Source organism: Streptomyces sp. CB02959 (assembly GCF_002803155.1).
Classification (GTDB): Bacteria; Actinomycetota; Actinomycetes; order Streptomycetales; family Streptomycetaceae; genus Streptomyces.
This window is the reverse complement of the sequence record NZ_NNBP01000010.1, coordinates 115,343-229,695: the sequence shown is the minus strand read 5'-3', so window position 1 is coordinate 229,695 and position 114,353 is coordinate 115,343. Positions and strand designations below refer to the sequence as shown.

Annotated in this window: 95 protein-coding genes and 3 pseudogenes (1 of these 98 cut by a window edge); 51 read left to right on the top strand and 47 right to left on the bottom strand. The window is 73.8% G+C overall.

The annotated features are described in order from the left end of the window. The 3 genes from CG747_RS18675 to CG747_RS18665 form a co-directional block, all read left to right on the top strand. Positions 1-1,295, top strand: the 3' portion of a protein-coding gene (locus CG747_RS18675) for a PucR family transcriptional regulator (RefSeq protein ID WP_100602884.1). It extends 373 nt beyond the left edge of the window; the window shows 1,295 of its 1,668 coding nt (coding positions 374-1,668); its start codon lies off the left edge, out of view; its stop codon occupies positions 1,293-1,295. A gap of 359 nt (positions 1,296-1,654) precedes the next feature. Beyond that, positions 1,655-2,488: a hypothetical protein gene (locus CG747_RS18670; RefSeq protein ID WP_257980517.1), complete on the top strand. Its 834-nt coding sequence runs from the start codon at positions 1,655-1,657 to the stop codon at positions 2,486-2,488. Between the two features lie 274 nt (positions 2,489-2,762). Beyond that, complete coding sequence (locus tag CG747_RS18665; protein WP_100602883.1) at positions 2,763-3,629, top strand: hypothetical protein; 867 nt, start codon at positions 2,763-2,765, stop codon at positions 3,627-3,629. 20 nt (positions 3,630-3,649) lie between these two features. Here the strand turns inward: CG747_RS18665 and CG747_RS18660 are convergent, their stop codons facing one another. Continuing rightward, positions 3,650-4,417: a GntR family transcriptional regulator gene (locus CG747_RS18660; RefSeq protein ID WP_100602882.1), complete on the bottom strand. Its 768-nt coding sequence runs from the start codon at positions 4,415-4,417 to the stop codon at positions 3,650-3,652. Between the two features lie 134 nt (positions 4,418-4,551). Between CG747_RS18660 and CG747_RS18655 the strand changes: the two genes are divergently transcribed. Both CG747_RS18655 and CG747_RS18650 read left to right on the top strand, forming a co-directional pair. Continuing rightward, positions 4,552-5,403: a (2Fe-2S)-binding protein gene (locus tag CG747_RS18655; RefSeq protein ID WP_100602933.1), complete on the top strand. Its 852-nt coding sequence runs from the start codon at positions 4,552-4,554 to the stop codon at positions 5,401-5,403. A gap of 212 nt (positions 5,404-5,615) precedes the next feature. After that, the gene (locus CG747_RS18650) at positions 5,616-6,710 is read left to right on the top strand and encodes a DUF2637 domain-containing protein (protein WP_100602881.1); all 1,095 of its coding nucleotides are present in this window, start codon (positions 5,616-5,618) and stop codon (positions 6,708-6,710) included. 40 nt (positions 6,711-6,750) lie between these two features. Here CG747_RS18650 and CG747_RS18645 read toward each other — a convergent pair whose 3' ends face one another. Further along, a complete protein-coding gene (locus CG747_RS18645) occupies positions 6,751-7,134 on the bottom strand; it encodes an ATP-binding protein (RefSeq protein WP_100602932.1) in 384 nt (127 codons plus the stop codon). Positions 7,135-7,493: 359 nt separating this feature from the next. On the opposite strand from CG747_RS18645, the gene CG747_RS18640 reads away from it, so the two are divergent. Beyond that, positions 7,494-10,658, top strand: coding sequence for a glycoside hydrolase family 38 C-terminal domain-containing protein (locus CG747_RS18640; RefSeq protein WP_100602880.1), 3,165 nt, complete (start codon positions 7,494-7,496; stop codon positions 10,656-10,658). Between the two features lie 53 nt (positions 10,659-10,711). On the opposite strand, the gene CG747_RS18635 is transcribed toward CG747_RS18640, so the two are convergent. Together CG747_RS18635 and CG747_RS49555 are read right to left on the bottom strand one after the other, a co-directional pair. Then, on the bottom strand, positions 10,712-12,454 hold the full coding sequence (locus CG747_RS18635; RefSeq protein WP_100602879.1) for a pyruvate dehydrogenase: 1,743 nt from the start codon (positions 12,452-12,454) through the stop codon (positions 10,712-10,714). Positions 12,455-12,678: 224 nt separating this feature from the next. Next, positions 12,679-13,617 (bottom strand): protein phosphatase 2C domain-containing protein, encoded by a 939-nt coding sequence (locus CG747_RS49555; RefSeq protein ID WP_257980516.1) that lies wholly within the window; start codon positions 13,615-13,617, stop codon positions 12,679-12,681. Positions 13,618-14,403: 786 nt separating this feature from the next. Between CG747_RS49555 and CG747_RS18625 the strand changes: the two genes are divergently transcribed. Further along, positions 14,404-14,886, top strand: coding sequence for a DUF456 domain-containing protein (locus CG747_RS18625; RefSeq protein ID WP_100602877.1), 483 nt, complete (start codon positions 14,404-14,406; stop codon positions 14,884-14,886). A gap of 162 nt (positions 14,887-15,048) precedes the next feature. Here CG747_RS18625 and rsgA read toward each other — a convergent pair whose 3' ends face one another. Beyond that, on the bottom strand, positions 15,049-16,242 hold the full coding sequence (rsgA, locus tag CG747_RS18620) for a ribosome small subunit-dependent GTPase A (protein ID WP_100602876.1): 1,194 nt from the start codon (positions 16,240-16,242) through the stop codon (positions 15,049-15,051). A 321-nt stretch (positions 16,243-16,563) separates the two neighbouring features. Continuing rightward, on the bottom strand, positions 16,564-19,497 hold the full coding sequence (locus CG747_RS18615; protein WP_257980515.1) for a BTAD domain-containing putative transcriptional regulator: 2,934 nt from the start codon (positions 19,495-19,497) through the stop codon (positions 16,564-16,566). Between the two features lie 168 nt (positions 19,498-19,665). On the opposite strand from CG747_RS18615, the gene CG747_RS18610 reads away from it, so the two are divergent. Then, on the top strand, positions 19,666-20,664 hold the full coding sequence (locus CG747_RS18610) for an alpha/beta hydrolase family protein (RefSeq protein ID WP_100602875.1): 999 nt from the start codon (positions 19,666-19,668) through the stop codon (positions 20,662-20,664). Positions 20,665-20,707: 43 nt separating this feature from the next. Next, positions 20,708-21,556: a MerR family transcriptional regulator gene (locus CG747_RS18605; protein ID WP_100602874.1), complete on the top strand. Its 849-nt coding sequence runs from the start codon at positions 20,708-20,710 to the stop codon at positions 21,554-21,556. Between the two features lie 74 nt (positions 21,557-21,630). Here the strand turns inward: CG747_RS18605 and CG747_RS18600 are convergent. From CG747_RS18600 to CG747_RS18585, 4 genes and pseudogenes are all read right to left on the bottom strand, one after another. Further along, positions 21,631-21,771 (bottom strand): annotated as a pseudogene (locus CG747_RS18600) (MerR family DNA-binding transcriptional regulator); the annotation flags it as partial. 80 nt (positions 21,772-21,851) lie between these two features. Next, the gene (locus CG747_RS18595) at positions 21,852-22,280 is read right to left on the bottom strand and encodes a hypothetical protein (protein WP_100602873.1); all 429 of its coding nucleotides are present in this window, start codon (positions 22,278-22,280) and stop codon (positions 21,852-21,854) included. 178 nt (positions 22,281-22,458) lie between these two features. After that, positions 22,459-23,148: a response regulator transcription factor gene (locus CG747_RS18590; RefSeq protein ID WP_100602872.1), complete on the bottom strand. Its 690-nt coding sequence runs from the start codon at positions 23,146-23,148 to the stop codon at positions 22,459-22,461. Between the two features lie 91 nt (positions 23,149-23,239). Continuing rightward, positions 23,240-23,596: a metalloregulator ArsR/SmtB family transcription factor gene (locus tag CG747_RS18585; protein ID WP_100602871.1), complete on the bottom strand. Its 357-nt coding sequence runs from the start codon at positions 23,594-23,596 to the stop codon at positions 23,240-23,242. Between the two features lie 81 nt (positions 23,597-23,677). On the opposite strand from CG747_RS18585, the gene CG747_RS18580 reads away from it, so the two are divergent. Then, a complete protein-coding gene (locus CG747_RS18580) occupies positions 23,678-24,760 on the top strand; it encodes a cation diffusion facilitator family transporter (RefSeq protein ID WP_100602930.1) in 1,083 nt (360 codons plus the stop codon). A gap of 28 nt (positions 24,761-24,788) precedes the next feature. Here the strand turns inward: CG747_RS18580 and CG747_RS18575 are convergent, their stop codons facing one another. The 3 genes from CG747_RS18575 to CG747_RS18565 all read right to left on the bottom strand — a co-directional run bounded on the left by CG747_RS18575 (position 24,789) and on the right by CG747_RS18565 (position 28,901). Then, positions 24,789-25,847 carry a sodium:calcium antiporter gene (locus CG747_RS18575; protein ID WP_100602870.1) on the bottom strand — a complete coding sequence of 353 codons (1,059 nt, stop codon included), beginning with the start codon at positions 25,845-25,847 and terminating at the stop codon, positions 24,789-24,791. A 275-nt stretch (positions 25,848-26,122) separates the two neighbouring features. Continuing rightward, positions 26,123-27,532, bottom strand: coding sequence for a cysteine desulfurase (locus CG747_RS18570; RefSeq protein ID WP_100602869.1), 1,410 nt, complete (start codon positions 27,530-27,532; stop codon positions 26,123-26,125). Then, complete coding sequence (locus CG747_RS18565; RefSeq protein ID WP_100602868.1) at positions 27,519-28,901, bottom strand: family 2B encapsulin nanocompartment shell protein; 1,383 nt, start codon at positions 28,899-28,901, stop codon at positions 27,519-27,521. Before CG747_RS18565 ends, CG747_RS18570 begins: the two co-directional genes overlap by 14 nt. A gap of 443 nt (positions 28,902-29,344) precedes the next feature. Between CG747_RS18565 and CG747_RS18560 the strand changes: the two genes are divergently transcribed. Further along, positions 29,345-32,257 carry a SpoIIE family protein phosphatase/ATP-binding protein gene (locus CG747_RS18560; protein ID WP_100602867.1) on the top strand — a complete coding sequence of 971 codons (2,913 nt, stop codon included), beginning with the start codon at positions 29,345-29,347 and terminating at the stop codon, positions 32,255-32,257. A 240-nt stretch (positions 32,258-32,497) separates the two neighbouring features. After that, positions 32,498-32,992: a hypothetical protein gene (locus CG747_RS18555; RefSeq protein ID WP_100602866.1), complete on the top strand. Its 495-nt coding sequence runs from the start codon at positions 32,498-32,500 to the stop codon at positions 32,990-32,992. A 142-nt stretch (positions 32,993-33,134) separates the two neighbouring features. On the opposite strand, the gene CG747_RS18550 is transcribed toward CG747_RS18555, so the two are convergent. Beyond that, complete coding sequence (locus CG747_RS18550; protein ID WP_257980514.1) at positions 33,135-33,620, bottom strand: DUF4118 domain-containing protein; 486 nt, start codon at positions 33,618-33,620, stop codon at positions 33,135-33,137. A gap of 502 nt (positions 33,621-34,122) precedes the next feature. Between CG747_RS18550 and CG747_RS18545 the strand changes: the two genes are divergently transcribed. Then, positions 34,123-36,093, top strand: a complete 1,971-nt coding sequence (locus CG747_RS18545) for an amino acid transporter (RefSeq protein ID WP_100602865.1) — start codon at positions 34,123-34,125, stop codon at positions 36,091-36,093. Between the two features lie 36 nt (positions 36,094-36,129). On the opposite strand, the gene CG747_RS18540 is transcribed toward CG747_RS18545, so the two are convergent. Beyond that, positions 36,130-36,351 carry a hypothetical protein gene (locus CG747_RS18540; RefSeq protein WP_100602864.1) on the bottom strand — a complete coding sequence of 74 codons (222 nt, stop codon included), beginning with the start codon at positions 36,349-36,351 and terminating at the stop codon, positions 36,130-36,132. Between the two features lie 488 nt (positions 36,352-36,839). Here CG747_RS18540 and CG747_RS18535 point away from each other — a divergent pair, with 488 nt between their 5' ends. After that, the gene (locus CG747_RS18535; RefSeq protein WP_257980513.1) at positions 36,840-37,529 is read left to right on the top strand and encodes a TetR/AcrR family transcriptional regulator; all 690 of its coding nucleotides are present in this window, start codon (positions 36,840-36,842) and stop codon (positions 37,527-37,529) included. Positions 37,530-37,601: 72 nt separating this feature from the next. Here the strand turns inward: CG747_RS18535 and CG747_RS18530 are convergent, their stop codons facing one another. Together CG747_RS18530 and CG747_RS18525 are read right to left on the bottom strand one after the other, a co-directional pair. After that, positions 37,602-38,822, bottom strand: coding sequence for an acyltransferase (locus tag CG747_RS18530; protein ID WP_257980512.1), 1,221 nt, complete (start codon positions 38,820-38,822; stop codon positions 37,602-37,604). Next, positions 38,819-41,185 carry a glycosyltransferase gene (locus CG747_RS18525; protein WP_100602861.1) on the bottom strand — a complete coding sequence of 789 codons (2,367 nt, stop codon included), beginning with the start codon at positions 41,183-41,185 and terminating at the stop codon, positions 38,819-38,821. The genes CG747_RS18530 and CG747_RS18525 overlap by 4 nt, the downstream gene beginning before the upstream one ends. Positions 41,186-42,042: 857 nt before the next feature. On the opposite strand from CG747_RS18525, the gene CG747_RS18520 reads away from it, so the two are divergent. Then, complete coding sequence (locus tag CG747_RS18520; protein WP_100602928.1) at positions 42,043-42,678, top strand: transcriptional regulator; 636 nt, start codon at positions 42,043-42,045, stop codon at positions 42,676-42,678. 52 nt (positions 42,679-42,730) lie between these two features. Here CG747_RS18520 and CG747_RS18515 read toward each other — a convergent pair whose 3' ends face one another. Further along, entirely contained in the window at positions 42,731-44,209 is a 1,479-nt protein-coding gene (locus tag CG747_RS18515; protein ID WP_100602860.1) for a nucleobase:cation symporter-2 family protein, read from the bottom strand. A 240-nt stretch (positions 44,210-44,449) separates the two neighbouring features. On the opposite strand from CG747_RS18515, the gene CG747_RS18510 reads away from it, so the two are divergent. The 3 genes from CG747_RS18510 to CG747_RS18500 are packed head-to-tail and all read left to right on the top strand — an operon-like array spanning position 44,450 to position 48,639. Continuing rightward, complete coding sequence (locus CG747_RS18510) at positions 44,450-46,795, top strand: FHA domain-containing protein (protein ID WP_100602859.1); 2,346 nt, start codon at positions 44,450-44,452, stop codon at positions 46,793-46,795. A gap of 60 nt (positions 46,796-46,855) precedes the next feature. After that, positions 46,856-47,527: a hypothetical protein gene (locus tag CG747_RS18505; RefSeq protein ID WP_100602858.1), complete on the top strand. Its 672-nt coding sequence runs from the start codon at positions 46,856-46,858 to the stop codon at positions 47,525-47,527. Further along, a complete protein-coding gene (locus CG747_RS18500; RefSeq protein WP_374701784.1) occupies positions 47,524-48,639 on the top strand; it encodes a serine/threonine-protein kinase in 1,116 nt (371 codons plus the stop codon). The genes CG747_RS18505 and CG747_RS18500 overlap by 4 nt, the downstream gene beginning before the upstream one ends. Positions 48,640-48,708: 69 nt before the next feature. On the opposite strand, the gene CG747_RS18495 is transcribed toward CG747_RS18500, so the two are convergent. Then, the gene (locus tag CG747_RS18495) at positions 48,709-50,034 is read right to left on the bottom strand and encodes a streptophobe family protein (RefSeq protein ID WP_100602857.1); all 1,326 of its coding nucleotides are present in this window, start codon (positions 50,032-50,034) and stop codon (positions 48,709-48,711) included. 184 nt (positions 50,035-50,218) lie between these two features. Between CG747_RS18495 and CG747_RS48080 the strand changes: the two genes are divergently transcribed. Both CG747_RS48080 and CG747_RS18480 read left to right on the top strand, forming a co-directional pair. Further along, on the top strand, positions 50,219-51,487 hold the full coding sequence (locus CG747_RS48080; protein WP_180985595.1) for a DUF6777 domain-containing protein: 1,269 nt from the start codon (positions 50,219-50,221) through the stop codon (positions 51,485-51,487). Between the two features lie 194 nt (positions 51,488-51,681). Beyond that, positions 51,682-52,854: an Ig-like domain-containing protein gene (locus CG747_RS18480; RefSeq protein WP_257980511.1), complete on the top strand. Its 1,173-nt coding sequence runs from the start codon at positions 51,682-51,684 to the stop codon at positions 52,852-52,854. Here the strand turns inward: CG747_RS18480 and CG747_RS18475 are convergent. The 10 genes from CG747_RS18475 to CG747_RS18430 form a co-directional block, all read right to left on the bottom strand. Next, positions 52,847-53,314: a hypothetical protein gene (locus tag CG747_RS18475; RefSeq protein WP_100602853.1), complete on the bottom strand. Its 468-nt coding sequence runs from the start codon at positions 53,312-53,314 to the stop codon at positions 52,847-52,849. The two genes, CG747_RS18480 and CG747_RS18475, sit on opposite strands and share 8 nt — an antisense overlap. A 45-nt stretch (positions 53,315-53,359) precedes the next feature. Next, positions 53,360-53,761 (bottom strand): cupredoxin domain-containing protein, encoded by a 402-nt coding sequence (locus tag CG747_RS18470; protein WP_257980510.1) that lies wholly within the window; start codon positions 53,759-53,761, stop codon positions 53,360-53,362. 14 nt (positions 53,762-53,775) lie between these two features. Then, positions 53,776-54,360, bottom strand: a complete 585-nt coding sequence (locus tag CG747_RS18465; RefSeq protein ID WP_100602851.1) for a hypothetical protein — start codon at positions 54,358-54,360, stop codon at positions 53,776-53,778. A 149-nt stretch (positions 54,361-54,509) separates the two neighbouring features. Then, positions 54,510-55,568: an aldo/keto reductase gene (locus CG747_RS18460; RefSeq protein WP_100602850.1), complete on the bottom strand. Its 1,059-nt coding sequence runs from the start codon at positions 55,566-55,568 to the stop codon at positions 54,510-54,512. A gap of 117 nt (positions 55,569-55,685) precedes the next feature. Next, positions 55,686-57,743: a phosphocholine-specific phospholipase C gene (locus tag CG747_RS18455; protein ID WP_100602849.1), complete on the bottom strand. Its 2,058-nt coding sequence runs from the start codon at positions 57,741-57,743 to the stop codon at positions 55,686-55,688. Between the two features lie 284 nt (positions 57,744-58,027). Beyond that, positions 58,028-58,579: an ATP-binding protein gene (locus CG747_RS18450; RefSeq protein WP_100602848.1), complete on the bottom strand. Its 552-nt coding sequence runs from the start codon at positions 58,577-58,579 to the stop codon at positions 58,028-58,030. Between the two features lie 194 nt (positions 58,580-58,773). Continuing rightward, complete coding sequence (locus CG747_RS18445; protein ID WP_100602847.1) at positions 58,774-60,921, bottom strand: xanthine dehydrogenase family protein molybdopterin-binding subunit; 2,148 nt, start codon at positions 60,919-60,921, stop codon at positions 58,774-58,776. Between the two features lie 29 nt (positions 60,922-60,950). Then, a complete protein-coding gene (locus tag CG747_RS18440; protein ID WP_100602846.1) occupies positions 60,951-61,946 on the bottom strand; it encodes a xanthine dehydrogenase family protein subunit M in 996 nt (331 codons plus the stop codon). Beyond that, positions 61,943-62,536, bottom strand: coding sequence for a 2Fe-2S iron-sulfur cluster-binding protein (locus CG747_RS18435; RefSeq protein ID WP_100602845.1), 594 nt, complete (start codon positions 62,534-62,536; stop codon positions 61,943-61,945). Before CG747_RS18435 ends, CG747_RS18440 begins: the two co-directional genes overlap by 4 nt. Then, a complete protein-coding gene (locus CG747_RS18430; protein ID WP_100602844.1) occupies positions 62,536-62,949 on the bottom strand; it encodes a hypothetical protein in 414 nt (137 codons plus the stop codon). The genes CG747_RS18435 and CG747_RS18430 overlap by 1 nt, the downstream gene beginning before the upstream one ends. A 197-nt stretch (positions 62,950-63,146) precedes the next feature. On the opposite strand from CG747_RS18430, the gene CG747_RS18425 reads away from it, so the two are divergent. Next, entirely contained in the window at positions 63,147-63,974 is an 828-nt protein-coding gene (locus tag CG747_RS18425; RefSeq protein WP_180985594.1) for a lipase family protein, read from the top strand. On the opposite strand, the gene CG747_RS18420 is transcribed toward CG747_RS18425, so the two are convergent. Next, complete coding sequence (locus CG747_RS18420) at positions 63,937-64,596, bottom strand: isochorismatase family protein (RefSeq protein WP_100602925.1); 660 nt, start codon at positions 64,594-64,596, stop codon at positions 63,937-63,939. The genes CG747_RS18425 and CG747_RS18420 overlap by 38 nt on opposite strands. 204 nt (positions 64,597-64,800) lie before the next feature. Between CG747_RS18420 and CG747_RS18415 the strand changes: the two genes are divergently transcribed. The 3 genes from CG747_RS18415 to CG747_RS18405 all read left to right on the top strand — a co-directional run bounded on the left by CG747_RS18415 (position 64,801) and on the right by CG747_RS18405 (position 67,713). Then, entirely contained in the window at positions 64,801-66,006 is a 1,206-nt protein-coding gene (locus CG747_RS18415) for a serine hydrolase domain-containing protein (RefSeq protein ID WP_100602843.1), read from the top strand. A 115-nt stretch (positions 66,007-66,121) separates the two neighbouring features. Beyond that, the gene (locus CG747_RS18410; protein WP_257980521.1) at positions 66,122-66,373 is read left to right on the top strand and encodes a hypothetical protein; all 252 of its coding nucleotides are present in this window, start codon (positions 66,122-66,124) and stop codon (positions 66,371-66,373) included. 281 nt (positions 66,374-66,654) lie between these two features. Beyond that, complete coding sequence (locus CG747_RS18405; RefSeq protein WP_100602924.1) at positions 66,655-67,713, top strand: PP2C family protein-serine/threonine phosphatase; 1,059 nt, start codon at positions 66,655-66,657, stop codon at positions 67,711-67,713. Here CG747_RS18405 and CG747_RS18400 read toward each other — a convergent pair. From CG747_RS18400 to pcaH, 4 genes are all read right to left on the bottom strand, one after another. Further along, positions 67,689-68,906, bottom strand: a complete 1,218-nt coding sequence (locus CG747_RS18400) for a 4-hydroxybenzoate 3-monooxygenase (protein ID WP_100602841.1) — start codon at positions 68,904-68,906, stop codon at positions 67,689-67,691. The genes CG747_RS18405 and CG747_RS18400 overlap by 25 nt on opposite strands. Beyond that, positions 68,906-69,724: a 3-oxoadipate enol-lactonase gene (pcaD, locus tag CG747_RS18395; protein ID WP_100602840.1), complete on the bottom strand. Its 819-nt coding sequence runs from the start codon at positions 69,722-69,724 to the stop codon at positions 68,906-68,908. The genes CG747_RS18400 and pcaD overlap by 1 nt, the downstream gene beginning before the upstream one ends. 102 nt (positions 69,725-69,826) lie before the next feature. Continuing rightward, positions 69,827-70,444 carry a protocatechuate 3,4-dioxygenase subunit alpha gene (pcaG, locus tag CG747_RS18390; RefSeq protein WP_100602839.1) on the bottom strand — a complete coding sequence of 206 codons (618 nt, stop codon included), beginning with the start codon at positions 70,442-70,444 and terminating at the stop codon, positions 69,827-69,829. Then, on the bottom strand, positions 70,444-71,151 hold the full coding sequence (gene pcaH, locus CG747_RS18385; RefSeq protein ID WP_100602838.1) for a protocatechuate 3,4-dioxygenase subunit beta: 708 nt from the start codon (positions 71,149-71,151) through the stop codon (positions 70,444-70,446). The genes pcaG and pcaH overlap by 1 nt, the downstream gene beginning before the upstream one ends. Before the next feature lie 420 nt (positions 71,152-71,571). Here pcaH and CG747_RS49550 point away from each other — a divergent pair. Together CG747_RS49550 and CG747_RS18375 are read left to right on the top strand one after the other, a co-directional pair. Then, positions 71,572-71,649 (top strand): annotated as a pseudogene (locus CG747_RS49550) (hypothetical protein); the annotation flags it as partial. Between the two features lie 187 nt (positions 71,650-71,836). Then, positions 71,837-72,271: an IclR family transcriptional regulator C-terminal domain-containing protein gene (locus CG747_RS18375; RefSeq protein WP_180985592.1), complete on the top strand. Its 435-nt coding sequence runs from the start codon at positions 71,837-71,839 to the stop codon at positions 72,269-72,271. Between the two features lie 69 nt (positions 72,272-72,340). On the opposite strand, the gene CG747_RS18370 is transcribed toward CG747_RS18375, so the two are convergent. After that, the gene (locus CG747_RS18370) at positions 72,341-73,327 is read right to left on the bottom strand and encodes a YihY/virulence factor BrkB family protein (protein WP_100602836.1); all 987 of its coding nucleotides are present in this window, start codon (positions 73,325-73,327) and stop codon (positions 72,341-72,343) included. Between the two features lie 18 nt (positions 73,328-73,345). Here CG747_RS18370 and CG747_RS18365 point away from each other — a divergent pair, with 18 nt between their 5' ends. After that, on the top strand, positions 73,346-74,992 hold the full coding sequence (locus CG747_RS18365) for an acyl-CoA dehydrogenase family protein (protein ID WP_100602835.1): 1,647 nt from the start codon (positions 73,346-73,348) through the stop codon (positions 74,990-74,992). 169 nt (positions 74,993-75,161) lie between these two features. Here the strand turns inward: CG747_RS18365 and CG747_RS18360 are convergent, their stop codons facing one another. Further along, complete coding sequence (locus tag CG747_RS18360; RefSeq protein WP_100602834.1) at positions 75,162-75,575, bottom strand: hypothetical protein; 414 nt, start codon at positions 75,573-75,575, stop codon at positions 75,162-75,164. Between the two features lie 298 nt (positions 75,576-75,873). Here CG747_RS18360 and CG747_RS18355 point away from each other — a divergent pair, with 298 nt between their 5' ends. From CG747_RS18355 to CG747_RS18295, 14 genes are all read left to right on the top strand, one after another. Next, positions 75,874-77,235 carry a helix-turn-helix domain-containing protein gene (locus CG747_RS18355; RefSeq protein WP_100602833.1) on the top strand — a complete coding sequence of 454 codons (1,362 nt, stop codon included), beginning with the start codon at positions 75,874-75,876 and terminating at the stop codon, positions 77,233-77,235. Between the two features lie 204 nt (positions 77,236-77,439). Beyond that, positions 77,440-78,324 (top strand): LLM class flavin-dependent oxidoreductase, encoded by an 885-nt coding sequence (locus CG747_RS18350; RefSeq protein WP_100602832.1) that lies wholly within the window; start codon positions 77,440-77,442, stop codon positions 78,322-78,324. 85 nt (positions 78,325-78,409) lie between these two features. Next, positions 78,410-78,982 carry a GNAT family N-acetyltransferase gene (locus CG747_RS18345; RefSeq protein WP_100602831.1) on the top strand — a complete coding sequence of 191 codons (573 nt, stop codon included), beginning with the start codon at positions 78,410-78,412 and terminating at the stop codon, positions 78,980-78,982. Between the two features lie 170 nt (positions 78,983-79,152). Then, positions 79,153-79,236, top strand: a complete 84-nt coding sequence (locus CG747_RS50990; RefSeq protein ID WP_350257049.1) for a putative leader peptide — start codon at positions 79,153-79,155, stop codon at positions 79,234-79,236. Between the two features lie 218 nt (positions 79,237-79,454). Next, positions 79,455-81,149, top strand: a complete 1,695-nt coding sequence (locus CG747_RS18340) for a nitrite/sulfite reductase (protein WP_100602830.1) — start codon at positions 79,455-79,457, stop codon at positions 81,147-81,149. After that, positions 81,146-81,367: a hypothetical protein gene (locus CG747_RS18335; protein ID WP_100602829.1), complete on the top strand. Its 222-nt coding sequence runs from the start codon at positions 81,146-81,148 to the stop codon at positions 81,365-81,367. The genes CG747_RS18340 and CG747_RS18335 overlap by 4 nt, the downstream gene beginning before the upstream one ends. Further along, positions 81,364-82,053, top strand: a complete 690-nt coding sequence (locus CG747_RS18330) for a phosphoadenylyl-sulfate reductase (protein WP_100602828.1) — start codon at positions 81,364-81,366, stop codon at positions 82,051-82,053. The genes CG747_RS18335 and CG747_RS18330 overlap by 4 nt, the downstream gene beginning before the upstream one ends. Before the next feature lie 23 nt (positions 82,054-82,076). Then, positions 82,077-82,610 (top strand): adenylyl-sulfate kinase, encoded by a 534-nt coding sequence (gene cysC, locus CG747_RS18325; protein ID WP_100602827.1) that lies wholly within the window; start codon positions 82,077-82,079, stop codon positions 82,608-82,610. 118 nt (positions 82,611-82,728) lie between these two features. Beyond that, positions 82,729-83,664 (top strand): sulfate adenylyltransferase subunit CysD, encoded by a 936-nt coding sequence (cysD, locus tag CG747_RS18320; RefSeq protein ID WP_100602826.1) that lies wholly within the window; start codon positions 82,729-82,731, stop codon positions 83,662-83,664. A gap of 2 nt (positions 83,665-83,666) precedes the next feature. Next, positions 83,667-85,028 (top strand): sulfate adenylyltransferase subunit 1, encoded by a 1,362-nt coding sequence (locus CG747_RS18315; protein ID WP_100602825.1) that lies wholly within the window; start codon positions 83,667-83,669, stop codon positions 85,026-85,028. Positions 85,029-85,242: 214 nt separating this feature from the next. Then, a complete protein-coding gene (locus tag CG747_RS18310; RefSeq protein ID WP_100602824.1) occupies positions 85,243-86,352 on the top strand; it encodes an aliphatic sulfonate ABC transporter substrate-binding protein in 1,110 nt (369 codons plus the stop codon). Positions 86,353-86,386: 34 nt separating this feature from the next. Further along, entirely contained in the window at positions 86,387-87,208 is an 822-nt protein-coding gene (locus CG747_RS18305; RefSeq protein ID WP_100602823.1) for an ABC transporter ATP-binding protein, read from the top strand. Continuing rightward, on the top strand, positions 87,195-88,298 hold the full coding sequence (locus tag CG747_RS18300; protein WP_100602822.1) for an ABC transporter permease: 1,104 nt from the start codon (positions 87,195-87,197) through the stop codon (positions 88,296-88,298). The genes CG747_RS18305 and CG747_RS18300 overlap by 14 nt, the downstream gene beginning before the upstream one ends. Before the next feature lie 4 nt (positions 88,299-88,302). Further along, a complete protein-coding gene (locus CG747_RS18295; protein WP_100602821.1) occupies positions 88,303-89,073 on the top strand; it encodes a sirohydrochlorin chelatase in 771 nt (256 codons plus the stop codon). A 19-nt stretch (positions 89,074-89,092) separates the two neighbouring features. Here CG747_RS18295 and CG747_RS18290 read toward each other — a convergent pair whose 3' ends face one another. The 3 genes from CG747_RS18290 to CG747_RS18280 all read right to left on the bottom strand — a co-directional run bounded on the left by CG747_RS18290 (position 89,093) and on the right by CG747_RS18280 (position 93,205). Then, entirely contained in the window at positions 89,093-90,181 is a 1,089-nt protein-coding gene (locus CG747_RS18290) for a glycosyltransferase family 2 protein (protein WP_100602820.1), read from the bottom strand. A 277-nt stretch (positions 90,182-90,458) separates the two neighbouring features. Beyond that, positions 90,459-91,670, bottom strand: a complete 1,212-nt coding sequence (locus tag CG747_RS18285) for a S8 family peptidase (RefSeq protein WP_100602819.1) — start codon at positions 91,668-91,670, stop codon at positions 90,459-90,461. A 323-nt stretch (positions 91,671-91,993) separates the two neighbouring features. Beyond that, positions 91,994-93,205 carry a macrolide family glycosyltransferase gene (locus CG747_RS18280; protein WP_100602818.1) on the bottom strand — a complete coding sequence of 404 codons (1,212 nt, stop codon included), beginning with the start codon at positions 93,203-93,205 and terminating at the stop codon, positions 91,994-91,996. A gap of 181 nt (positions 93,206-93,386) precedes the next feature. Here CG747_RS18280 and CG747_RS18275 point away from each other — a divergent pair, with 181 nt between their 5' ends. Then, positions 93,387-94,274 (top strand): aminoglycoside phosphotransferase family protein, encoded by an 888-nt coding sequence (locus CG747_RS18275; RefSeq protein WP_100602817.1) that lies wholly within the window; start codon positions 93,387-93,389, stop codon positions 94,272-94,274. Positions 94,275-94,304: 30 nt separating this feature from the next. Here CG747_RS18275 and CG747_RS18270 read toward each other — a convergent pair whose 3' ends face one another. Together CG747_RS18270 and CG747_RS18265 are read right to left on the bottom strand one after the other, a co-directional pair. Further along, positions 94,305-95,018: an exonuclease domain-containing protein gene (locus tag CG747_RS18270; protein WP_100602816.1), complete on the bottom strand. Its 714-nt coding sequence runs from the start codon at positions 95,016-95,018 to the stop codon at positions 94,305-94,307. 203 nt (positions 95,019-95,221) lie between these two features. Beyond that, positions 95,222-96,472 (bottom strand): SAV2148 family HEPN domain-containing protein, encoded by a 1,251-nt coding sequence (locus CG747_RS18265; protein ID WP_100602815.1) that lies wholly within the window; start codon positions 96,470-96,472, stop codon positions 95,222-95,224. 563 nt (positions 96,473-97,035) lie between these two features. On the opposite strand from CG747_RS18265, the gene glgX reads away from it, so the two are divergent. Further along, positions 97,036-99,309, top strand: coding sequence for a glycogen debranching protein GlgX (gene glgX / locus CG747_RS18260; protein WP_100602814.1), 2,274 nt, complete (start codon positions 97,036-97,038; stop codon positions 99,307-99,309). 41 nt (positions 99,310-99,350) lie between these two features. On the opposite strand, the gene CG747_RS18255 is transcribed toward glgX, so the two are convergent. Beyond that, the gene (locus tag CG747_RS18255) at positions 99,351-100,619 is read right to left on the bottom strand and encodes an MFS transporter (protein ID WP_100602813.1); all 1,269 of its coding nucleotides are present in this window, start codon (positions 100,617-100,619) and stop codon (positions 99,351-99,353) included. Between the two features lie 164 nt (positions 100,620-100,783). On the opposite strand from CG747_RS18255, the gene treY reads away from it, so the two are divergent. After that, positions 100,784-103,300, top strand: a complete 2,517-nt coding sequence (treY, locus tag CG747_RS18250; RefSeq protein WP_100602812.1) for a malto-oligosyltrehalose synthase — start codon at positions 100,784-100,786, stop codon at positions 103,298-103,300. Positions 103,301-103,499: 199 nt separating this feature from the next. Here treY and CG747_RS18245 read toward each other — a convergent pair whose 3' ends face one another. Continuing rightward, a complete protein-coding gene (locus CG747_RS18245) occupies positions 103,500-104,054 on the bottom strand; it encodes an FHA domain-containing protein (protein ID WP_100602811.1) in 555 nt (184 codons plus the stop codon). A gap of 158 nt (positions 104,055-104,212) precedes the next feature. Here CG747_RS18245 and treZ point away from each other — a divergent pair, with 158 nt between their 5' ends. Together treZ and CG747_RS48075 are read left to right on the top strand one after the other, a co-directional pair. Beyond that, the gene (gene treZ / locus CG747_RS18240; RefSeq protein WP_100602810.1) at positions 104,213-106,060 is read left to right on the top strand and encodes a malto-oligosyltrehalose trehalohydrolase; all 1,848 of its coding nucleotides are present in this window, start codon (positions 104,213-104,215) and stop codon (positions 106,058-106,060) included. A gap of 7 nt (positions 106,061-106,067) precedes the next feature. After that, the gene (locus CG747_RS48075; RefSeq protein WP_180985591.1) at positions 106,068-106,217 is read left to right on the top strand and encodes a hypothetical protein; all 150 of its coding nucleotides are present in this window, start codon (positions 106,068-106,070) and stop codon (positions 106,215-106,217) included. A gap of 70 nt (positions 106,218-106,287) precedes the next feature. Here CG747_RS48075 and CG747_RS18235 read toward each other — a convergent pair whose 3' ends face one another. Together CG747_RS18235 and CG747_RS18230 are read right to left on the bottom strand one after the other, a co-directional pair. Beyond that, entirely contained in the window at positions 106,288-106,821 is a 534-nt protein-coding gene (locus tag CG747_RS18235) for a type 1 glutamine amidotransferase domain-containing protein (protein ID WP_100602809.1), read from the bottom strand. A gap of 200 nt (positions 106,822-107,021) precedes the next feature. Further along, the gene (locus CG747_RS18230) at positions 107,022-108,512 is read right to left on the bottom strand and encodes a cytosine permease (protein WP_100602808.1); all 1,491 of its coding nucleotides are present in this window, start codon (positions 108,510-108,512) and stop codon (positions 107,022-107,024) included. 159 nt (positions 108,513-108,671) lie between these two features. Here CG747_RS18230 and CG747_RS18225 point away from each other — a divergent pair, with 159 nt between their 5' ends. The 5 genes from CG747_RS18225 (at position 108,672) to CG747_RS18205 (ending at position 113,441) form a co-directional block, all read left to right on the top strand. Then, positions 108,672-110,264: a PucR family transcriptional regulator gene (locus CG747_RS18225; RefSeq protein ID WP_100602807.1), complete on the top strand. Its 1,593-nt coding sequence runs from the start codon at positions 108,672-108,674 to the stop codon at positions 110,262-110,264. A 127-nt stretch (positions 110,265-110,391) separates the two neighbouring features. Then, positions 110,392-111,309, top strand: a complete 918-nt coding sequence (locus tag CG747_RS18220; protein ID WP_100602806.1) for a metallophosphoesterase — start codon at positions 110,392-110,394, stop codon at positions 111,307-111,309. Beyond that, the gene (locus tag CG747_RS18215; RefSeq protein WP_100602805.1) at positions 111,306-111,965 is read left to right on the top strand and encodes a 4'-phosphopantetheinyl transferase; all 660 of its coding nucleotides are present in this window, start codon (positions 111,306-111,308) and stop codon (positions 111,963-111,965) included. Before CG747_RS18220 ends, CG747_RS18215 begins: the two co-directional genes overlap by 4 nt. A 282-nt stretch (positions 111,966-112,247) precedes the next feature. Further along, entirely contained in the window at positions 112,248-112,925 is a 678-nt protein-coding gene (locus tag CG747_RS18210) for a TIGR00266 family protein (RefSeq protein ID WP_100602804.1), read from the top strand. 150 nt (positions 112,926-113,075) lie between these two features. Then, the gene (locus CG747_RS18205; protein ID WP_100602803.1) at positions 113,076-113,441 is read left to right on the top strand and encodes a hypothetical protein; all 366 of its coding nucleotides are present in this window, start codon (positions 113,076-113,078) and stop codon (positions 113,439-113,441) included. A 54-nt stretch (positions 113,442-113,495) separates the two neighbouring features. On the opposite strand, the pseudogene CG747_RS18200 reads toward CG747_RS18205, so the two are convergent. Together CG747_RS18200 and CG747_RS49545 are read right to left on the bottom strand one after the other, a co-directional pair. Next, a pseudogene (locus CG747_RS18200) lies at positions 113,496-113,768 on the bottom strand (peptide-methionine (R)-S-oxide reductase); the annotation flags it as partial. A gap of 196 nt (positions 113,769-113,964) precedes the next feature. Continuing rightward, entirely contained in the window at positions 113,965-114,231 is a 267-nt protein-coding gene (locus tag CG747_RS49545) for a hypothetical protein (protein ID WP_257980509.1), read from the bottom strand. Positions 114,232-114,353: the final 122 nt, after the last annotated feature.

Here is a 114,353-nt window from a genome sequence, read left to right as displayed (position 1 = left end):
GGGCCGGCGACCTGGCCGCCGTGGTGGACCGGCACCGGCGGATGATGACCTCCGGACCGGCCGGCGGCGGCCCCGAAGTGGTCCTGGACCTGCTCGGCTCCGACCTGGACCTGCGGGCCTGGGTGCTCTCCCCCACCGGCCGGCAGATCGCGGGCTCCAGCCTGGCCGGCGCCGGGCCGGAGCTGCCCGCCGAGCTCGGCGCCCGGCTGGCCGGCGAACACCTGGCGGCCGCCCGCAGCGGCCGCCGCGGCCCGCAGCGGATCGCCCTCGGCGGCGCCACCTACTCGCTCTTCGCGATCCGCTACGAGAGCCGTGACCTGCGGCAGACGCTGCTCAGCGACTGGCTGCTGGCGGTCGAGGCGGACGCCGGCGACTGGTCCGAGGAGCGGCTGGACCTGCTGCACGGCGTCACCCAGCTGATCGCCGTCGAACGGGACCGCCGGGACGCCGCCCGCACGGTCCGCCGCCGACTCGCCCAGGAGGTCCTGGAGCTGGTCCAGACGGGTGCGCCGCCGGCCGAGATCGCCGCCCGGCTGCGGGTGGCCGCGCCGGTCCTGCTGCCCGGCCTGGGCGCCGCCCCGCACTGGCAGATCGTGGTGGCCCGGGTCGAGTGGGAGGGCGGCGACGTGCCCGGCGGCCCGGTGGCGCAGAGCCTGCTGGAAGAGGTGCTGGTCGACCCCGGCACGTTCGGCCCCGAGCCGTCGGACCGGATCGCGGTGGCGCACACCGGCGACGAGGCGGTGGCCCTGGTGCCGCTGCCCGCCGTCCTGGAGGACTCCACCGACACCGCCACGACGGACGGCCTCCACGCCGACCAGCTGCTGCGCGTCATCCAGGAGCCGCTCGGCCGCGGCCTGGACGGCGACGGCCGGCTCACCATCGGCGTCAGCGCCTCCGTCCACTCCGCCGAGGGGCTGCGCGGCGCCCTGGAGGAGGCCCGGCACGCCCGCCGGGTCGCCGCCGCCCGCCCCGGCCGGGTCTGCGCCGCCGGCCACGAGGAGCTGGCCTCGCACGTCCTGCTGCTGCCGTTCGTCCCCGACGACGTCCGCCGGGCCTTCACCGCCCGGCTCCTGGACCCGCTGCGGGACTACGACCGCCGCCACCGCGCCGAGCTGATCCCCACCCTGGAGGCGTTCCTCGACTGCGACGGCTCCTGGACGCGCTGCGCGACCCGCCTGCACCTGCACGTCAACACCCTCCGGTACCGCGTCGGCCGGATCGAGCAGCTGACGGGCCGTGACCTCTCGCGCCTGGAGGACAAGCTGGACTTCTTCCTGGCACTGCGGATGAGCTGACGCTCCCTCAGGTCGACTGCGCGCCGGGCCCGGTACGGATTCCGTACCGGGCCCGGCGCGGAAGTGCGCTGCCACCGCCCGCCGTACGCCGTCCGGGGTCACCCGATCGGGGGGCGTCGCGTCAACGGCGTTGCCACGCCGGGCGATCGGACCGCCCCGCGCCACGGCCGAACCACCGCATACCGGCCACCCGGACCGCCCCGCGCGATTGTGAAATCTTTCACCCACCCCCTTGGCCCGGCGACGGGATTCGTGCTGAGATGCGCCCACAGCATCCTGCATTCCCGCTCAATGGCGCGCTCGGGGAGGGCACTGTGGCGGATACCGCCATGTCCGGATCCGCGGATCCCGCGGATTCCATGAGGTCCGCGGATCAGGTACCGGTCCCGGCACCACGGCCGGCATCCGCACCGGGGGCGGCCGGCCCCGCCGGGGACGATCCCCTCGACCGCGCCGTGTGGCGGCTGCGCTCCCGCGGCTGCTGGCTCGACGCGGCCGCCCTCCTGGAACCGCACGCGGCCCGGCAGGCGCCCGCCGCCCTGCGCCGCGCCGCGCTGCTGGTCGAGCGCTGCATGTTCACCGCCGTCGGCTGGGCCGAGGCCGAGGACGCGCTGCGCACCGCGGAGGCGCTCGCCGGCGGCGACGACGAACGCGGCGGCGCGGCCTGCGAGCGCGGCCAGCTCGCCTACACCTCCACGGTGCTGGGCGTCCGCGACCGGGCCGACGAGGCACGCTCGGCGCTCGGCCGGGCCGCCGCGCTGCTCGCCCCCGGCACCGCCGGCCGCCCGCTGCTGGACTTCCGGCGCGGCCTGATGGCCGAGCACCTCGCCGACAGCCCGGACGCCGCCCGCGCCGCCTACCGCCGCGCGCACGCCGGCGCCACCGCCCACGGCGACGCCCTGCTGCTCTCCTTCACCTGGCGCCACCTGGCCGGACTGGCGCTGCGCGACGGGGAGTTGGCGGAGGCCCGGCACGGTTTCGCGGAGTCCCTGCGGATCCGTGAGGAGCTGGGCTTCCTGGTCGGCACCGCACCGGCGCTGGCCGCCCTGGCCGACGCCGCCCCGGAGGACGAGGCGGTCCGCCTGCGCACCGAGGCCGCCCGGCTGTTCCGCCTGATGGGCGGCGTACCCACCTGGCTCGCGAGCCAGCTCCCGCCGCCCCCGCCGGAGGAGACGGCGGCAACGGCGGGCTAGGTCGGGTCCGGGGGGCGGGCCGCGGGTGTCAACCGCCCGACCTCGGCCATGCCGCTCCCCCGGCCGAATGGCCGGATCCGGGCTGCGCCGGCGGCGGATCGGCCGGGCCGCGGTGGCTGCCCCCGGCGGCCGTCCGCCGACCGGTCGGTAGCGCCTCGCCCCACCTGCCCCGAGAATGGCCACAAGTCGCACTGCGGCCCGGCGGCGCGGCCTGGATCCTGGTCCGCGACCAGCTCCCAATGGCAGAGCCTTCAGGAGGCCCACCGTGGCAGGAGTGACCCACACCGGCACCGGAACCGACTGGGGCAAGGCGCATTTCGAGGCGATCTACAACTGCCCCGACCCGCGCCGGTACTTCAGCACGCTGCAACCCCTGGAGTACCAGATCCCGCACCACGGCCAGGCGGTGTTCCGCGCACTGGCCGACACCCTCCAGCGCCACCGCGGCGACCGCCCACCGCTCCGCGTCGTCGACCTCTGCTGCTCGTACGGGCTCAACGCGGCGCTGCTCAACCACCGCGTGACCCTCGACGACCTCTACCACCGCTACACCGCGACCGGGCCGGACGCCCCCGAGGGCGACCGCCTGGCCCACGCGGACCGGACCTTCTACGCGGCCCGGCGCCGGCCCGGAGCGGCCCGGGTGACCGGCATCGACGCGGCGGAACACGCGGTCGGCTACGCGGTGGCGGCCGAGCTGCTCGACGACGGCTTCGCGGAGAACCTGGAGGCCGACGCCGCCAGCCCGGAACTGTGCCGGGCGCTGGCCGGCACCGACCTGATCACCGTCACCGGCGGCGTCGGCTACATCACCGCACGCACCTTCGCCCGGCTCTTCGACTGCGTCACCGCGCCGCCCTGGGTCGCCGCGTTCGTGCTGCGCACCGTGTCGTACCGGCCGGTCTCCGCGCTGCTGGCCCGCGCCGGGCTGGTGACCGAGCGGCTCACCACACGGACGTTCCGGCAGCGGCGGTTCGCCGACGACGCCGAGCGGCGGGCGGCCTTCGACGCGCTGGCGGCCCGCGGACTGACCGTCGGCGGCAAGGAGGCCGACGGCTTCTACCACGCCGAGCTGTACGTCTCCCGGCCCGCCGCGGACGTCGCGGCGCTGCCGCTGGCGGAGCTGCTGCCGGTCTTCTGATCCCGCCCGGCCGCGCCGGCTCAGTGCCGGTGCCGGGCCGCCGACAGGTGGGTGCGGGCGATCCGCTCCACGACCGCGTGCTCCTGGGCGACCAGCGCGTCGAGCAGGGCGGTGTGCTCGGAGGCGTCGGCCAGCAGATCGGCCGTGCGGGGGCGTCCGCCGCCGCCCGCCGACCACTGTGCGCGGCGCAGCAGACCACCGGTGACCTCGGTGAGCCGCCGGTTCCCGGTCAGCGCGATCAGCGCCTGGTGGAAGGCGTGGTCCGCCTCGGCATACCCGGCCCGGTCGCCGCGGGCGGCGGCCGCCACGCCGTCCTCGGCCAGCGGGCGCAGCTCCTCCCAGCGCTCCGCGGGCACCGCCCGGGCCAGCCGGACGATCGCGGGCAGCTCCAGCATGGTGCGGACCTCGGAGAGCTCGGCGAGGTCCCGGGAGCTGCGCTCGCAGACCCGGAATCCGCGGTTGGGCACGACCTCGACGGCACCCTCCCCGGCGAGCTGCTGCATGGCCTCCCGGACCGGGGTCGCGGAGACGCCGTACCGCTCGCCGAGGGCCGGTGCGGAGTAGACCTCGCCGGGGAGCAGTTCGCCGACGGTCAGTGCCCGGCGCAGGGCGTCCAGGACCTGGCCGCGCACCGAGTGCCGACGCGGCCGCGGGCGGGGCGGCCGGGTGCAGGGCGCGGCCGCCGCGGCGCCGCCGCGGTCCCGGGCGCCGTACGGCTCGGCGGAGGCGGCCTGCGCGGGCAGCCACACCCGGGCCTCCGGCTGCGGCTCCACTGTGCCCTGCTCCATGACGGTTCCTCCTGCTGACGGCTGCCAGCACCATAAGCGTCCGCAGCGTCGGTTCACACCTCCGCCGGGACGGGTAAGGATTTCGGATAAGGTAAGCCTTACCTGCCAACGATCGCGATTCGGTGGTCTCCCGCATGCCCCCTGCCGTTGCTGCCGCGCCCGCCACCCCCGCCGTCCCGCACCCCGCCGGGGACGCCTACGCACGGCTCGCCGAGGTGTTCCCGGACCTGCGGGTGACGCTCTGGGGCACGACACCGCCCGACGGCGACGGCTGGCTGGACGCGGCCGCGCTGGCCGCGGCCGGGCCGGCACTGGACGCCTTCCTCGCCGACGAGGCGGCCCGGATCGCCCGTGACTACGGACAGGCCGCCCGCCCCGACGTCGTCGCGAGCTTCGCGCTGCACCGCTATGCCTGGCCGGCCTGCCTGCTGATCACCGTCCCGTGGTTCCTGCACCGCCGGGTGCCGCACCTGTCCGCGGGGGACGTCCGCTTCCACCGCGAGCTGGGCCGGATGGCGGTACGCGCGCACTCCTTCGGATGCCTCCCGGACGATCCGGCGGCGGCCCTGCCCGGCGCCCGGGTGGTACCGGACGAAGAGGCCCTGCGCGCCGAGGTCCGCGCCGCGGTCGCCGACCACCTGCGGCCCGTCCTGGACGGCTTCCGCACCCGCATGCGGCGCGGCCCGCGGGCACTGTGGGGCATGGCGTCCGACGAGATCGTCGAGGGGCTCTGGTACATCGGGCACCTGCTGGGCGAGGAGCGGCGGGCGGTGGCCGAACTGGCGCGGCTGCTGCCGGGCGCCACCGCGCCGTACGCGGCCGGCGCCGGGTTCCGCGAGCTGACCGGGCCGGACGGTGCCGCGCTGCCCACCCGGGACCGGGCCAGCTGCTGCATGTACTACACCCTGCGCCCCGAGGACACCTGCGTCACCTGCCCGCGCACCTGCGACGCGCAGCGCATCAGCCGCCTCACCGCAACCTCCTGACCCGCCCGCCACCCACACGGGTAGCCGCTTCTCGCACACAACTACGCCTGACAGCAGGGCAGTTCGAACTCCGAGTCACGCAACCGACCGCCCCGGCACCCCTTGGCGTTCTCTTGCTCCGAAACCCGTTGCGGCCGCGGCCGGTTCCGCCAGGATGGCGCGCGCACTCGCGAATCCGCGAAAGTGCCGCAACCTGAGCAAGGGGTTCCGGAATGAGAATGACCGATATATCGCTGAATTGGCTGATTCCGGCGTTTCTACTGCTCGCCGGGGTCATGACCACCACCGCCCTCGTACGGCGCGGCCGCCGCACGGACCGGCAGGCCGGCGCCGACGTCTCCTGGGAACGCAGCGAGGAGCGCCGCCGCCGCAAGGAGACCGTCTTCGCCTCGGCCTCCTACGTGCTGCTGTTCTGCTGTGCCGCGGTGGCCGCGGCGCTGTCCTTCCACGGCCTGGTCGGCTTCGGCGTGCAGAACCTCGGCCTCACCGGGGGCTGGGAGTACCTGGTGCCGTTCGGGCTCGACGGCGCGGCGATGTTCTGCTCCGTCCTGGCGGTGCGCGAGGCCAGCCACGGCGACGCGGCGCTCGGCTCCCGGATGCTGGTGTGGACGTTCGCCGGCGCCGCCGCGTGGTTCAACTGGGTGCACGCCCCGCGCGGCCTGGACCACGCCGGCGCGCCGCAGTTCTTCGCCGGGATGTCGCTGTCGGCGGCGGTCCTCTTCGACCGGGCACTGAAGCAGACCCGCCGGGCGGCGCTGCGCGAACAGGGCCTGGTGCCCCGCCCGCTGCCGCAGATCCGGATCGTGCGGTGGCTGCGGGCGCCCCGCGAGACCTTCGCCGCCTGGTCGCTGATGCTGCTGGAAGGCGTCCGCACGCTGGACGAGGCGGTCGAGGAGGTCCGCGAGGACAAGCGGGAGAAGGCCCAAAACCGGCTGCGCAGGCGGGAGCAGGGCAAGCTCGACCGGGCCCGTATCAAGGCCCTCAACCGGCAGCACCGCTCGTGGGGCAAGGGCCGCGGACGTCAGATCGCCGTCACGATGGGCGCGCCCGCAGTACCGGCGGCACCCGCCGCGGAGGCGGCCCCGCCCGCCGGTCCGGACGCCGCCGAACCGTCGCCGCGGCACCACGGCGACCCGGCCAAGCGGCCCCGGCCGGCCCTCAAGGCCGTGACCGGCGCCGAGCCCGAAGGGGCCGCGCCCGGCCGTCGCGGCGCCGTCGACCTCACCGCCGAGGACGACTCCCAGACGATCCCCCGGCTGGACTCCCTGGAGGAGAAACTCGCCGAGATCGAACGACAATTCGGCTGACCGGTGGCGGACCGCGCCGGCCCCCACCCCCGGCTCCGCGTCAGGCCGGTCCGCCGCCCAACTCGAACCACACGCACTTGCCGACCCCCTCGGACCGGATGCCCCACGCGTCCGACAGGGCCCGGACCAGCGTCAACCCCCGCCCCGACGTCCCGTCGGCCGTCGGCGCACGCGGCTCGGGAGACCGTGCGGCGAAGTCCCGCACCTCCACCCGCAGCCGGTCGGTGACCCGCGCCGTCACCACCGCCCCGCCCTCGGTGTGCAGCAGGGCATTGGTCACCAACTCGCTGGTCAGCAGCACCGCCACGTCCGGATCCGCCGGTGCCCCGCCGTCCGGCGGCGCCCAGCGGCCGAGTAACTCCCGCAGCTCCCTGCGGACCTCGCCGACGGCCTGGAGATCGGCCTGTCGCACCTTCCGTTCCAGCACGCCGGGCGCCCGCACCGCGACCGCCCCGCCGTCGATCCCCCCGTCCGCTCGCCGCCGTCTGTTCCGGTCCTCGCGTCGCACACGCTGACGCATGCTCTCCCCCGCCCCCAACGAACCACCAGCGCTCTGCCTCGAACAGCCTCACGGTCAGCATTCCCATCGGGCCCGCCGCCATGCTTCCGCTTGCCTTCCACGGCCGGGCGGCCGGCGCCGCGGACCGGGCGGGGCGGTCTGCGGCACCCCCGCGGGGCGGGCCCCGACGGGCCGGGGTGGGTATACGTTCCGCGACGGCCCGGAGCGGACCGGTCCGCGGGCCGGCGCCGGGCCCGCGGGCCGTACGAGCGTGAGGAGCCGCTGTGCACGACGACCGACTGCTGGTGGAGGGGCGCCTCACGCGGGCGCTCGGGCAGCACATCCGGCCCGCGCAGTACGCGGCGCGGCGGCCGCTGCGGCTGGAGGTGTGGCACGTACCGGGCGAACCGCGGCCGGCGGCCGACGCCCTGGCGGCCGCGTACGAGCCCTTCGCGGCCGGGGACGCCTGGGGGCCGCCGTGGTCGACGAGTTGGTTCCGGCTCACGGGTGAGGTGCCCGCGAGGTGGGCCGGGCGCCGGGTGGAGGCCGTCATCGACCCGGGCTTCACCGGCGACGGGCCGGGCTTCCAGGCGGAGGGGCTGGTCCACGACGCCGCCGGTGTGCCCCTCAAGGGCATCCACCCGCGCAACCGGCACGTCCCCGTCGCCGCCCCGGCGCGCGGCGGCGAGGAGGTCCGGCTGCTGCTGGAGGCCGCCGCCAACCCCGCCGTGCTGCGGGACTTCCGGCCCACCGACCTCGGGGACGTCCGCACCGCCCCGCGCGAACCGCTGTACCGCTTCGCGGCCGCCGACCTCGCGGTGCTCGACGAGACCGTCTGGCAGCTGGTCCTCGACATCGAGGTGCTGTCGGAGCTGATGCACGAGCTGCCCGCCGACCGCCCCCGCCGGCACGGCATCCTGCGGGCGCTGGAGGACATGCTGGACGCGCTCGACCTGCACGACGTGGCCGGCACGGCGACCGCCGGGCGGGCCGCCCTGGTGGACGTCCTCGGCCACCCGGCCGAGGCCAGCGCGCACCGCGTCTCGGCCACCGGGCACGCGCACATCGACTCCGCCTGGCTCTGGCCGCTGCGCGAGACCGTCCGCAAGGCGTCCCGCACCTTCGCCAACGTCACCCAACTCGCCACCGAATACCCGGAGTTGGTGTTCTCCTGCTCGCAGGCGCAGCAGTACGCCTGGGTGCGGGACCACCAACCGCACCTCTGGACCCGCATCAAGGAGGCGGTACGGAACGGGAACTGGGTGCCGGTGGGCTCGATGTGGGTGGAGTCCGACGCCAACCTGCCCGGCGGCGAGGCGCTGGCCCGGCAACTGGTGCACGGCAAGCGGTTCTTCCTGGAGGAGCTGGGCGTCGAGACCGAGGAGATCTGGCTGCCCGACTCCTTCGGCTACACCGCCGCCTTCCCGCAGCTGGCCCGGCTGGCCGGCGCGAAGTGGTTCCTCACCCAGAAGCTCTCCTGGAACCAGACCGACCGGATGCCGCACCACACCTTCTGGTGGGAGGGCATCGACGGGACCCGGGTCTTCACCCACTTCCCACCCGTCGACACCTACAACTCCCAGCTCCATGGCCGCGAACTCGCCCACGCGGAACAGAACTTCGCCGAGCAGGGCCGGGCCACCCGCTCCCTGGTGCCGTTCGGCTGGGGCGACGGCGGCGGCGGACCCACCCGCGAGATGCTGGAGCGGGCCCGCCGGCTGCGGTCCCTGGAGGGCTCCCCGCGCGTGGCGGTCGAGCCGCCGGCCCGCTTCTTCGAGGCCGCGCGCGAGGAGTACGGGGCGCGCGCCCCGGTCTGGTCCGGTGAGCTCTACCTCCAGTTCCACCGCGGCACCTACACCTCGCAGGCCAAGACCAAACAGGGCAACCGGCGCTGCGAACACCTGCTGCGGGAGGCCGAACTGTGGGCCGCGACCGCGGCCGTCCGCACCGCCGGGGCGCCCGGCGGCGCCGCGTACCGCTATCCGTACGAGGCGCTGGACCGCCTCTGGAAGACCGTGCTGCTGCACCAGTTCCACGACATCCTGCCCGGCTCGTCGATCGCCTGGGTGCACCGCGAGGCCCGCGACACCTATGCGGCGGTGACGGCCGAGCTGACCGCGCTGACCGAAGGGGCCCTCGCGGCCCTGGCGGCCGGGACGACGGACCCGGCGGCGCCCGGCCTCGCGGTCTTCAACGCCTCGCCCTACGACCGCCACGAGATCGTCGAACTGCCCGCCGGCGACGGGCCGATCGGCGCCGCGGGCCCGGCCTCCGTCGCCGTCCACGTCCCCGCCCTCGGCTCCGCCCCGCTCCCCCTGCCCGGCACCGGCTCCTCCGTCTCCGGGCCCGCACCGGCGCCCGTGCGCGCCACCGCCGACGCCCGCCACCTCACCCTCGACAACGGGCGGCTGCGGGTCCGTATCGACGCCGACGGCCTGCTGGCCTCCGTACGCGACCTGGCCGCCGGCCGGGAAGTCCTGGCGCCCGGCTCCCGCGGCAACCTCCTCCAACTGCACCCCGACCACCCCAACCAGTACGACGCATGGGACCTCGACCGGCACTACCGCCACCGGCACACCGATCTCACCGCCGCCGACGCCGTCGAACTGGTCGCCGCCGGACCGCTCTCCGCCACCGTGCGGGTCACCCGCACCTTCGGCGCCTCCCACCTCACCCAGGACCTGACCCTGCACGCCGGATCCCGCCGCCTGGACATCACCACCGACATCGACTGGCACGAGTCGGAGAAGGTCCTCAAGGCCGCGTTCCCGCTGGACGTGCAGGCCGAACGGTCCACCGCCGAGATCCAGTTCGGCCATGTCCACCGTCCCACCCACGCCAACACCAGCTGGGACGCGGCCCGCTTCGAGATCTGCGCCCACCGCTGGCTCAGGGTCGCCGAACCCGGCTACGGCATCGCCCTCCTCAACGACTCCACCTACGGACACGACGTCACCCGCACCCCCCACGAGGAGGGGGTCGGCACGACCGTCCGGCTCACCCTGCTGCGTGCCCCGCACAGCCCGGACCCGGAGACCGACCAGGGCACCCACCGCTTCCGCTACGCGCTGCTGCCCGGCGCCGGGACGGGCGACGCCGTCGCCGGCGGTCTGGCCCTCAACCTGCCGCTCCGCACCGCCCCCGGCACTCCGCACGCCGCGCCCCTGGTGCGCGTCGACCACCCCGCCCTCACCGTCGAGTCGGTCAAACTCGCCGACGACCGCAGCGGCGACGTCGTCGTCCGCCTCTACGAGTCCCAGGGCGGCCGGGCCACCGGCACCCTCTCCCCCGGCTTCCCCGTCGCCCACGCCACCGGCACCGACCTGCTGGAACGCCCGCTCCGGGACGAGGAGGAGGGCCCGACCTCGGACCTGACGCTCACCCTGCGCCCGTTCCAGATCCGCACCCTGCGGCTCCGGCCCCAGCACCCGCCGGCGCCACCGGCCTGATCCGCCCGTCGGGCACTCCGGCGGGCGCACCCGGCGGCGGGCCCGAGGGCTGCTCACACCCTGGGGATGTTGCGCAGGTTGGACCGGGCCAGCTGCACCATCCGGCCCACCCCGCCGTCCAGCACGATCTTCCCGGCGGAGAGCGCGAAGCCCGACACCATCTCCGCGCTGATCTTCGGCGGGATGGACAGCGCGTTGGGGTCGGTGACGACGTCGACCAGCGCCGGGCCCTTGTGCCGGAAGGCGTCGCGCAGCGCCCCGCGCAGCTGCTTGGGCTTCTCCACCCGCACGCCGTACGCCCCGGCCGCCCGGGCGATCGCCGAGAAGTCGGGGTTCTGGTTGGTGGTGCCGTACGACGGCAGTCCCGAGACCATCATCTCCAACTCCACCATCCCCAACGAGGAGTTGTTGAAGAGCACGACCTTCACCGGCAGGTCGTACTGGACCAGGGTCAGGAAGTCGCCCATCAGCATCGAGAAGCCGCCGTCCCCCGACATCGAGACGATCTGCCGGCGGCGGTCGGTGAACTGGGCGCCGATCGCCTGCGGCAGCGCGTTGGCCATCGAGCCGTGGCTGAACGAACCGATCACCCGCCGCCGCCCGTTGGGCGTGAGGTAGCGGGCCGCCCAGACGTTGCACATCCCGGTGTCGACGGTGAAGACCGCGTCGTCGTCGGCCTCCTCGTCGAGCACCGAGGCCACGAACTCCGGGTGGATCGGAACGTGCTTCTCCACCTTGCGGGTGTACGCCTTGACCACACCCTCCAGCGCCTCCGCGTGCTTCTTCAGCATCCGGTCCAGGAACCTGCGGTCGCTCTTCTCCCGCACCCTGGGCAGGAGGCACCGCAGCGTCTCCCGGACGTCGCCCCAGACGGCGAGGTCCAGCTTGGTGCGGCGGCCGAGGTGCTCGGGCCGGACGTCCACCTGGACGATCCGCACGTCGTCGGGGAGGAACGCGCTGTACGGGAAGTCCGTGCCGAGCAGGATCAGCAGATCGCACTCGTGGGTGGCCTCGTAGGCCGCGCCGTACCCCAGCAGCCCGCTCATCCCGACGTCGTACGGGTTGTCGTACTGGATCCACTCCTTGCCGCGCAGGGCGTGGCCCACCGGCGACTTCACCCGCTCCGCGAACTCCATCACCTCGGCGTGCGCCCCTGCCGTGCCGCTGCCGCAGAACAGCGTGACCTTGGCGGCCTCGTCGACCATCCGGGCCAGCGCGTCGATCTCCTCGTCGCCGGGGCGGACCGAGGGCCGAGTGGTGACCAGGGCGTGCTGGAAGGCGCGTTCGGGCGCCTGCCGGGCGGCGACGTCACCGGGCAGCGAGACGACCGCGACACCGCTCCGCCCCACGGCGTGCTGGATCGCGGTCTGCACCACCCGCGGCATCTGCTTGGTGCTGGAGATCAGCTCGCTGTAGTGACTGCACTCGGAGAACAGCCGGTCCGGATGCGTCTCCTGGAAGTAGGTGGTACCGATCTCGCTGGACGGGATGTGCGAGGCCAGCGCCAGCACCGGGGCCATGGAGCGGTGCGCGTCGTACAGCCCGTTGATCAGGTGGAGGTTCCCGGGCCCGCAGGAACCCGCGCAGGCCGCCAGCCGCCCGGTGAGTTGCGCCTCCGCGCCGGCGGCGAACGCGGCGGTCTCCTCGTGCCGGACCTGGATCCAGTCGAGGGCGGAATTGCGGCGGATGGCGTCCACCACCGGGTTCAGGCTGTCCCCGACGACCCCGTAGAGCCGCCGGACCCCGGCTCGCATCAGGATGTCGATGAACTGCTCGGCTACGGTCTGCCTGGCCACGGGACGAGCCTCCTCACCACGGCGAACGGCCGCATGGACGGTGGCCGACGGCTGGCTCCTTCTCCCCGGCCCATGACCCGTCAACCCATGGCCTATCAACCCACGGGGGGACGCTTGGCGCCTCCGGGGGCGGGATTTTCCGGGGCGGGATTTCGGGCTGCCGATTTTCCCTGCCCCGGTGACGCGGTGCCCTGGTGCCCCGGTACCCCGGCGACGAGCGGCCGCTACGACTCCCACACCCCCACCGCGGTGCGGTCCTTGGCGCCTCCCGCGCCGCGGGGCTGCACGGCCGGGAGGAAGTCGGCCAGGTCGGGCGGCCCGGGGACGGACCACGCGGCGGCGAGCCGGGCGGCGAAGTCCGGGTCACCGCTGAGCGGCGCCGCCAGACCGGTGCCACACAACAGCAGTACATCCCCCGGGCGCCCCGACACGGTGCGGAAGCGGAACGGCGCCGGGCGGAACGCCGCGCCATCGGACCCGTACGGCACGGCCGGGGTCGGCGCGGCCGGTGCGGCGGGAGCGGGGGGAGCGGCGGGAGCGGGGGACGCCTCCGCCGGCGCGGCGGTGGGCTCCAGGTCCTCCCAGCCGCCGTCGCGCAGCCGGAACAGCCCGCCCCCGCCGACGCCGAAGAACACCCGCGTCCGGCAGTCCGGGTCGGCGGGCAGCAACAGGCAGCGCAGCGCGGCCGGGTGGGCATCGGGCGCCGCCCCCGGTTCCCCGGCCCGGCCGCGCAGCTTGCCGTAACCGCGGTCGGTGAGGCGCCGCAGACCCGCCTTGAGCGCGTCCCGCCGACCGGTGCGGAGGTCCTGCGCCAGTCGGGTGGAGTTGCGGCCGACGACGTCGCCGGCCCAGGCGCAGACGTGGCGGGCCGCGCGCTGGGCGGCCTCCCCGCCACCGGACGGTCCGACGGCGACGGCCACCAGGAGCAGCGCGTCCCGGCCCGCCCCGAACCGGGCGGTGAGGAATGCCTCGCCCCGCACCTCACCCCGTTGGCGGGCGTCGTCGCCGCGCTGCGAGACGGCCCGGACGGCGACGGAGCCGAACCCGGCCCCGTCCAGGACGGTGTCGGGTACCAGGCCGGTGTCCGGCACCAGGCCGTCGAGTGCGTCCGGGTCGGCTGCTGGGAACGCGTAGGCGGCGGGTAGGGCAGAGGGCGGGGACACAGACGGAGACACAGACGGAGACGCAGACGGAGACGCAGACGGCGGTACGGAGGGGGCGGGGGGCGGCGTCGGAGCCGCGGCCGGGCCCGTGGCGCGGAGGGGGAGCGGTTCCGCCGGGCCGGGCGGGGTCGGCGCCGGCCGCGCGGGCAGCTCCCAGGGCCGCGGCTCCCACGCACTCGGCTCCCACGGCCGGGGCTCGAACACCTGCGGCGCGGAATCCCCCGGCGCCGGCGCCTCGGGTGCGGCTCCTCCCGGGGCGGTCGGTCCCCCGGCCGCCGGTACGACACGCGGATCCGGCACCCCCCGCTCGACGCGCGGATCCGGCACTTCCGGTGCGACGCGCGGATCCGGCACTTCCCGTGTGACGGGTGGTTGTCGCGGGTCCGGGCCGGTCGGCGGGGTGCCGGTGGCGCCCGGCGGGTTCGTGGCCGGGCGCCTCCGCACCGTCCGTAACGCGGACTCGATCCGGTCGTCGAGGGTGTCGGAGGCGGCGGGCGGCGGGCCCGCCCCGTCCTCACCGCCCGCGCCGGTCTCCTCGCCGTACAGCTCTCGCCACCACCAGTCGTCCTCCCTGCCGCGGTCCGCCCCCTGCTGCTTCATGGGTCGTATTGTCCCGTGGCGTACGCCGCCGAAACAGGGCGCGAAAAGGGCATTCCAGGAAGCGCGTCCCGGTGGTGTCCGGCAGGCTTGGGCCATGCGGGCCGTGAGAGAGCGCAGCCTGCGGGCCGTCGTCGGGCGCGCGCCGCTCGGGGCGCGGCCGTGCGCCGGCGCCTCCGGGGCCGGCGCATGAATGCCTGGCAGCTGATCGCCGTCGGTCTGGTCCTGCTGCTCGGGGTGTTCGGGGTGCTGGTTCCCGGTCTTCCGGGGCCGCTGGTGGTCTGGGCGGGGCTGCTGTGGTGGGCGACGGCGGAGCGGTCCGCCCTCGCCTGGACGGTGCTGATGGCCGGCACCGCCGTCCTGCTCCTCAACCAGGTGCTCAAATGGCTGCTCCCGCCTCGCAATCTGCGCGACGCGGGTGCGCCCTACCGCACGCTGCTCCTCGCCGGTGTGGCCGGCGTCGCGGGGTTCTTCCTGGTCCCCGTCGTCGGATGCCCGTTGGGCGCGCTCGGTGGCCTCTACTTCCTGGAACGCGTCCGCCTCGGCAGCCACGGCGACGCCTGGGCCTCCACGCGCACGGCCTTGCGCGCCATCGGTCTGAGCGTGCTGGTGGAACTGTTCGCCTGCCTGTCGGTGGTGGGCTCCTGGCTGGGGGCGGTGATCGCGAGCTGACGCTCGGGGTCACCGCCCCTGCGCCCCGCCCCGCCCTCCCCGCTCCGACGGGATCGGGTCTGTAACGGCGTTACAGGAGGTGGGGCGGGCCGGGCCCTGGGCCGATATCCGGGCCCGGGACGAGACCGAGACCGAGACCGAGACCGAGGCCAGGATCCGGATCTAACGCCCCGTCCTCCGCTCGGTGCCCTGTCCCCGCTTCCGTTCCATCATGTGGCGCCCCAGGGCCTGCTTCCGCTTCCAGTCGCGTCGGATCTCCGCGCGCAGCCGGACATCGGTCTTGGCGACGATCCGCTGGTTCTCGCGCTGCAGCTTGCGGTAGCTCTCCAAGCGGCGCAGCGCCAACTCGCCGTCTTCCACGGCGTCTTGGACCGCACAGCCCGGTTCGGCATCGTGTGCGCAGTCCTGGAACCGGCACTGCCGGGCCAGTTCGTCGACGTCGGAGAACGTCCGGGCCAGCCCGCCCTCCGCGTCCCACATGCCGACACCGCGCAGCCCCGGCGTGTCGATCAGCACGCCGCCCCCGGGCAGCACCAGCAGATCGCGGGTCGTGGTGGTGTGCCGCCCCTTGCCGTCCTGGTCGCGGACCGCCCGCACGTCCTGCACGTCCGCCCCGACGAGCGCGTTGGCCAGGGTGGACTTCCCGGCACCGGACCGCCCCAGGAGGACGGAGGTGGCGCCGGCGGACACGGCGGCCAGCGTGTCGAGGCCGTCCCCGGTCGCCGCGCTGACCGCCAGCACCTGCACACCGGGGGCGGCGGCCGAGACGTCCGCGACGAGGTGGCCGAGCGCGACCGGGTCGGCCACCAGGTCCGCCTTGGTGAGCACCACCAGCGGCTGCGCCCCGCCCCCCGCGGAGAGTCCGGACGCGCGCCCCGGTCCCTCGCCCGTCGAGCTGGACAGCGCAAGCGCGAGGAACCGTTCGATCCGCCCGAGGTCCAACTGCTCCGCGAGCGATACGCAGATGACGATGTTGTCGACGTTGGAGGCCAGTACCTGGCCCTCGGAGCGCTTCGACGAAGCGGACCGCACCAAGGCCGTACGCCGCGGCAGCAACGCCCGCAGCACGCCGTCGACATGGTCGCCCACCCGGCCGTTCGCAAGGTCGACGACGGCCCAGTCACCGGTGCACGGCACCCGCATCGGGTCGCTCGTCGCCACGAGTCCGGTGCCCGCCAGAACGGTCCGGATGCCCGCGCCGTCCGGCACGACCACATCCACCCGCCCGCGGTCCACACGGACGATACGGCCGGGCACGAACCCCTGCCCGGCAAAAGGGGTGAAGCTCGCCGCGAACCCGTCGTCCCAGCCATGGGACGTCAGCGGATGCGCAGCGGAAAGTTCGAGGTCGAACAACGGGATGACCCTTCAGGAAGGAGCGGTCCCGGCCACGCGCGCAACGCGCGAGAAGAGGTGAAAAGTCGATTCAGCCGGAGACCACGGAGGTGAAAGTGATGAACTTCTTGATGCGGGCAGCGCCCTTTGCGATGACAGTCATCAGCGCTCACCTCCCGGATTCCTCGACAGCCGACGACAGCGGCCCCTGGGCCACCGTCACAACGTCGCCGAGCCTAGGACAGCCCCGGGCGACGGTGCCAACCCTTTTTCCTGCCCCGCCCCGTGGGGCGCGGCGGCGCCGACGGCGCTCAGCCGGGTGGGAAGGAGCCCGTCGCGCGTTCAGCGGTCCGTGCACGCGTCGAGTCCCGCGCGTGCCTGCGCGCGCTCCTCGGGGTGCGCTTCGGCTCCGGGCAGGGCGAGCGCGGCCCGGAACTGCTCCCGTGCCTCGGCGACGCGGCCGGCCGCCGCGTAGGCGCGGCCCAGCCGGGACCGGATGTCCATCTCCAGCCGGTCGCGGTGGGGTTCCGTGCGCGGGCACAGCGTCCGGTGCCGGGAGAGGGCCTCGTGGTGGAGGTCCGCGGCGGCGCTCAGGTTCCCGTCGCCGTGCTCCGCCGTGCCGCGTCGGGTCAGGATGATCGCGTGCAGGAGGACGTCCCCGACCTGCTGGGCCAGGTCGGCCGCGTGGCGGTAGAGGGCCTTGGCCCGGCCGTACGCGCCGAGGGCGAGGTGGACGTCGGCGGTGCAGGTCAGCACGTTGCTGATCATCCGGGGGCGGCCGTTGGTCTCGGCATGGGCGAGGGCGGAGGCGTAGCAGGCCAGCGCCTGGTCGTGCTGCCCCTGGGCGTGGTGGGCCATGCCCAGGAGGGCGAGCCCCTGCGCGGCGAGCCAGTGGGCATCGAGCCGGCGCGCCTCCTCGACCGCCGCGGTGACCGCGGGAACCACCAGTTCCGGGCGGCCCAGGTTCAGTTCGACGGCGCCCAGCCCGGATCGGGCCCCGGCCTCTTCGTACCGGTCCGCGCGGCGGCGGCTGAGGTCCAGCGCCTCGGTGAAGCAGGCGCGCGCCTCGCGGTAGCGGCCCTGGTAGAGGTCGATGAGGCCCATGCGGTTCCGCAGTGCGGGGGCCATCCGCCGGTCGGTGGCCCGGTCCGCGTGCGCGAGCGCGGTCTCCAGGGCCGTGCGGCACTCGTGGTAGCGGCCGCGGCGGACGAGGTAGTCGCTCAGTGCCTCGGCGATCCAGCACGCGTGGTCGACCTCGCCGAGCGCCACCGCGTACCCGACGACGTCGACGAGCTCCCCGCCGGCCGCCTCCAGCCAGTCGGCCGCCTCCCGCCAGTCGGCGAACGGCGCGTCGGCGGGCCGCGGCCCGGTGGGGAAGCCGTCGGGGCCCCAGTCGCTGGTGGCCCGGCCCGCGTCCAGGTAGAGGCGGAGTGCGGCGGTGCGGCCCGCGCCGTCTTCGGCGGGTGCGGCCTCCGCGAGCCGCCGCGCATGCGCCCGCACCAGGTCGTGCAGGCGGTAGCGGCCGGGGCGCGGTTGCTGCAGCAGACTCGCGTCGACCAGGTCCTCCAGGATCTGCTCGGCCTCGCGGTACCCGCACCCCAGCACGGCCGCCGGTGTCAGCGGGTCGAATTCGACCGTCGGCGACCGGCCCAGGGTGCGGAAGCCGCGTTGCTGCTCCGGGGCCAGCTGGTCGTACGACAGGCGGAAGGCCGCCTCCACGCTGCGGTCCCCGGCGCTCAGTTCGCCGAGGCGGTGCTCGTCGCCCGCCATCCGGTCCGCCAGGTACGCCAGCGTCCAGGCGGGTCGGGTCTGGAGCCGCGCCCCGGCGATGCGCAGGGCCAGCGGCAGCCCGTCGCAGAGGCGGACCAGCTCACGCGTCGCGTCCGGCTCCCGGTCCGCGCGCTCGTCGCCCACGATCTGCCGGAGCAGGGACAGTCCGTCGCCGGTCTCCAGCGGCTCCAGGGTGACCCGCCGGTCGGTGTCCAGTCCGGCCAGCCGCCGCCGGCCGGCCACCAGCACCGTGCTGCCCGGCCCGGCGGGCAGCAGCGGCCGGATCTGCTGCGCGCTCAGAACGTCGTCGAGCACGAGGAGCAGCCGCAGCGAGCTGGTCTCGGCCCGCCACGCCGCGGTCAGTTCGTCGAGGTCGTCGGGCACCGCGGCGTCGGCCACACCGAGCGAACGCAGCAGCCGCCGCAGCACCAGCTGCGTCGGGAGCGTCCGCTGCTCGGTGCTGTGGGCGCGCAGGTCCATGAACAGGCAGCCGTCCGGATGGTGGCCGCGCAGCGCCCTCGCCGCGTGGACGACGAGCGCGGTCTTGCCGACTCCGGCCGTGCCGTCCACCGCCATCACCGCCACCGATCCGGGCGGCGGGGGCGTGGTCAGCAGTGCCAGTTCGCGTTCCCGGCCGACGAGGCGGCCGGTGTCGCCCGGCAGTTCGTTGACCGCGCGGCGGGGCGGGCGCGCGGGGGCGGGCGGGCCGACCGCCGCGGGGCCGAGCAGCAGTGCGTCGTTGCGGCGCAGCACCGCCTGGTGCGTCCGGCGGAGTTCCTCGCCGGGATCGACCCCGAGCTCGTCGCGCAGCCGCGCCCGCACGTCCTGGTAGGCGCCGAGCGCCGCCGCCTGGCGGCCGCTGCCGTACAGCGCGCGGATCCGCAGCGCCGCCAGCGGCTCGTCGTACGGATCGGCGGCGGCGAGCGCGGCGAGGTCGTCCAGGGCGTCGGCGGACCGGCCGAGGAGGACCAGGCACTCCAGCCGCTCCTGCTGGAGGGTGCGGCGGAGCCGCGTCAGCCGCCGCCGCTCGCCCTGCGCGAACGGCCCCGGCAGTCCGGCCAGGGGTTCGCCGCGGAACAGGGCCAGCGCGTCGGCCAGCCCGTCCATGGCGGTCGCCGGGTCACCGGCCGCCTTCGCGTGCCGCGCCGTGCCGACCCGCTCGGCCAACTCCGCGGTGTCGAGCCGCACTCCGTCGCCGACGAAGCGGTACCCGCCGCGGACGCTGCGGATCACCGACCCCGCCGGTCCGGCGCCCGCCGCGTCGAGCGCCTTCCGCAGCGGGTAGACGTAGCTCGGCAGTACCCGGCGGCCGGAGCCCGGCGGCTCCGCGCCCCACACGTCGTCGAGGAGCTGTTCGTGGCTGACCAGCGTGCCCGGACGCAGCGCCAGCGCGGCCAGCACCGCCTGCCGCCGCACCGGCCCCACGTCCGGCTGCGGCCCGTCGGACCAGGCCCGCACCGGCCCCAGCACGGCGATCCGCAGCCGCTGTGAGCATCCCCCGTCCACCCGAAAGCCCCCGCTCCCGCACCGCGCCGCTGTCCGCCTCATCGAGAATTCACCGGCATTTCAGCGCCTCCCGCAACCGTTGGCAAATCCGCCGGGAGCCGCGCCGCCGACCCGCCCGGGCGTTCCGCGGCCAGTGGGCGGTTCGTGCCACTTCCCGACCAGGAGGTCATGTTGAGCGAGCACCGCGCCACCCGCAGGAGTGTCCTGAAGGCCGTCGGTGGAATCTCCGCGGCGATGGCGCTCGGCGGCGCCGGCGTCCTGGCGTCGGCGGCGCCGGCCGGGGCGGTCGGCGACGGGGCCGGACTGCGCATCGTGGACCGCCGCGAGGACGACCCCCGTATGTGGTACTACCGCTTCGCGACCGAAGCGATCGGCTGGCAGCCGGCCGTCAACGTCCTGCTGCCGGACGACTACCACACCAGCGGCCGCACCTACCCGGTCCTCTACCTGTTCCACGGCGGCGGCACCGACCAGGACTTCATGACCTGGGACCGGCTGCCGGGCGGCGGGATCCGCGCCTGGACCGCCGGAAAGCCGCTGATCGTCGTGATGCCCGACGGCGGACACGCCGGCTGGTACTCCGACCCGGTCAGTTCGAACAGCGGGCCCCGGAACTGGGAGACGTTCCACATGGCCCAGCTGCTCCCGTGGGTCGAGGCGAACTTCCGGACCTACGCCGAGTACGACGGCCGGGCCGTCGGCGGGTTCTCGATGGGCGGCTTCGGCGCGCTGAAGTACGCGGCCAAGTACCCCGACCGCTTCGCGTCGGTGAGCGCCCACTCCGGCCCGCCCAGCCTGCGCCGCGACCTCGGCGCGGTCGCCCACTGGGCCAACGTGTCCGCCGCGGCCCTGGACCTGGCCGGCGGCACGATCTACGGCGAACCGTGGAACGAGGCCAAGGTCAGCGCCGACAACCCGATCGAGCACGTCGAGACGTACCGCACCAAGCGGGTCTTCCTGGTCGCCGGCACCAGTCCCAGCCCGGTCGACGCGTTCGACCTGCTCAACGAGACCGAGGTGCTCGCCGGCCAGCGGGAGTTTCGGGCCAGCCTCGACCAGGCCGGGATCCCGCACGAGTGGCACGAGGAGCCCGGGGGCCACTTCATCCGCCCCGAGATGGCCCTCCGCGACCTGGACGGCATCGTCGCCCGGCTCCGGCGGGCGTAGCGGCGAGCCGCGTTCCCGGCGCGCGGTGCGCGACACTGGTCTGATGACGAGTGATTCCCCAGAGCAGGAGCCGACCATCATCTGGGAGGGCGCCGGACCGTCCGGTGCCGACGGCCTCACCGTCGGCCGGACGGCCGCGCTCGTCGGGGTCAGTGTGAAGACGCTGCACCACTGGGACGCGATCGGCCTGGTGCGCCCGGGCGGCCGCACCTGGGCCGGTTACCGGGTCTACTCGGCCGACGACGTGGCCCGGATCCACCGGGTCCTCGTCTACAAGGAGCTCGGGTTCCCGCTGTCCCAGATCGGCCGGCTCCTCGACGATCCGGACGCCGATGCCCGCGACCACCTGCGCCGGCAGCGGTCGCAGCTGGTGGAGCGCATCGCCCGCCTGGAGAAGATGGTCGGCGCCGTCGACCGCATGCTGGAGGCGTCGCGCACCGGTATGCGGCTGACGCCGGAGCAGCAGGTCGAGATCTTCGGCGCCGACTGGCGGCCGGACTGGGTGGACGAGGCCGAGGACCGCTGGGGCGACACCGCGCAGTGGAGCCAGTACGCCGAGCGGGCGGCCGGGATGACGCCGGAGGACTGGAAGGAGGTCGCGGCCGCGACCGACGCGCTCAACGCCGACCTCGGTGCCGCGCGGCGGGCCGACGTCGCCCCCGGTTCCGACGAGGCGAACGCCCTCGCCGAGCGGCACCGCGCCCTGCTCTCGCGGTATTTCGACTGCACCCACTCGATGCACGCGTGCATCGGGCGGAGGTTCGTCGACGATCCCCGCTACGCGGACTACTTCGACGCGTTCGCGCCGGGCCTCACCCGCTGGCTGCGCGATGTGATCTTCGAGAACGCCCGGGCCCACGGGGTCGATCCGGAGTCGGCGAGCTGGGAGTGACGGCGCCGCACGGCCCGTCCGGCGCCACCGGGCGCGGCCGCGCACGACGCGGGCGCGCACGACGCGGCTCACGAGAGCACCCGGTCCACGAAGCGCTCGTCGTAGTCGCGGTAGCCGTTCGGGGTGCGCGCGGCGGCGATCAGCCCCTGCTCCTCGTAGTAGCGCAACAGCCGGCGGGGGGTCCCGGTGCGTTCCGACAGTTCTCCGATCCGCACGACCGCCCCTCCCCCGCCGACCACTTCGCGGGCCCGGCATACGGGCAGGTCGGCGGCGGGCACCGTGAGATGACGTGGCGTCAGTGCACGGTCACGGTGACGGTGGACGAGTGCGTCGCGCCGTGGGCGACCCGGAGCTTCTCCCTGCCCTTGTCGGCGAGCTTGACCTTGACGCTGTAGTTGCCGCCGTGCTTCGTCCTGGTGTTGGCGTGCAGGGTGGTCCACTTGCCCTTGTGCAGGTGCTGCACGGTGAGCTTGCTGCCCATCTTGATGCCCTTGGTCCGGCCGCTGAGGGTGACCGTGTGGCCGGCCCTGACGGACTTCGCGCTCGCCTTGACGCTGATCCCCTGGTGCGCCTTGGCCACGGCCGTGGCGACGGTGGCGGAGTGCAGGTCCGGTACCGCGCCGGGCGCGGCGACCGCGGTACCCGCCCCGCCGGCGAGCAGGGCGGCGCACGCGGCGCCGATGGCCGCGGTCCGCCAGCGGTAGGACTTCCTGGTGGTCGCCATGGAAAATCACCTCGCCTGGATTCCCCGTGTCCCCGGTCGCGTTCCGGTGTCGTGCTCCGGTGCGGGTCCGGGTCCGGTCCGGCTCCCTGCCGGTACCCGGCCAGTATGCGGAGCGGTGCGTGAGGCGATCGTGTGGGGCGGATGTGAGTCCTCACATCCGCGCGCCCTCGTGCGGTGCTCAACCGCTGGTCACGGGCGTCGGGTTGAGCAGCCGGTAGCCGGCGCCGCGGACGGTCTCCAGGTGGGACGCCTGGCCCGCGCGGTCGATCTTGCGGCGCAGGTAGGCCACGTACTGGTCGACGACGTTGGAGACCCCGTCGCAGGGGAAGTCCCAGACGTGTTCCAGGATCAGGGTCCGGGTGAGGACCTCGCCGGGGTGCCGCAGGAACAGCTCCAGCAGCGCGAACTCCTTGGGCGACAGGCGGAGTTCGGTGCCGCCGCGCCAGGCCCGGCGGCTGGCCGGGTCCAGCCGCAGATCGCCGACCGCCATCAGGGACGGTCGGGCGTGCGCACCGCGGCGGGCCAGCGCCCGCAGCCGGGCGTACAGCTCGGCGAAGCTGAAGGGTTTGGCCAGGTAGTCGTCGGCACCGGCGTCCAGTCCCCGCACCCGGTCGCTGATCTCGTTGCGGGCGCTGAGCACCAGGACCGGCGGCCAGCAGCCCGCGGCCCGCAGCCGGCGGCACACCTCGAAGCCGTCGTAGCCGCGCAGCAGCACGTCGAGGACGATCAGGTCGTACGGCACCTCGCGGGCCCGCCAGACCGCCTCCGGGCCGGTCGCCGCCAGGTCCACGACGTAGCCCTCCTCGGTGAGGCCGCGCCGCAGCAGCACCGCCGTGCGGGGCTCGCCGTCGACCACCAGGACGCGCATGCCTCCACGGTAGGAGCTCCGCGGGCGGACGACATGTGGAGCGGGGGCCCACGGAGCGTGGTGCCGGTGACGGGCCGCCCGGTACGCCCGTTCAGTCGTGCGGCGGCAGGTGCCGGACCTGGTGGTCGGCGGCGTTGAGGGCCTCGTCGACCAGGCGGCGCAGATGTCCGTGCCGCAGGGCGTACACGGCCCGGCGGCCGTCCTTGCGGGTGGTGACCAGCCCGGCCAGCCGGAGGCGGGCGAGGTGCTGGCTGACGGACGTGCGGGAGGCGCCGCAGGCCTCGGTCAGGGTGGTGACGTCGGCCTCGCCGGCGCAGAGGCGCCGCAGCAGGGCCAGCCGGGTGCGGTCGGCGAGCAGTCCGAGGATCTCCACGGCGACGGCGAGCCGGGTGCCGTCGCCGGGCTCCTGCGAACCGTGCGCACCTGATAGGTGCATGCGTGCGCTCATACGCACATAATGAGGGGTGAGGGCGTACGGCACAAGCCGCGCCCCGGATGTCGGGAAGGTGCGACGCCTGTGAACGCGCAGATGCCGGTCTCCGAGCCCCACCCCCACGGCCACGAGCACCCCCACGAGCACGGCCACGAGCACCCGCACCCCGCCGCCGGCCGCTCCCGCGCGGCCCGGCTGCGGCACCGGCTGGCGCACGCGGTCACCCCGCACAGCCACGAGGCCCGCGACAAGGTCGACCCCGCGCTGGAGGGTTCCCGCGAGGGCATGCGCACGCTCTGGCTCTCGCTCGCGATCCTCGCCCTGACCACCGTGGTCCAGGCCGCCATCTTCGCACTGTCCGGCTCGGTGGCGCTGCTCGGCGACACCCTGCACAACGCCGCCGACGCGCTGACCGCGGTCCCGCTCGGCATCGCCTTCGTCCTCGGCCGGCGGGCCGCCAACCGCCGCTACACCTACGGCTACGGCCGGGCCGAGGACCTGGCCGGAGTGGCCATCGTGCTCACCATCGCGGCGTCCGCGGTGCCCGCGCTCTACGCGGCGGTCGACCGGCTGGTGCACCCCCGGGACGTGACCCACCTGTGGGCGGTCGCGGCCGCCGCGCTGGCCGGCTTCCTCGGCAACGAGTTCGTGGCCCGCTACCGCATCCGCACCGGCCGCCGGATCGGCTCCGCCGCACTGGTCGCGGACGGGCTGCACGCCCGTACCGACGGCTTCACGTCGCTGGCCGTGCTGCTGGGCGCGGGCGGCGCGGCGCTGGGCTGGCGCGCCGCGGACCCGGTCGTCGGCCTGCTGATCACCGCCGCGATCCTGCTGGTCCTCAAGGACGCCGCCCGGGAGGTGTTCCGGCGGCTGATGGACTCGGTGGACCCGGCGCTGGTGGCGGCCGGCGAGGCGGCGCTGCTGGGCGTGCCCGGCGTACGCGGCGTGGGCGGCCTGCGGATGCGCTGGATCGGCCACACGCTGCGGGCCGAGGCGGACATCGTCCTCGACCCGCGGCTGACGGTGGCCGACGGGCACCGGATCGCGGTGGCCGCCGAGCACGCGCTGATCCACGGCGTACCGCGGCTGACGGCGGCCACCGTCCACCTCGACCACACCCCGGTGGACGGCGGCGCGGACCCGCACGCGGTCCTGGCCCACCACGCCCCGGCAGTCTGACGGCCGGGGCGCGGTGGGCCGGGGCCGCTCACGCCAGGATCGGGATCAGCCCCAGTCCGAACACCACGTAGAAGCCGGCCGCCACCGCCAGCCGGCCGGGGGTGAGTTTGTGCGCGCGCATGGTCAGCAGGAGGTAGCCGATCGCGGCCATGGTGATCAGGCCGGACCACAGCAGGGCGGTGTCGAAGTGCCAGCTGGTGAAGAGCAGGCCGAGGCCGCTGGGGACGGTGGCCTGGATCATCATGGCGCCGGAGATGTTGGCCAGCGCCAGCTTGGTCTTGCCCTGCCGCACCCAGATCACCGCGTTCATGATCTCCGGCAGTTCGGTGGCGATCGGGGAGAGCAGCAGCGCGGTGACCGAGGCGGAGAGTCCGAGCATCGGGCCGATGGCGTCCAGCTGGTGGACGAAGAGCTGCGAGGCGAAGAAGATCACCGCGAGGGTGGCCAGGGTCTGGGCGACCACCGCCCAGGTCGCCGGGGACTCGGCCCCGGGCTGGAACTTCAGCGGCTCCAGCTCGACGCCCTCCTCGTCCTCCTCGTGGTCGCCGCGGATCTCGCGCCAGAAGTAGACCGCGTACACCGCGAAGAACGCCAGGCCCAGCACCGGCTTGAAGGCGAAGGCGACCAGGCCGAGCGCGACCTTGACGACGAACACCGGCAGGAACCAGGTCTGGTCCTTGGCCAGCCGCCGCAGGTCCCGCTCCGAGCCGAGCGCCCGCTCCGAGCCGAGCGCCTGCTCCGGGCCGCGGGCCGCCGTGGAGTCGGCCGCGGCCGCGGCGCGCCGCTTGCGCCGCTGGAGCAGCAGCATCCCGCCGGTCACGCCGTACGCCACGGTGGCCAGCGCCAGCGGGCCGCCCATCGCGGCGCCGACGCCGATGTTCTTGGCTTCCGGGGTGGCGCCGGTGGTCACCGCGACCAGGGTCACCACGGACTCGGGCAGTGCGGTGCCGAAGGCGGCCAGGATGGTGCCCACCGCCATCCGTCCCACGTTGAGCCGCTCACCCAGCCATTCCACGGCGTTGACGAACCACTCGCAGGAGAGATAGATCGCCACCGCGCACACGATGAGCAGAACGAAATGCAGCACGCTGATCGTCAGCCTTTCCGCTCCGGCGGGCCTCGACGACGACCGGCGTGGGAGCGGCGGCACGACTTCGACCCCGCCGACGCGTTCTAAGTCGTCGACAAAGGGCCGAAGGTCTCGCCCGCCCGCACAGGAACTGCGTGGGCCCGGCCACCGGGAGCCGCGGCTCCAGTGTGTCGACGACCGGTTTGCGGGGCTACTCCCCTTCGCACGCCCAACCCTACACACCACGGATGCGGGAGCACGTCGGCGGAACACCGGGGGGATCGCCGGCCGCCTCAGGCGGACTGTCGGAGCCGCTGGAGCGACGCGACCAGCTGGTCCACCTCCTCGGGGGTGTTGTAGAGGGCGAGCGAGGCGCGGGCCGCGCTGGTCAGGCCGTAGTGGGCCAGGGACGGTTGGGCGCAGTGGTGGCCGGCGCGGACGGCGATCCCGTCCTGGTCCAGCCAGTCGGCGATCCGGACCGGGTCGTGGCCGGCCAGGGTGAAGGTCAGCACCGCGATCCGGTCGGCGGCGGAGCCGATCAGGTCCAGTCCGGGGACCGCGGCCAGGGCCTGCTGGGCGTAGCCGAGCAGTTCGGTCTCGTAGGCGGCGACGGCGTTCCGGTCGAAGCCGGTCAGCCAGTTGATCGCGGCGAGCAGACCGACCACGCCGGCGATGTGGCCGGTGCCGGCCTCCAGGCGGTGCGGGACGGGCGCGTACCGGGTGTCGTCGAAGGAGACGGATTCGATCATGTTGCCGCCGCCCTGCCACGGCGCCATCGCTTCGAGGATCTCCGGCTTGGCGTACAGGGCGCCGATGCCCGTGGGGGCGAACAGCTTGTGGCCGGAGAAGGCGTAGAAGTCGGCGTCGAGGTCCTGGACGTCGACGGGGAAGTGGGCCACCGCCTGGGCGCCGTCGACCAGGACCTTGGCGCGGTAGCGGTGGGCGAGCGCGGTCATCTCCCGGAGCGGCGGCACGGTGCCGAGGACGTTGGACGCCTGGCTGATCGCGACCAGCCGGGTCCGCATGGAGAGCCGGTCGGCGTAGGCGTCGAGGTCGATCTGCCCGTCCGGCCGCAGTGGGACGGGGACCACCCGGGCCCGGGTCTCCTTGGCGACCAGCTGCCAGGGGACGATGTTGGAGTGGTGCTCCAGCACCGGTACGAGGATGTCGTCGCCGGGGCCGAGGTTGGCCCGCCCCCAGCTCTGGGCGACGAGGTTGATCGCCTCGGTGGTGCTGCGGACGAAGACGATCTCGTCCGGGGACGCCGCGCCCAGGAACCGGGCGACCGCGGTCCGGCCCGCCTCGTACGCCTCGGTGGCCTCGCGGGCCATGGTGTGCGCACCGCGGTGGATGTTGGAGTTGCCCGCCCCGTAGAAGCCGGAGACCGCCTCGATGACCTGGCGGGGTTTCTGGGTGGTGGCCCCGTTGTCGAGCCAGACCAGCGGTTTGCCGTTGACGGTCCGGTGCAGGATCGGCACGTCGCGGCGGGCCGACTCGGGGGTGAAGGTGGGCTGTTGGGACAGCAGACGGCCCGTCGGATCGACGCCGGGCCGGGTCGCGGAGGTGGGCGGGGCCGCCGATGCCGGGGTGCCCGCACCCGTCCCGGGCACGGTGGTGGCGTCCGGCGGCGGCGTCGCCGTGGTGGGGATTCCCGTCGCGGCGGGCGCGGTCGCCGGGAATCCCAGGACGTCAGGCGTAGTCATGGTAACGGGACACCTCGACGTTCTGGAGGACGGCGAGGGCGTCCTCGACGAGGACCGCGGCGTTGAAGTACGCGGTCATCAGGTACGAGGTGATGCCCTTCTTGTCGACGCCCATGTTCCGCATGGACAGGCCGGGTTCGATCTCGTCGGCGACGCTCGCCGGGCGCAGTCCGACCACGCCCTGCTCGGCCTCGCCCGTCCGCATCAGCAGGATCTCGGTGGTGCCGGTGTCCGCGCCGCCGGAGAAGCGGACCTTGTCGGAGGGGAGCAGCGGCACGCCGCGCCAGGTCAGCAGCGGGCTGCCGAAGCTGGTGTCGATCACCGGGGGGACGCCCCGGCGGGTACATTCCCGGCCGAACGCGGCGATGGTGCGGGGGTGCGCGAGGAAGTAGCCGGGCTGCTTCCAGACCCGGGTGAGCAGTTCGTCGAGGTCGTCGGGGGTGGGCGCGCCGGTCCGGGCCTGGACGCGCTGGCCGGGGGCGACGTTGCGGAAGAGGCCGTGCTCGGGGTGGTTGAGGAGCGCGTCCTCCTGGCGTTCGCGGAGCGCGTGGGCGGTGAGGTTGGCCTGGGCGCGGGTCTGGTCGACGGGGCCGTTGTAGAGGTCGGAGACCCGGGTGTGGACGCGCAGCACGGTCTGGGCGAGGTTCATGTGGTACTCGCGGGGCGCGTCCTCGTAGTCGACGAAGGTCGCGGGCAGGTCGGGTTCGCCGACGTGCCCGGAGCTGAGGTCGACCGGCACCTCGCCGCCCGGCAGCACGCCGTCCGCCGCGAGGTAGGCGTCCATGGCGGCGCGCAGCGACGGGGCGCGGTCGACCAGTCGGGCCAGGGCGACGCGGTCGAGGCAGAGCGCGGTGCCGGGGGTGAGTGCGGTGACCTGGTACGGCATCGGGTCGGAGCGGGTCCAGGCGTCGAGGTCGAAGAACTGGCCGTCGCCGATCACTTCGAGGAGCGCGTCCTCGCCGTAGCGGCCGCGGGCCCGCTTCTCGGCGCGGCCCTGGGCGATGACGAGCAGCCGGTCCGACACCGCGCCGCCCTCCGCGAGGACTTGCCCGGCGTCGAAGGACACCGGCACGAAGGCTCCGGCGAGTTCGGTCAGCAGGGCGTCGTCCGCCTCCCGCAGGTACGGGAGTTCGCGCAGGTCGCCGGGGATGACGCGGTGGGTGTCGCCGTCCTGGTAGGTGGCCAGGCGGTCGTCGCCGAGGACGTAGGTGCGGCGGCGGTTGACGCGGAAGACGCCGGATTCGACGTCCACCCACGGCAGGGCGCGGAGCAGGTAGCGCGGGGTGATGCCGCGCATCTGGGGGGCGGTCTTGGTGGTGGTCGCGAGCTGCCGTGCGGCATCCGGGCCGAGCGTCATCCGGTCGTTCACTGGAGCCTCCATACGGGACCGAAGGCATGCCGGACGGCCGGGACGGGGCCGGTCGGCATGCGGGACGTCGGGATCGTCGGGCCGGGAATCGGCGGCCCGCAACGGCGCGTTGGCGGGCCTCCGGCCGGAAACGCTCGCCGCCCTCGCCCGCAACTCCGAATAGCCGTGCGACTACCTTGTGTCGCGCGACCACTACCCCGCGTGGAATCGGGCCCGAGGGTCCACCGGCGGGCGCCCGGACGCCCCGACGAGGCAACCGACCGCTTCCCACATCCGACCAAATTTGCCCTCATAAAGCCGCTTTGTCATTCCGAAAGGAACGCTTATGACGTCGGCGCAGCTGATCGCTACGCAGGGGCGCACAATGCTAAATATGGCGCGTGATGGAAAATTTCGGGCGAAAAAGATATTCCAGGCGTGATGTCGGGCGCCGTCTTCGCTCGATGCTGAGCGAGCACAGCGTCGCGGGCCAGGTGCTCGTGTTGCAGCTCGCCCTGGTGGTGCTGCTGGTCGTGGCAGCCGGGATCGCGCTCGCCCTCCAGGCCCAGCAGGCCAGCCTGGAAGAGGCCAAACAACGGTCGGCCGTCGCCGCGCTGGCCTTCGCGCACGCCCCGGGGACGGCCGCCGCGATGAAGTCCGCCGATCCCACCGCACGACTCCAACCCCGCGCCGAGGACGCCCGCAAGGAAGCCGGGCTCGACTACCTCGTCGCGTTCAGCCCGTCCGGGATCCGCTGGACCCACCCCGACCCGCAACTCATCGGCAAACACGTCCCCGGCGGCTACGCTCCCGCGCTCGCCGGCCGCAAGGTCACCTCCACCTCCAGCTCGGCCTTCGGACGCGCCGTGGACACCACGGTGCCCGTCAAGGACCCCGACAGCCGGGTCGTCGGACTGGTCGCCGCCGGCATCAAGGTGCAGCGCACCAACGAGTGGGCGCTGCAACGACTCCCGCTGCTGATCGGCAGCGCGGCCGGCGCACTGGTCATCGGGATCGGCGGGGTCGCTCTGATGAGCCGTCGGCTGCGCCGGCAGACCCACGGCCTGGACCCGGCCGAGTTGGCCCGGATGTACGACCACCACGACGCCGTCCTGCACGCCGTCCGCGAAGGCGTGCTCATCATCGGCAGCGACGGGCAGCTGCTGCTCGCCAACGACGAGGCCCGCCGACTGCTCGACCTGCCCGACGACGCCGAGCACCGCCGGGTCACCGAACTCGGCCTGGAGCCGGGCACGGCCGCCCTGCTGGCCTCCGGGCGGGCGGCGACCGACGAGGTGCACCCCGCCGGCGACCGGCTGCTCGCGGTCAACATCCGCCCCACCGCCCCCTACGGCGGCCCCGCGGGCACCGCCGTCACCCTGCGGGACACCACCGAGCTCCAGGCGCTGACCGGCAAGGCCGAGGTCGCCCAGCGGCGCCTGAAGCTGCTCTACGACGCGGGGATGCGGATCGGCAGCACACTGGACGTGGCCCGCACCGCGGAGGAACTGGCCTCGGTCGCCGTCCCCCGCTTCGCCGACGTGGTCTCCGTCGAGCTGCTGGAGCCGGTGCTGCGCGGCGACGAGCCCACCGGGGAGCACGCCCCGATGCGGCGGCTGGCGGTCCGCGGCGTCCCGGAGGACTCGGCGGCCTACCGCGTCGGCGAGCACATCCGCTTCGTCCCCGGCAGCCCCATCACCGCGGGCATCGCCGGCGCCCGCCCGGTCCTCGTCCGCGATCTGCGCGCCGAGCACGCATGGCGGGCCCAGGACCCGGTCGACACCCAGCGGATCCTGGACAACGGCATCCGCTCGCTGATCGCGGTGCCGCTGCGGGCCCGGGGCGTGGTGCTGGGCCTGGCCAACTTCTGGCGGGCCGAGACCTCCGAGGTGTTCGGCGCGGAGGACCTGTCGTTCGCCGAGGAACTGGCCGCGCGGGCCGCGGTCTCCATCGACAACGCCCGCCGCTACACCCGCGAGCACGCCACCACCATCACCCTCCAGCGCAGCCTCCTGCCGCGGGCGCTGCCCGAGCAGTCCGCCCTGGAGGTGGCGCACCGCTACCTGCCCGCGCAGGCCGGGGTGGGCGGCGACTGGTTCGACCTCATCCCGCTGCCCGGCGCCCGGGTCGCCCTGGTCGTCGGCGACGTCGTCGGCCACGGCCTGCACGCCGCCGCCACCATGGGCCGGCTGCGCACCGCGGTCCTCAACTTCTCCGCCCTGGACCTGCCGCCCGACGAACTCCTGGGGCACCTGGACGAACTCGTCAGCCACATCGACACGGACGAGGCCCGCACGGGCGGCATGGGGGCCGACGACGAGTACGGCGGCGAAGGGGCGGTCCGGCCGAGGGACCACCCGCACCCGAACGGGACCACCACTGACGGAGCATCAGCGGACGGCACGCCCGGCGGCACTGGCCCGTACACGGCGCCGGGGCCGGACGGAGCGCCGCCCCCGGACGCGTCCCCGGACCCGGACACCACGCTGCTGGGGGGCGAGGCGCTGGTCGGCGACAGCAGCGCCGGCATCACCGGCGCCACCTGCCTCTACGTCATCTACGACCCGGTCGCCGGCCGTGTCACCCTGGCCCGGGCCGGGCACCCCGGCCCGGCCCTGGTCCGCCCGGACGGATCGGTCTCCTTCCCCGACGTACCGGTCTCCCCGCCGCTCGGCCTGGGCGGCGGACTGCCGGTGGAGACCGTCGACCTGACCCTGCCCGAGGGCTCCCGCCTCGTCCTCTACACCGACGGGCTCATCGAAGACCGCGAGCGCGACATCGACACCGGCCTGGAACTGCTGCGCAGCACCCTCGCCGACGCCCCGGACCGCTCACCGGAGCAGACCTGCACGGCCGTCCTGGACGCCATGCTGCCCCAGCACCCCAGTGACGACATCGCCCTGCTCGTGGCCCGCACCAAGCTGCTCGCCCCGGACCGGATCGCCGAATGGGAGGTCCCCTCCGACCCGGCGGCCGTCGGCCGCGTCCGCGCCGCCTGCATGCGCACCCTGGAGACCTGGGGACTGGACGAGATCGGCTTCACCACCGAGCTGATCCTCAGCGAACTGATCACCAACGCCATCCGCTACGGCGCCCAGCCCATCCGCGTCCGCCTCCTCCACGACCGCGCCCTGATCTGCGAGGTCTCCGACGGCACCAGCGCCTCCCCGCACCTACGGCGCGCCACCACCACCGACGAGGGCGGGCGCGGACTGTTCCTGGTCGCCCAGTTCGCGCAGCGCTGGGGAACCCGCTACACCCCCAGCGGCAAGGTCATCTGGACCGAGCAGACCCTCGACGGGATGCGGCCCGCGGGCGGCCCCGGGGACGGCGGCATCGACACCCTCCTGGACCAGTGGGACGAACCGGCGCTGTGACCCGCGGGCCGCACCGGCGGGGCGCCGACGCACCGGATGCAGCCCCGGCCACCCCTCGCTAACCTCGTTCGAAGGGCCGCGGAAGCCTCGTTCGAAAGGCCGCGGAAGGTCCGCCCCGCCCGCCCGGTCCGCATCCCCGCGCCCGCGGCGCTGTCGAGGCCCCGCACCCGCGACGGCACCCCGACCGGCCGTCCCCTCTCCCCGGCCCGGATCTGACGGATCTGACCTCTGGAGGCCCTCATGATGCAGGTGCCCGAACCGCGCGACATCGCCCCTCGCCTGGCCAGCGGCGCGTTCATCCTGAACGCCGGGCTCACGATGTGGAAGTCCGACCGGGAGGCCGCCGAGGCGGTGCACGGCATGGCGTCCGCCGCGTACCCGTTCCTGTCGGAGCTGCCCCCGGAGCGGTTCACCCGGCTGTTGGCCGCCTCGGAGATCGCGATCGGCGGCGCGCTGCTCGCACCGTTCGTCCCGACCCGGCTGGCGGGCGTCGCCCTGACCGGGTTCGCAGGCGGCCTGGTCGGCCTCTACCTGCGGCTGCCCGGCATGCACCAGCCGGGCAGCCTCCGCCCCACCCCGGAGGGCCTCCCGCTCGCCAAGGACACCTGGCTGCTCGGCATCGGCCTCGGCTTCCTGAGCGCCCCGTGCGGCTCCCGGGCCCGACGCCACGGCGGGGCCGCTCGCTGCCGCCGGGCCCGCCGCTGCCCCTTCCCGCGCGCCCTGCGCGGGCGCTGACCGGACGTCCCGGACGGGGCGAAGGGGGCCGGACGAGGCAGGCAGGGCGGACGAGGCGGCTGAACGTGGAGGGAACCGGTCGACCGGGCCGTACCGGCGCCGTCATGCCGACGTCACGCCGAAGCCCCGCCGTCCGCCGACGTCACACGGCGCCGCCGCGTCGGGCCCGCGCCGCCCGGGCGCCCCGCGCGGCGGCCGCGCAGACCGCCCCGGCCAGTCCCGCCACCGCGAGGACCCAGAGGCTCGTCCGGTCGGTCAGCCGCCAGGCCAGTTCCGCGTGCTGGTGCACCACGAAACCGTCGAAGAACATCCAGGAGACCAGGACGACGGCGGGCACCAGGCGGGGCCGGGCCGCCGCCGCGATGGCGACGGTCAGCAGCGCGAACGCGGCGAGCGAAAGCCACAGATGGCCGGCCTGACCGGTCACCAGCAGGGCGGTCACCGCGACCGCGGTCACCGCCGCACCCACCGGCAGCGCGAGATCGCGACCCAGTTCGTCGGCGGGCGGGGCCGCGCCGACGGCCCGCCCACCGGCCACCGCCCGCCGGGTGCGCGCGGCTCCCGGGACGGGTGCGGCCCCAGGGGCGGCCGGGGGACGGGTGGGGAGCGAGTGGTGGAGGGCGGCCATGGGAACACCTCCTGGGGCCTGCCCCGGGGACGGGACAGGGGGTGGGACGGAAGGCGCGGCACGGGGCCGGGGCCTGGTGCCAGGGTGCGCGGATCAAGGGGCGCGAGCGCGGATCGGCGGGGAACTTAACGCCGCGTGTACGGGAGGTGCGGGGTTTCTGACGCGTCCCTGACGCCGGAGGGATGGACACCGGATGGTCCCGGACGCGCCCCTGGGGCGAACGGATGCGGATGCGTGTTGCATACTCGCCCTTCGTTGCCCGGAGGTTCCCGGACAACGCCCCTCGGGGCGAAAGCGACAAACGGCGAAAGACGGCGAGTTGGGCGTATTACACCCTTGATGCGCTAGGCGGTCCGGGCACTCCGGGCCGCCCTTCGTGCCGGTCGATCCGACCCGCACGGCGCCTCGCCCCACCCCCACCCCACACGCACACCCAACCAACCAGTCGACCCATCCGTAGTGGCGGTCGGCGGACGAACGACGATCGGCAGGACGTGGCCGCATGACCAGTACGCAGGTGGACCCCACTCCGCCGCCCCCCGCCGCCTCACCGAGGTGGCGGTCCTGGCTGCTGGACGGACTCAGCGAGCAGAGTGCCCGCCACCCCGGGCCGCACGGCACGCCACCCGCCGAGCACAAGGGCCACTCCTGGTGGCGGGTGATGTGCCTGACGGGTGTCGACTACTTCTCCACGCTGGGCTACCAACCGGGCATCGCGGCACTGGCGGCCGGGCTGCTGTCGCCGTTCGCCACGCTCGTGCTGATCGCGCTGACGCTGCTGGGCGCGCTGCCCGTCTACCGGCGGGTCGCCAAGGAGAGCCCGCAGGGCGAGGGTTCGATCGCCATGCTGGAGCGGCTGCTGCCCTGGTGGGCGGGGAAGCTGCTGGTGCTGGTGCTGCTGGGGTTCGCGGCCACGGACTTCGTCATCACGATGACGCTGTCGGCGGCGGACGCCTCGGCGCACGTCGTGGAGAACCCGTTCGCCCCGGCCGCGCTGCACGGCGCGAACCTGTGGATCACCCTGGTGCTGCTCGCCGCCCTGGGGGCGGTCTTCCTCAAGGGGTTCCGCGAGGCGATCGGGATAGCCGTGGCGCTGGTCGGCGTCTATCTGGTGCTCAACGTGGTCGTGCTGGCCACGTCGGCCTGGCAGGTGCTGTCCCACCCGGTGGCGATCGGCAACTGGTGGAGCGCGATGACCGCGCAGCACTCCTCACCGCTGGCGATCGTCGGGGTCGCCCTGCTGGTCTTCCCGAAGCTGGCGCTGGGCATGTCGGGCTTCGAGACCGGCGTGGCCGTGATGCCGCAGATCCACGGCGACGCCTCGGACGACCCGGTCAAGCCGGCCGGCCGGATCCGGGACACCCGCCGGCTGCTGACCACCGCCGCACTGATCATGAGCGGCTTCCTGCTGCTGTCGAGCCTGGCCACCACCATCCTGATCCCGCAGAAGGAGTTCGCGCCCGGCGGCGCGGCCAACGGGCGGGCGCTGGCGTATCTGGCGCACGAGCACCTCGGTGAGGCGTTCGGCACGGTCTACGACATCTCGACCATCGCGATCCTGTGGTTCGCCGGGGCGTCGGCGATGGCGGGGCTGCTCAACCTCGTGCCGCGGTACCTGCCCCGCTACGGCATGGCGCCGGAGTGGACCCGCGCGGTGCGCCCGCTGGTGCTGATCTTCCTCGCCATCGCCTTCGGGATCACGATCGTCTTCGACGCCAGCGTCGACGGCCAGAGCGGCGCCTACGCGACCGGCGTCCTGGTGCTGATGCTCTCCGCCTCGTTCGCCTCGACCGTCGCCGCCCGGCACCGCGGGCACCGGGCGGCCGCCATCGGGTTCGGCGCGATCACCCTGGTCTTCGGCTACACGCTGGTCACCAACGTCATCGAGCGGCCGGACGGCCTGAAGATCGCGCTGCTGTTCATCCTCGGCATCCTGCTGACGTCGTTCGCCTCGCGGGTGCACCGCGCCTTCGAACTGCGCGCCGCGGACGTGGTGTTCGACGAGACCGCGGAGCGGCTGATCGAGGAGGCCCAGGCGGCCGGGCCGCTGCGGGTGATCGCCAACGAGCCCGACGAGCGGAACGCGGCGGACTACCGGGAGAAGGAGTACAGCCAGCGCGAGGAGACCCACATCCCCGACCGCGGACCGGTGTTGTTCCTGGAGGTGCTCGTCGAGGACTCGTCGGACTTCACCGCGGAGCTGCACGTGCACGGCGTGGAGGCGTACGGCACGCGGATCCTGCGGGTGCAGGGTGCGGGCGTGCCGAACACCATCGCGGCGGTGCTGATGCGGCTGCGGGAGCGGACCGGCGAGGTGCCGCACATCTACTTCAACTGGACCGAGGGCCATCCGCTCAGCCATCTGCTGCGGTTCCTGGTGTTCGGCGACGGGGAGGTCGCACCGGTCACCCGCGAGGTGCTCCGCCGCGCGGAGCCGGACCTGCGGCGGCGTCCGCGGGTCCACGTGGGCTGACGCAGCCCGCTCCCCCGCCCGCACTCGGCCGCCGGATCACTTCCGGCGGCCGAGTGCTTTGGCCCGGGTGTGCGACCAGCCGGCGAGCAGCACACCGGCGGCGGCGACGGCGAGGTAGCCGGTCAGCAGCACCGGGAAACCGCCGCCGAGTCGGCCGAGCAGACCGGTGTCACCGTGGTCGATGAGCAGCCGGACGGCGCTCTGACCGGCAACCGCCACCAGAACCATGGCGGTGATCTGCAGGACGTCGTACTTCATGGCGCTCCTCGGAAGGTGACTTGGCAATCGGAACGTGAACTGCGGACCGGAAGCCGACTTGGGGGCCGGAACGTGAACTGCGGATCGGAAGCCGACTTGAGGACCGGCGTCGGGTCCTGGCATCGGCCGTGGCACCGGGCCGCGGCCGGGTGGTGGCGTCGAGACCCGGCGCCGGGGCCGATGCCGCGTCCCGGTGCGTGGACGTGTGGGTGGACGTGAACACCAGGGCGGCGACCCGCCACATGACGCCACCCAGTGACGTTACGAACGTATCAGCGGCCGAGGTGCCGTATTAGGCTCCAGCACTGCCGAATTCGCTTTTCGTCACAGTATTTGCGAGGTGCCGGATGGGCTTGGGGCGTGTGGAAAAAGGGTCGTCGTGCCGGGTGTGCGGGACGGCACTGGCGCCGGCCGGGCGGGGCCGGCCCGCGGTCTACTGCTCGCGCAGCTGCCAGGCCCGCGCGTACCGGAGACGGAAGCATCCGCCGGTGCCGGTAAGGGCCGGGGAGGCAGCTCGGCCGGCGGGCGCGGCCGGGGGCGCGGCGGCGGACAAGCGGCTGCGGATCATCGAGGCGGTGTGGCGGATCGCGGCCGAGCGCGGGTTGCACGCCGCGAGCATGCGGGAGGTCGCGGCGGAGGCCGGGGTCTCGGTGCGGGCGGTGCAGTACCACTTCGCGGACAAGCACCGGCTGCTGGTGGAGGCGCTGCAACTGCTGCACGAGGAGGACGAGCGGATCGCCCGGTCCCGGATCCGGTTCGATCCGGCGGATCCGCGGGGGCTGCTGCGGGGCGTACTCGACGAGTTCCTCCCCTTGGACGCCCAACGGGCCGCGGCACTGAGGGTGTTCGCGGCGTACTACGCGCGCAGCCTGACCGATCCGGCGCTGGCCCGGGTGTTCCTGCCCGGGGACCACCCGCTGGAGGACATGGTCGCGGGGATCCTCGCGTCGGCGCGGGATGCCGGGCGGACCGCGCCCGGGCTGGACGTCCGACTGGAGGCCGACCTGCTGGTGGCGGCCGCGGTGGGCCTGGGCGGCGATGTGCTGCACGGCCAGCGGTCGTTGGCGCAGGCGCGGCAAGCGCTGGAATACCGACTGGGGACGCTCTTCCCGAGCGGGCTCGGGGAGAACCCGGCAAGACCCCGGGAAAACCCGGAAACCCGGGAGGCGAGCCGGTAGAACCACTCGCGTAGCCCCACCGACCCGCCTCCCCGGCGCGACTCCCATCGCCGCCGCCGCTCGGCGCAAGGCTCAGCGCAGGGCGGGTTCCGGGTAGAAGTCCCGGGGGCGTCCGTGGGCGTCCTTGAGGCGGCCGAGGAGGCTCGCCGGGTATTCGATGAGCCAGTAGCTGGCCGCGGCCGCCGGGAGGGCGGCGAGGAGGACGATCAGCAGGGCCCAGGGGAAGCCGGACTGACCGGTGGGCAGCAGTCCGGCGTTGTGGAGCAGGAGCATGACCGGCTCGTGCCAGATGAAGAGGCTGTAGCTGATCAGGCCCACGGGGGTGAGCCAACGCGCCGTCAGGAAGCGGTTCCAGAAGGTGCGTCGGCGGATGTGGAGGGTGCTGAAGAGCAGCAGCGCCCACAGGGCGGAGGCGATCGGGTGGTAGTAGGTGAAGGTGAAGCCCTCCGCGTCGGACTGGAGCGAGAGGCAGAAGAGCCCGGCCAGCGCGAGGGCGGTGAGGAGCAGTGCGGTGCGCGGGGTGAGGCGGGCGCGGTCGCCGAGCGCGGCCAGGGCCACCGCCAGGCCCATGCCGGCCGCGAAGCCGCCGAAGCGGGCCTGCGGGCCGAAGTAGGCGACCCAGTCGGTGTGCGGGATGCCGAGGACGTAGTGCGCGACGGTGATCCAGGCCAGCGGCACGGCGTAGAGGAGCAGGCAGCCGCCCGCGCAGACCGCGACCCGGGCGGCGCGGTGGCGCAGTCGCCGGCAGGCGCGGACGGCGAGCGGGCCGAGGCCGACGAGGACGAAGTAGAAGAGCACCTCCAGGGAGAGCGACCAGGTGGGGCCGAGGGTGTAGAAGATCCGGTCCTGGTCGAAGACGTGGGTGAAGGTGAGGTGTTCCAGGAGGTCCGGCCAGTCGCCGGGGAGGGTGGGGTTGCGGGTGGCCCAGACGACCAGGACGGCCAGGACGTAGAGCGGCAGGATCCGGATGGCGCGCCGGAAGAGGAAGGCGCGGGCCGGCCGGGTGGAGCCGCCGTCGAGGGCGGCGCGGGCGTAGGAGTGGGTGAGCAGGAACGCCGACAGCACGAAGAAGAGGTCGATGACTTCGAGGGAGAGGACCGCGTCGAGTGCGGGGTTGGCCACCGGCGGGTGGCTGCCCTGGGCGTCGTAGGCGGTGTACTGCTGCCAGACGTGGAAGGCGACGGTGCTGAGCGCGGCGAGTCCGCGGAAGCCGTCGATGTCGCCGGTGAGGCGGCGGCGCGGGGCCGCGGCGGGGGTGCGCGGCGGGGCGGGCGGGGCGGTGGCGGTGGTCATCGGCGGGTCACCGCCTTGGCCGCCTGGGCGCGCGGGGTGACCCGCCACTGCCGGTCGCCGAGGGCCTCTTTGAGGTGGGACTGGCGGGCGACCATGTTCTTGAAGTGGCTGTAGAAGACGGTCGACACCAGCAGGTAGGACCAGAACCAGCCGCGCCGGGCGCGGATTTCGGGGACCGCCAGCCGCCAGGCGAAGAGGGCCTGGACGGGTCCGGCGGCGAGGGTGAGGAGCAGGGCGAGGACGCAGACCGGCACCGCCCAGTCGAGGTGCCCGGGGCCGCCGGCCTTCCAGGTGGCGTAGAGCAGGATCGGGAGGATCTGGAGGGTCAGCCAGGGCTGGATCTCGCGCCAGCCCAACAGGACCAGCAGACCGAACTTTTGACGGATCGTCAGAATCGGTGAACGCAGGCCGCGCCAGAGGTGTTTGAGGGAGACCTGGAGCCAGCCCTGGGCCCATCGGGAGCGCTGGTTCCACAGGGCGGTGAGGGTGGTGGGGGCCAGTTCGCGGGAGAGGAGGGTGCGGTCGACGGCGATCCGGGCGCCGGCGGTGAGGGACCGCAGGGTGGAGTCGATGTCCTCGGTGAGCATGGAGCCGTGCATCCGGGTGCGGGCGAGGAGGTCGGTGCGCCAGAAGCCGTTGGAGCCGCCGAAGACGCCGAAGCCGTGGAGCCGGGTGCGGCCGGGGTGACTGACCGCGTAGATCGCCTCGAACTCGACGGCGACGAGCCGGGCGACGCGGGAGCTGTCGCCGTTGCGGATGACGCAGTGCCCTTGGACCACGTCGTAGCCGTTGGAGAGCCAGTGCCAGGCGTCGCGGAAGGCGTGCGGGGCGGGGTGGTGGTCGGCGTCGAAGATGCCGACGAACTCGCCGCGGACCCGGGTGACGGCGGCATTGACGTTCTGGGCCTTGGAGGTGCTGCCGGCGACCGGCAGGAGGACGAGGCGGGGGTCGCGGGCAGCGATCTCGCGGAGGGTGTCCTCCACGGGCAGCGGGTGCGGGGTGTTGTAGGCGAGGACGATTTCCAGCTCGGCCGGGTAGTCCTGGCGCAGAAACGATTCGACGGTGTCGACGATGGTGGCGGCCTCGTTGGGGAGGTACGCGGCGATCACGGCGCTGGCCGGCGGGTAGGCGGCGCCGGGCCGTTGCGGGCGGGACGGCGCGTCCAGCGCGTAGAGGCATTCCAGGACGATCAGCAGCGCGGAGAGCACCAGTCCGGCGACCACCGCCCAGTACATGCCGGAACCGAGGTCCCAGCCGGCCAGGTACGCCTGCTGGTAGAGGACGAACGGCACGCCGATGCCCAGGAGTAACGCCAGCACCGGGGAGAGCGCGGAGAGCGCCGGGCGGATCAGGGCGCGCAGCGGGGGCCGGCGGTGGCGGTGCGGGGTGTCGCGCATCCAGGGGGCGTAGCGGACGGGGCGCAGGTCGCGGTGGCGGAGCGCCTCGTGGGCCGCGTCGCGGGCCTGGTCGGCGGCGTCGGCGCCGTCGGTGCACCCGGCGAGCGGGAGCCAGCCGACGGCGGGGGTGAGCCGGACGTTCTCGTCGGCGACGACGAAGCGGGTGCCGGCGGCGGCGGTGGCGAAGTCCTGGAGGCCGCGCAGGGCGGTCTCCTCGTCGACGCCGGGGAGCAGCATCAGCAGATGGCCGTCTTCGTCCCGGCCGAGCCGGTCGCAGACGCCGCCGAGGCGTTCGGCGACGCCTGCCAGCCGTTCGGCGACCTCGCGGCGGACCCGGGGGCCGAGTCGGTCCTCCAGGGCGGCGAGTTCGGCGACGCCGATGACGGCGAGGACGCCGCCGTGCCGGGCGGCGTCGGGGCGTTTGAGTTCGCGTTCCACCTCGTCGAGGAAGTGGGGGCGGGAGTAGAGGCCGGTGCGCGGGTCGCGGAGCAGGTGCTCGACGGGGACCGGGACGCGGCGGAGCTTGGCCTCTATACGGGCGGAGAGTTCGTCGGGGTCGGACGCCTCGGGTATGCAGTCGTCGGCCCCCTGGCGGAGCAGGTCGGCGACGCCGGCGGGTCCGGGGGTGCCGGTGACCATGAGGAGGGGCAGGGCGCGGCCGGCGGGGACGGTGCGGACCTCGCGGATGACGTCGGCTCCGGCGTGCCGGGCGCCCGGTTCGTCGAGGGCGACGACGGCGTCCGGGGGTGCCTGGTGGACGCGGGGGCCGGCTTCGCCGGGCGGGACGTGGCTGACGTCGTGGCCGGTGGTGCGGAGGGTGTGGGTGAGGCGTTCCAGGCGTGGTCCTGGGGTGCCGACGACGAGGACGTGGCCGGCGGGGTGGGTGCCGGGTGGGGTGGGCTGGTCCGCTCCGCCGAGGAGGGCCGTGGGTGAGCCCTGGGTGTGTGCGTGGTGCGAAGTGAGCACCTGGGGTTGTCCCTTCTGACTACGGGGCACGCGGAGGCCGGCGGCGGGGCCCCTGGACCGGTCGGTCGACGGTCCTCGGGGCCGGTGGCCGTGCGCGGGCAGGGCTGAGCAACCGCCCTGCCGTGGCGGCTGATCAGGGTGCCGGCGCGCCGGCTCGTGGGGTGCCGGCGGCTCCGTGGCGCGCGATGCGTGGACGGTGACGATCAGACGGGCGTCAGGCGGCGGTCGGGTGGTGAGCGCCGCGGACGCGGGTGATTGTCAGATGCATGACAGCGTGGCGTGCGGCGGGCGCGCCGGAGTGCGTCTTCTCTCGGCGGAGCGGACGGCGGCACGGTGGCGCGCGGCCTCGGCGGGCGCGGCCGGCACGGCGGGCTGCAGGCACCGGACCGCACGGGGGCGGTCGAGTGTGTATCGCATATGAGGGGTCCCATCCTGATCGGATTGTGGGGGGGAGGACCGGATGCCAGGTGTACACCGACCGGCTCTGCTCGGGCAAGGCCCATCGGCACCCGCCAGCCTCGGCGATCACTGTGACACCGCACCTTCATCCACGTAACACCTTCATTACGTCGCGCCGTCGCGGCGATCTCCTCACCCGCTACCGCCCGGTAGGTACCGGTGCATCGGCTATACCCGGTACGGGAGTTCTGACCTGGAGGTTCGTACCTCTGGCCGATCTGTTAATCTTCCCGCCCCTGGATGTTCCTCCATGTCCGCCCCCTTCCCTCCCCCCAGCACCCCCTGCTCGCCGGGTGCAGCGAGGTGTCGCGTACGTGAACAGCGTTCCGTTCTCTCCCGCTCAGGCCCGATCCGCGCGGGCCCGGGTGGGCCTGACCACCGGTCAGGTCGCCCAGTCCATGTCGGCGTGCGGCGCACCGGTGCGTCCCGAGGTGATCGAGGCGTGGGAGTTCGGCTCCCTGGTGCCCACCGAGCCGCAGCTGTTCGCCCTGGCCGATGTGCTGTGGTGCCCGCCCACGGTGCTGATGGGCGTGGAGCCGCGGTCGCTGGCCGAGCACCGGCTGGCCCGGCAGTTGAGCGCGGAGCGGCTGGCGCAGTTGGTCGGGATGGCCCCGGAGGCGTACCGGGCGGCGGAGGCGGCCAACCAGTGGCACGGTGACTACCGGCAGACCAAGGCCCTGGTGGAGGCGCTGGGGCTGTCGCTGCGCAAGCTGATCGGGGTGATGGGGCGGGTCGAGGAGTTGGCCGGGCACCTGCGGGCGGCGATCGAGGGCCGCTGGAAGTCGCACGTCGGGCCGATCACCGAGATCACCAGCCTGAACCGGACCCGGGTGGGCGATGCGCTGCGCACCATGCACGGGGAGTTCGCGGAGTTCTCCGAGCGGTACATGGGGCATGTGGTGGCGCGGAACGCCGACGCCCGGCTGAAGGAGATCGCGGCCGAACGGTCGGCGTACCTGCGGCAGTTGGTCGACCACTTCTGGGAGCTGATCGGCGAGGCGGGCGAGGCGCCGCCGTTCAACTCCGTGCACTGAGGCGGCCGGCGGCCGGGGCGGGCCAGGTGGTCCCGCCCCGTCGGGCCGGGCGTCAGTACGCGCCCTGGGGGTGCGGCGGCGGACCGGCGGGCGCGGGGCCGGCCGGTCCCGCCTCGCCCGCGACCGGGCCCTCGTCCTCGTCCTCGGTGAACTCGTCCCAGTCGATCTCCAGCGACTTGCGGCGGGTGAGGACGTTGAAGACGAGGTTCAGCACGATCGCGGTCAGGCCGCCCAGGGTGATGCCGGAGTCGAGCACCGCCCGGACGTCCTGCGGCATCCGCTCGAAGAACGGCGCGACCGCGGTGGGCAGGAACGAGACGCCCAGACTGACCGCCAGGATCAGGGCGTTGCGCTCCTCGCGCAGGTCCACCTTGCCGAGGATCTGGATGCCGACCGCGGCGACCATGCCGAACATCGAGAGCGCCGCGCCGCCGAGCACCGGGTGGGGGATGGCCGCGACCACCGAACCGGCCTTGGGCACCAGTCCCAGCACGATCATGAAACCGCCGGCCGCGACCACCACGAACCGGCTCATCACCCGTGACATCCGCACCAGGCCGATGTTCTCGGCGAAGGCCACGTAGGGGAAGGAGTTGAAGATGCCGCCGAGGATGGTGGCCACGCCGTCGGCGCGCAGCGCCCGGGCGACGGTGTCGTTGCCGACCGGCTTGCCGGTGATCTCGCCGATCGCGTAGACGTCCCCGGTGGTCTCCACCATCGTGATCAGCATGACGACGACCATCGCGATGATCGGGAACGCCTCGAACTTGGGCATTCCGTAGTGGAACGGAGTGCTGACGCCGAACCAGCCGGTGTGGCCCACTCCGCTGAAGTCGACGTCACCGAGCAGCCAGGCGACGCCCGTTCCGCCGACCAGTCCGAGCAGCACCGCGACGCTGCTCAGCAGCGGCTTTCCGATCCGCACGATCGCCAGAATGAACAACAGGGTGCCGAGCGCGTACCCGAGGTTCTTCAGATCGCCGAATTCCGGCTTGCCCGCCAACTGGGCTCCGCCGGCCGCGTCCTGAAGGGCCTGCGGGATGAGCGTGAGGCCGATAATGGTGAGAATCGTGCCGATGACGACCGGTGGGAAATACTTCACCAATTTGCTGAAGAACGGGGCGAAAAGGAAGGTGGCGATACCCGCGGTGATCACCGCGCCGTAGACCACCAGCAGTCCGGCGGTGCCGCCGCCCGCACCCAGTCCGATGGCGATCATCGGGGATACCGCGGTGAAGGTCGCGCCCTGCACGAGGGGCAGTCGGGCGCCTATCTTCCATATGCCGAACGCCTGGATGATGGTGGCGATTCCGCAGGTCAGCAGGTCGGCGTTGATGAGGTAGACGAGTTCTTCGCGGGACAGCCCGAGGGCGTTGCCGAGGATGATCGGGACGATGACCGCGGCCGCGTAGAAGGCGAGGACGTGCTGGAAACCGTAGAGGGCGAGTTTGCCGAACGGCAGCACCTCGTCGACGGGATGGGCCCGCTGCCGGGGAAACTGCCGAGAGGGTTGTCGCGCGAGTCGTGCCATCTCTGCCTTGCCTTCACGAGGTAGGTGAATAAGAAGGAACCCGGGCCCTATGGTGCGTTGCCCTGCGGGGTGCGGTGCATCCCGGTTCGCCGGGGCATCCTTCGATCGACGGACCGAGGTCCGGTATTTCCATGGAATGCGCAGGTGCGGGCTCGTCGGGGCGCTCACCTTAGTTGACCTTTACCGTTCCGCGCGAGTAACCGCGGGCGGGGGCGGGGAATGCGCCGTAAAATCTGAAATATGGCTGAGCGGCCTGATGCGTCCACCGCTCCCGAACTCCTCGTCGAGTCCGGCGGTGTCACGCAGGTGATGAGCCCGGGGCACTCGTACCACGTGGGGCGGGACCCGGACAGCGAACTCGTCATCCGCGACGACCGGGTGTCCTGGCACCACGCGGTGCTCTGGGCCACCGAGGACCACTGGCTGGTGCAGGACGAGGGCAGTACGAACGGAACGTACACGGACGGGCGTCGGGTGTCGCGGTCCGACATCGGGCCGGGCAGCGTGATCCGCTTCGGCAATCCGGCCGACGGCCCGTGCGCGGTGCTCACCGGTGTCTCCCGCCGCACGGCCGACGGCCGGCCGTCGTCGGTGTCGCACCCGGCGGCCACCCACACCTTCCGGCGGCCCAGTACGGTCCGGCCGCTGCCGCCGGCGCGCACCACCCGGATCGGCCGGGCCCCCGACAACGACCTGGTCGTGGACGACCTCGCGGTCTCCCGCCGGCACGCCGAGCTCCGGGCCGGCCCGGACGGCTACGTCCTCGCCGACCTGGGCAGCCACAACGGCACCTACCTCAACGGCGCACCGGTCCAACTCGCCCCGGTGCGCCCCGGCGACATCATCGGCATCGGCCACTCCGCGTTCGTCCTCGTCGGCGACCAGCTCCAGGAGTACGTCGACACCGGCGAGGTGTCGCTGGACGTGCAGGCGCTGACCGTCCGGGTCGGCAAGGGCACCGAGCGCCGGGCACTGCTGGGCGGGGTGTCGTTCCCGGTGGGTGAGAAGTCGCTGCTCGCCGTGATCGGCCCCAGCGGGGCCGGCAAGTCGACGCTGCTGAACGCGCTGACCGGACAGCGGCCCGCCGACGAGGGCACCGTGCTCTACGACGGCCGGGACCTCTACCGGGACTACGCCGAGCTGCGCCAGCGCATCGGGCTGGTGCCGCAGGACGACATCCTGCACACCCAGCTGACCGTCCGCCGGGCCCTGGGCTACGCGGCCGAGCTGCGGTTCCCCGAGGACACCTCGCCGGCCGAGCGGGCGGCCCGGGTCGAGGAGGTGATCCGCGAACTCGGCTTGGTCGAACGGGCCGGACTGCCGATCCACAAGCTCTCGGGCGGCCAGCGCAAACGCGTCAGTGTGGCGCTGGAGCTGCTGACCAAACCGTCGCTGCTCTTCCTCGACGAACCGACCTCGGGTCTCGACCCGGGGATGGACCGCTCGGTGATGCACATGCTGCGCGGTCTGGCGGACGACGGCCGGACCGTCATCGTGGTCACCCACAGCGTGCTGAGCCTGGACGTCTGCGACCGGCTGCTGGTGCTGGCCCCGGGCGGCACCATCGCGTACTACGGGCCGCCGGAGGAGGCGCTGTCGTACTTCGGGTTCACGCAGTGGCCGGAGGCGTTCGAGGCGTTCGAGAACGACCGCGGGCGGGACTGGGCCGGGGAGTTCCGGGCCTCGGCGCCGTACCGGCGGTACATCGCCGGGGAGACCCGGCAGCCGCCCGTCCCGTCGGCGCCCCGGCAGCCGGTGGCCGCGCCCAGGACCCAGCGCTGGGGCGCCCAGCTGTGGACGCTGGTGCGGCGGTACGCGGCAGCGCTGTCGTCGGACCGGACGTTCCTGGTCATCATGGTGGCGCTGCCGTTCGTGATGGGCGCGATGGCGCACGCCATCAGCGGCGGGAAGCTGGCCGCCGACGGGGCGGCGACGGTGCTGCTGATCCTCTGCGTGGGGGCGGTGCTGACCGGTGCCGCCAACGCGGTCCGCGAGCTGGTCAAGGAGCGGGTGATCTACCAGCGGGAGCGGGCGGTGGGCCTGTCCCGGTCGGCGTATCTGATGTCGAAGGTGCTGGTGCTGGGGACCGTCACGGTCGTCCAGGCGGTGGTGCTGACGCTGGTGGCGCTGTTCGGGGTGCAGCTCAACGCCCCGGGCGGCAAAGGGGTGCTGATGCCGCCGCTGATCGAAATCACGCTGGCGGTGGCCCTGTTGGCGTTCACCGCGATGCTGCTGGGGCTGCTGGTGTCGGCGGTGGTGCGCAAGGAGGAGGTCACCATGCCCCTCCTGGTGCTCCTGGCGATCGTGCAGGTGGTGTTCTGCGGCGCCCTGCACCAGTTGCCCGGCACGGCGGTGCTGGAGCAGGTGGCGTGGCTGGTGCCGTCCCGGTGGGCGCTGGCGGCCATGGCGGGCACCATCGACCTGCCCCGGCTCCAGCCGGGACCGCTCACCGCCGACCCGCTGTTCCGGCACGCGGTGGGGCCGTGGCTGCTGGACATGGGCATGTTGGTGGTGCTCTCGGTGGTGTTCGGCTTCCTCGTCTACCGGCTGCTGCGGCGCCACGAGCCGGAGATCATGCGCCAGTAGCCGGGACCGTTGGTGCGTACGGCGTCGCGGCCGTACGCGAGGAGTGCCGAGGAGCCGCCCGTGACCGTGCCGGAGTTCCGTCCCAGTCATGTCGTCCCGCCGGACGGGATGGCGACCTGGGCGGCCCCGGACGCCGCCCGTCCGCTGGTGCCGCTCGATCCGCTGCTGCCCGTCCGGGTCGTCGAACGGCGCGGTGACTGGGCGCTGGCGCTGTGCTCCAACGGCTGGTCGGCGTGGGTGGACGGGCGGCTGCTGCTGACGGTGCCGCACGGGCCGCCGGCCGCCGGGCAGCCCGCCGCCCGGACCGCGGACCCCCGGCCGCTGCTGGCCGCCGCCGAGGGCGCGCTGGGCCGCTACCGGCAGCTGGTCGAGGAGTTGCTGGCCGGGCAGTTGGACCGGGAGGCGTTCGCGGAACGGTCGCGGGGGGTGCGGGTCGGGGCGGTGGTGGACGGTGACGCGGTGTGGCTGTACGAGGCGCGGCACGAGCGGTGGTGCTTCTGCGACGGGGCGTCGCTGGTGACCTTCGCCGTGTCGGACGGGCCCGCGAAGGAGGCGCCCGCGGCGGACGACCCCGCATCGGAAGGGCCCGCGGCGGAGCCGGAGGCCGGTGCGGTGGGGGCGGCGGACGGCGGGGCCGACGGGGGTGCGGGATCCGGGGGCGGGCTGCCCGGCGCGGCGGAGTTCCCGCCGCCGTTCCCGCCGTCGGTGGGCGGGCCGGGTGACCGGCCGTGAACGAGTGGCCGGCGGGTGACGAGCGGGCCGGCCCGGAGCCGGGGCAGGGGGCGGGTCAGGAGCCGGAGCCCGAGCCGGCCGGGCGGTCCCGGGAGCGGTCGACCGTGCCGGACTCGTCCGGGCTGCGCGGCCGCCGGATCGCCGACTACCTGCTCGGGGACGAGATCGGGCGGGGTGGCATGGCGGTGGTCTACAAGGCCGAGGACCTGCGGCTGGGCCGGACCGTGGCGCTCAAGCTGCTGGCCCCCGAACTGGCCCGGAACGACACCTTCCGGCAGCGCTTCGCGCACGAGTCGCGGGTGGCCGCGGCGATCGACCACCCGCATATCGTGCCGGTCTTCGAGGCCGGCGAGACCGACGGCCTCCTCTACATCGCGATGCGCTACGTCCAGGGCCGCGACCTGCGGGCCCTGCTGGACCACGAGGGGCGGCTGCCGCTCGCGGCCACCTGCCGGATCGCCGTCCAGGTGGCGTCCGCGCTGGACGCCGCGCACGCCCACGACCTGGTGCACCGCGACGTCAAACCCGGCAACGTGCTGATCGCCGAGGGCACCGACAGCGACCGTCCGGAGCACGTCTACCTGACCGACTTCGGGCTGACCAAGAAGTCGCTGTCGCTGACCGGCTTCACCAGCGTCGGCCAGTTCGTCGGGACGCTGGACTACGTGGCGCCCGAGCAGATCTCCGGCCGTCCGGTCGACGGCCGGTGCGACGTCTACGGGCTGGCCTGCGTCGCCTACGAGATGCTGACCGGGGCCCCGCCGTTCCGCCGCGACGACGACATGGCGCTGCTCTGGGCCCACCAGTACGATCCGCCGCCGGCCCCGAGCGGGCAGCGGCCCGACCTCCCGCCGGCCGTGGACGCGGTGTTCGCCCGCGCCCTGGCCAAGGCCCCGGAGGAGCGGTACGAGAGCTGCCGGGGGTTCGTGGCGGCGCTGCGGGCGGCCGGGCGGGGCACGACGGCGGACGCCCCGGCCGCGGGGCGGGCGCCGACCCGGGTCGACGCCCGCGCCGGCGGGCCGGAGCGGAGCGCCCGGCACAGTGCCGCGCCCCCGCCGCCCCCGCGCTGGGCCGTCCCGGTGTTCCCGGGGCCCGGCACCCCGGGGTCGTAGGGCGTCGGCGGCCACGGCACCCCGTACCGCGCGGTCCGGTCTTCGCGACGGCGGTCCGGTCCGCGGACGTCAGTGGTCCGGTGGTGGGGCCCGGTGGGCGTCCCGGACCTCGCCGGGGTGCCGGACCCGGCGCGCCGCGAGGCCCCCGGCGAACCCGGTGACCAGGCCCCAGGCGGCGCCCACCCCCATCAGCCGCCACAGCTGCGGCTCCAGGGTGACCGCGCCCCCCAGGTCGCCGCCGAGGTCGCCGACGCCGATCAGGGAGAGCCCGTAGTGGGCGTCGATCCGGGTGACCAGGCCGACGACGAGGAGGGTGAGGGCCAGCGCCACCGCCATCTCCAGGGCGTGCCGCCAGGCGGGTGTCCGGGCCGGGGCGCGGACCGCCGCGGTGAACGCGGCGCCGAGCAGCACCACCGCGGCCACCGCCACCAGCAGCCAGACCCGCCCGTCGTGGGCGCCGAGCGAGCCCAGGTCGACGGTGCGCTGCCCGCGGTGCCGCAGCACCTGCTCCAGGGCGTGCGGCAACGGCAGGCCGAGCGCCTTGTCGACGTGCCCGGTCCAGGCGCCGCCGGTACCGATGCCCAGCGCCAGCCAGGCCATGTTCGGCAGTCCGAGCAGGAGCACCGCGAGGGTGCGGGCCGGGTCGCCGCGGGCGATCAGCTCGACGACGCCGACGACCAGCCCGATCGCCACGTAGGCCAGCAGCGTCAGCAGCATCGCGTGGGCCGGCGGACGGACCGAGTCCTGGAAGCGGAGCAGCCGGGGGGAGAGCGGGGCCCTGCGGGAGACGAGGAAGGCCAGCACCAGCACGGCGAGCACCCACAGCAGCCCGTAGCCGAGGGTGGCCGGGAGGTCGGCGCGGAAGCCGACGGTGGGGGTGCTGCCCAGGAGGGCGCCGAGTTGGTCGACGAGGGAGTTGCCGACGGTGATGGTGAAGCTGTGGCGGGCGGCGAGCGCGATCAGCCACAGCAGGACCAGCCAGCACACCGCCGTCCGGGCGATCCGGCCGAGGAGTTCGCCGGCCGGGGCGACCGCGCGGTGGCGCAGCGGCCGCAGGAAGACGACGGCGGTCACCAGGGAGCCGGCGAGGGTCACCGACAGCGGGACGGCGTCGACGGCGGCCCGTGCCTCGGCGATGATCCCGGCGTCGCCGGTCGCGCTGATCGAGCCGCCGGCCGCGGCGACGACGGCGGCCGCGACCACCGCGGGGAAGGCGCCGCCGGGCAGTCCGCCGGCGCCCGCCGCCCAGAGGCCGAGCGCGGCCGTCACCAGCATGGTGGCCAGGCCCGCCAGGGCGGTGCCGAGCGCCTCCAGCCAGCCGCGGAGGGCGGGCGGAAGACCGTGGGACGCCGGGACTTCGGGGCCGGCCGCTGTCGGGCCGCGCGTCTGGCTCACGCTTCTCTCCTGCGGGGCGCGGGGGACGAACTGCCGTCCAGGCCACGGTACGCACGGCTGTGCCAACCCCGCTTGCGGAGGACGCCGAACCTGGGCACACAATGGCCCATATATGGCCAAATCTCAGCAAATCTGGCGTCATACGCATGGCCGGATGGCCCAACAGCGCCGGGAAGAGGGACCCGTGACATCTGCACCGCCACCGGACAGCCGACCGGAAAGCCAGCCGACCGGTCCCCCATCGGGTCCGCTGTCCGGCTCCCCCTCCGAGCCCTCCGCGCCATCCCACGAACCGACCCGCCCCTGGCAGAAACCGAGGGAGCCCACCGCACCGGGCGCCGGCCCGCCCTCGGACGGCGGGGACGGCGGCGGGGGCGGGGGCGGAGGCGGCGGGGGCGGCGCGAGCGGCGGCGGGCCGCGGCCCTGGTGGCGGTCGGCACCGCGGATCGCCCTCGCCGCGGCCGCGGTGGTCGTGGCCGTGGTGCTGACGGTGGTGCTCACCCGTCCGGGGGGCGGCGGCGCCGGCGAACTGCACCTGGAATCGGTCGGCTCGTCGGGCCCGGCCCCGTACACCTCCTCGACGGTCAACGGGGGCGGCACCGCGTCCCCGACGGCCACGCCGTCCGTACCGCCGCGCGGCGACCACCAGCGCACCAGCGTGTCCGGGGCGGCGCCCGGCCTGTACGGCGGCAGCCGCGACAAGGCCAGCTGCGACGTCGAGAAGCAGATCCGCTACCTGCAGGCCAGCCCGGACAAGCAACGGGCGTTCGCCGGCGTGCTGGGGAAGCGCCCCGAGGAGCTGCCGGCGTACCTGCGGTCCATGACCTCCGTGCAGTTGCTGGTCGACACCTGGGTCACCAACCACGGCTACCAGGACGGCAAGGCGACCAGCTACCAGGCGGTGCTCCAGGCGGGCACGGCGGTGCTGGTGGACGCGCACGGGGTGCCGAGGGTGCGCTGCGCCTGCGGGAACCCGCTGACGCCGCCGCAGACCACCGGCGGACAGGGCCTGAAGACGCAGGGCAAGCGCTGGCCGGGGTTCCGGGACGCGAACGTGGTGACGGTCCGGCCGGCACCCGAGCCGGTGCGGTCGTTCGTCCTCAAGGACCCCGACACCGGGCAGTACTTCACCCGGCCGAAGGGCGCCGACGGCAGTACGGACCAGCCGGCGGCACCGCCGTCCGCGTCGCCGTTCTCGCCGTCGCCGTCGTCCCCGGAATCCCCCGGCACACCGGGGGGCGGCTCGTCGCCGGAGTCCCCGCAGTCCCCGGGCGGCGGTACGACACCGGAGTCCCCGTCGGGTCCCGGCTCGACGCCGGGCGGGCCCTCGGCCCCCGGTCAGCCCGGCACCCCAGGGCCCACGACGCCGGAGCAGCCCGGTGGCCCCGGGTCGCCCGGCGGGCCCGGCGGGACCCCCGGAACGCCGGCCCAGCCGGGCGGCACCGCCAGTTGACGCGACGAGTGTCCCGGGCGGGGCGCGTCGGCACCCCGCCCGGGACACTCGCTGCACTCCCCCGGCTTCGATATCGAACTGTGTCCTAATAAACGGATGCACCACACAACCTCTGAAGCGGACAAAACGTCTCTGTGTGCGGCGGATGCCTTCGACTCCGCCGCCGTCCGTTGTTCAGCTTTGGAGGGACCCTCGTGCACGCCGGAACACGTCGCCACACCACCCGGTTGATACCCGCCGCGCTCGCGGCGGGGCTGCTGATGACCGCGTGCGGGACCGGCGCCGGCTCGACCAAGGCGGCGGATGCGGCGGCCAAGGTGACCGTCACCCCGGCCGCCGGCACCGCCGCGAAGCTCGGCTCGCCGATATCCGTCAAGGCCGACGGGGGGAAGCTGACCACCGTCGACGTCAAGGACGACAAGGGCGCCAAGGTGCCCGGGAAACTGGCCGCTGACGGTGCGTCATGGACGTCCGAGGGCAAGGTCCGACCGAAGACCACCTACACCGTGGCCACCAAGGCGAAGTCGACCGGCGGCAAGGAGTCCTCCGCCACCACGACCTTCACCACCGAGCAGGCCGACAAGGTCAACAAGCTCACCAACATGCCGGGCAACGGGCAGACGGTCGGCACCGGCATGCCGATCTCGATCCTCTTCGACCACCCGATAGCCAACGGCAACCGCGCCGAGGTCGAGAAGGCGCTGAAGGTCACCACCCAGCCGCACGTCGAGGGCGCCTGGGGCTGGGTGAAGGACTGGTCCGGCAAGGACCGGATCGACTGGCGGCCCAAGGACTACTGGCCGTCCGGCACCAAGGTGTCCGTGCGCGGCGGGCTGGGCGGCGTCAACTCCGGCGACAGCGGCTGGTTCGCCCGCGACTACGACTTCGACTTCACGATAGGCGCCGACCACAAGGCCGTCATCGACGTGCCCTCGCACACCCTGACCATGTACGCCGACGGCAAGGCGGTGGGCACCATCAAGGGCTCCGCGGGCTCCCCGCAGGACCCGACCCGCGGCGGCGTGCACACCGTCCGCAGCAAGAACGCCGCCGAGACCATGGACTCCGCCACCATCGGCCACGGCAACGAGTGGATGCTGGACTCCAAGTGGGTCACCCACCTCACCGCGTCCGGGACGTTCCTGCACTCCGCCCCGTGGAACCAGTCCATCGGCGTGGTCAACAACAGCCACGGCTGCTTCGGCATGACCACCTCGGACGCCAAGCGCGCCTACGACTTCCTGCCGGTCGGCTCCACGGTCGAGGTGAAGGGCACCAGCAGCACCAAGAAGACCGACGTCGGCAACGGCCTGGAGGTCTGGCAGGAGAACTGGCAGCAGTGGCAGCAGCGGAGCGCGCTCAAGTAACCGGGAGCGCCCCCGCGTAGCCGGGAGCCGGGCGCCGACGCCCGGTCAGCAGCAGGAAGCCGGTGGCGAGCACGGTGACGATCTGGGACGCGGCGACGAGCTTCTTGTCGCCGGTCCAGACCGGGTAGTACATGTCCGGGACCGGCCCCAGCTGCCCGATCCCCACGGCGGTGTAGAGCACCAGCACCGCCAGTCCGCCCGCCGCCACCAGCAAGGCGAAGGCGTCGCCGCGCGGGTGGCGCCACACCAGGACGAGCAGCGCGGCGAGCGCCGCGAGCCCGGACTCGACGCGGAACAGCACGCCCTGGCTGATGCCCGCGACGACCGCGTCGTACGGCCCGGCGAGCCGGGCGTGGACCGCGGCGTCGGCCGCCGGACCGGCCGCGGCCAGCAGCCGTGCCAGGCCCCGCACGGCCCGGCCGGACCGGCCGCCGCGGGGCGCGGAGGAAGCTGGGGACACGGCGCCTCCCGGGCGTCCGGTGGTGGGTCGGGCGGGGCCGGCGGGTCAGCGGACGGTGAGCGTGCCCTTCATGTTCGGGTGGAACGTGCAGATGTAGGGGTAGTCGCCGGCCTTGGCGGGCGCGGTGAAGGTGGCGCTGCGGCCCGGTGCGACGGCGCCGGTGTCGAAGGTCTTGACGCCGGTGGAGGTCACCGTGTGGGCCACGTCGTCCTCGTTGACGACGGTGATCTTGGCGCCGGGACGTACGGTCAGCGCGGCGGGCCGGAAGGCGAAGCCCTTGATGGTGATCCGCGGGGCGGCAGTCCCGGTGGAGGTGGCGGGCGGCGAGGCGGAGGGGGTGCCTCCGCCTCCGGAGTGCCCGCAGCCGGTGAGGGCCGCGGCCAGGCAGAGGACCACGGCGGCCAGGGAGCGGCGCGTCGGGGCGGGGCGCATCGGGGCGGGGCTCATCGGGCGGCGCACGGTCAGTGTCCGCTCGGGCTGGCGCTGGGGCTCTTGCCGGGACTGCCGCTGGGCACCGGCTTCGTGATCCGGTTGCCCGCGGGGTCCAGGACGTACCACCTCGCGCCGTGGTCGTCCGAGCCCTGGCCGTAGACGTCGCCGGGCCGCTTGTCCTGGTCGAAGTAGTAGAGCGGGTGCCCGTGGTAGGTGACCCCCCGGCTGCCGTCCCGGCGGGCGCTGGTGCCCAGCAGTTCCGCCTTGACGCCGCTGCCGGCCGTGGGGGCGCCGCGCACCACCAGCGGCGGCCAGTCCTTGGCGCAGTCGCCGTAGCACGTCGACTCGCGGCCCTGGTCCGCCTCGAACAGGTACAGGGTGCGGCCCCGTCCGTCGACCAGGATCGTGCCGAGCGGACCGGAGCGGGCGTGCACCGCGACCGGCCCCGCCGACAAGGTCGCCGTCGGCGGGACGCTGGTGGCCGGGCCGGTCCCGGCCGGGGTCCGGGAGCGCGGCGGGGCGGTCCCGCCACCCCCGTTCGAGCATCCGCCGGCCGCCGTCGCGGCCAGGGCGACGGCGGCCGCGGTGACGGCCGTCGTGGCGGTGTTCCTCATCGCACGTCTCCTTCGGCACCCGTGGCGGACCGGCGGACCGCCGGTCCACCCCACTAGATCGCAGCCGCCGGCGCCCGGCCATCCGGGGCGCGGCATTCGACGTACGGGGACGCAGGAGACGCGGGGAGACGCAGAGGGGCGCGGGGCGGTCAGCGCACCTCGTGGGCGGTGCGCCGGTAGGTGGAGCGGCGGTCCTCGATGGCGGACCAGCGGTCGCCGTAGACGGTCTCGGTGATGCCCGGTTCGCGGAGGAAGGCGTGCGGGAAGCCGAGCGGGACCTCGCTGGCGGCGTCCAGCCGCGCCACGGCGTCCGCGTCCAGGGCCACGTCGACGCTGGCGAGGTTGTCGGCCAGTTGGCTCTCCTTGGTGGCGCCGATGATCGGGACGATGTTGCCGGGGCGCTGCCGCAGCCAGGCCAGGGCCACCTGGGCCGGGGTCCAGCCGCCCTTCTCGGCGATCTCCAGGACGGCGGTGACGGTCTCGTCCTCGTTGTGGTCCCAGTGGCTGGTCCGGTCGGTGGTGTCCAGTCGGCCGGACTCGCCGCGCCGGTACTTGCCGGTGAGTTTGCCGGCCGCGAGCGGGGCCCAGGCCAGCACGGCCAGGTCGAAGGCGCGGGCCTGCGGCAGCAGCTCGCGTTCCACGGTCCGCTCCAGCAGGTTGTAGCGCAGCTGCGAACCGGCGAAAGCGGTCCAGCCGCGCAGTTCGGCGAGGGTGTTGGCCTGGGCGATCTCCCAGGCGGGCCAGTCCGACACGCCGAGGTAGAGCACCTTCCCGGCGCGCACCACGTCGTCCAGGGCGCGCATCACCTCCTCGACGGGGGTGAAGTTGTCCCGGGCGTGCACCCACAGCACGTCGAGCCGGTCGGTGTTCAGCCGGCGGAGGCTGGCCTCGACGGACTGCACGAGGTTCTTGCGGTGGTTGCCGCCGGCGTTGACGTCGCCCTCGGCGGTGGCGCAGGTGTACTTGCTGGCCAGGACGAACCGGTCCCGGCGGCCGGCGAGCAGTTCGCCGAGCATGGTCTCGGAGCTGCCGCCGGTGTAGTTGTTGGCGGTGTCGAGGAAGTTGCCGCCGGCGTCGGCGTAGGCGTCGAGGATGCGGGCGCTGGTGTCCTTGGCGGTGCCCCAGCCCCAGTCCTCGCCGAAGGTCATGGTGCCCAGGGCCAGTTCGCTCACCCGCAGGCCGGTCCTGCCGAACAGTGTGTACCGCATCGGTTCCCCTTCGGTCGGTGGTGGGTCACACGCTAGGAGCTGGAGCGCGCTCCAAGGCAAGGCGACATTCCCGCCGACGGGTGGCCGGGAGGCGGGGCGCCTCCCGGCCGGGCCGGGTCAGCCGGTGCGCAGTGCCGGGTCGCTGACGCCCGGCTTGCCGGTCTCGACGTGGCCGGCGAACCGGCGCAGGAAGCCGGCGTCGGAGTCGGCGGTGACCGTCAGGTCGTACCAGCGCTTGCTCGCGGTGAGGTCGACGGACCGGGTGACGGTGCCGCCCGGGTCGACCCGGACGGTCTGCTTGGCGCCGCCGTAGGCGTTGGCGATGGTCAGGTTGCAGGGGGCGGTGCCCGGGTTGGTGAGGGACAGCTCGACGTGGCCGGAGGCGGCGTCGTGGCGGGCGGTCACCTCGGGGGTCTGCTTCTTGCCGGGGCCCTTGAAGGTGCGCAGGAAGCCGTTGGGGCCGTGCACCGTCAGGTCGTAACTGCCCTTGGAGTAGGTGGTGTTCCAGGTGTCGGTGAGGGTCTTGCCGGCCTCGGTGGTGTACGTCCAGGGGCCGTCGGTGCGGTTGGGCGCGGTGACCAGGAAGCAGGCGCCGGCCGCGTTGCCGCCGCTGAAGGTGAGGGAGAAGCGGCCGCCGGCGACGTCCGCGGTGCCGTCGGTCAGCGGGACGTAGGCCAGCGGGCGGCTGGGCCGGGAGCCGGCTTCCTGCTTGGGCAGGACGGGGTTGGCGGGCGGCGTGGGGTGGTAGCTGTCGTGCCGGTTGTGGTCCGGCGGCTGGTAGCCCTTGGTGTCCGGGAGCGCGGCCGGCTTGGTGTTCTCCAGCGAGAAGTCGAAGGCGGAGGTGAGGTCGCCGCAGATGGCGCGGCGCCAGGGCGAGATGTTGGGCTCGTGGACGCCGAAGCGGGTCTCCATGAACCGGATGACGGAGGTGTGGTCGAAGACCTCGGAGCAGACGTAGCCGCCGGTGCTCCAGGGGGAGACCACCAGCATCGGGACGCGCTGGCCGAGGCCGTAGGGGCCGGCGGCGTAGGTGAGGCTGCCGGGGAAGTGGTCCAGGGCGGTGTCCACGGTGGACCGGCCCTGGGCGTCGGAGGCCGGCGGGAACGGCGGGACGACGTGGTCGAAGTAGCCGTCGTTCTCGTCGTAGGTGATGAACAGGGCGGTCTTGCTCCACACGTCCGGGTTGGAGGTGAGCGCGTCCAGGACCTGGGAGACGTACCAGGCGCCGTAGTTGGCGGGCCAGTTGGGGTGCTCGGAGAACGCTTCGGGGGCGGCGATCCAGGAGATCTGCGGCAGTTTGCCGGCCTTGACGTCGGCCTTGAGCTGGTCGAAGTAGCCGTCGCCCTGCTTGACGTTGGTGCCGGTGCGGGCCTTGTCGTAGAGCGGGTCGCCGGGCTTGGCGTTGCGGTACTGGTTGAAGAAGAGCAGGGAGTTGTCGCCGTAGGTGCCGCGGTAGGCGTCGTCGATCCAGCCCCACTTGCCGGCGGCGTCCAGGCCGTCGCCGATGTCCTGGTAGATCTTCCAGGAGACGCCGGCCTTCTCCAGGCGCTCGGGGTAGGTGGTCCAGCCGTAGCCGGCCTCCTCGTTGCCGACGACCGGGCCGCCGCCGGTGCCGTCGTTGCCGACGTAGCCGGTCCACATGTAGTAGCGGTTGGGGTCGGTGGCACCCATCAGCGAGCAGTGGTACGAGTCGCAGATGGTGAACGCGTCGGCGAGCGCGTAGTGGAAGGGGATGTCCTTGCGGGTCAGGTACGCCATGGTGCCGGTGCCCTTGGCGGGGATCCACTGGTCGTACTTGCCGTTGTTCCACGCCTGGTGGCCGCCGTGCCAGTCGTGGTTGAGGCCCTCGATGAACTGCATGCCGAGGTTCTCGGCGTCGGGGTGGTAGGGCAGCACGTCCTTGCCGCCGTCGGCCTGGTACCAGACGGACTTGCCGTTCGGCTGGGTGACCGGGCGCGGGTCGCCGAAGCCACGGACGCCCTTCAGCGAACCGAAGTAGTGGTCGAAGGAACGGTTCTCCTGCATGAGGACGACGATGTGCTCGACGTCCTTGATGGAGCCGGCGCTGCGCCGGGCGGGGATGGCGGCGGCGCGGGCGATGCTGCCGGAGAGGGCAGTGACGCCCGCGGTGGCACCGGCTATCTGGAGGAAGCGCCGGCGGTTGATGTCAGCCATGTGTCTGGGAACCTCGCGGTGGGGGGGGATGACGGGGTGTCTGATCGGGGGCGCGGTGCGGAGGGGTCGTACGGGAACAACGGTCAGCAGAGTGTTCCAAGAGGAACGAGGGTCCGGGAAGGGGGGGTGTCCCGGAGATGACACCTCACCGTACGGGGGGTGAACTCCCAGGCCGGGTGCGCCCCGGCACGGCGAACGGCCGGCGGGTCACGGCAGTTGTGCCGTGACCCGCCGGCCGTCCGGGGGCCGTCGGGCGCGCCGACCGGCGACGCGACCTGCGGGAGCTAGACCAGCGTCGCCTCCGACGGGGACGGGTCGGCGGCGACGGCCGGGCCGGATGCGGAGGCCGGGGCCGGGTCGGGGGCGGGGGCGGCCGGGGGCTCCACCGCGGGCGCGGGTTCCACCACGTCCGGCACGCTGCGCAGCGGCACCGGCGGGGTCACCGGGGCGGTGCGGGCCGCCTCGATCCGGCGGGTGAACCAGATGACCTTGCCGTCGGGCGTCCCGCAGGTGCCCCAGCTGTCGCTCAGCGCGGCGATCCGGGCGAGTCCGCCGCCGCCCGCGCTCTCCAGCCGCGGCAGCCGGGGGCCCTCGTCGGCGACCGAGGCCGTCAGATGGCGGCCGCTCCAGCGGAGTTCGACCACACAGCGGGCGGCGGGGCCGATATGGCGGTGGACGTTGGTCAGGAGCTCCGCCACCCCCTCGCACACGGGCGGGATCTGCGGGTCGAGATTCCAGTGGCGCAGATGCGCGGCGACGATCCGCCGGATCTGGGGGACGCGCTCCGCCGAGGCGTGCAGTTCGACCGTGTAGTGCCGGTCGCCGGGTGGTGTCATGTCGTGGCTCCTCACCGCGAGGCTCACGTCTTTCACCTCGTTGGACCAACGAACCCCGAACACGAAGAGTGAGCATCCGTCACGTATGGGTTGACTGCCATGCTGGCCCGGGGGTTCCCGGTCCGCAACAGGGGTGGCCCGTCGGGGTTGCCCGCCCCGGTTGCGGGCCCCGGTGGTGAGCCCCGTACCGGCCGTCAGGAGCGGCGCGCGGCCAGCTCGGCCAGCGCGGCCAGCGCGGCCAGCACCTTGTCCGGCGTCAGCGGCAGGTCGCGGAGCCGGGCGCCGGTGGCGTGCCACACCGCGTTGCCGAGCGCCGCCGCGGTGCCGACGATGCCGATCTCGCCGATGCCCTTGCTGCCCATGGGGTTGAGGTGCGGGTCCTCCTCGTCGAGCCAGTGCGCCTCGACGACCGGCACGTCGGCGCAGGCCGGGACGTGGTACGCGGCCAGGTCGCGGGCGGTGAAGTCGCCGAAGGCGGGGTCCAGGGCGCTGCCCTCCATGAGGGCCATGCCCAGGCCCATGGTCATCCCGCCGATGAACTGGGAGCGCGCGGTGCGGGAGTTGAGGATCCGCCCGGCCGCGTACTGGCCGAGGAGGCGGCGGACCCGGACCTCGCCGGTGCGGAGGTCGGCCTGCACCTCGGCGAAGACGGCACCGAAGGCGTGCCGGGAGTACGGGGACCGCTGGGCGGTCTCCAGGCGGGTGTCCTCGGTGACCGTGATCCCCTCGGCGGGGAGCGGCCCCGCGTGGTCGCGCAGCCGGGCCAGCAGCGCCGTGCACGCCTTGTGGACGGCCCAGCCCCAGGAGGCGGTGCCGGCGGAGCCGCCGGCCAGCATGGCGGGCGGCAGGTCGCTGCTGCCGATGTCGACCCGGACGCGGTCCTCGGGGACGCCGAGCACGGCGGCGGCGACCTGGGCGAGGACGGTGCGGGCGCCGGTGCCGATGTCGGTGGCGTTGACCCGGATCAGGTAGCCGCCGTCGGCGGCGGCGTGCGCCTCGGCCTCGGTGGCGCCGATGTAGACGGGGTAGGTGGCCGCGGCGACGCCGGTGCCCAGCAGGAGGTCGCCGTGGCGGTGTACGCCGGGGCGGGGGTCGCGGGGCAGCCAGCCGAAGCGTTCGGCGCCCTCGCGGAGGCAGTCCACGAGGTGGCGGCTGCTGAAGGGGCGCCCGCTGTCCGGTTCGGTGTCGGGCTCGTTGCGGATGCGCAGTTCGACCGGGTCGATGTCCAGGAGGGCGGCGAGTTCGTCGACGGCGGACTCCAGGGCGTACATCCCGGGGGCCTCGCCGGGGGCGCGCATCCAGGAGGGGCTGGGCACGTCGAGGGCGGCGACGCGGTGGGTGGTGCGGCTGTGCGGCGAGGTGTACATGATGCGTGCCGGCACCGCGGCCTGCTCCACGAACTCCGCGATCGTGGAGGTGTGGGTGACGCAGTCGTGGGCGAGGGCGGTGATCACACCGTCGGTGCCGGCGCCGATCCGGACCCGCTGGAGCGTGGGGGCGCGGTGGCCGACCACGGCGGGCATCTGGCGGCGCGGCAGGGCCAGTTTGACGGGGCGGCCGGTGTGCCGGGCGGCCATCGCGGCGAGCACGACCTGGGGCCGGGGCGTCCCCTTGGAGCCGAAGCCGCCGCCGACGTGCTCGGAGATCACGGTGATCTCGTCCGTTCCGAGCTTGAACAGGGCGGCCAGGTCCTCGCGCACTTTGGTGGCGCCTTGGCTGGCGTCGTAAACGGTGAGGTGGCCGTTGGCCCACTGGGCGGTGGCGGCGTGCGGTTCCATGGGGTGGTTGTGCAGCGGCGGCACGGTGTAGGCCGCGTCGACCCTCACCGGTGCGGCGGCGAACGCCGCGTCGAAGTCGCCGCGTTCGCGGACCGCGGGGAAGTCGCCGTTGACGGTCTCCGGCACGTACAGCTCCGGGTGGTCCGCGGTGACGCGTACGTCGTGGGGCTCGGTGGCGTAGGCGACGTGGACGGCCTCGGCGGCGTCCCGGGCGGCCTCCAGGGTGTCGGCGACGGCGAGCGCGACGTACCAGCCGTGGTGCGGGACGCGGTCCTCCTGGAGCAGGGCCAGGGTGCGGTCCGGGGTGGACGCCAGGCGGGGCGCGTTCTCGTGGGTGAGCACCGCGATCACCCCGGGCAGCGCCAGCGCCCCGCCGATGTCCAGTTCGGTGATCCGGCCGCGGGCGACGGTGGCCGGGACCGGCCAGGCGTAGGCGCAGCCGGGCGGGGTGTGCTCGGCGGCGTAGCGGGCGGTGCCGGTGACCTTCTGCCGGCCCTCGCGGCGGACCAGGGGGTCGCCCAGAGGGTGCGGCGGCGGGCCCAGCGGGAACTGGTCGTGGCTCATGGCGCGGGTCCTTGCGGTCGGGGGCGGGGTCACCCGTTGGCGGCGCGGGCGGCGAGGTCGGTGAGCACGCCGACGGCGAGGGCATGGGCCAGCGGGACCTTGAAGCCGTTGTCGCGCAGTGGCGCGGCGGCGGCGAGTTCGGCGGCGGCGGCGCGGGCGAAGGACTCCTCGGTGGCGGGCGCGCCGTGCAGCGCGGCCTCGGCGGTGCGGGCCCGCCAGGGGCGGTGGGCCAGTCCCCCGAAGGCGAGCGCGGCGTGGGCGACGACGCCGTCGCGGACCGCGAGGACGGCGGCGACGGAGGCCAGGGCGAAGGCGAACGAGGCGCGGTCGCGGGCCTTGCGGTAGCGGGAGCGGGTGCCGGGGCGGGGCGGCGGCAGTTCGACGGCGGTGAGCAGTTCGCCGAGCCGGATCTCGGTGTCCCGTTCGGGGCTGTCGCCGGGCAGCCGGTGGAAGTCGGTGGCCGGGACGGTGCGTTCGCCCTCGGGCCCGTGCAGGTGCACGGTGGCGTCGAGGGCGGCGAGGGCGACCGCCGTGTCGGAGGGCTGGGTGGCGACGCAGTGCGCGGAGTGCCCGAGGACGGCGAGGTCGCGGTGGGCGCCGTCGAGGGCCGGGCAGCCGGTTCCGGGCTCCCGTTTGTTGCACGGCTTGGAGGTGTCCTGGAAGTAGGTGCAGCGGGTTCGCTGGAGGAGGTTGCCGCCGGTGGTGGCGGTGTTGCGGAGCTGTCCGGAGGCGCCGGCCAGCAGGGCCTGGGACAGCACGGGGTAGCGGTCGCGGACGGCGGGGGCCGCGGCGAGGTCGGCGTTGCGGACCATGGCACCGATGCGCAGGCCGCCGTCCGGCAGTTCCTCGATGCGGTCCAGCGGCAGCCGGCTGATGTCGACGAGGGTGCGCGGGGCCTCCACGCCGAGCTTCATCAGGTCGACGAGGTTGGTGCCGCCGGCCAGGAACTGGGCGCCGGGCTGCCCGGCGGCGGCCCGGACCGCCTCGTCGACGCTGTCGACCCGCAGGTAGCCGAAGGGCCTCATGGGCCGGTCACCCCCGCCCCGGCGGCGGCCGCGTCGGCGACCGCCTCGACGATCCGGGGGTAGGCGCCGCAGCGGCACAGGTTGCCGCTCATCCGCTCCCGGATCTCGTCGGCGGTGAGCGCCACCGGTGCCCCGGACGGGGCGGTCTCCGGGGTGACGTGGGAGGGGAAGCCGTCGGCCGCCTCGGCCAGGACGCCGACGGCGGAGCAGATCTGGCCGGGGGTGCAGTAGCCGCACTGGAGGGCGTCGCGGTCCAGGAAGGCCTCCTGGAGGGGGTGGAGCCGCTCGCCGTCGGCGAGGCCCTCGACGGTGGTGATGCGGCATCCGTCGTGCGCGACGGCCAGCAGCAGGCAGCTGTTGGCGCGCCGCCCGTCGACGAGGACCGTGCAGGCGCCGCACTGCCCGTGGTCGCAGCCCTTCTTGGTGCCGGTGAGGTCGAGGTGCTCGCGGAGCATGTCCAGGACGGTGGTGCGGTGGTCGAGGGTCAGGGCGTGCGGGGTGCCGTTGACGGTGAGGGTCAGTTCGGAGTGGCGGCCGTTGACCCGGCGCGGGCCGTCGGTGTCGTCCCGGCGGCCCGCCCCGGACGGCATCAGGGGGCACCTTTCGTGACGGGCTGCCGCAGCGTCTCCAGCCGCAGTTCGACCTCTTTCTCCTGGTCGCCGGCGGCCGTGCCGAGGATGTGGACGACGAAGGCGGCCTTCAGGCCCGCGCAGAGCTGGTCCACGGCCCAGTAGCCGCCCTGGAGGGTGACGGTGACGGGGGCGGTCAGCCGGCGCGGCTCCGGGGTGGTGCCGCGCTCGCTGACGTCGACGGTGGAGGTCCACACCGTCGCGCCCGGCCCGGCCGTCTCCTGGGGCACGTCGTCCGCGGCGCGGTCGGAGCGGAAGGCGGTGTGCAGGACCCTGAAGATGGCGTGGGCGTCGGCCGCCTTGCAGCCCTGGACCTCCACCACCACGTCGGCCGATACGTGTTCCGCGTGTGACGCCTGTTCCGCACTGTTCACTGTGGGCCCTTCCTGTGGGTGCCGGACGCTTCCAGGCTCGCTCCGCACCCCGCTCTCGGCGACCCGAGGCTCGAACGAGTGGTTTGAACGGGCGCACCTGCTCGTCACCTCACCGCAGGGTTACGGTGTGTAGTCAGAGCGCGCTCTCCGTAGTCGCCCTGTCGTCCTGCCGGCCGCACATCCCCCCAGGAGCACCGTTGACCAGTCCCCTCGTCGACCAGCACGCCACCGGCTACAGCCTCCGCCAGGCGCTGTGCATGGTGCGCGCCGCCGAGCTCGCGTACCAGGACGAGCAGACCATCGATGCCGCCGCCCGGGAGTGGGGGTTCGACCGGGTGCGTCACCACCACACCGCGTTCCGCCCGCCGTTCCCGCTCCAGGACACCCAGGCGTACACCCTCGGCGGGCGGCACATGATCATCACCGCGTTCCGCGGCACCGAGCCGGCCGAGCTGCGGGACTGGCTCTCCGACGCCTCCACCCCGCCGTGGCCCGGCCCCGGCGGCCGGGGCCATGTGCACCACGGCTTCGCCGAGGCGCTGGAGGCCGTCTGGCCGCAGGTCCTCACCACGCTCAAGGAGTTCCGGGACAACAACCAGGCGCTCTACTTCACCGGCCACAGCCTGGGCGGGGCGCTGGCGATGCTGGCCGGCACCCGGCTGCACTTCGAGGACCCCCGGCTGACCGCCGACGGCGTCTACACCTTCGGCCAGCCCCGCACCTGCGACCCGGGGCTGGCCCGGGATTTCAACGGCGCCTTCGCGGAGCGGATGTACCGCTTCGTCAACAACAACGACATCGTCCCCCAGCTCCCCCCGGAGCCGGTCTTCCGCCATGTCTCCGCGCTGCGCTACATCGACTCCCGGGGCGCGGTGCACAACACCATGCCGCTGATCGGCGGCCTGCTGGACCGCGGCCGGGGCCTCACCGCCGATCTGCTGGCCCCCGCCTCGGACGGCATCCGGGACCACTTCATCACGGCGTACGTCACCGCGCTGGAGCAGGCGGCGGAGCGGCAGGGCTGAGCCGGCGGTCGGCCGCGGCGGCGGGGAGCCAGGGGAAGGGCGGCTGCACCGGCGGGGCGGCGAAGGGGACGGCGGCGGCGTGCGGGACGATCTCGACCTCGTCGCCCAGGGCCCATTCGGCGGCCCGGGAGGACATCGCGGCGGGCACGGTGCCGCTGATGCCGGGGGCGGCGGGGATGTCGTAGGTGGCGTGCGCGTCGTGCGGCAGGACGACGCGGTGGCCCAGCACCAGTGCGGTCCGCGCGGTGGCCGCGACGCACATTTCGGAGAGCACGCCGCACACCGCCAGTTCGGTCACGCCCGCCCCGGTGAGCAGGGCGCCGAGCCCGGTGCCGGCGAAGCCGTCGTCCTCGGTCTTGCGGACCACGTGCTCGCGGGGGCCGGGCTCGACGGGGAGGTGCAGTTCCCAGCCGGGGGTGCGGGGGGCGTCGACGGTGCCGGGCTCACCGTCGTTCTGCAGGTGGACGACGAGGGCGCCGGCCGCGCGGGCACGGGCGAGCAGGCCGCGGGTGCGGTCGAGGACCCGGGCCGCGTCGGGGACCGCCTCCGCCCCGGAGACGAACGCGGACTGGACGTCGACGACGAGGAGGGCCTGGACGGGGCGGAGCGGCGCGGCGGTCATGGTGGCCATCATCCCGGTCCGCGGCGCTGGGCCGGACGGGCGGGAATGTTTCCGGCCGGACAGGCATGGTTGCCACAGGCATCGATTCGGGCGGATCATCCGTAGGTGCTCCACGGCCGTGCCGACGTCGTGTCCGCGCGTGGGCGAGCGTGCGGTGGGGCCGCGGTACCCGACCCGCACCGCGACGACGCGAGGAGAGCCACCGTGGAAGCTGCCACCGTCAACGGCCGCTGCGCACCGGGTTTCGAGGGGGTGCGCAGCGCCTTCGAGGAGAATTTCCGCGAGCACCGCGAGGTCGGGGCGGCGGTGACGGTGATCCTGGACGGGGAGCCGGTGGTCGACCTGTGGGGCGGCCGCGCGGATGCGGCGGGGAGCCGGGCCTGGGAGCGGGACACCCTGGTCAACGTCTACTCGACGGCCAAGGGGATGACCGCGCTGTGCGCCCATCTCCTGGTGGATCGGGGCGAGTTGGACCTGGATGCGCCGGTCGCCCACTACTGGCCGGAATTCGCCCAGGCCGGCAAGGAGGCCATACCGGTGCGCTGGCTGCTCAGCCACCGTGCCGGGATGCTGGCGCCCCGGGAGCCGCTGGCCGAGGGCCGCGCCTACGACTGGGAGTACGTCTGCGACGCCCTGGCGGCCACCCCGCCGTGGTGGGAGCCGGGGACCGCGCAGGGCTACCACGCGATCACCTTCGGGTATCTGGTGGGCGAGGTGGTCCGGCGGATCACCGGGCAGTCGCTGGGGTCGTTCCTGCGCAGCGAGATCACCGGGCCGCTCGACGCCGCGGTGTTCATCGGCACCCCGGCCGGGGAGCACCCGCGGTGCGCCGACATGGTCGGCCAGCTGAGCCCGCGCCAACTCGGCGCGCGCTTCCCGGACCTGCCGGAAGCGCCGGTGGGCGCCATCGCCGACCATCCGCGGGCCGCGGTCACGCTGGCGCTGACGTACATCCCCACCGGCGACGTCAACAGCGCCGCCTACCGCACCGCCGAGATCCCGTCCGGCAACGCCCACGCCACGGCGCGCGGCCTGGCCGCCGTCTACGCGGCGCTGGCCGGCGGCGGGCTGGTCGGGCCGGCCACCCTGGAGGCGATGCGCCGCTCGCAGAGCCGGCCGGACGAACCGGACCTGACCCTCGGCGCGCTCACCCCGGAGGGCACCGCCGCGGCGTTCCGCTGGGGGCTGGGCTACATGCTCAACGACCGGGGCCAGGCGGGGCCCAACCGGCGGGCCTTCGGGCACGGCGGCGCGGGCGGCTCGTACGCGTTCGCGGACCCGGAGAACGGGCTGGCGTACGCGTACGTCATGAACCGGTTCGGGGGCGGGACCAGCGGCGAGGACCCGCGCAGCCGGGCGCTGGTGGCGGCGGTGTACACCGCGCTGGCGGCGGTCCGCGGCCGGCCCTGAGGGCCCGTCCCGACCGCCGCGGATGCGCGGGTGCGGCGCAATAATGGGAGGTGCGGCATGGATCCGTCCGGCGCCGCCGCGGGCGCGGCGGCCCCGGAGAGAGGGCGTGGTGACCATGGAACGGGACACCGAGACGGTTCACGAGGCGTACTCGTTCGTCTGCCTGCACTGCGGACACGGGTGGGAGGAGGAGTACGAGATCCGGCACACCACCGATCTCGCCGGCCGCCGGCGCGCCGACTACTTCACCCACGGCCGGCGGGTGCCCTCGCCGCTGACCCGCGCCGACTGCCCGGACTGCAACCGCGGCCCGATCCGGATACTGCGGCCCGGCCGGGTCAACAGCGCTCGGACCTTCCTCGGCTGACCCGCCCGCGCCGCCGCGCCCGACCCCGCTGCAATTCGATAACGGGGGCGCACACCCCGTCCTTCAGCCCGGCAAATGTTGCATATGCTCAGGTCGGGGGCCCGTAGGCCGGTTTCGGACAGTCGAACGGACCGCGGCCGGTCCCCCACGAGCGATCGCCTCTCAGGGGCCGCCGGCCCGGCGGTCCCTGATCCGCCACAACGCCGGAGTGGACCTTGGCCGTGGAGAAGGGGGAGCAGCGCACCCGCTCCCGTGCGCTGGCCGCGCTTCCGTACCTGGTCATGGCCGCGGTCAGCGCGGTGGACCTCACCGCGGGCCCGGAGGTCGGCTTTCTGCCCCTGGTGTCGCTGGGGCCGGCGTTCGCCGGTCTGGTCGGCGGCTGGCGGCGGACCGCGCTGGTCGGGCTGACGGCGGCGGTGCTCTGCGTCGGGCTGGGGGTGCACAGCGGGCTGTTCGAGAGCCGGCGCGGGCTGACCGCGCTGCTGTCGGTGGCCGGGGTGACCGCGGCCGGGGTGGTGGCCGCGGTGATGCGGCAGCGCCGGGAGGCGGAGCTGGCCAGCGTGCGGTCGATCGCCGAGGTCGCCCAGCGGGTGCTGCTGCGACCGGTGCCGCGCGGCGCCGGTCCGCTGCGGATCGCGGTCTCGTACACCTCCGCGGTGGCCGAGGCCCGGATCGGCGGCGATCTCTACGAGGTGGTGACCTCGCCCGCCGGGGTGCGGATCATCGTCGGGGACGTGCAGGGCAAGGGCCTGGAGGCGGTGGAGAGCGCCGCGGTGGTGCTCGGCGCGTTCCGGGAGGCGGCGCACGACGAGCCGGACCTGCCGGCGGTCGGCGCCCGGGTCGAGCGGGCGCTCAACCGCCACCTGTCCGGCGAGCGGTTCGTGACCGCGGTGCTCGCCGAGATCGGCGACGGACCGCACGCCACGCTGCTGAACTTCGGCCACCCCTCGCCCCTGGTCGTCCGCCCCTCCGGCGAGGTCGGCTACGCGGCGCCGCCGGACCGCGCGCTGCCGCTGGGCCTGATGGAGCACGGGCCGGAGGCGCCGCTCCCCCACCAGGTGCCGTTCGCCCCCGGCGACCAGCTGCTCTTCTACACCGACGGGGTCACCGAGGCCCGGGACTCGGCCGGCTGGTTCTACCCCCTCGACGAGCGCGCCCACCTGCTCAAGGACCCCGACCCGGAGGCGGCGCTGCAGGCGGTCCGGGAGGATGTGGTCGACCACGCGGAGGGACCGCTGCACGATGACGCGGCGATGCTGCTGGTGCGGTACCGGACGGGGCACCGGGACCCGGACCGGCCGGGCCCGGGCGGCGGTCAGGACAGCGGCAGGCCGGTGTAGTTCTCGGCGAGTTCGGCGGCGGCGTGCCGGGAGCCGGCGATGCGGTCGAGCTGGGCGAGCTGGAGCCGGGTGTCGAAGGGGCTCTGGTCCGGGGCGGTGTGCAGGGTCGTGGTCATGAAGTGCGAGAAGTGCTCGGCGCGCCAGACCCGGCGCAGGCAGGTGGCGGAGTAGGCGTCGAGCAGGTCCGCCGAGCCGGTCCGGTGCCGGTGCGTCAGGGCGCGGGCCAGGACGGTGACGTCGGCGACGGCGAGGTTGAGGCCCTTGGCGCCGGTGGGCGGGACGATGTGCGCCGCGTCGCCGGCCAGCAGGATCCGGCCCCAGCGCATCGGCTCGGTGACCGAACCGCGCAGCGGCAGGACGGCCTTGGCGGTGAGCGGGCCGCGGGCCGGTCTCCCGGGGACGGTGCCGACGGCGGCGCGGGCCTCCAGTTCGTCCCAGATCCGGTCGTCGGGCCAGTCCGCCGGGTCGGTGCCGTTGGGGACCTGGAGGTAGAGCCGGCTGAGGGTGGGGGTGCGCATGCTGAGCAGGGCGAAGCCGCGGTCGGAGTGGGCGTAGACCAGCTCGTCGCGGGCGGGCGGCACATCGGCGAGGACGCCGAGCCAGGAGTAGGGGTAGCCGCGGGTGTAGGTGCGGCGGGCGGACTCCGGGATCGCCTGCCGGGCCACGCCGTGGAAGCCGTCGCAGCCGGCGACGTAGGCGCAGGTGAGGGTGTGTTCGCGGCCGCCGTGGGTGTAGTGGATGCGGGGCCGGTCGGTGTCCGCGCCGGTCACCGCGAGGGCCCGGGCGTCGAACAGCAGCGGCGGGCCGTCGGCGAGCTGGAGCGCTGTCAGGTCCTTGACGACCTCCGTCTGGGCGTAGACGGTCACCCGGCGGCCGCCGGTCAGCGCCGGGAAGTCCAGGCGGTGGGCGCGCCCGCGGTAGCGCAGCTCGATGCCGTCATGGACCAGTCCCTCGCGGTCCAGCCGCTCCCCCGCCCCGCAGGCGCGCAGCACGTCGGTGGTGCCCTGTTCGAGGATGCCGGCGCGCTGCCGCTGCTCGACGTAGGCCCGGTCGCGGCCCTCCAGGACCACGCAGTCGATGCCGGCGCGGTGCAGCAGCCGGGCGAGCAGCAGTCCGGCGGGGCCGCCGCCGACGATGCCGACGGTGGTGTCGCGGGGAGGCCCGCTCGGTGGGGAGGCGGGGGTCCGGGGCATCAGCGGGCCGTTCCTGGGGCGGTGCGGGTGTGGAGCGGGGCGAGGTGGGCGAGGAGGGCCGCGAGAACCTCGGCGGGGCGTTCGACGCCGGCGAGGTGCGCGGCGCCGGACAGCTCGACGAGGCTGGCGTCCGGGATGCCGTCGGTGAGTTCGCGGGCGTGCGCGGGCGGGGTGGCCGGGTCGGCGCGGCCGGCCACGACGAGGGTGGGGGCGGCGATCCGGGGCAGCGCGGTGCGCAGGTCGAAGCCGGCCAGCGCGTCGCAGCAGGCCGCGTACCCGGCGGGCGAGACGTCCCGGCGCAGCGTCTCGACCAGCGCGGTGGCGGTCGGCGAGGGGGCGAAGGCGGGGGTGAACCAGCGGTCGGCGGCCGTGTCGGCAACCGCGTCGGTGCCCTTGGCGCGGACCCGGGCGGCCCGTTCGCGCCAGCCGGCCGGCTCGCCGAACCGCGCGGACGAGCAGACCAGGGCGAGCGAGGCGATCCGGGTCGGGTGGTGTGCGGCGAGCCAGGCGCCCACCGCGCCGCCCAGCGACACCCCGGCGTAGGCGAACCGGTCGAGGCGGAGGGCGTCGGCGAGGTCCAGGACCAGGCGGGCCAGTTCGGGGACGGTGGTCGTCCCGGGGTCGGCCAGGACGTCGAGGGGGGTGCCGCCGTGGCCCGGGAGGTCCCAGCGGACGACGTGGAACCGGCGGGCGAGTTCCGGGAGTTGGGGGTCCCAGACGGAGAGCGCGGTGCCCAGGGACGGGCCGAGGACGAGCGGCGGGGCGCCGAGCGGGCCGTCGGCGGCGTGGTGCAGTGCGGGGGCGGCGGGCGGCGTCATACGGGCTCCTGCGGGGCGTGCGGGTGCTGCGTGGGGCGCGCGGGGCGGGCCGTCCGGGTCGGGGCGCGGGGCGGTGGTTCGGCGGGAGGTCCGGCCGCTGGTTCAGCGGAAGGCAAGGAACACCGTCTCCTCGTAGCTGCCGTCCGCCGGCTGCTGGAGTTGCACGTCGAAGCGGTAGCGGCCGGGGCCGTCGGGGCGGGCCAGGAGGGTGCGGGCGCGCTCCTCGGGCAGTGCGGCCAGCAGCGGGTCGGCGGCCCGGGCCGCGCCGTGTCCGGGGAAGTAGACGCGGGTGAACAGGTGGTGCAGCAGGCCGCGGGCGTGGACGCAGACCGCGAGGTGGGGCGCGGCGCCCGGGCGTCCGGCGGGGGGCAGGGTGCGGACCGCGTAGTGCCCGTCGGCGTCGGTGGGGACCCGGCCGAAGCCGGTGAACACCGCGCCGTCCCGGCCGAGGAGCGCGCCGGTGGCCGGGTCCCGGCGCAGCGAGCCGGGCGCGCCGGCCGGGTTGCCGTCCGGGCCGGCCTGCCAGAACTCCAGCAGCGCGTCGGGCACCGGGGCCCCCTCCCCGTCGCGGACCAGGCCGTGCAGGGTGACGGCGTCGGGGTGCCCTTCGGGCGCGATCCGGCCGCCGTCGGGGAAGGGGAGGGCGTGGCCGAAGAAGGGGCCGATGGTCTGCGCGGGCGTCGGGGCGAGCAGCCCGCCGCTGGCGGCGGTGTCGGACATCAGCGGCCCTCCTCGGTCCGGGTGGCGGACGGGCCGTCCAGGACCACGTCCCAGCGGTAGCAGAGCGGCCCGTCGGGCAGCGACAGCTCATGGTCGTAGACCGCGATCAGGCTCCGGCGGGCGGCGGGGTCGGCGACCGAGGCGAGCATCTGGTCGTAGGCGAGGAGCGGGTCGCCGGGGAAGTACATCTGGGTGACCAGCCGCTGGGTGAAGGCGGTGCCGAAGAACGAGAAGTGGATGTGGGCCGGGCGCCAGGCCCGTTCGCCGGGCAGCGGGTAGGCGCCGGGCCGGACGGTGGTGAAGGCGTAGCGGCCCCGGTCGTCGGTGAGGCAGCGGCCGACGCCGGTGAAGTGGGGGTCCAGCGGCGCCGGGTGCCGGTCCTGCCGGTGGGCGTACCTGCCGGAGGCGTTGGCCTGCCAGATCTCGACGAGTTGGCCGCGGACCGGGCGGCCGGCGCGGTCCAGGACCCGGCCGGTGACGGTCAGGCGCTCGCCGAGCGGCTCGCCGGGGTGCTGCCGGGTGAGGTCGGCGTCGAGGTCGTGGACGTCGGCGGGGCCGAAGACCGGGGCGGTCAGCTCCACGGCCTCGGGGTCGGTCCGGATGTCGAGGGGGTGGCGCGGCCGCCGGGGGTGGCGCGCCGGTGCGCCGCGGTAGGGCGCGGGTTCCGGGGCCGGGAGCGGCGGGGCGGGGGATGCGGGTGCGGTCATGGGTGCCCTTTCCCTGCGGTGGACGGGTACGGACCGGGCGGTGGACACCGCTCCGCCGGGACGCGGTCCAGCGTGCCGACGTTTTCCCCGGCGGTCACCGGGGCGCGCCGGAGCGCCACCCCCGGCAGCCGCGGCGTCCTGTCGAGCACCCGTCAGGACCCGGCCGGTCGCCGGTACGTCCACGGCCTTCCTGGCGGGTCAATTGCCTTCCGGACGAAGGCTGTTCGCCCAGTGAACCGACGTTCACGGTTCGCGCTGCGCCGAGTCTGACCCTGGCCCCCGGCCGTGTCAACGGTGCGCCCGGTACGGTTCCGGACTACTCCGGACCACCTCCCCGCACCGTGGAGAACCCCTTGCCGCCGTCCGCCCGCACCGCTCTGCCCACCCCGGCGCCACCACCGGAGGCGGGTGGCGCCGCTGATGCGTGCGCTGACGGTGCTGCGCGCACTGACGGCCGCCGGCGGCCGGGCCGCGGTGGGCGATCTGGTGCGGGCCACCGGTCTGGCGCGCGCCACCGCGGACCGCGTCCTGAGCACCCTCGACCGGCTCGGCTACGTCCCCACCGAGGGCCGCGACGCGGTGCTCGCCCCCGGCCTGCCAGCTCTCCGGGCTCACCCTGCCGGCCCTCACCCGGCCCCATCTGGCCGCGCCGGCCGAACGCGTGCGGGACTCGGCCTCGTTGGCGGTGCTGACCACCGACGCCGCCGGCACCGGGCCATCCGTCCGGTACGTCGCCGGGACCCCCGCCGCCCGCATCATGAGCGTCACCATCAGTCCGGGCAGCCGCGCCCCGGCGCACGCCACCGCCCCGGGCCGGGTGCTCCTGGCGGCCCGGCCCGCTCACCACGGGGCCGACGGCCCGGCCCTCCTCGACGGGGTCCGCGCCGACGGCCACGCCCTGGTGGACGACGAACTGGAGGCGGGCCTGCGCTCCGTGGCGGTCGCGGTGCGCGACCGCACCGGCCGGGCCGTGGCCGCGGTCGGGGTGTCCACCCACGCGGCCGGCCGGGCACCCGCGGCCACCCGCGCCGCCGTGCTGCCCGCGCTGCGCGAGACGGCCGTCGCCATCGAGGCCGACCTGCGGGTGGCCGGGCGCTATCTGCCGGTGCCGGTGCCCTGAGCCGGCTGGCGCCGAGACCCGGGCGCCGTCGTGAGTGGGCGGGTGCGGTGAATGGGTGGGTGCCGTGCGTCAGTCGGCGTCGTGGGCGGACGAGGCGCGGCGCCGTTCGCTCTCCGCGCGGGCGGCGGCGGTGGCGACGGACGGCCACACCCGGTCCAGTGCGGCGTTCATGGCGGCGCCGACCAGCACCGCGAAGGCGGAGACGCCGATCCACAGCAGGACCGCGACCGGGGCGGCCAACGAGCCGTAGATGGTGGGGCCTTCGATGGCCGCGGTGAGGTAGAGGCGGAGCAGGAAGCTGCCGAGGATCCACATCGCCAGGGCGACGACGGCACCGGGGATGTCCTCGCGCCAGGGCGAACGGACCGGCACCGAGACGTGGTAGAGCGTGGTGAGGAAGGCGATGGAGAGGATCAGCACGACCGGCCAGTACAGGGCGCGGATGATGTCCCCGCTGGCGGGGAGCCAGCCGACCACCGCGTCGGGGCCGGCGATCATCAGCGGCAGCGCGATCGCACCGGCCGCGAGGGCGGCGACGTAGAGCGCGAAGGACAGCAGCCGGGTCTGGACGATGCCGCGGCGGCCGTCCAGCCCGTACATGATCGTGATGGTGTCCACGAAGACGTTGAGCGCCCGGGAGCCGGACCACAGGGCGATGGCGAAGCCCAGCGAGATGATGTCGGGGCGGCCGCCGGTGAAGACGTCGTTGAGCAGCGGGCGGGCGATCTCGTCGACGCCCCGGTTGGACAGCACGGTGCCGGCGGCGCGCAGGACGTGGAAGCGGAAGTTGTCGAGGGTGGTGTGGCCGATCCACGGCTCGGTGTAGCCGAGGACGCCGAGCAGGCCCAGGATCAGCGGGGGCAGCGAGAGCAGGCACCAGAACGCGGCCTCGGCGGCCAGGCCGGTGACGCGGTAGCGCATGCAGGTGTCGACGATGTCCTTGAGCAGCAGCCACGTCAGGCGCCGTTTGGAGACGTTGCGGTACAGGACCCTGGCGCGGGTCAGGCGCCCCCGGCGCGGCCCGTGCGGTTCGGTCGGTTCGTTCGGCGGCTGCACCTCCTTACCGTATCGGGCATGACAGCCACCACTCATACCGTGACGAACCAGCCCCCGCCGTTGACCGGGTACGACGTCTTCGCCGCCGATCCGGCGCTCACCGAGGGGGTGGACCGGTACGTCACCGGGGAGCACCTCGGCGAGGTGCGGGAGGAGCTGGGCCGACTGGGGCAGGCGGCCGGTTCGGCCCAGGCACAGCGCTGGGGCGAGCAGGCCGACGGCTCTCCGCCGGTGCTGCGCACCCACGACCGCTACGGGCACCGCATCGACGAGGTGGAGTTCCACCCGGCGTGGCACCGGCTGCTCGGCCATGCCGTCACGGCCGGGCTGACCGACGCCTGGTCGCGTCCGCACGGGCACGTCCGGCGCACCGCGGGCTTCCTGGTGTGGACCCAGGTGGAGGCGGGGCACGGCTGCCCGCTGTCGATGACCCACGCGGCGGTGCCGGCGCTGCGGGCCGAGCCCGCGCTGGCGGCGGAGTGGGAGCCGCTGCTGACCTCGCGGGTCTACGACGCGGAGCTGCGGCCGGTGGCGCGGAAGGCGGGCGCGCTGGCGGGGATGGCGATGACCGAGAAGCAGGGCGGCAGCGACGTCCGGACGAACACCACCCGCGCCGAGCCGCTGGCGGCGGCCGGGGAGTACGCCCTGACGGGCCACAAGTGGTTCTGCTCGGCACCGATGTCGGACGCGTTCCTGGTGCTGGCCCGGGCGCCGGGCGGGCTGACCTGCTTCCTGCTGCCGCGGGTGCTGCCGGACGGCACCCGCAACGCGTTCCGGATCCAGCGGCTCAAGGACAAGCTGGGCAACCGCGCGAACGCCTCGGCGGAGGTGGAGTTCGACGGGCGCACCTGGGCGCGGCGGGTCGGCGAGGAGGGCCGCGGGCTGGCGACGATCCTCGACATGGTCGCGGCGACCCGGCTGGACTGCGTCACCGGGTCGGCGGCGGTGATGCGGCAGGCGGTGGCGCAGGCGCTGCACCACACCGCGTACCGGGAGGCGTTCGGGCGCCGACTGGCCGACCAGCCGCTGATGCGCAACGTGCTGGCCGACCTGGCGCTGGAGTCGGAGGCGGCGACCACGCTGGCGCTGCGGCTGGCCGCGGCGTACGACGGCGGCACCGCGCAGGACCGGGCCTTCCTGCGGCTGGCGGTGCCGGCGGCCAAGTACTGGGTGACCAAGCGGTGCACGCCGGTGGTCGCGGAGGCGCTGGAGTGCCTGGGCGGCAACGGCTACGTGGAGGAGTCGGGGCTGCCGCGGCTGCTGCGCGAGGCCCCGCTGAACTCGATCTGGGAGGGCGCGGGCAACGTCCAGGCGCTCGACGTGCTGCGGGCGCTGCGGCAGGAGCCCGCGGCGCTCAATGCCTATCTGACCGAGATCGGTACCGCGCGGGGCGCCGACCACCGGCTGGACCGGGCGATCACGGGGCTGCTGACCGAACTCGCCGACCTGGAGGGCATCGAGGCCCGGGCCCGGCGGTTGGCCGAGCGGCTGGCGCTGGTGCTCCAGGGGGCGCTGCTGGTGCGGTACGCGCCGCCGGAGGTGGCCGACGCGTTCTGCGCCGCCCGGCTCGGCGGCGACGCGGGCACGGCGTTCGGCACGCTGCCGCACACGCTGGACCTGGCGGCGGTGGTGGAGCGGGCACGGCCGGTGCCGGTGGCGGAGTAGTGCGGGCGACCGGGCGCGCCCGCCCGGACTTCAGTGGCGCGGCGGCGGTTCCACGTCCCCCTCGGAAGCCGTCGGCAACCCGGCTCCGGGTGGGGGACGGGACAGGGGATAACCGCCGCCGCGCCGGGCAGGGAGCGGTGTCGCGCCGACTCGGCACCGTTCCCGGTCTTCAGGGCCATCGCGGCGGCTGCGCGGTGCGCCCGCGCAGGGCCGCGTCGATGGCCACGATGATCTCGGCGTCCGGTACGTCCGGCCGGAAGCCGACCAGGACGCCGCGCGCCTCGTAGTACCGGATCACGCGGGAGGCGTCACCCGGGCCGTCCTGTTCCGCCTCGCGCAGGTGCACGACGAGGTCGGCGAAGGCCGGTGCGGGCAGCGGACCGCCGAAGCGCGCGACCCGGTCGAGGAGTTGCGGCGCACCGTCGATCACATAGCCCGTGGCCGGCAGCGGCTGACGCCTGATCAGGACGTCGACCGCGGACAGCCGGGGCACGCCGTAGTGCCCGGCCAGTCGGGCGGCCCGTGCGAGCCGACCTCCTTCGCCGGCGCCGATCACCACGACACGCGGGGTGGCGGCCACCATGATGAGCCCCCTCCCACACCGTGCCGACGACGCGGGCGGCCGATTGCATCCCGGCGGGCACCGGCGGGTTCTCCGTCGGGTGACCGGCGAAACCTCCGGATGACCCCACACCCTCAGGGCGCGGGAAGGTACGCCATCGGCCGCTGGGACCAGGTTTCCCTGGAGGAGTCATAGGCCACAACGGTTGCATTCCGTTGCAGCCGATCTGGCCAATGGACTCTCCCCGGGCGGCCGCTGACGGCACGATGGGCACGCACCGGACACCGGGACCGGACGCACGGGCACAACGGAGAGCAGTGTGAGCGACAGACCGATCGACAGGGCCGGCGAGCGGACCGGCGCCCGACCGGCCGAGAGACCGGTCGCGAGCGCCGTCCGCTCGGCCCAGGACATCCGGGAGACCGCGCGGCGGCTGGCCGGGGTCCACGAGGCGGCGCTGGCCGGCGACCACCTGCCGGCGGAGTCCCCCCGGGACGCGCCCCGCGCGGTGATCGGCGAGTCCTGGCGGCGGGCGCTGGACCGCGGCGTCGACCCGGAGCGCGGCAGCGACCAACACCCCCTGAGTGTCGCGGAGTTGGAGTTCCGGCGGCAGAAGTCCCAGCTGGCGTCGGTGCTGCCGGTGCTCAGCGGCGGACTGCTGCCGACCGCCGAAGCCGCCCAGCAGATCATGGTGGTCACCGACTCCGAGGGCCGGGTGCTGTGGCGGGACGGCAGCGCCCCGATCCGGCGGATGGCCGACCGGCTGGGCTTCGACAAGGGCGCCGACTGGGCGGAGGGGACCGTCGGCACCAACGCGATCGGCACCGCGCTGGTGGCCCGCAGCCCGGTGCTGGTGCACTCCGCCGAGCACTTCCTGCGCAGCCACCACCAGTGGACGTGCGCCGCGGCGCCGCTGCACGACCCGCGCGACGGGCGGCTGCTGGGCACCGTGGACGTCAGCGGCCCGGCGCACTCGTTCCATCCGACGACGCTGGCGCTGGTCTCCGCGGTGGCCCGGCTCGCCGAGGGGGAGCTGCGGACCCGCCACCACGCGTCCCTGGAGCGGCTGCGGTCGAGCGCGGCGCCGGTGCTGGCCCGGATCGGCGGGCGGGCGCTGGCCGTCGACGCCAACGGCTGGACGGCGGCGGTGGCGGGGGTGACCCCGCCGAGCCGGGTGGCGCTGCCCAAGGAGCCGGAGGCCGGGCCGCTGTGGCTGCCGCGGTACGGGATGTGCACGCTGGAGCCGCTGCCGGGCGGCTGGCTGATCCGGCTCGGCCGGCCGGAGCCGGCGCCGGGGCCGCACCGGGTGGTGCTGGACCTCGGCAGGCCCGCCGATCCGGCGGTGACGGTGGCCGGGCCGGCGGGCAGCTGGTCGCACGCGCTGACCCCGCGCCACGCCGAGCTGCTGTTCCTGCTGGCCGCCCATCCGCGCGGCCGCAGCGCCGCCGAGCTGGCCCAGGACCTGTTCGGCGACGGCGGGCGGACGGTGACGGTCCGGGCCGAGCTGTCCCGGCTGCGGCGCCATCTGGCGGGGGTGCTGGCCCACCGGCCGTACCGCTTCGCGGACGGGGTGGAGGTGGAGCTCCGGCTGCCGGAGCGGCCCGTGGAGCTGCTGCCGCACTCGACGGCGCCGACGGTGCTGGCGGCGAGGCGGCCGGGGGACGGGCACGGCGCGGTCTGAGCGGGCCGGTGCGCCCGCCGGAAATTCCGGTGCGCGGGCGCACCGCTCTCCCCTACGGTGGACGCACTCTGACGCAGCTCTCCAGAAGGACGTCGCAGAACGGGAGCAGCCGGTACGCGGATGACGCGCCGGACCAGACGAGTGGGCGACACGACCATCCGCGTTTCCGCATGCCCTGTGGCATGCCGTTTCTGGAGGATTTCCGTGTCCGTAGGTCTCGGCCTTCCCATCGGCGACCCCGCGCAGCTGCTGACCTGGGCGCGGCGTGCCGACGCCGCCCCGTTCTCCACCGTCGCCCTGCTCGACCGGCTGGTGTACGCCAACCCCGAACCCCTGGTCACCCTGGCCGCGCTGGCCGGCGCGACCTCCCGTGTACGTCTGCAGACCGAGGTGCTGCTGGCCCCGCTGCACCGCACCGCGCTGCTCGCCAAGCAGGCCGCCACGCTCGATCTGCTGTCCGGCGGGCGGTTCACGCTCGGCATCGGCATCGGTGCCCGCACCGACGACTATCTGGCCGCGGGGGTGGATCCGCGCACCCGGGGCCGCCGGCTCGACGGCCAGCTGGCCACGCTCCGGCGCCTGTGGGCCGGGGAGCCGCTGTCCGCGGAGGTCGGGCCGGTGGGGCCCGCCCCGGCGCGGCCCGGCGGGCCGGAGGTACTGTTCGGCGGGTTCGTACCGGCCGTGGTCGAGCGGGTGGCCCGCTGGGGCGACGGCTTCCTCGGCGCGGCCCTGCCGTCCCAGCAGATGGACGGGATGTTCCGTGATGTGGAGGCGGCCTGGGAGCGCGCCGGCCGGACCGGCCGGCCCCGGCTGCTGGCCCAGGTGAACGTCGCACTGGGACCCGATCCCGTCGTGGACCGCGCCCGACGCGAGCTGCGCGCGTACTACGGCGACTCCCCGTACACCGACCACATCGTGAACGGCCTGCTCACCACGCGGGCGGCGGTCCGCGAGGCGATCGCCTCCCACCTCGCGATCGGGGCGGACGAGGTGATGCTGTACTGCTGGTCGCCGGACCCGGACCAGGTCGGGCGGCTCGCGGACGCGGTCTTCGCACCGGACGGCGACTGGCCGGGCGTGACCGGCTAGCCGTCTCCGCTTCCCGCGCCGGTCCGGGGACAACCCGCGCCCGGACCGGCGTCTGCCCGTTCCCGAGATGTGATGTGCTGGCGGCATGAGCCACACCGTCACCACCTGGCACCTCCACCAGACCTCGCGCGAGGCCCTCTCGCCCACCGCGGAGCCCCCCGCCGAGCAGGGCGTACGGATCGTCCGGTCCGAGGTGCCCGCACCGGAATTCAGCCGGTTCCTCTATACCGCGGTCGGCGGGGACGTGCTGTGGACCGACCGGCTGGAGTGGCCGTACGCGCGGTGGGCCGAGCACCTGGCGCAGCCGGGGACCGAGACGTGGGTGGCGTACGAGCGCGGTACGCCCGCCGGGTTCATCGAGCTCCAGGCCCAGCCGGACGGGGTGGTGGAGATCGTCTACTTCGGGCTGCTGCCGGCCTTCCGGGGACGGCGGATCGGCGGGCACCTGCTCGGGTACGGGACGGCGCGGGCCTGGGACCTGGCCGAGCGGTGGCCGGCGCTGCCGGAGACCACCCGGGTGTGGCTGCACACCTGCAGCGACGACGGGCCCCATGCACGGGCCAACTACGAGCGGCGCGGCTTCCGGCTGTTCCGCACCGAGGTGACCGAGGAGCCGGTGGCCGAGGTCGCCGACCCGTGGCCCGGCGCCGGCCGCTGAGAACTGAGGCGTGGCCCACCCCGCAGTCCCCGGCGGGGTGCGGTCGCCGCATCCGGCCGCACCCCCTCCCACACGTGACGGACGCCACAGCATCTCGTCATGCGGGACAAGCATGTCCATATTTTGGATGACGGTGGACTGGCCGGAGAGCCGCGTGCCACGCTTCCGTCATGTCTAGAGCTGGAATTGCCTTGGTGAGTCGGCGGCACGTCGACCTCGGCCGCATGTCCAGCGCCATTTGTCGGGCAGGCTGACGCTGCAGGATCAGGGCCCCGCCCTGCGTATCCGGACAGCACTCAGCATCACCACGTCGCACGTCGTCCCCATCGTCGCGGACGCGTTGGACCCCCGACCCCGCACACCCACCGCCGACGCGCTTCCGCGCGCCGCGCTTCGGTGCGTCCGCGCAGGTCACCGGGGATGCTCCGCACCCGTCCGCACCCCCTTTGAGCCGCCCAGAAGGACGTAATCCATGGCCGCCAACCCGGAACTCCCCACCGCTACGCCCCGCCGCAAGGCCGGCCGCCACCGCGGCGAGGGCCAGTGGGCCGTTGGCCATTTCACGCCGCTCAACGGCAACGAGCAGTTCAAGAAGGACGACGACGGTCTCAATGTGCGGACACGCATTGAGACGATCTACTCGAAGGCCGGGTTCGACTCCATCGACCCCAACGACCTGCGTGGCCGGATGCGTTGGTGGGGCCTGTACACCCAGCGCAAGCCCGGGATCGACGGCGGCAAGACCGCCGTGCTGGAGCCCGAGGAGCTCGACGACAAGTACTTCATGCTGCGGGTCCGCGTCGACGGCGGCCGGCTCACCGTCGCCCAGCTGCGCGCCATCGGCGAGGTCTCCGAGCAGTACGCCCGCGGCACCGCCGACATCACCGACCGGCAGAACATCCAGCTGCACTGGGTGCGCATCGAGGACGTGCCCGCCATCTGGGAGAAGCTGGAGGCCGTGGGGCTGTCCACGACCGAGGCGTGCGGCGACTGCCCGCGCGTGATCATCGGTTCCCCGGTGGCCGGTATCGCGGCGGACGAGATCATCGACGGCACCCCGGCCGTGGACGAGATCCACGAGCGCTACATCGGCAACAAGGAATTCTCCAACCTGCCGCGCAAGTTCAAGACCGCGATCTCCGGCTCGCCCGTCCAGGACGTGGTGCACGAGATCAACGACGTGGCCTTCGTCGGCGTCGTCCACCCCGAGCACGGTCCGGGCTTCGACCTGTGGGTCGGCGGTGGCCTGTCCACCAACCCCAGGCTCGCCGAGCGCCTGGGCACCTGGGTGCCGCTGGACGAGGTCGCCGACGTCTGGGCCGGCGTGGTCGGCATCTTCCGCGACTACGGCTACCGCCGGCTGCGCACCCGCGCCCGGCTGAAGTTCCTGATGGCCGACTGGGGCCCGGAGAAGTTCCGCCAGGTGCTGGAGGACGAGTACCTCAAGCGCAAGCTGGTCGACGGCCCGGCCCCCGAGCAGCCCGCGCAGAAGTGGCGCGACCACATCGGCGTGCACCGGCAGCAGGACGGCCGCTTCTACGTGGGCTTCGCCCCGCGCGTCGGCCGGGTCGACGGCGCCACCCTCACCAAGATCGCCGAACTCGCCGCCGCACACGGCTCCGACCGGCTGCGCACCACCGTCGAGCAGAAGATGATCGTTCTCGATGTCGCGCCCGAGGAGGTCGACGGGCTGGTCGCCGGGCTGGAGGCGCTGGACTTCCAGGTGCACCCCTCGCCGTTCCGGCGCGGCACCATGGCCTGCACCGGCATCGAGTTCTGCAAGCTCGCCATCGTCGAGACCAAGGGGCGGGGCGCCGCGCTGATCGACGAACTGGAGCGCCGGATGCCGGACTTCCAGGAGCCGATCACCATCAACCTCAACGGCTGCCCCAACGCCTGCGCCCGCATCCAGGTCGCCGACATCGGCCTCAAGGGCCAGCTGGTGCTGGACGCCGACGGCAACCAGGTCGAGGGCTACCAGGTGCACCTGGGCGGCGCGCTGGGCCTGGAGCCGGGCTTCGGCCGCAAGGTCCGCGGCCTGAAGGTGACGTCCGAGGAACTGCCCGACTACGTCGAGCGGGTGCTGCGCAACTTCGAGGAGCAGCGCGAGGAGGGCGAGCGGTTCGCCACCTGGGCGGCGCGCGCCGAAGAGGGTGCGTTGAAGTGACCGAACGCGCCGCGCCGTTCTACTGCCCGTACTGCGGGGACGAGGACCTGCGGCCCTCCGAGGAGGAAACCTCCCGCGGAGCGGGCGCAGCGTGGGAGTGCCGGGCGTGCAGCCGGGCCTTCCGGCTGAAGTTCCTGGGCCTGCTCGCCCCGGGGACCGCCGGTGCCGCCCCGTCCCCTTCTCCAGTTCCTTCCGCTCCTGACGGAGGTACGCCGTGACCAGCACCACCGATCTGTCGCAACTCGCCGAGCAGGCGGGTCGCGACCTGGAGGACGCGCCCGCCCTGGAGATCCTCCGGTGGGCCGCGGAGACCTTCGGTCCGCGCTTCTGCGTCACCTCCTCCATGGAGGACGCGGTCGTCGCGCACCTGGCGTCGCGGGCCTTCCCCGGCGTGGACGTGGTCTTCCTGGACACCGGCTACCACTTCCCGGAGACCCTGGGGACCCGGGACGCGGTGGCGGCGGTGATGGACGTCGACGTCATCACCCTGACGCCCCGTCAGACGGTGGCCGAGCAGGACGCCGAGTACGGGCCGAAGCTGCACGACCGCGACCCCGACCTGTGCTGTGCGCTGCGCAAGGTCAAGCCGCTCGAAGAGGGCCTGACCGGCTACGACGCCTGGGCGACCGGGCTGCGCCGGGACGAGTCGCCGACCCGGGCGAACACCCCGGTCGTCGGCTGGGACACCAAGCGGCGCAAGGTGAAGGTCTCCCCGATCGCCCGCTGGACGCAGGACGACGTGGACGCGTACGTCGCCGAGCACGGAGTGCTCACCAACCCCCTGCTGATGGACGGCTACGCCTCCGTCGGCTGCGCCCCCTGCACCCGCCGGGTGCTGGCGGGCGAGGACGCGCGGGCCGGCCGCTGGGCCGGCAGCAACAAGACCGAGTGCGGACTGCACTGATGGCGGAGTTTTTGGAGATACAGATGACGGGCGCCACGATCTGGCTGACCGGTCTGCCGAGCGCGGGCAAGACGACCATCGCGCGCCAGCTGGCCGACCGGCTGCGCGGCGAGGGCCACCGCGTCGAGGTGCTCGACGGCGACGAGATCCGCGAGTTCCTCTCCGCGGGCCTCGGATTCAGCCGCGAGGACCGGCACACCAACGTCCAGCGGATCGGCTTCGTCGCCGAACTGCTGGCCAGCAACGGCGTGAAGGCCCTGGTCCCGGTGATCGCGCCGTTCGCGGACAGCCGCGAGGCGGTGCGCAAGCGCCACCAGACCGAGGGCACCCCGTACCTGGAGGTGCACGTCGCCACTCCGGTCGAGGTCTGCTCCGAGCGCGATGTGAAGGGCCTGTACGCCAAGCAGGCGGCCGGCGAGATATCCGGCCTGACCGGCGTGGACGACCCCTACGAGGAGCCCGCGGCACCGGACCTGCGGATCGAGTCGCACACCCAGACCGTGCAGGAATCCGCGGCGGCGCTGCACGCGCTGCTCGTCGAGAGGGGGCTGGCGTGAGCGACGCACAGGCGACCACCGACCCGCAGCCGGCCGTGATACCCGCACCTCTGCGCCGCGTGGGCGGAGACGGGGGTGCCACCGGACGGATTCCGGGGGAGAACGAAGGGGAGACCTCGTGACCACCGTTGCTTCGCTTTCCGAGGAACTGGACAACCCGTACGCGCTGTCGCACCTGGACGCCCTGGAATCCGAGGCGGTGCACATCTTCCGCGAGGTGGCGGGCGAGTTCGAGCGGCCGGTGATCCTCTTCTCCGGCGGCAAGGACTCCATCGTCATGCTGCACCTGGCGCTGAAGGCGTTCGCGCCGGCGCCGGTGCCGTTCGCGCTGCTGCACGTCGACACCGGGCACAACTTCCCCGAGGTCATCGACTACCGCGACCGCACCGTGGCGCGGCACGGCCTGCGCCTGCACGTCGCCTCGGTGCAGGACTTCATCGACCGCGGCGAGCTGCGCGAGCGCCCGGACGGCACCCGCAACCCGCTGCAGACCGTGCCGCTGCTGGACGCCATCGAGAAGAACCGCTTCGACGCGGTCTTCGGCGGCGGCCGCCGGGACGAGGAGAAGGCGCGCGCCAAGGAGCGGGTGTTCTCGCTGCGCGACGAGTTCGGCGGCTGGGACCCGCGCCGGCAGCGGCCCGAGCTGTGGCAGCTCTACAACGGCCGGCACTCGCCCGGTGAGCACGTCCGGGTCTTCCCGCTCTCCAACTGGACCGAGCTGGACGTCTGGCAGTACATCGCCCGCGAGAAGATCGAACTGCCCGCCATCTACTACGCGCACGAGCGGGAGGTCTTCGCCCGCAGCGGCATGTGGCTGGCGCCTGGTGAGTGGGGCGGCCCGAAGGACGACGAGCGGCTGGAGGTCCGGCAGGTGCGCTACCGCACCGTCGGCGACATGTCCTGCACCGGCGCCGTCGAGTCGGACGCCGACACCATCGAGGCCGTCATCGCGGAGATCGCCGCGTCCCGGCTCACCGAGCGGGGCGCGACCCGGGCCGACGACAAGATGTCCGAGGCCGCCATGGAGGACCGCAAGCGCGAGGGGTACTTCTAGCCATGAGCACGACCAACACGGCCCGCACGGACCTGACGGTGGACGCGGGCGCCACCTCGCTGCTGCGCTTCGCCACCGCCGGGTCCGTGGACGACGGCAAATCGACCCTGGTCGGCCGGTTGCTGCACGACTCCAAGTCGGTCCTCGCCGACCAGCTGGAGGCCGTCGAGCACGCCTCCCGCAACCGCGGGCAGGAGGCGCCCGACCTGGCGCTGCTGACGGACGGGCTGCGCGCCGAGCGGGAGCAGGGCATCACCATCGATGTCGCCTACCGCTACTTCGCCACCCCGCGCCGCCGCTTCATCCTCGCCGACACCCCCGGGCACGTGCAGTACACCCGGAACATGGTGACCGGGGCCTCCACCGCCGAGCTGGCCGTCGTCCTGGTCGACGCGCGCAACGGCGTGGTCGAGCAGACCCGGCGGCACGCCGCGGTCGCCGCCCTGCTCCGGGTCCCGCACGTCGTGCTGGCCGTCAACAAGATGGACCTGGTCGGCTACCAGGAGTCCGTCTTCGCGGCCATCGCCGAGGAGTTCACCGCCTACGCGGGCTCGCTGGGCGTGCCGGAGATCACCGCCATCCCGATCTCGGCGCTGGCCGGCGACAACGTGGTGACGCCGTCGGCCACCATGGACTGGTACGGCGGCCCGACCGTGCTGGAGCACCTGGAGACCGTGCCGGTGGTCGCCGACCCGTCGGACGACCCGGCCCGCTTCCCGGTCCAGTACGTCATCCGCCCGCAGACCTCCGAGCACCCCGACTACCGCGGCTACGCGGGCCAGATCGCGTCCGGCGTGCTGCACGTGGGCGACGCCGTCACCGTGCTGCCGTCGGGCCGGACGAGCACCATCGAGGGGATCGACGCGCTCGGCCAGAGCGTGGACGTCGCCTGGGCGCCGCAGTCGGTGACCCTTCGGCTCGCCGACGACCTGGACATCTCCCGGGGCGACCTGATCGCCCCGACCGCGGCGACGCCGTCGGTCACCCAGGACGTCGAGGCCACCGTCTGCCATGTCGCCGACCGGCCACTGACCGTCGGGCAGCGGGTGCTGCTCAAGCACACCACCCGCACCGTCAAGGCGCTCGTCAAGGAGATCCCGTCCCGGCTGACCCTGGACGACCTCTCCCAGCACCCGGCCCCCGGCGAACTGGTCGCCAACGACATCGGCCGGATCGTGGTGCGCACCGCCGCACCACTGGCGCTGGACGCCTACGCGGACTCCCGGCGCACCGGCTCCTTCCTGCTGATCGACCCGGCGGACGGCACCACGCTGACCGCGGGCATGGCCGGTACCGCGTTCGCGGAGGCGGCCGCGGACCCCGCGCCGGAGGGTGCGGCGGACGACGAGGGGTGGGACTTCTGATCATGCTCAAGGACATGTTCTCGACCTTTGCCAAGGAAGGCGGCCGCATCGGCAGCGGCGCCCTCGGAAGCGGCCAGGGCGGAGTCGGTCGATGTGTGCGCTGACCATGCCTGACTCCGTACCCCCCACGTCCTCCTTCCGAAGATCCACCATGTCGCCGGGCGCGCCATAGCGAGGCGCGCGCTCCCCCGGCCCTCCGAGAGGAACACCTCCCGTGACTGCCGTTCGTCATCGCCTCCTGGCGGCCGCCGCCGCCGTCCCGTTGCTGACCGTCGCGCTGGGGGCCTGCGGCTACGGCTCCGAGGCCCCGAAGGACACCGCGGCCTCCGTCGCCCCGAAGGGGCCCAAGGTCGACGGGCTCGACCAGGTCAAGATCGGCTTCTTCGGCAACACCACCCACGCCACGCCCCTGATCGGCCTTCAGACGGGCCGGTTCCAGAAGGAACTGGGCGGCACCGCGGTGAAGTCCTCGGTCTTCAACGCCGGCCCCGCCGAGATCGAGGCGCTCAACTCGAACGCCATCGACATCGGCTGGATCGGCCCCTCCCCCGCGATCAACGGCTATGTGAAGTCGCACGGCAAGAGCCTGAAGATCATCTCTGGTTCGGCATCCGGCGGTGTCTCGCTGATCGTCAACCCGAAGAAGATCAAGAGCCTGGACGACCTCAAGGGCAAGACGATCGCCACCCCGCAGCTGGGCAACACCCAGGACGTGGCCCTGCTGAACTTCCTCGCCGGGAAGGGCTACTCGGTCGACGCCACCTCCGGCAAGGGTGACGTCACCGTCCAGCGCACCGACAACAAGGTCACTCCCACCGCCTTCAAGCAGGGCAGCATCGACGGCGCCTGGGCCCCCGAGCCCACCGCGTCCAAGCTCGTCGCCGCCGGCGGCAAGGCGCTGCTGGACGAGAAGACGCTGTGGAAGGACGGCAAGTTCGTCATCACCAACATGATCGTCTCGCAGCGCTTCCTCAAGGAGCACCCGAAGGCGGTCGAGGCGGTGCTGCGTGCCTCGGTGAAGACCAACGCCTGGATCCGCTCGCACCCCGCCGAGGCGGTCAAGGCCCTCAACGAGAAGCTCGCCGACCCGACGATCAGCGGCAAGGCGCTGCCGGACGACGTCATCGACCCGGCGTTCAAGAACGTCGACATCACCGACGACCCGCTGGCCGCCACCCTCCAGGAGGAGGCGGACCACGCCGTCAAGGCAGGGCTGCTGAAGAAGCCCGACCTCAAGGGCATCTACGACCTCACCCTGCTGAACAAGGTGCTCAAGTCCGAGGGCAAGCCGCCGGTCGACGACGCCGGCCTCGGCGGCAACTGACTCCGGCCCCCCGATCTCCCAGGAGGTGACACCGATGACGACCAGTACGCTCACCAAGCCCGCCCCGGCGAACACCGGCACCACCGGCCCGTACGCCGCTCGCATCCACCACGTCTCGAAGTCGTTCGGCCGCCCCGGCGCGCAGCAGCAGGTGCTGGACGACATCAGCATCGACGTCGCACCCGGCGAATTCGTCTGCCTCCTGGGGGCCTCGGGGTGCGGCAAGTCCACCCTCCTCAGCCTCGTGGCGGGTCTGGACAAGCCGTCCGCCGGCACCATCGAGACGCCCGGCGGCCGGCCGGCGCTGATGTTCCAGGAGCACGCGCTGTTCCCGTGGCTGACCGCGGGCCGCAACATAGAACTGGCCCTGCGGATGCGCGGGGTGCCGCGCTCTGAGCGTCGCGGCGAGGCCGAGCGGCTGCTCGAACTCGTCCGGCTCAAGGGCGCGTACGGCAAGCGGGTGCACGAACTCTCGGGCGGTATGCGCCAGCGGGTGGCGATGGCCCGGGCGCTCGCCCAGGACAGCCAACTGCTGCTGATGGACGAGCCGTTCGCCGCGCTCGACGCCATCACCCGTGACGTGCTGCACGACGAACTGACCCGGATCTGGGCCGAATCCAACAGCGGCTCCACGGGCACCAACCTCTCGGTCCTCTTCGTCACCCACAACGTCCGTGAGGCGGTACGGCTCGGCGAGCGGGTCGTGCTGCTCTCCTCCCGCCCCGGACGGGTCGCCCGGGAGTGGCAGGTGGACATCCCCCAGCCGCGTCGCATCGAGGACTCCGCGGTCGCCGACCTGTCCATCGAGATCACTGAACAGCTCCGTGGGGAGATCCGCCGCCATGGCCAGCACTGAGACCACCACCTCGTCCGCCCCGGGGAAGCCCGGCGACGACCCCACCGGACCATCCACCGCCCCGACCAGCGGCACGACCACCGGCACGACGGACAGCTCCACGGACGGTTCGGCCGGCGACTCCCCGGCCGAAGCGGCCACCGGAACCACCGCCGAACCGGCCGGCGCGGCTGCCGGACGTTCCGCCGGGGCGTCCACCGACGCACCGGCCGCCGGGGGACCCCGGCCCGCCGCCGGTGACCTCGCCGGTCTGGAGGCCGGGCTCGACGCCCTCGACTCCACCGTGGTCGCCCGGCAGCCGTGGCTGCGCACCCTGCTGTCAAAGGCGTTCCCTCCCCTCATCGCGATCGTGATCGTGCTGGGGCTGTGGCAGCTCGCCTACCACTTCCAGCTCAAGCCGCACTACCTGCTGCCGAGCCCGCTCGACGTCTTCCGCTCGCTCCAGCAGAAGTGGCTCGAAGGCACCCTGCTCGGCTTCGTGTGGACCAGCGTCTCCCGCGGCGCCCTCGGCTTCCTGGCCTCGGTCGCCATCGGCACGGTGCTCGGACTGGTCGTGGCCCGCGTCAGGCTCGTACGGGCCGCGATCGGGCCGATCCTGAGCGGGCTGCAGTCCCTGCCCTCGGTGGCCTGGGTCCCGGCGGCGATCATCTGGTTCGGCCTGAGCGACGCCACCATCTACGCGGTGGTGCTGCTCGGTGCCGTCCCCTCGATCGCCAACGGGCTGGTGTCCGGTGTCGACCAGATCTCTCCTCTCTATCTGCGTGCCGGCCGCACCATCGGCGCGACCGGCCTGGCCGGTGTCCGCCACGTACTGCTCCCCGCCGCGCTGCCCGGCTACCTCGCCGGGCTCAAGCAGGGCTGGGCGTTCTCCTGGCGGTCCCTGATGGCCGCCGAACTCATCGTCAACGCTCCCGACCTCGGCACCGGACTGGGCCAGCTCCTGGAACAGGGCCGTGAACTGCAGGACATGTCCTGGGTGCTGGCCGCGATCCTGCTGATCCTGATCGTCGGCATCGGCATCGAGCTGCTGATCTTCGCCCCGATCGAGCGCCGGGTGCTGCGCAGCCGCGGCCTCCTCGTCAAGAGCTGAAACCATGAACACACGCCCCACTCTCCTCGTCATCGCCCACGGCAGCCGCGATCCTCGGCACGCCGCGACCGTCACCGCGCTCTGCGCGCGGGTCCGGAAGCTGCGTCCGGGGCTGCGCGTGGCGGTCGGCTATCTCGACTTCAACGCGCCCCGGGTACCCCGGGTGCTGGAACGCCTTGAGGCCGACGGCGTACGGAACGTGGTGGCGCTTCCCCTCCTCCTGACTCGCGCCTTCCACGCGAAGTCCGATATCCCCGCGGTACTGCGGGAGGCCGCCGCGCGGCTGCCCCTGCTGACCGTCCATCAGGCCGAGGTGCTCGGCCCGTCACTCCTCCTGACCAGCGCGTTGGAGCGCCGGCTGGAGGAGGCCGGGTTGCGGCCGGACGACCACCGCTCGACCGGGGTCGTCCTGGCCTCGGCCGGCTCCTCAGACCCGGAGGCGATCGCAGTGATCGCAGAAATCGCGCGGGAGTGGCGGCGCACCGCAGAGTGGTGTGCCGTGCGACCTGCGTTCGCCTCCGCATCTCTTCCCCGTACGGCCGACGCCGTACGGGCCCTGCGGGCCGAGGGCATCCAGCGGGTGGCCGTCGCCCCGTACGTCATCGCGCCGGGGTTCCTGCCGGACCGGATCGCCGCCGGGGCCCGCGAGGCCCGCGCGGACATCCTCGCCCCGGTGCTCGGTGCCGCCCCCGAGCTGGCCCGGCTGCTGCTGCGCCGCTACGACCAGGCCGTCCGGGCCCGCGCCCAGGGCGACTTGGCGGCCCTGACCGCCTGAGCGGCACCGCCCGCCCGGCTCACCTCGCCACCACCGTCGCCCGCCCCGCGGGAGTGTCGGCGCGCCCCTTCTCGTAGACCGTCAGGCCCCGCGCCAGATGCAGGGGCACCAGCAACAGCTCCACGACCAGGGCCTTCCAGGCGTAGACGACGTTGACCGCCTTGGTGGCGTAGGCGCAGGGGATGTTGACCAGCACGCCGCGCAACGGGAGTCTGCGGCGGCGGGCGGCGTACACCAGGGGTGGCAGCGTCAGCAGGAGGTCGGCCCCGGCCCACCAGGCGAAGGCGGCCGGTGGTGACGCACCGCTCGTCGCGCTGAGCACGAACGGACCGGCCCACCACAGGGGCGCGGTGAGGATCTCGAAGAGGGCGAGCAGCACCCAGAGCGCGAGCAGGGGTTTGCGGACCAGCAGCCGGCCGAGGTGGAGCCGGACGTTCTGGCAGAAGCCGGCCATCCAGCGGTTGACCTGTTTGCGGAAGTAGGTGAGGTTCTCCGGGTCGGCGGCCAGGGCGACGGCGTCGGAGACGTAGACCGCGCGTCGTCCGGCGATCTGCCGGGACCAGGTGTAGTCCATGTCCTCGACGATGGTGCGCTCGGGGAATCCACCGAAGGCCACCAGTTCGTCGCGCCGGAAGACCGAGCAGCAACCCGAGCAGACCATGGGGCTGTTGGCGAGTGCCTGGATGGGCCGATGGAAGTGGAAGCCGAAGAGGTATTCCGTGGACCGGCCCCGCTCCCACACGGTGCGGGTGTGCCGGGTGCGGACCGTGCCCGCGGCGATGGCGACACCGGGGTCGTCGAAGACCGGGAGGACGCGCTGGAGGTAATCCGGGGCGAGGACGGTGTCCGCGTCGACGGCCAGGACGAGATCGGTGGTGCACCGCGGGAGGGCGTAGTTCTGCGCTCTGGCCTTGCTGCCGAGGTTGTGCGGCGGGCGGAGCACCGTGACGCCGTGTGCGGCGGCTACCTCGCCGGTGCGGTCGGTGGAGGCGTCGTCGACGACCAGGACGCGGTCGGGCGGGACGGTTTGCCTCGCGAGGGACTCCAGCGTGGCCGGTAGTCCCTCCTCTTCGTTGTGGGCCGGGACGATGACGGTGACGGTGTGCATGGCGGGCTTCCCCCTGTCGTGCGGCCCGCGCCGACGAGGGCGCAGAGCAGTCCGATCACTACGTAGACGATGGTGCTGATGCCGAGGAACGGCGTGACTCCGTGCATGTCACTGACGGTAGCCACGCTCGGCCGTCCACGGTTCCGGAGGAAGCCTCCTGTGGATAACTCGACGCGGGGGAAGGTGCGTCGGGCGCCCGGAACGCAACGACGCCGGCCGCCGCGCCCCGTGGGGGCGAGCGCGACGGCCGGCGTGCGGTGCTGAACGACCGGATCGACTACTGAACGATCTTCAGCAGCTTGTTGGGCGTGCCCTGACCCGGGTTGCTGATCTTGTCGGGGGTGGCCCCGTCCGTCAGCGCCTTCTCCACGTCGGCCGGCTTGGCGTCCTTGTGGTCGGCCAGGTAGAGCGCGGCGGCACCCACGACGTGCGGGGTCGCCATCGACGTACCGGAGATGGTCTTGGTGGCGTCGTCGCTGTTGTTCCAGTCCGAGGTGATGTCGGAGCCCGGAGCGTAGAGGTCGACGACGCTGCCGTAGTTGGAGAAGTCGGACTGCTGGTCGTCCTTGGTGCTGGAGGCCACCGTGATGGCCTCCTTGACGCGCGCCGGGGAGCCCTGGCCCGCGTCGGTGGACTCGTTGCCGGCCGCGACGCCGAAGGTGACACCGGAGTCGATGGCCTTCTTCACGGCCGCGTCGAGCGCCTCGTCCGCGCCGCCGCCGAGCGACATGTTGGCGACCGAGGGGCCCTTGTGGTTCTTGGTGACCCAGTCGATGCCCGCGACGACCTGCTCAGTGGTGCCGGAGCCCTGCCCGTCGAGCACCTTGACGGCGACCAGCTTGACCTTCTTGGCGACGCCGTGGGCGGTGCCTCCGATGGTGCCGGAGACGTGGGTGCCGTGGCCGTTGTCGTCCTCGGCCTTGTCGCTGTTGTCGATGGCGTTGAAGCCGTACGACGCGCGACCGCCGAAGTCCTTGTGGCTGATGTGGATGCCGGTGTCGATGACGTAGGCGGTGACGCCCTCGCCCGCGCTGTCCGGGTAGTTGTACTTGCCGTCACCCTTGGTGTCGGCCTGGTCGATGCGGTCCAGGCCCCACGACGGCGGGTTGTCCTGGGTGCCGTCGGTGTGGAACGTGTGGTTCTGGACGACCTTGTCGACGGACGGGTCGGCGGCCAGGCGCTTGGCGTCCTCGCTGGACAGGCCGGTGGCCGAGAAGCCGTCGATGGCGGAGGTGAAGGTCCGCTTGACCTTGCCGCCGTACTTGGCGGCCAGGTCGCCGCTCTCGGCGGCGCGCACTCCGGCGGTCTTCTTCAGCAGCACGATGTAGCTGCCCTTGACGGCGCCCTTGGCCTCGGCGCCGTAGATCTTGCCCTCGGCGGCGGGCGACGCGCCCGCGGTGACCGCTGTGACGGCGGCGATACCAGTGGCGGCCACAGCGGCGGATATCGCCGTGATGAGCCGCTTCTTGCTGGAACGCTTATGAGCCATGGCGAGGGTTCTCCTCGTTCGTGGTGTGGGGGGAAGCGTTTGTGAATAGCCCGAAGGGACCGGAAAATCTCCACCGGGCTGGTTCGAAACCCTGTCGGATTGACGAGTGCAATTCAAGGCCAGCCAGGCCGTGTGAGATAGGCAACAATCCTGCAGAAATGCAAAAGAACGCAGAACTGGTCAAACAGACCGCTGGAGTTGACGGACAGTAACTCAACTCCGTTTACGTTTACGCAATGAAGGGGGACAGCCGACAATGCGTTTGCATTTTCAACTGTCCCCTTGTGCCATGCTCGCGCCTCGGAAGAGGTGCGTACCGACGGTTACCCCACGGGGAGTTGCGCCTCGATGAGGTCCGCCGCCCGCCGACTGCCGCCCTCCTCCGCCATCTCCGCGCGGATCCGGCCGAGCGCCGCCGCCACGTCGGGATCGCCGGCCACCGCGCGCACGGCCTCCCCCAGCGCCTGCGCGGTCACCTCGCCCTTCTGCAACTGCCGGGCGACGCCCAGCGCCTCCAGCGTGGCGGCGTTCATGAACTGGTCGGCGGCCTGCGGTACGCACACCATGGGCACCCCGTTCGCCAACCCCTCCTGGCTGCCGCCCATCCCGGCGTGGGTGACGAACGCGTCGGCCTGCCGGAGGACCGCCACCTGCGGGACCCAGGTGCGCACCTCGATGTTGTCCGGGACCTCGCCGAGCACCGCCGGGTCGGTGAACTTCCCGATCTGCAGCACCACATGCCAGTCCGCCCGCCCGCCGAACGCCTCGACGCAGGCCTGGTAGACGTCCGGCGCGTCGGTGAACACCGACCCCAGGGAGACCAGGAGCACCTTGGCGTCGGGCGCGAGGCCGGCCGGCCGCTGCCAGTCGCCCTGCGCGGCGCGGTCGCCCTGGCAGGAGCCGACGAAGGTGAAGACCGCCCCGTCGACCCGGTCCGCCTGCGGCTGCATGGCCCGGGGGATCAGGACGAGGGCGCGGGCGGGCCGGGCGGCCAGGAAGTCCGGCTCCGGCAGGTCCCCCATACCGTGGTCCGCCAACCAGGCCCGGAAGCGCGCGTAGTAGGCGCGGCCGCGCTCGCTGCTCCGCAACTCCGCCCGCACCCCCTCGCCGGCCTCCTCCTCGTAGCCGTCCCAGGCGACGATGTGCGGCGTCAGCTGGATGGCCGGGACCTGCCACCGGTGGGCGAGCAGCGGGGCCGGGAACGAGGCGCTGTCGTGGAGGACCAGGTCCGGGGTGTCGCCCTCGTAGGCCGCGGCGAGCTGCGGCAGGGCCTGGATGCCGTCCTCCAGGAACGGTTCGAGGTGGTCGAGGAGATCGGTGCCCCATGCCTCCGGGTTCTCGTCGGTGGGCAGGACGGAGGTCCACGGCCGCGGTTCGGCGCCGACGCCGGCGACGAGGTCGGCGAAGGCGGCCGGGACGGCGTAGGTCACGCGGTGCCCCCGGTCGACCAGTTCGCGGATGACGTCGAGGTTGGGCTGGACGTGACCGTGGGCCGGGATGCTGAACATCGCGATATGCGAAGGATGCTGAGGCATGCTCGAAACCCTAGGCGAGACGATACGTATCGTGCAACGGTGAAAAGTCGCCACGCCGCGGCCCGGTGGGTGCCGACTCCCCTGGTGGGAAGCGCCCTTCCGAGGGCGGCCGGACGGCCTCCGGAGCGGCTGGTGGCACCTGCGAGACTGGGCGCGAGAACGCACCGCAGGAGGCACTCCGATGACCGAACCCAGCCCCGCCTTCACCGAGGCGCGCGCCCGGGACGTGCTGGCCGCGGCCGGGCACTCCGCCGCGGCGGCGGACGCCCGGCTGCTCGCACTCGGCGAGAACGCCGTCTTCGCCCTGGACGAGGGCGGCGTGGTCGTCCGGATCGGCCGCAGCCCCGAGCTGCTGGCGCGCGCCGAGCGGGAACTGGCGGTGGCCCAGTGGCTGGCGGCCGAGGACGTACCGGCCGTGCGGGCCGCGGAGTCGACCGCCCGGCTCGTCGACGGGCACCCCGTGACGTACTGGCGGCAGCTGCCGGAGGCCGTCCGACCCGCCCGGCCGCAGGACCTCGCCGAGCTGCTCAAGCGCGTCCACGCGCTGCCCGAGCCGCCGTTCGCACTCCCCCGGCGCGAGCTGCTGGACGGTGTGGAGCGCTGGCTGCGGCTGGCCGGCGACGCCGTGTCGGCGTCCGATGCGGAGTACCTGCGCGGACGGCGGGACGCGTTCGCGCTGGCCGCGACGGCGCTCGAACCACATCTGCCGCGCGGCCCGATCCACGGCGACGCGCTGCCCCGCAACGTCCACATCGGGCCCGACGGCCCGGTCCTGGTCGACCTGGAGACCTTCTCCTCGGACCTGCGCGAGCACGACCTGGTCGTGCTCGCCCTCAGCCGGGACCGCTACGGACTGGGCGCGGAAGCCTACGACGCCTTCGTGGCGGTGTACGGCTGGGACGTGCGGGACTGGGAGGGGTGCGCCGTCCTGCGCGGGTCCCGGGAGACCGCGAGTTGCGCCTGGGTCTCCCAGCACGCGCCCGGGAATCCGGCCGCGCTCAAGGAGTTCCGGCGCCGGGTCGCCTCGCTGCGCGAGAAGGACGCGGCGGTCCGGTGGTACCCGTTCTGAGGCGGTGACCCGGCCGCCGGTCCGGGCCGCTCAGCGCTGGTACGGGATCAGCGGCCAGGCCGCCTCGACTATCGCCTCCGGGTCGCCGGACCGGCGCAGGTACGCCTGGAACGAGGCGGCCTGCTCGGCGGCGGCCTGCTCCTGGAGGGTGTGCAGGGCGCGCGGTGCGGGCAGGGCGACGGCCGGGTACTTCTCACCGATGCGGCGGGCGACCCCGGCCGCCGCCGCCGCGTCGGCACCCGCCTCGTGCGCGCCGTCCAGCGGTACGCCGTAGTGGCCGCAGAGCGCCTGGAGTGCGCGCTTGCCCTTGCGGTAGCGGTCCACGTGCTTGTCGAGGACGAGCGGGTCGATGACCGGGGCGGGCGGACGGCCGAGCCGCTCGGTCAGGGTCGGCACGCCGTGGCGGCGGCACTCGCGGTCGAGCAGCGAGAGGTCGTAGCGCGCGTTCATCACCACCAGCGGGATGTCCGCGCGGAGGGCTTCGGCCAGCGCCTCGGTGATCTCCGCTATCGCGCCCGCGGGCGAACGGCCGTGTGCGGTGACGTAGGCGGTCGACATGCCGTGGATCTCCGCGGCTTCGTCGGGGATCGGGACGCCCGGATCGATCAGCCAGGACTGCCGCCCGGCCACCCGGCCGTCCCCCTCCAGCCGGATCAGCGCGGCCGTGACGATGCGGTCGTGCTCGACGTCGGTGCCCGTGGTCTCCAGGTCGAAGCCGACCAGCAGCTCCTGATGCCAGCTCATGCCGAGACCTCGCTTCGCCCGGCCCCGCACTCGCGCGGCGCGCGCCTGTCCTCGACGCTCCGGCGGCCTTGGGCCCCTCGGACCTCCACGCAGCGCTCCTTCATGCGGCCTCCTTCGGTGGTGCCTCCCCCGTGGTTCGACCACTCTCCCACGCACCACTGACAACGGGCCGGGCCGCCCGGCGCCCCGGCGCCCGGGACGGGTCAGGAGACCGGCCGCGAGTCCGCCCAGACGCTCTCGAACTCCTCGCGGTAGATCTCGAAGAGCCCGTGGTCGACGTCCCGGCCGTCGCGGGCGTCCTGGCGGACCACCTCGCGACCGCCGCCGCGCAGCACGAACACCGGCGTCTCCATCCCGCGGCTCTTGCGGAGGTAGGGCTGGACGACGGCCAGGCCGTCGGGCCCGTCGCCGTCGACGAGGTAGGCGGTGAAGCGCGGGGTCTCGTCGAAGACCTGGATCTCGAAGGCCCCGGGATCCCGCAGCCGGGCCCGGACCCGCCGCATGTGCAGGATGTTCATCTCGATGGCGCGGCTCATCTCGCCCTTCTTCAGGCCGATTTCGCGCTCCCGGCGGCGGACCGCGCTGCTGGCCGGATTGAGGAAGAGCAGCCGGACCCGGCAGCCGGACTCGGCGAGCCGGACCAGCCGGCGGCCGGAGTAGTTCTGGACCAGGAGGTTGAGTCCTATGCCCACCGCGTCGAGCCGGCGGGCGCCGCCGAAGAGGTCCTCCGCGGGCAGCTGGCGCTGGAGCCGCACCCGGTCGGGGTGCACCCCGACGACGTCGGCGTACCGGTCGCCGACGAGGTCCTCGACGGCGTCGATGGGCAGCCGCCCGGAGATACGGGTGCCGGCCCCGGAACCGAGGATGTCCAACAGCCGGGCGGAGGCCCGCTCGGCCTGGGCCAGGACGGTCTCGGACAGTGCGCGGTTGCGGGAGACGATGTTGCGCGCGACCTCCAGCTCGTCGAGGACCAGCTCGACCTCGCGCCGGTCGTCCACGTAGGGCTCGAAGCAGGGCCAGTGCTGGACCATCAGCTCGCGGAGCTGCGGGAGCGTCAGGAAGCTGACGATGTTGTCGTCGGCGGGGTCGAGGAGATAGCCCTTGCGGCGGCTGACCTCGCGGACCGCGACCGCGCGCTGGACCCATTCCTGGCCCGCGGGTCCGGCCGCCGCGATGACCCATTCGTCGCCGTGCACCGGCTCGTAGATGGGACGCAGGACGGCCGCGACGACGGCCCGTAGGCGCTGCTCGACGAGATTCAGCCAGATATAGGCGCGTCCGGCCCGGCGGGCGCGGGTGCGCACCTCGCTCCAGGCGTCGGCGCCCCAGTCGAGTTCCGCACCGATCTCCAGCGGTCGGGCCAGGGACACCGTGCCGGGCGGTGCGTCCACGGAGCCGGCCTCGTGGCCCTCATGACTCTCGTCACCAGGGGGCAACTCCAGCCCGCCGCTCACCTGCCACCGCCTCCCGAACCCCCGTGCCAACGATCAAGGCAGACTACTGCGGCGCGGGGGGCGGTGCAGCAGGATGCATCGAGTCGGATGCCAACTCCCCTTGCCCATAGTGCCGGTTGTGACCGGAAAGCGCTGGGGGAGTGAGCGGATTCATAGCCCTGGTGGGGATAGGGGGCGCTTTCCGGCCCACGCGATGGAGTGTCCCGGCGGCGGGCCGTTGACAGCGCCGCCGGGAGCCCGGCCGACCGCGGGCACCGCGATTGGCCGGGGTACCGCTGGCGAACTGCACGCATGTGAGGTAGTCCGTGGCAGAGACGCCGCTTTTGGGGTAGCCGTAGCAGTCCCCCGCCCCGCACCCGGCCGTGCGCACGGGCCGCCGACCCACGATCAGCGCACAGTAGGACAATCCGACATCGCCGAAGATCGACCACCGTTCAGCGGAGTTCACACGAAAATCTCCCGCTATCCGGCAATTTGGACACGTTGGGAAGGATTCCGATGCGGTCCGCGGACGCGTGTCGTGGAGTCGCCGCCGCCCGTAGAGAAAGTGGAAGAGTCTACGCATGCAGGTCTGGCCGGGACAGATGTATCCGTTGGGTGCCACCTATGACGGTGCGGGCACCAACTTCGCGGTGTTCTCCGAAGCCGCCACGCGCATCGAGCTGTGTCTGCTGCACGACGACGGGTCGGAGACCGCCGTCGAGCTGCGCGAGTCCGACGCCTTCGTACGGCACGCGTATCTGCCGGGGATCATGCCGGGACAGCGCTACGGCTTCCGGGCGCACGGCCCCTACGAGCCCGAACACGGGCATCGCTGCAACTCCGCCAAGCTGCTCCTCGACCCGTACGCGCGGGCGATGAGCGGCGTGATCGACTGGGACGAGGCGGTCTACGGCTACCACTTCGGCCGGCCCGAGGTGCGCAACGACCTGGACTCGGCGCCGCACACCATGGCGTCGGTGGTGGTCAACCCGTACTTCGACTGGGGCGACGACCGCCCGCCGCGCACCGCCTACCACGAGACGGTGCTCTACGAGGCCCATGTGAAGGGCCTGACGATGCGGCATCCGGAGCTGCCCGAGGAACTGCGCGGCACCTACGCGGCGCTGGCGCATCCGGCGATCATCGACCACCTGACGAAGCTCGGGATCACCGCCCTGGAGCTGATGCCGGTCCACCAGTTCGTCCAGGACCACCGGCTGGTGGACGCCGGGCTGACCAACTACTGGGGCTACAACACCATCGGCTTCTTCGCCCCGCACAACGCCTACGCGTCCTGGGGGGACCGCGGGCAGCAGGTGCTGGAATTCAAGACCGCGGTCCGGGCGCTGCACCAGGCGGGCATCGAGGTCATCCTCGACGTCGTCTACAACCACACCGCCGAGGGCAGCCACCTGGGGCCGACGCTGTCCTTCCGGGGGCTGGACAACGCCTCGTACTACCGGCTGTCGGACGACCGCCGGTACTACACGGACACCACGGGTACCGGGAACTCCCTCCTGATGCGCAGTCCGCACGTGCTCCAGTTGGTGATGGACTCGCTGCGCTACTGGGTGCAGGAGATGCGCGTGGACGGGTTCCGGTTCGATCTGGCGGCGACGCTGGCGCGGCAGTTCCACGAGGTGGACCGGCTGTCGTCCTTCTTCGACCTGGTGCACCAGGATCCGGTGGTCAGCCAGGTGAAGCTGATCGCCGAGCCGTGGGACGTCGGGGAGGGCGGCTACCAGGTGGGGAACTTCCCGCCGCTGTGGACGGAGTGGAACGGGGAGTACCGGGACACCGTGCGGGACCTGTGGCGCGGCGAACCGCGCACCCTGGCGGACTTCGGGTCCCGGCTGGCCGGGTCGTCGGACCTCTACCAGGAGGACGGGCGGCGGCCGCTCGCCTCGGTCAACTTCGTCACCTGCCACGACGGTTTCACCCTCCGCGACCTGGTCTCGTACAACGACAAGCACAACGAGGACAACGGCGAGGACAACCGGGACGGCGAGCGCTTCAACCGGTCGTGGAACTGCGGGGCCGAGGGGCCGACCGACGACCCCTCGGTGCGGCGGCTGCGGCTCCGGCAGATGCGGAACTTCCTCGCCACGCTCATGCTGTCGCAGGGCGTGCCGATGCTCAGCCACGGCGACGAGTTCGGCCGCACCCAGCGCGGCAACAACAACGCGTACTGCCAGGACGGCGAGCTGACCTGGGTGCGGTGGCCGGAGCGAAGGGAGGCGGGCGCCGGCGGGGCGTTCGACGCCGACCGGTCGGACGAGGCGGACCAGGCAGACGAGGCAGCCGAAGCAGGAGAGGCCGGTGGGGTCGACGGGGTCGATGCGGCCGGTGGGGCGGCGCCGGACGCGGCGGAGGCACCGGCGGCGGAGCGGGCGGACGAGCAGGCGCTGCTGGCGTTCGTCCGGCAGATGGTGTGGCTGCGGCGGGACCACCCGGTCTTCCGGCGGCGGCGGTTCTTCCAGGGGCACCCGATGGAGGGCACCCATGACGAGCTGTCCGACATCGCCTGGTTCACCGCGGCCGGCACGGAGATGGGCACCCGCGACTGGCAGTCCGTCCACGCCAAGTCGCTGACGGTCTTCCTCAACGGGAGCTCGATCTCCGAACCGGGGCCGCGCGGCGAGCCGATCACCGACGACTCGTTCCTGCTGATGTTCAACGCCCATGACCAGGAGAAGGAGTTCACCACGCCGGAGCACCTGGGGCGGCAGTGGCAGGTCGTGGTGGACACCGACCGGCCGGAGGCGGCGGCGGACGGCCGGGGCGCCAAGGTCAAGGGCGGCGACCGGCTGACGCTGGTCGGGCGGAGTCTGCTGGTGCTCCAGCGGCCGGCCTGAGCGGTCCGGCGCGGCCCCGCGGCAGCGCGGGGGCCGCGGGTTCAGGGGGTCTGGGCGCGGTCCGGCGCGGCCTCCTGCCCGGGGCGGGAGACGCGCACGGGCGCGGTCGGCCGGGAGCCGACCCGGGTGACCAGGGCGACGACGAGGACCAGCACGGCGGCGCCCACCGCGACCGCGAAGGCCGCGGACGGGCCGTACGTGTCGGCGAGCCGCCCGGAGACGGCCAGTGCCAGGGCCTGGCCGCCGACCACCGCGCTGGTGAGGAACGCCATCGACTCGGCCAGCCGGGTTGCGGGCACCAGCCGTTCGGTGAGCCCGAAGAGAGTGATCAGGTGCGGCGCGAAAGCCACCCCGAGCACCACGACGACCAGATAGAGCGCCCCCAGCGACCGGACGAAGAGCAGCGGCGCGGACAGCACGATCAGCCCGACGGCGGCCGCCCGCCAGCGGGCCGGCAGGCCGATCCGGGCCGGTACCAGCGCGAGCGAGCGTCCCGCCACCGCGCTCATCACGCCCATCGCCGCGTACACCAGGCCCGCCTGGGCGGGCTGGTGGAGGCGTTCGGTGAGCGCGGTGATGCCGGCCTGGCAGGCGCCGAACATGGCGCCCTGGAGAGCCGTGGACAGGCGCATGGCGTGGACCGCGCGGGGCATCCGGGTGCGGGCCGGGCGGGCGGTCCGCGGGGCCCGGTCCGCGGCGGGCCGCACGGCCACCGCGCTCGGGTGCAGGGCGAACGCCGAGCCGCAGACCGCCAGCAGTACCGCGGCCAGTGCCAGCGCCACCGCCGGGTGCACCAGAGTGGCGGCCAGCCCCACCAGTGCCGGACCCAGCACGAACGACACCTCGTCCAGGGTGCCTTCCAAGGAGAGCGCGGCGCTCACCAGCCGGTCGTCGGCCCCCGCGCGGTGCGCCAGGGCGACCAGCCGGGTGCGGGCCAGCGGGCCGATCTGCGGCACGCTCGCCCCGGCCAGCAGGCCCAGCAGGGCGAGCGGCGGCGTCGCCGTCCGGGCCACGGCGGCCGCCACCAGGGCCGCCACCGCGAACGCGTTGATCCAGCAGGCGACCAGCACCACCGGACGCTGGCCGTGCCGGTCCGCGAGCCGCCCCATCAGCGGGCCGGCGACCGTCTGACCGGCCGCCAGCGCGCCGCCCACCAGGCCGGCGGTGGTCAGCGAACCGCTCGTCGCGGCCACCAGCAGCACGCTGCCGAGCTGGCACATGGCGGTCGGCAGCCGCCCCAGGAAGGACACGACGGGCAGCAGCGGCCCACTCAGGGCGAGCACCCGGCGATAGGTGGTGGCAGCGGTCATCACAAGAAGCTATCCGGCACACCGGCACGATCCGTACGGGCAGTACGTACGAAGGCCGTTCGCCCGTCGGCCTGACGGCTCGGACGAAAACACGACGGGTGGGACGGCCCGGGATGACGCAACCCGATGACAGAACGGGCCGTCGGCGGGGTACGGGTGTTCCCATGACGCAGCCTTCGAGTCCGTCGCCGACCGCCACCTACCGGCTGCAGCTCCAGCCGGACTTCCCGTTCGCCGCCGCCGAGCGGGCGGTCCCGTACCTCGCCGCACTCGGAGTGTCCCATCTCCACCTCTCGCCCGTACTGGAGGCGGTGCCGGGGTCCGCCCACGGGTACGACGTGACCGGCCACTCGGCGGTGCGGGCCGAGCTGGGCGGCGAGGAGGGGCTGCAGGCGCTGGCGGCGACGGCCCGGGGGCACGGCCTCGGGCTGGTGGTCGACATCGTGCCCAACCACATGGCGGTGCCCTCGCCGGTGTCGCTCAACGGACCGCTGTGGGAGGTGCTGCGCGACGGCCCGGCATCGCCGTACGCGCGCTGGTTCGACATCGACTGGGACGGCGGGCACGGCGGGCGGCTGCTGCTGCCCGTACTGGAGGGGCGGATCGGGGACGAGCTGCACCGGTTCCGGGTCGAGGGACGGGAACTGCACTACGGGGAGCAGGTCTTCCCCTTGCGTCCCGGTACGGAGCGGCTGCCGCTGGAGCGCCTCCTTGCGGCGCAGTGGTACCGCCTCGCCTGGTGGCGGCTGGCCCGCACGGAGCTCAACTACCGGCGCTTCTTCACCATTTCGGAGCTGATCGGGATCCGCGCCGAGGATCCCGAGGTGTTCGACGCCACCCACGGGACGGTGCTGCGGCTGATCCGGGAGGGGGTCGTCGACGGGCTGCGGATCGACCATCCGGACGGGCTGGTGGATCCGGGCGGCTATCTGGCGCGGCTGCGGGCCGGCACCAAGGGCTGCTGGACGGTGGTGGAGAAGATCCTGACCGGTGCCGAGCGGCTGCCGGACGGCTGGGCGTGCGCGGGCACCACGGGCTATGACGCGCTCCGCCACATCGACGGGCTGTTCGTCTGCCCGCAGGGCGCCGGGCGGCTGTTCTCGCACTACCGCGACTTCGTCACCCCGCTGGCCGACGAGGGCGGCGACTGGGAGGAGACGGTGCGGCGGGCCGCCTACGAGGTCGTCGAACACGACCTGGCGGCGGAGGTGGAGCGGCTGGTGCGGACCGCGGCCCGGATCGCCGCGCGGGTGCCCCGGCCGGGCGACCACGCGCCCTGGGCGCTGCGGCAGGCGGTCCGGGAACTCCTGGTGCGGCTGCCGGTCTACCGCCCGTACGCCGGTGACGCCACGGACGCCGTGCGGGCGGCGGCGGACGCGGCGATGCTGGGCGGCGCGGCGGAACGGGCCCGGGCCACGTTCCGGGTGCCGGAGGAGGCCGGGGCGGTGGATCTGGTCCACGACCTGGCGCTGGGGCGGTTCACGTACGGCGGGGACGGCGCGGGCGGCGGGGACGGTGCGCCGGACCCCGGTGCCGTGGACCCCGATGTCGCGGGCTTCGCGGCGCGGTTCGCCCAGACCGCGTCGGCGCTGCACGCCAAGTCCGTGGAGGACACCGCCTTCTACCGCTATCCGGTGCTGCTGTCGGCCTGCGAGGTCGGGGGCGATCCCGGGGAGCCGGCGCTGGGGCCCGGGACGTTCCACGAGTACTGCGCGCGGATGCAGCGGGACTGGCCGGAGAGCGGCACGGTGCTCTCCACGCACGACACCAAGCGCAGTGCCGATGTGCGGGCGCGGATCGCGGTGCTGTCGGAGTGCCCGGACCGGTGGCGGGACCTGCTGAGCGCGGTGACCGACGGGAGGGAGGAGGCGGACGGCGCGGTTCCGGTGGATCCGATGGTGGCGTGGACGGCCTGGCAGACCGCGTTCGGGCTGGGGGCGTCCGCCACCGGCGACCCGACGGCGGCGGGGTCGGCTTCCGGCGACACCGGGGCGCGGCTGGCGCCCGCGGTCCTCAAGGCCGTACGGGAGGCCGGGCTGCGCACCTCCTGGACGGAGCCGGACGCGGTGTACGAGGAGGCGGTGGCGGAGTTCGTCCGTAGTGGGCCGTGCGGTCCGGCGGCCGGTCGGCTGGCCGCGCTGGAGGCGGAACTCGCCCCGTTCATCCGGGCGAACGCCCTCGGCGCGACGCTGCTGCACCTGACCCTGCCCGGCGTCCCCGACCTCTACCAGGGCACCGAGCAGGAGTACACGGCGCTGGTCGATCCGGACAACCGGCGGCCCCCGCGGTTCGCTCCGGAACTGCTCGCGGAGCTGGACGGCGGCGCCGCGCCGACCGGTCCGTCCGCCGGGAAGCTGCGCCTGACGGCCGCCGCGCTGCGGCTGCGGCGGGCGCACCCGGAGTGGTTCGGTGCCGCCGCGTCGTACGAGCCGCTGGCCGCGGAGGGCCCGGCGGCCGAGCACTGCGTGGCGTTCGTCCGCGGGGGGCGGGTGGTGACGGCGGTGACCAGGTTGTCGCTGCGGCTGCGGGAGACCGGCGGCTGGTGGGACACCGTGCTGCGGCTGCCGTCGGGGGGCGCGTGGCGGGAGGTGCTGACCGGCCGCACGCTGGCGGGCGGCGCGGCGGTGGGGGTGGACGGCCTGCTGGCGGAGTGGCCGGTGGCGCTGCTCGTACGGGAGTAGCGGCGGGGCGACGGGTGGAGCGCCACAGCCGGCGCGCCGACGGTGCGCCGTACCGGCGGTGTGTCGTACCGGCAGTGCGCATTACTGACGATGCGTCAGCCAACGTGGGCGGCGGTGAGCGGGGCGCCGGTGCCGGCCGGCACCGGCGCCGGGCCGCGCCCGCACCGGGCCTCGGGCGCCGGGACCCGGCCCCGCTCGTTCAGCGCTCGGTGGGCGCCTGACGCTCCGTCAGTACGTAGTCCACCTGGCCGAACCGGATGTGGTCGCCGGGGCCGACCGCTATCTCGCCGACCAGCCGGCGGCCGTTGACGCAGGTGCCGTTGGTGGAGCCGAGGTCGCGCAGCATCCAGCCGGTGCCCTCGCTGCGCAGCTCGGCATGGTGCCGGGAGACCGTGTCGTGGTTGAGCCGCAGGCCGACGCCCGGGGCCCGCCCGATCGACAGCGGGAACGGTCCGGGCACCGGCAGCAGCAGCTTCGGCAACCGCTCCGTGCGCCAGGCCCTGCGCAGCCGGATGTGGAACGCCGACACCCGGCCGACCATCCGCAGCAGCAGCCCCTGGACCTTGCCGTGTCGCTCCAGATCGGCGGTGGCCAGGGCGAGTTCGGAGTGCTGCTGGGCCGTCAGGACGAGTTCCAGCCGCCGCAGGAAAGTGTCCTGGGACAGCCGTCCCTCCGCCGCGCCCTCGCGCAGCAGCTCAAGTGCGCGTTCCCGATCGGCGTCCGAAGGCCGCGCGGGGAACTGGAGCGAAGTCATGGCGTAATTCTCCGGCCTGCGGTGAGTCGGTGTCCAGGCGACGTCGGTGCCCCGCCGCACGGCGTCCTTCCGTCCGGGGCGGCGGCGTGCTTTCGTCGTCGGGGAACGGCCCGGCGCCGGGCCGCGGCGGCCGCGCCGGGCGACGAAGGAGGACAACCGTGCTGTTCGAGGTATGGGCACCGGACGCCGGGCGGGTCGCCCTCCACTGGGCCGGCGACCGGTCCGGCGAACCCCCGGTACCGCTGGAACGCTCCCCCGGCCGCCCCGGTTGGTGGCGCGCGGACGCACCGGCCGGCGACGGCGACCGCTACGCCTTCCGGCTCGACGGCGGCCCACCGCGGCCCGATCCGCGCGCCGCCCGGCTGCCGGACGGCCCCGGCGGACCCGGCGCGGTCGTCGAGCACGCCCGGTTCGCCTGGCGGCACCCCTGGCCCGGCCGCCCGCTGCCCGGCGCGGTCCTCTACGAACTGCACATCGGCACGTACACGCCCGAAGGCACCTTCGACGCCGCCGCGGACCGCCTGCGCCACCTCGCCGACCTCGGCATCACCCACGTCTCCCTGATGCCGGTCTGCCCGTTCCCCGGGACCCACGGGTGGGGGTACGACGGGATCGCGCCCTGGGCGGTGCACGAACCGTACGGCGGGCCCGACGGGCTGAAGCGGTTCGTGGACGCCGCGCACCGCCACGGCCTCGGGGTGGTCCTCGACGTGGTCCACAACCACCTCGGCCCGTCCGGCAACCACCTCCCGGAGTTCGGCCCGTACTTCACCGACGCCCACCACACGCCCTGGGGAGCGGCGGTCAACCTCGACGCCCCCGGTTCCGACGACGTCCGCCGCTACCTCATCGGGAGCGCACTCGGCTGGCTGCGCGACTACCGCGTCGACGGACTCCGGCTGGACGCCGTGCACGCCCTGCACGACGACCGCGCCCAGCACTTCCTGGCCGAACTGTCCGCCGCCGTGGACGCGCTCGCCGTCCAGCTGCGCCGCCCGCTGTTCCTGATCGCCGAGTCCGACCGCAACGACCCGCGCACCACCGCACCGCGGGCGGCGGGCGGGCTCGGGCTGCACGCCCAGTGGAACGACGACTTCCACCACGCCCTGCACACCGCACTGACCGGTGAATCCCACGGCTACTACGCCGACTTCGCCCGCGCGCCGCTCGCCGCCCTCGCCAAGACCCTCACCGGCGGCTTCTTCCACGACGGCGGCCACTCCGGCTTCCGCGGCCGCAGCCACGGCGCGCCGCTCGACCTGCGGGCGACCCCGCCGCACCGACTGCTCGCCTACGCCCAGACCCACGACCAGATCGGCAACCGCGCCCACGGCGACCGGCTCACCGCCGCGCTCTCCCCCGGCCTGCTCGCCTGCGCCGCCGCACTGGTGCTGTGCTCCCCCTTCACCCCGATGCTCTTCATGGGCGAGGAGTGGGGCGCGCGCACACCGTGGCAGTACTTCACCGACCACCCGGATCCGGAGCTGGCGGAGGCCGTACGGGCCGGCCGGCGGCGCGAGTTCGCCGCGCAGGAGGGCGGCGCGGCGCACGGGGACGGCCTCGGCACCAACTGGCCGGACCCGCAGGATCCGGCCACCCGCGACCGCTGCGTACTGGACTGGGCCGAACCGTCCGCCGCACCGCACGCCGCCCTGCTGACCTGGTACCGCACGCTCCTCGCCCTGCGCCGCACCCACCCCGCGCTGACCGACCCCGACCCGTCCCGCACCCACGTCACCCACGACGAGGACGCCCGCTGGCTCCTGCTCCGCCGCGGCTCCGTACACCTGGCCGTCAACCTCGCCCCGAGCGGCCCGGCGACCATCCCGCTCACCCCGCCCGGCGCGGCGGGATCCTCGGGAGGCTTCCGGGCGGTGGCCGGCTGGCCGCACCCGCTGCTCCCGGAGGACGACGGGGCGCTGCGCCTGCCGGCGGAGTCCGTGGTGGTGCTTGCCGGGGTGGGGGAAGGGACGGGGGCGGGGGAAGGGGTCGGGGATGTTCCCTAGGGGGTGGGTGGGCCCCCTGCTGAGTGATCCTCGGGTGGCGGGCGTGCCGGTGCGGGCGTGCGGTGAGCCGCTCGCCGAGGTGGCGACGCTCCCGTCCGTCACCCTGGACCCGAGGGAGCGCACCGGAGCCCGGGCCGCCGTCTACGGACCGGTCTGAGGGCCGTGTCCGCACCTTCGGGACGTCCGGCCGGAACCCGGTGACGTGACTCGGGCGTCCCGGTGCCGGGTCAGCGCGAGAACTCCTCGACCAGGGCCTTGCAGAAGGCGGGCAGGTCGGCGGGTTTGCGGCTGGTGACGAGGGTGTTGGCGGCCTGGGGGCACACGACGACCTGTTTGTCGACCCAGATGCCGCCGGCGTTGCGGATGTCGGTCCGCAGGCTGGGCCAGGAGGTGAGGGTGCGGCCCCGGACCACATCGGCCTCGATCAGGGTCCAGGGGGCGTGGCAGATGGCCGCGACCGGTTTGCCGGTCTCGAAGAAGGACGCGATGAGGGAGATCGCCCCCTTGTCCAGGCGGAGGGCGTCGGGGCCGGCCACCCCGCCGGGGAGGACCAGGGCGTCGAAGTCCGCGACGGACGCCGCGTCCACGGTCAGGTCGACGGGGAAGGTGTCGGCCTTGTCGAGGTGGTGGAACGCCTGGATCCGGCCGGACCTGGTGGAGATCAGCTTGGGCGTGCCGCCCGCGGCGGTGACCGCCCGCCAGGGCTCGGTCAGCTCGGCCTGTTCGGCGCCCGCGGGGGCCACCAGAAACGCCACCTGCATGGTGCGCTCACTTCCCTTCGTCCGAGGGCCCGGTGGCCGGACCCCCGATGGCCGGACGGCCCGAGCCCGGGCGCCCCGATGGCCGGAAAACGCCGGTCGGCCGGTGGGATGTTTCCCTACCGACCGACCATAGCGGGATGAAGGGGGCGGCTCATCCGCTGGTGCGCGGCGGCCCCGGGCGGCCCGCGCCGCCCTGTGCGTCAGCCGTGCGAGGCCGCGGCGGGTGCCGGCCCGTCCGCCTCGGCTCCTTCCAGCTCGCGCTCGCTCTCGGCGACCGCCGCCGCCTCCGCCGCCTGGTCGAGGCTGCGGGTGAGCAGGTAGTACAGGCCGCCGCCGACCAGCAGGCCGGGCACGAAGGACAGGTCCGCGCCGCCCAGCGCCTTGGTGATCGGGCCGGTGTAGAAGGAGGTGGAGAAGAACGGGATCATCGCGGCGAAGCCCGCGACGTAGGCGGTGATGCCGCGCCAGGACCAGCGCCCGTAGATGCCCGCCGGGTTGAAGATCGCGGTGACCGCGTAGTGGCCGCGCCGGACCCAGTAGAAGTCGACCAGGTTGACCGCGGTCCACGGGATCAGGAAGTAGAGCATCATCAGCACGAAGGTGTTGAAGCTCTCCAGGTAGTTCTCCGGGAGCAGCATCGCCACGGTGAAGACGATCAGGCCGATGGCCACGATGCCGGCGATCCGGATCCGGACGGTCGGCTTGACCGCGCGGAAGGCGTCGATCGCGCTGGTGGTGGTGAGCATCGCGCCGTACGCGTTGACGGCCATGATGCCGATCAGGGCGACGGACGAGACGACCACCGCGAAGGTGCCGAAGCCGGGGATGATCGCGTTGCCGACCTGGCGGATGCCGCTGATCGCGTCCGGGTGCGGCAGGGCCGAGGCGAGCAGGGCGCCCAGCGACATCAGCCAGGCGGCGGAGCCGGCCGCGCCCGCGTAGGTCCACCAGATGACCTTGCGCGCGGAGACGTCGCGGGGCAGGTAGCGGGAGTAGTCCGAGACGTAGACGGCGTAGCTGATCTGGTAGCCGGCCGCGGCGGAGAAGACCACCAGGAAGGACGTCCAGGAGCCGTGCGCGGCGTGCCCGGCGGCGGCCGCGGAGTGCGGGTCGAGCTGGACCAGCGCGCCGACGGTCAGCACGCCGAAGACCACGATCAGTACGTAGGTGAGCCAGCGCTGGACGAGGTGCAGCAGGTCGTGGCCGACCACGGCGAGCACAATGGCGACGCCGATGATCAGCACGTACCAGAGGGTGGTGCCGCCGGGGAAGACGGTCCGCAGGCCCTGGGCGGCCAGGACGACGTTGAAGACGTTGAACCCGACGTAGACGAAGACCACCGCGGCGAACGGGACGATCGCGCCGCGGATGCCGAACTGGGCCCGCGACTGGATCATCTGCGGCAGGCCCATCCGGGGGCCCTGGTTGGCGTGGAAGGCCATGAAGAACGTGCCGAAGCAGGCGCCGAGGACCACGGCGGCCACGGAGGCGGGCAGGCTCAGGCCGAGGGCCGGGCCGAGGAAGCCGGTGACCATCGTGGTGAGCACGAAGTTGCCGGTGAACCAGAACGGACCCTGGTGCCAGACCTTCCCGTGCCGTTCGCGGACGGGGACGTAGTCGATGGAGCGGACCTCGATCATGCGGGAGCCTCGCCCCTCGCTCGTGCCTTCCATGGGTGCCGTGGGATCCATGGGTTACTCCTCGGGCGTGGCGACAGGGTGTGCGGGGGTGGTGCCGCGGGCAGCCCGTGTGGACTGCGCATTCCGCGGTGGTGTGAACCTAGGCGCCCGCTCGCCGGGACTCGATCGCCCGATCGTCGATTCAATAGATATGTGGTGGACACTATGTCTATGCCACTGCGTATTTCGGACCTGCTGGCCCGACCCGGCCTCCATCTGGCCGTCACCTATGACGTACCGCAGGAGCTGCTGTCCCGCACCATCGAGGCGGCGACCGTCTCCGACCTCCTGCACCCGGGGAAGTGGCTGCAGGGCGGCGAGCTGCTGATGACGATCGGGCTGCTGCTGCCGATGGAGCCGGCGGACTGCCGCGCCTACGTCCGGGACGTGGCCGAGGGCGGCGCGGCCTGCCTGGCGCTCGGACTGGGGCAGGGACTGCCGTACCAGGAAGCGCCGGAACCACTGGTCACGGCGGCGCAGGAGGCGGGGCTGCCGCTGCTGACGGTGCCGGACGAGGTCCCGTTCATCGCGGTCACCAAGGCGGTCTTCGACGCCCGGGCCACCGAGCAGCAGGAGGTGCTGCACCGGGCCTTCGCCACCCAGCGGCGGCTGACCGCGGCCGCGGCCACCAGCGACGGGCTGCAACCGATGCTGGCGGAGTGGACGGCGGCCACCGGGGTCGGCGCCACCGTCCTCGACCCGATGGGGCGGCAGCTGGCGGCCGCCGAGCAGGAGCCCCGGGCCCCGCTCGCGCACGCCCGCGACCTGGTCGAACGGGTCGCCGCGCGGGGGCTGCGCGGCAGCGCCACCAGCACCGCCGGCGGCGAGCAGCTGGAGGTGCAGCCGCTCGGCGCCCGCCGGCTGCGCGGGCTGCTGCTGCTCACCGGGCGACCGGACGACGCGGCCCGGTCCGTCGTCCCCGGACTGATCTCGCTGCTCTCCCTGGAGCTGGAGCGACGCCATCTGCGGGACGAGCCGGAACGCCGGCGGCGGTCGGCGCTGCTGTCCGAGCTGCTGGCGGACGAGGACCTGGCGGCGGACCGGGCCCGGGACATGCTGGCGTCGGTCGGGCTGTCCGCGGAGCGGGTGCGGGCGGTCGTCGTGGAGACCGCGCCCGCCACCGGGCCGCGGGGCCCCGGCGGCGCACCCGCGCGGGCCGGGCTGCCGGAGGGCGCGGACCAGGAGATGGCCGCCGATCTGGCGCTGGCGATGCCCGGCGGGCTGGTGCGGGTGACCGGCGGGCCGGGGTCCGCGCCGGGGCCGGTGATCGAGGCGGTGGTGGGCGAGGAGCTGGACATCCACGCGGTGCTCGGCCGGTTCGCGCCGCACTGCCCGGCGGGCATCGGCCCGGCCACCGCGCCGGAGGCGGTCCGGGTGTCGCTGCGGCAGGCCACCGGGCTGCTGGCGGTCAGCCGGACCAGCGGGGCGCCCGCGGAGGCCCGGCAGAGCGAAGCCGCCCGGCTGCTGCTGGAGCTGGGCGACCGGCGGACGCTGCACGGCTACGCCGACACCGTGCTCGGCCCGCTGGACCTGGCCGACAACGGCGAGGAGCTGATCGCCACCCTCGCCGCCTGGCTGGAGACCGGCGGCGCCTGGGACGCCACCAGCCGCCGGCTCGGCGTCCACCGGCACACCGTGCGCAACCGCCTGGACAAGGCGATGGACGTCACCGGGCGCCACCTCGACGACCCCGACGACCGCTTCGACCTGTGGCTGGCCACCCGCATCCGGCGCGGCGGCGCCCCCTCCCCCGGCGCCCGCTGACGGCCGCGCCGGACGGCCCGCCCCCCGGTCCGCGGGACGTCCGCGGACCGGCGGGCGGGCCCACGGCACACCCCCCGGATTCCAGGAGGCGCTTCACTCTCCCCTCCGCACCGTCTTTACTGCTGAGGTGACATACGAGATCCGCACCTTCACCCCCGGCGCCGAACATGCCACCACCGCGCCGGCCCCCGCCTCGCGCGAGGGCCGCCTGGTGGCTGTCAGCGACCTGCACGTCCGGTACGACGAGAACCGCGACATCGTCGAGCGGTTAAGACCGGAATCCGACGACGACTGGCTGCTGGTGGCCGGGGACGTCGGGGAGTACGTCGAGGACATCCGCTGGGCGCTCGGCCTGCTCAGCGAGCGGTTCGCCAAGGTGGTGTGGGTGCCCGGCAACCACGAGCTGTGGACCCCCACCAAGGATCCGGTGCAGCTGCGCGGTGTGGCCCGGTACGAGCATCTGGTGCAGATCTGCCGGGAGTTGGGGGTGGTCACCCCCGAGGACCCCTATCCCGTCTGGGAGGGCGCGGGCGGCCCGGTCGCCCTCGCGCCGCTCTTCCTCCTCTACGACTACTCCTTCCGGATGCCCGGCGTGGGCTCCAAGGAGGAGGCCCTGGCGCTCGCCGAGAAGGCGGGGGTCGTCTGCACCGACGAATACTTCCTGCACCCCGACCCGTACCCGTCCCGCGAGGCGTGGTGCCGGGCCCGGGTGGCGGAGACCGAGGCCCGGCTCGCGGCCCTCCCGGCGGACCTGCCGACGGTCCTGATCAACCACTGGCCACTGGTCCGCGAGCCCACCAGACCCCTGTGGTACCCGGAGTTCGCCCTGTGGTGCGGGACGGAGGCCACCGCCGACTGGCCCCGCCGGTTCCGCGCCGCCACGGTGGTCTACGGGCACCTGCACATCCCGCGGCTGCTCCTGTGGGACGGAGTGCCCCACCAGGAGGTGTCGCTCGGTTACCCTCGCGAATGGCGGCGTCGCTCCGGCTCTCCCGGCCGCCCGGTCCAGATCCTGCCCGTCGCCACCACCGGAGTGCCCGCGTGATCGAGAAGCTGCTGCCCGCGCCGATAGCGACCGCCGAGTCCTTCCACGACGACCCGCTCTCGGACATGTATCCGGAGGAGTTCGCGCTGGTGACGGAGGCGGTGCCGCACCGGCAGCGGGAATTCGGCACGGTCCGCAACTGCGCCCGCCGAGCCCTGGCCGCCTTCGGGATAGCCCCCGCGCCGGTACTGCCCGGGGCCGGCCGCGCCCCGATCTGGCCGACCGGCATCGTCGGCGCGATGACCCACTGCACCGGCTACCGCGGCGCCGCCGTGGCCCGGGCGACGGACGTCCGCTCCGTGGGCGTCGACGCGGAGCCGCACGCGCCCATCGAGGACTCCGGCGTCCTGGACCTCGTGACGCTTCCCGACGAGCGGGCACAGATCTCCCGCCTCCGCGCGCACCAGCCGGAGATCTGCTGGGACCGTCTGATCTTCAGCGCCAAGGAGAGCGTCTACAAGGCGTGGTACCCGCTCACCGGCCGCTGGCTGGGCTTCGAGGAGGCCCACCTCACCCTCGACCCGACCGACGCCACCTTCACCGCCCGGCTGCTGGTGCCCGGCCCGGTGGTGGAAGGCCGGCGCCTCACCGAGTTCAGCGGCGGGTGGCTGATCGGGGCGGGGCTGGTGATGACGGCGGTGACGGTGCCGATCTGACGGCCCGCCACCCGTCCGACCCGCGCGGGGGCACCTGCCGGCGCCCCCGCCGGCGGGTCGGCCCCGGCGGGCGCCGATCACCCCACCCGGCCACCGGCCCGGCGCCCGGGCGATCGCGATGTGCCGCACCCGCGCCCCACGGGACACCGGACCGATCCCCCTCACCAACTCGCCCTCCCCGATGCCCTGTTGCGCCACCACGGCGACTTCGACGACGAACGGCTCGCAGCGCCGCCCGTAGCACGCGACCCGCTGAGAACCATTCCGTCAGAAGAGGCTGAAATGAGGATCGAAGTACGGCACAGCCCCTCGTTCGCGGTCGCCCGGGTGCACCTGGCGGCGGGCGAGGTCGTCCGTGCCGAGCCCGGGGCCATGATGGCCACCTCCGCGGGGATCGACGTCGAGGCGAAGGCCGAGGGCGGCCTGTTCAAGGGGCTCAAGCGCAGCGTCCTGGGCGGCGAGTCCCTCTTCGTCACCCGTTTCACGGCCGGCACCGAGGGCGGCTGGGTCGATCTCACCGCGCGCCTTCCCGGTGACGTCACCGCCATCGCCGTCGACGGCGGCGCCAACCTCGCCCGCGGCGCGTGGCTGTGCTCGTCCGAGGGCATCGACCTCGACACCAAGTGGGGCGGATTCAAGAACCTGGCCGGCGGCGAGGGCGGCTTCCTGGTGCGCGCCGAGGGGCGGGGCCAGGTTCTGGCCACCTGTTACGGGGCACTGGACGAGGTCGAGTTGCAGCCCGGCGAACAGATGGTCCTCGACTCCGGGCATCTGGTCGCGTTCGGCGACGACGTCTCCTACACCACGCGCAAGGTGACCCGCGGGCTGATGCAGACCCTCAAGTCCGGCGAGGGCCTCGTCTTCGAGTTCACCGGCCCCGGCCGGCTGTGGACCCAGAGCCGCAACCCCAACGAGCTGGTCACCTGGCTCACCGCGAAGCTCCCCTTCAGCCGGGGGTAGCCCCGTCCACGGCCCGGGCGGCACCCGTGAGCTACGGCCGCGGGAATTCGGCGCGCCCCCCGGTATGCGCGTCACATTTTGCATTAATCTCCACTAACCGTATGAAGTCGATCTATTACTGATCGCATCCGATCGATTTTCGGAGATGACATGCGCAAGCTTCGCAAGGCCGCCGTAGTGGTCGCCGTCCTCGGCAGCGTCGGCCTCGCCGGCACGGGCACCGCCTACGCCAACAGCGGGACGGACCACGGCGACAACCACCCCCAGCCGAGCCACAACAGCGTTTTCCAGCAGCAGTCGAGCGGCAGACACAAGCACGGCAGATCGCACCGCCGCAAGGTCGTCATCCTGCAGCACACCGCATGCCGGGCACACGAGAAGAACGTCGACGTACTCGGCGAGATCGGGATCCTGGACGGCCTGCTGGGCCACGGCCACCGGTGGAAGGACCGGCGGGGCGTGCAGCACACCAGGATCGGCACGTCCCTGGGATGCGACAACATCGTCCGCCTGTAAGGCACTCCCCCCAACGACCCTGATGCCCGCTCCCCGCTCACCGGGGCGCGGGCATCAGCACGTCACCACGTCCACCGCCGACCGCGCCGTCGAACGGCGACGGCGACCTCGGCCGTCGCTTGGATTCAGCCGCAACGAAAGGAAGTTGATGCAGTACCGCTGGTCCGTCGGCGTCGGGTACCCCTCGCCCTCGAAGACGTGCCCGCGGTGCGAGCCGCAGCGGGCGCAGCGGACCTCGGTGCGGACCATGCCGTGGCCGCGGTCCTCCAGGAGCTCGACGGCGTCGGTGTCCTTGGGGTCGTAGAAGCTCGGCCAGCCCTCATGGTTCGCGGATTCACGCTACTCGTACGCGTTTTCCGGTGGCGCACCTGAGCCATAGGCTGCGGGCCAGTTGTCAAGCCTGCGCGTTCCCTGTCCGCTGACGGCGTTACCGTAGGGCCGGGCCCGGAGAACCGCTCTTGCAGAACAGGTGATTGTCATCGGCAGCTCCCACGGCTCTGCGCTGACGCGTTGGCTGCGAACCCTAGACACTGATCGGTTGCAGGGTGTGCTGGACGTACGCCCCGACTGCGCGTGCGCGCCGGATCCGCGCACCCTCGGTGAGCTGGCCGACCGGCTGCAGCGGCCGGGGTCCGTCGCACGAGCGTTGCCACTCCTGCCACTCCCCTGTCTCCAGGTTGCCGAGGCGCTCGCGGCCCTGGGCGCGTCCGCCCCGCGTACGGAACTGGAGAGCCTGCTCGGCACGGAGAGTGCACGCCTCGACACAGCGCTGCGCACGCTCAGCGCGCACGCGCTCGTCTGGCCCGGCCCGGACGGCGTACTGCACATGGCGACGGCACTGCGTGACGCCTGGGAGACACCCCTCGGTCTCGGCCCCGGACTCGACGAGCTGTTGTCCGGCATGACGTCCGA

What these genes read in the sequence shown, in the direction of transcription:
- CG747_RS18450 (WP_100602848.1), bottom strand. Translation starts at nt 58,579, where the DNA reads ATGACACCACCCGGCGACCGGCACTACACGGTCGAACTGCACGCCTCG.
- CG747_RS18580 (WP_100602930.1), top strand. Translation starts at nt 23,678, where the DNA reads ATGCCGGTCTCCGAGCCCCACCCCCACGGCCACGAGCACCCCCACGAG.
- CG747_RS18400 (WP_100602841.1), bottom strand. Translation starts at nt 68,906, where the DNA reads ATGCCCCGGACCCCCGCCTCCCCACCGAGCGGGCCTCCCCGCGACACC.
- CG747_RS18515 (WP_100602860.1), bottom strand. Translation starts at nt 44,209, where the DNA reads ATGGCACGACTCGCGCGACAACCCTCTCGGCAGTTTCCCCGGCAGCGG.
- CG747_RS18290 (WP_100602820.1), bottom strand. Translation starts at nt 90,181, where the DNA reads ATGCACACCGTCACCGTCATCGTCCCGGCCCACAACGAAGAGGAGGGA.
- CG747_RS18540 (WP_100602864.1), bottom strand. Translation starts at nt 36,351, where the DNA reads ATGAAGTACGACGTCCTGCAGATCACCGCCATGGTTCTGGTGGCGGTT.
- CG747_RS18295 (WP_100602821.1), top strand. Translation starts at nt 88,303, where the DNA reads ATGAACACACGCCCCACTCTCCTCGTCATCGCCCACGGCAGCCGCGAT.
- CG747_RS18435 (WP_100602845.1), bottom strand. Translation starts at nt 62,536, where the DNA reads ATGCCGTCCGGGGCGGGCCGCCGGGACGACACCGACGGCCCGCGCCGG.
- CG747_RS18315 (WP_100602825.1), top strand. Translation starts at nt 83,667, where the DNA reads ATGAGCACGACCAACACGGCCCGCACGGACCTGACGGTGGACGCGGGC.
- CG747_RS18405 (WP_100602924.1), top strand. Translation starts at nt 66,655, where the DNA reads ATGGCCGCGGTCAGCGCGGTGGACCTCACCGCGGGCCCGGAGGTCGGC.
- CG747_RS18235 (WP_100602809.1), bottom strand. Translation starts at nt 106,821, where the DNA reads ATGCAGGTGGCGTTTCTGGTGGCCCCCGCGGGCGCCGAACAGGCCGAG.
- CG747_RS18365 (WP_100602835.1), top strand. Translation starts at nt 73,346, where the DNA reads ATGACAGCCACCACTCATACCGTGACGAACCAGCCCCCGCCGTTGACC.
- CG747_RS18445 (WP_100602847.1), bottom strand. Translation starts at nt 60,921, where the DNA reads ATGAGCCACGACCAGTTCCCGCTGGGCCCGCCGCCGCACCCTCTGGGC.
- CG747_RS18595 (WP_100602873.1), bottom strand. Translation starts at nt 22,280, where the DNA reads ATGGCGACCACCAGGAAGTCCTACCGCTGGCGGACCGCGGCCATCGGC.
- CG747_RS18560 (WP_100602867.1), top strand. Translation starts at nt 29,345, where the DNA reads ATGCTGAGCGAGCACAGCGTCGCGGGCCAGGTGCTCGTGTTGCAGCTC.
- CG747_RS18610 (WP_100602875.1), top strand. Translation starts at nt 19,666, where the DNA reads ATGTTGAGCGAGCACCGCGCCACCCGCAGGAGTGTCCTGAAGGCCGTC.
- CG747_RS18205 (WP_100602803.1), top strand. Translation starts at nt 113,076, where the DNA reads ATGCGCAAGCTTCGCAAGGCCGCCGTAGTGGTCGCCGTCCTCGGCAGC.
- CG747_RS18410 (WP_257980521.1), top strand. Translation starts at nt 66,122, where the DNA reads ATGGAACGGGACACCGAGACGGTTCACGAGGCGTACTCGTTCGTCTGC.
- CG747_RS18590 (WP_100602872.1), bottom strand. Translation starts at nt 23,148, where the DNA reads ATGCGCGTCCTGGTGGTCGACGGCGAGCCCCGCACGGCGGTGCTGCTG.
- CG747_RS18255 (WP_100602813.1), bottom strand. Translation starts at nt 100,619, where the DNA reads ATGACCGCTGCCACCACCTATCGCCGGGTGCTCGCCCTGAGTGGGCCG.
- CG747_RS18285 (WP_100602819.1), bottom strand. Translation starts at nt 91,670, where the DNA reads ATGGCTCATAAGCGTTCCAGCAAGAAGCGGCTCATCACGGCGATATCC.
- cysC (WP_100602827.1), top strand. Translation starts at nt 82,077, where the DNA reads ATGACGGGCGCCACGATCTGGCTGACCGGTCTGCCGAGCGCGGGCAAG.
- CG747_RS18655 (WP_100602933.1), top strand. Translation starts at nt 4,552, where the DNA reads ATGCCCCCTGCCGTTGCTGCCGCGCCCGCCACCCCCGCCGTCCCGCAC.
- CG747_RS18470 (WP_257980510.1), bottom strand. Translation starts at nt 53,761, where the DNA reads ATGAGCCCCGCCCCGATGCGCCCCGCCCCGACGCGCCGCTCCCTGGCC.
- CG747_RS18230 (WP_100602808.1), bottom strand. Translation starts at nt 108,512, where the DNA reads ATGGATCCCACGGCACCCATGGAAGGCACGAGCGAGGGGCGAGGCTCC.
- CG747_RS18225 (WP_100602807.1), top strand. Translation starts at nt 108,672, where the DNA reads ATGCCACTGCGTATTTCGGACCTGCTGGCCCGACCCGGCCTCCATCTG.
- treY (WP_100602812.1), top strand. Translation starts at nt 100,784, where the DNA reads ATGACGCAGCCTTCGAGTCCGTCGCCGACCGCCACCTACCGGCTGCAG.
- glgX (WP_100602814.1), top strand. Translation starts at nt 97,036, where the DNA reads ATGCAGGTCTGGCCGGGACAGATGTATCCGTTGGGTGCCACCTATGAC.
- CG747_RS18550 (WP_257980514.1), bottom strand. Translation starts at nt 33,620, where the DNA reads ATGGCCGCCCTCCACCACTCGCTCCCCACCCGTCCCCCGGCCGCCCCT.
- pcaG (WP_100602839.1), bottom strand. Translation starts at nt 70,444, where the DNA reads ATGTCCGACACCGCCGCCAGCGGCGGGCTGCTCGCCCCGACGCCCGCG.
- CG747_RS18460 (WP_100602850.1), bottom strand. Translation starts at nt 55,568, where the DNA reads ATGCGGTACACACTGTTCGGCAGGACCGGCCTGCGGGTGAGCGAACTG.
- CG747_RS18210 (WP_100602804.1), top strand. Translation starts at nt 112,248, where the DNA reads ATGAGGATCGAAGTACGGCACAGCCCCTCGTTCGCGGTCGCCCGGGTG.
- CG747_RS18340 (WP_100602830.1), top strand. Translation starts at nt 79,455, where the DNA reads ATGGCCGCCAACCCGGAACTCCCCACCGCTACGCCCCGCCGCAAGGCC.
- CG747_RS18360 (WP_100602834.1), bottom strand. Translation starts at nt 75,575, where the DNA reads ATGGTGGCCGCCACCCCGCGTGTCGTGGTGATCGGCGCCGGCGAAGGA.
- CG747_RS18510 (WP_100602859.1), top strand. Translation starts at nt 44,450, where the DNA reads ATGGCTGAGCGGCCTGATGCGTCCACCGCTCCCGAACTCCTCGTCGAG.
- CG747_RS18670 (WP_257980517.1), top strand. Translation starts at nt 1,655, where the DNA reads ATGAGGTCCGCGGATCAGGTACCGGTCCCGGCACCACGGCCGGCATCC.
- CG747_RS18625 (WP_100602877.1), top strand. Translation starts at nt 14,404, where the DNA reads ATGAATGCCTGGCAGCTGATCGCCGTCGGTCTGGTCCTGCTGCTCGGG.
- CG747_RS50990 (WP_350257049.1), top strand. Translation starts at nt 79,153, where the DNA reads ATGTCTAGAGCTGGAATTGCCTTGGTGAGTCGGCGGCACGTCGACCTC.
- CG747_RS18305 (WP_100602823.1), top strand. Translation starts at nt 86,387, where the DNA reads ATGACGACCAGTACGCTCACCAAGCCCGCCCCGGCGAACACCGGCACC.
- pcaH (WP_100602838.1), bottom strand. Translation starts at nt 71,151, where the DNA reads ATGACCGCACCCGCATCCCCCGCCCCGCCGCTCCCGGCCCCGGAACCC.
- CG747_RS18245 (WP_100602811.1), bottom strand. Translation starts at nt 104,054, where the DNA reads ATGACTTCGCTCCAGTTCCCCGCGCGGCCTTCGGACGCCGATCGGGAA.
- CG747_RS18300 (WP_100602822.1), top strand. Translation starts at nt 87,195, where the DNA reads ATGGCCAGCACTGAGACCACCACCTCGTCCGCCCCGGGGAAGCCCGGC.
- CG747_RS18650 (WP_100602881.1), top strand. Translation starts at nt 5,616, where the DNA reads ATGAGAATGACCGATATATCGCTGAATTGGCTGATTCCGGCGTTTCTA.
- CG747_RS18345 (WP_100602831.1), top strand. Translation starts at nt 78,410, where the DNA reads ATGAGCCACACCGTCACCACCTGGCACCTCCACCAGACCTCGCGCGAG.
- CG747_RS18545 (WP_100602865.1), top strand. Translation starts at nt 34,123, where the DNA reads ATGACCAGTACGCAGGTGGACCCCACTCCGCCGCCCCCCGCCGCCTCA.
- pcaD (WP_100602840.1), bottom strand. Translation starts at nt 69,724, where the DNA reads ATGACGCCGCCCGCCGCCCCCGCACTGCACCACGCCGCCGACGGCCCG.
- CG747_RS18280 (WP_100602818.1), bottom strand. Translation starts at nt 93,205, where the DNA reads ATGCCTCAGCATCCTTCGCATATCGCGATGTTCAGCATCCCGGCCCAC.
- CG747_RS18420 (WP_100602925.1), bottom strand. Translation starts at nt 64,596, where the DNA reads ATGACCGCCGCGCCGCTCCGCCCCGTCCAGGCCCTCCTCGTCGTCGAC.
- CG747_RS18520 (WP_100602928.1), top strand. Translation starts at nt 42,043, where the DNA reads ATGTCGGCGTGCGGCGCACCGGTGCGTCCCGAGGTGATCGAGGCGTGG.
- CG747_RS18530 (WP_257980512.1), bottom strand. Translation starts at nt 38,822, where the DNA reads ATGACCACCGCCACCGCCCCGCCCGCCCCGCCGCGCACCCCCGCCGCG.
- CG747_RS18660 (WP_100602882.1), bottom strand. Translation starts at nt 4,417, where the DNA reads ATGGAGCAGGGCACAGTGGAGCCGCAGCCGGAGGCCCGGGTGTGGCTG.
- CG747_RS18570 (WP_100602869.1), bottom strand. Translation starts at nt 27,532, where the DNA reads ATGACTACGCCTGACGTCCTGGGATTCCCGGCGACCGCGCCCGCCGCG.
- CG747_RS18465 (WP_100602851.1), bottom strand. Translation starts at nt 54,360, where the DNA reads ATGAGGAACACCGCCACGACGGCCGTCACCGCGGCCGCCGTCGCCCTG.
- CG747_RS18555 (WP_100602866.1), top strand. Translation starts at nt 32,498, where the DNA reads ATGATGCAGGTGCCCGAACCGCGCGACATCGCCCCTCGCCTGGCCAGC.
- CG747_RS18270 (WP_100602816.1), bottom strand. Translation starts at nt 95,018, where the DNA reads ATGAGCTGGCATCAGGAGCTGCTGGTCGGCTTCGACCTGGAGACCACG.
- CG747_RS18275 (WP_100602817.1), top strand. Translation starts at nt 93,387, where the DNA reads ATGACCGAACCCAGCCCCGCCTTCACCGAGGCGCGCGCCCGGGACGTG.
- CG747_RS18455 (WP_100602849.1), bottom strand. Translation starts at nt 57,743, where the DNA reads ATGGCTGACATCAACCGCCGGCGCTTCCTCCAGATAGCCGGTGCCACC.
- CG747_RS18440 (WP_100602846.1), bottom strand. Translation starts at nt 61,946, where the DNA reads ATGAGGCCCTTCGGCTACCTGCGGGTCGACAGCGTCGACGAGGCGGTC.
- CG747_RS18585 (WP_100602871.1), bottom strand. Translation starts at nt 23,596, where the DNA reads ATGAGCGCACGCATGCACCTATCAGGTGCGCACGGTTCGCAGGAGCCC.
- CG747_RS18605 (WP_100602874.1), top strand. Translation starts at nt 20,708, where the DNA reads ATGACGAGTGATTCCCCAGAGCAGGAGCCGACCATCATCTGGGAGGGC.